Genomic DNA, 115,343 nt, shown 5'->3' with positions numbered 1-115,343 from the left:
GTTTGATTTAGCACACGATGTGCTTTGATTCCGTTTTCCTCCGGCGATCAATGAACCGTCCCACAACGGACCGCATCGGCTGTTTTCGAGTCCCTTTGCTGCGACTCGACCTGATCAAAGACCCGCTCCCAATGGACCCACCGTGCAAGCTCCTCAAGAAGGCCCAGGGCTTCTGCCGTCATCCGGCACTGGTAGCCCTGGCCCTCGACATAAACGGGCTTAAAAAGGGCTTTGGTGGCTTCAAAGGGTACTTCCACGATCATGCCCAGGCGCCGACCGTTGATATCGGCCTGGACATAGGTTTGCTGTCCGCAGCCTTCCAAAATGGCTTCATAGCTGAACGGTTTCTTTGCGCTCTTCAAATCGGTGACTTGCTCGTCCGAATTTGCTTTTGCGATCTCCTCGAAAAAACCCGCCACTTCCCGGAACGCTTCTTCTTCATCCACGATCTCCTCCGTTCCGTTGTCCCTGATCTCCTCATGGGCTCCATCTGACGGGCAGGGATAGAAGACCATTCGCCGTATTCGCCGTTTCAGGTTCTTCTTCATGTCCTCGGGAAGCTCCGTCTGATATTTCTTCCCCTTCTCGAAGTACCCCTTTTCGGCAAAGTAGCCGGCAATGCTGTTCCAGTGCTTTTGATCCCTGAAATACGTTTCCTTCACAATCCCGTGCGGCCAGGCCCAATGAAGCCGCTTTCCTCCGATCATCCCTTCCCGGCCTTCGTTCTCGACCTCGATCAACAGGTGCCAATGGGGATAACCATCCCGGTAGAATTCCAGCACGGACATGACTTTCGTGACCTTCACCGGTTCGTGCTCATAGTCCCATCTTCCGCCCAGCTTGACCTTGCGCCCCTCCCTCAGTTTGCGCACGAATGCCGACACGCTCTTTTTGTCCCGGATTGTTTCCAGGGCATCAAGGCCGCTGCTGAATTTCTCGCGATCAACGGTGAGGATTACGTGGCGGGTTCTTCCGTGATCGAACGTGCGGATTTGCTGCTTATACCGGGGAACATAGAAGAGCTTGTGACAACTGGGACACCATACGGACCTGCACCGGCAATTTCCGACCTTGACCGGTAACCGGGGTTCCGTCGATCCGGTGACGTCCTCGATTAAGGAATCAAGGACCTCTTTTTCATCTCTCTGCCCGCAGTCTCTGTTTAAAGCAAGAATAGGGGGCCGGAACGGGGCGGTCTTTGCCCATTCCGGATCCTGCGGGCGGCTCTCCTTTTGAACCAGTTTCGCAACCGGCTTGCCGCCCTTGTTTTCAATGACCTCGACAAGGTTTTCGTTGGTGTTGCTCCCGAGAACAGATATACCCTCAATGTCATCGGGGATCACCCATCTGCTCTTGCGCGCGCCCGCCCGCGGCCGCTCCACCGCAGCCGCCGCGGCCGCGATTCCTTCCAAACGATCTCTTACAGACATAAAAAACCTCTCCTGGTTGTTCCAGAAGAGGTTCATTGACAGACGCTGTTCTGTGCGGTACTTGATGAACAGATCCGTTCCGGTGTGTCTTCCCTGCCACGGGTTTTGACTCTTCTGGAATGTGATTCAGAAAGTCCGGCATGCGCCAACATGACCGGGCTTTCGTTTTTCTATTTGTTGACCTTCCAATCCCCCTTCTTGTTTAGCGTCAGCCTGCCGCCCACGATATCCGTAAGGAACTTTTCACGGACATATCTTTCGATCTTCGCTACTTTCATGAGAGGCGTTTTGTTGAGGATCTCCGCATCCTCAAGACCAATCATGATCAGGTTGCGCATGAGCTGGCTTCGGCTCAAGTCCATTTCCGCCGCCAGGCGGTCAATCCTTTCGATCACATCGTCTTCGATTTGGACGGTGTATTGCTTGCGTGGCCTTTCCATTTCGTCCTCCTTCGTATCCTGTGTTGTGGAGGTATATACTTTCATTGAATCCATTGTCAAGTATTTTTTCCTTCCCCCCCGCCTTGCGCCGCCCTGTAGCAAGAGCGCCCCGCACGTCAAGGCTACCCCTTCGGGCTCGCTGTGCTCGGCCTTGACTTGCGGGTCTTGCTCTTGCTGTTTGGAAATCAGCGACGGCGGGGAGGGTGCGACAAGAACGCTCAGACAAAGAGGGTTTTCCTCTCTTCTCCGTATCATAAATATCAGCCCGAGTTGAAACTCTCGTTTGTGATCAAGGTATATATTAAATATGATATCTGTTTACACTTGACATTTTTAATATAAGGGGCACAATCGGAACGTAATTCTTTGGTTTCCAAAAGATTCATGATTACGTATAAATGTATATGAAAGGTGGCCATCCTATGAATAGTCGTCCTCAAAAACTGATGTGGATAATCATTACTATCATGAGTATATTATTAATTGCATATCTTGATTGGCTGACAGGACTTGAACTGAATCTCTACGTGTTTTATTTCATGCCTGTAGCCGTCGGTGCATGGTTTATTGGGCTATGGTTCACAATAGTATTGGCTGTTTTTAGCGCATTGTTGTGGTTCAGAACAGAATTTCTTTTAGGACATTTTTATTCCTCTGCTTTTTATGCAGTTTGGGACACTACAATCCATCTGATATCTTTTCTCGCAATAGGATTGTCCGTCTCAAGAATGCGGTTTTTGTATAATGTTGAGCAAAAAAGGGCGGTGGAATTGAATAGAGCGCTTTCTGAGGTCAAGGTTCTTGAGGCATTTCTGCCCATTTGTGCTGAATGCAAGAAGATTCGGGATCAACAGGGGGGATGGCAACAGCTTGAAGCCTACATCGTACAGCAGACAGGATCTCAATTCTCACATACATACTGTCCTGAGTGCGCGAAGAAAGCGCTTGCCGATGCTGGCCTTATTGGCAAAAAGAAATCATGATGTTCACATATTCATTCTTTTGACTATAATTCATCCGCATACCACAAAGGCTTCGACTTCCGCACCCATTTTACCATTCCGCTACCAGAACCTTGGCTGATGCTGAATTGACGGGGCTTATTGAAGGTTCAAATCCTGCCACCATCCAAAGAAGTGTTTGGGTGATATATACTAAAACTACCGCTGCTCACGTATAGCTCGACCCCGGCTTTGGAATGCGAACGTTTCATGTAATCCAAGATTAATCATGATTGACTCTATTAAGGGTTCACAAACTGGTGTATCTGAAACCCATTCAACGAGAAAATTCGCCCCAGTTCCGCTCTGGTCACTTTGGGGTATATAAAAGTTCGTAGCTCCCAGCGGCTCCAAAGCCAGACCCTGCGGAGTAAAATCCTTCACGAGTTTCCCGTCATTATTGAAATACAGAACCTTTGTGATCCGAATCTTATGAGACAAGTCCGTGTTGTGGATGGTGACAAAACCGCTGATATCGAATTTCTTACCCCTCTCTCGCGGCAGGTTCGAGTAGATCGGAGCATAAACGACCTGTCCTTTTATTTTCCTTGCATCTGTCTCCTTCACCGTCAGTATGCTTGCATCAAAACTGCTTTCCGATGCGACAGGCTGTACGGCATTCCTTTCATTGCTTCTGCAAGCAGCGACACAGGATAGGATCAAAATACATACCAATACGGAGATAAAGCGTTTCATTGAGATGCCTCCTCTGTGAATATTAGGGCCCGGATTGAATGACCCACAATCTTTGTATCACATATGAAAATAGAATTCTTCCCTTGAGATTTTGTTTCTCTCTGCGATTGCCTTGGTGTCATAGCTTTTAATGCATTCTGCACTTGTGGGAATCAGCAACAGCAGGGATCATACTATGAGATAGTTCAGACAAAGAGACTGCCACATCAGTCGTCTTGGACAATTCAACATCTCCTTAGGAATAATCTTGAAGATCGTCCCTCAGTCATAAATGCATGGGGTCGCTTTTCCTTGACACGCAAAACTGTCCATTCTATCTTGCACAATAAGATCAAGAGATTCAGCAGTTTTAGGTACTGGTGACAGGCGTGCTGATTCAGGATCGTTACAACATGATTGCAGAGAGAAAGGGCAGGACGGTCCTAATCTAAAAAACCGGAAAGAGGGATTTTCAGTTGCCGATGATTGATCCATGATGATTCGCTGTTCGTATTAAGAGATACGCCGCTCATGGAAGGTGGAAACGATGAATGAATTGAACATACTTATTACATTCGCCGGCGGCCTTGCCGCGGCCCTGGTATTTGGCTATATTGCTCACCGCCTGAAAATTTCCCCCATCGTTGGTTACCTTCTGGCAGGTATTCTCGTAGGTCCCCATACCCCGGGCTTCGTTGCTAACCGCGAGGTGGCAGAGCAGTTCGCAGAAATTGGCGTCATTCTGTTGCTCTTTGGAATCGGCCTGCGTTTTCACTTGCGTGAGTTGTATGCTGTCTGGCGCGTGGCCGTGCCTGGAGCATTGATCCAGAGCACGATGTCCACGGTCGTGTTGATGCTGCTGCTTTACCTAATGGGCTGGAACTGGATCTCCGGACTGATTCTGGGAATGGCGATCTCGGTTGCCAGCACAGTCGTCATGGCAAGGGTCTTGGCCGAGTGGCATGATCTCCATGCCCAGATCGGTCATATTGCAGTCGGCTGGACAGTTGTCGAAGACATCCTCACCGTGCTAATGCTCTTACTGTTGCCCATCATCTTTGCCTCGGGCGGCGCAACGAGTCACAGCATCGGGTATGTTCTTGGGGTTGCAGCCCTGAAGGTCACCGGTTTGGTAGCTGTCGTTGTCGTTCTGGGATTGTGGGTCATTCCCTGGGCACTGGAGCGTATCGAAAAGACCCATTCCCGCGAACTCTTCACCCTGGCAGTGCTTGTCCTGGCCGTAGGGATCGCCGTCAGTTCCGCAAAGTTCTTTGGTGTGTCGATGGCTCTCGGGGCTTTCCTTGCTGGGCTTGCTGTTGGTCGCTCAGAATTTGCCGCTCGGGCGGCCGGTGATGCTGTACCGATGCGTGATGCCTTCGCTGTTCTTTTCTTCGTATCGGTCGGCATGCTCTTCGACCCCCGGAGTCTCCTCCAATCACCACTGGCTGTTATCATTGTGCTGGCTGTGGTGATCATCATCAAGCCGTTGGCTGCCACTTTGACCGTTCGCCTTCTTGGCAAACCCATCATGATAGCCGTTCCGGTCGGGGCAGCATTTTCACAGGTGGGTGAATTCAGCTTTATCCTGGGCGTGGTCGCTCTCCAATTGGGACTGATCAATGATATCGGATGGAACGCCCTAGTGACTGCTTCAATCATCTCGATAGCCCTGAATCCATTTATCTATCGCTGGGCTCGCCGCAGGTCTACTAGGGTGGCAAAGATCCCGATTACCCAAAAGGCACGACCCAGCGTCGAACCAAACAACTGCATTCTGGTCGGCTACGGACCGGTGGGAAAAATCGTGTATAAAATTCTTTCCGAACGCGGCGCCGACGTCACAGTGATCGATCTCAATCTGGACACGGTCCGCCGGCTGCGAGCCGACGGGAAAAAGGCACTGTACGGCGATGTTCTACGGCCGGACACCTTGGATGAAGCCGGTATCGCGTCGGCAGGTCGTTTTATTCTCAGTGCAGATGTAGAGAATGCAGCGGAAATCATCAGGCAAGTGCGTCTCCTGAACCCGGACCTGAAGGTTCTTGCACGTTGTGCCCATCTACGTGATGCAGCCTCACTGAGGCGTGCTGGTGCCGAGATCGTTGCTGCGGGTGAAGCCGAAGTGGGGGTCGCTCTGGCTGAAGCGCTGGCGGATGAGGACGAGATGACTTGCGGTGTTACCACTGCTAATAGAGAAGCCATTCGAAATGCCCTGTATGATTTACCAGGGTGAGATAAGATGAAAAGAGAGGGGAGTAATGAAGAACAGATTTATCGTATTGATTGATTTCTCAGCTTATTCAAAACACCTCATTCAATTTGCCTATGACTGGAGTCAAAGAGCGAATGCTGAAATACTTCTGGTTCACCACGTCGTTGCATTATATCCAGTCATGACACCTTATGAAGTCAAGATTAAACTTACAGGTGATGCCACCAGAAAAGCTCGGGAAAGACTAAAAAAGTTGATTAAAGTCGTTCTTCCAGGAGGAACAGCAGTCAGATCAATTGTTTCTGACAGCAATCTAATCGTGATTATAAAGCAGTTGCTTGGAGAACCATACAACAATTTATTGCTTCTTGGTATCAAGGGAACCGGTTTGTTGAAGAAGATATTCATTGGGAGTCAGGCCGTAGAAATAATAAACCATATTAATAACTTGATCGTGGCCATACCTGAAAATGCCGCCTGTTGTGCTCCAGATGTTATCCATGTCGCAGTTCAAAGAGATTATCCGCTGCACATTTATGAATTCAATAAATTCTTGGGCTTTCATGCAGAAAAATCAAGCAGGCTTGTCTTCTTCTCTGTTATGATGCCCGGAGATGACCAATACTCAATTGAACAATATTTGAAAGAGTTGACGGAACTATACATGGATAAATTCAATGTATCTCATGAGCTGTACTTAGGAAAAAAAGCATTGAAATCTCTCAGAGAAGTGATTCTAAAAAAGCAGAATGAATTCATTGTAGTTCAAAGAGGATCGAGGATGTTGTTGACGGATGTCTTTAGAAAATTTCTGATCAATGAACTTGTTTATGAAGGGAATACGCCATTAGTTATCGTGCCGTGAAGAAAGAAACCATCACGATGGACGGATCATCGCCGGCAAATGAATTCAATACCGTTTTCCTAGTTTAGAGCTCCTTGTCATGGGATTGGTAAAGTGTTCTAATTCTTCTGTTGAATAGCGACTCCTGCTTTTGTCAGTTCTTTGCCATTGTCAAAAATATAGATGTATAATAAAGATGTTATGCTGTCGTGTGCGGGTTCGACTCCCGCACCCATTTACCATTTCATTACCAGAACCTCAGCTGATGCAGAATTGACGGGGCTTATTAAGGGTTCAAATCCTGTCGCCCCGACCATGAGCAAAGAGGCTGCAAGGCGACTTGCAGCCTCTTTGCTCATATGGACGATCCATCCCGCCGGGTTTGCAATCATTATTGATTTGACGTACCCGTCTCTTCCGTTTAAAAATCAACACAGACGACTGTTATAACCGGAGGTGATAACGCTCATTGTCGCCTGGACCTCTGCAGGGAAGACCTCGAAACAGGCAGAGCCGTCAAATGGAGGAAGTTAAAGCAAACGGGTTCGAATGCCGATATATTCACAATGGTCTGTTGAAAGAACGATTCATTGAGAAAATGAGGATAGAACCCCCATGACGGACACCTCCCCCTTTCTCGGTCTTGTCCATAATGTGGCACTGCTTCTGACGATCGCATACCTCTTCGACGTCAGCGCGGCCCACTGGAAGACCGACCACACATCGATCCGGAAGGCATTCTTCGGCATTGTCATCGGAGCAGTCGGCATCATCGTCATGATGACGTCCTGGACGCTCATGACGGGACTCATATTCGACACGCGTTCCGTCCTGTTGTGCATATCCGGTCTCTTTTTCGGTTTCATCCCCACGGTCATCGCAATGGTGATGACCGTCCTGTTCCGCGTTTACCAGGGAGGTACCGGCGCCGTCATGGGCGTCAGCGTCATCATCGCCACGGGCACGATCGGCATCCTGTGGCGCAGGATACACCGTTATTCCCTGGCCTCGATGTCATGGCGCGAGCTATATCTGTTCGGCATTGCCGCCCACCTGGTCATGCTGGGCCTGACGTTCACGTTGCCGCTGGAAATGGCCCTGCGGACACTTTCAAGGATCACCCTGCCTGTCCTGTTGATCTATCCGGCGGGAACCGCCCTCTTGGGTATGCTCATGGTCAACCGGCTCAAGCGTCAGCGGGCAGTCGAGGATCTGCAGGAAAGCGAAGAGAGATATCGCTCCCTGTTCGATTATTCAAGGGATGCCATTCTTTTGACCAGTCCCGATGGATCCATCCTTGACGCCAACCCGGCTGCCTGCAGGATGTTGAACCGGTCGCTGGAAGACATCCGGAGCCTCGGGCGGGAAGGGCTGGTGGACACCTCCGACCCCCGTCTGCAGGAAGCCCTGCAGAAACGGAAGTCCGAAGGCGGAGGCATCGCCGAGATCACGATGCTTCGTGCAGGAGGGGACCCGTTTCCCGCGGAGATAACGTCGTCGATGTTCACCGACGCCGGCGGTCAGCAGAGAACCAGCATGATCATCCGGGATATCACCGAGCGCAGGCAGGCGGAAGAATCACTCCGCCAATCCGAGGATAAGTTCACGAAGATATTTATGATATTACCAAACGGCGTCTCCATCGCCCGCCTGAGAGACGGTCAAATCCTCGAAACCAATGACAGCTTTAAAGAGATCACAGGCTGGGATCGGGACGAAGTCCTTGGACGATCCTCCCTGGAGATCAATTTCTGGAACGATCCGGCGGATCGATTGCTCCTTGTGGAAGAATTGAAGGCCGGCCGAGACGTGCTGCAGCGCGAGTTCCTGTTCCGACGCAAAGACGGGACGGTGCGAATCGGCACTTTTTCCGCACGCTTCATCCGGATCACGGGCGAGGAATGCATCGTATTCGTCATACAGGACATCACCGAGCGCAAGGAGACGGAAAAGGCTCTCCAGGAGAGCGAGGAGAAGTTTGCCCGTGTCTTTCGGATGAGTCCCGACATCATGACCATCACCCGGCTCAGTGACAGCGTCTATGTCGATGTGAACGACGAGTTCACCAGGGAGACCGGTTACGCCAGGGTAGAAGCCATCGGCAGGACCCCCTTTGACCTCGCCGTATGGATCGACCCGTCGGACCGTGAGCGCATACTGGAGAGCCTTTGCTCCGATGAGGAGCTGCAGGCGCAGGAATACCGCTTTCGCAGAAAGAACGGGACCATTTTCACGTGCGAGATGACCGGCCGCATTGTCACGATCGGCGGTGAGCGGTGCCTTCTCGGCATGTACCGGAACGTCACGGAAAAGATCGAGGCAGAGAGAGCCCAGAGGGAAAGCGAGGAAAAGTTCCGGTCCGTGGTCGAGAATTCCCTGGTGGGCATCGCCATCATCGACGACGCCTTTCGCTATGTATACGTGAACGAGGAGTTCTGCCGCGTCGCCGGCTATTCCGAACAGGAACTGATCGGGGATGTTTTTACCCTTCCACTCACGGAGGGAAGCATCCACATTGTCGCCGAGCGTTACCAGCGCCGTCAGCGTGGCGAGGAGGTCCCATCGCATTACGAATTTTCCTTCCGGCAGAAAAACGGCTCGGAACGGGTCGGCGAGGTGCGGAGCTCCGTGTATCTCGATTCGACGGGAAGTGCGAGAACCATCATCCAGGTCATTGACATCACGGATCGCAAGAAAACGGAGGAGTCCCTTCTCCTGATGCAGTTCGCAATGGACAACGCTCCCGACAGCGCCCTCCTGGTGGGGAACGACGGCGGCATCGAATACGCGAACGAGGCCGCCTGCATGTCCATGGGCTACACCCGGGAAGAGCTACTGGGGATGAAGGTGTTCGACATCGACCCGGATTTTCCCGTTGAGGGGTGGGAGCAGCACAAGATAGACGTCAGGCGCCTGGGCAGAATGACGTTCAACGGGCGCCACCGCACGAAGGACGGAAGGCTGTTTCCCGTCGAAGTGACCACGAATTTTTTTGATTACAAGGACCATTTTCTTACCATCGCCTTTGACCGGGACATCACGGAACGCCTGCGGGTGGAGGAGGAGAAGCATCTGCTGGAGGAGCGGCTGAACCGCGCCGAGAAGATGGAGGCCCTGGGGAAGCTCGCGGGCGGTGTCGCCCACGACCTGAACAACACCCTGGGGGTCGTTATCGGGTACACGGAACTGCTCCTCAACAGCATCGAGGCCGGCAGCCCGGTCCGATCCCGCCTCACGAACATCATGCAGGCCGGCGGCCGGGCCGCGGCGATCGTCCAGGATCTCCTGACCCTGGCGAGGAGAGGTGTGGCCGCGAAGGCGATCCTGAATCTGAACCGGATCGTGATGGATTTTCAGAATTCCCCGGAGTTCGAAAAACTGGCCACCTATCACCCCGACGTTCGTTTCCGCATCGACCTCGAACCGGATCTGCCGAACCTCTCCGGGTCGTCGGTACACCTTGCCAAGACGCTGTTCAACCTCGTCTCGAATGCCGTCGAGGCCATGCCGGGAGGCGGTCCGCTGACGGTCGGGACGGCCAGTCATTACCTGGACGGGCCGCTTCACGGATACGAGGAGGTCCGGGAAGGGGATTACGTGGTGCTGACCGTCTCCGATGCCGGGGAGGGTATCTCCGCCGCCGACCTGCCGCACATCTTCGAGCCGTTCTATACCAAGAAGGTCATGGGGAGAAGCGGAACAGGCCTGGGACTGTCGGTGGTCTGGGGCACGGTGAAGGACCACGAAGGCTACATCAACGTCCTGAGCGAGGAGGGGAAAGGCAGCACCTTCACGCTCTACTTCCCGGTAACAAGAGAGGACATTCCGGCCGCGGCGGTGTCCACGCCCGTTTCCGAATACATGGGCCGGGAGGAGTCGATCCTGGTCGTGGACGATGTCCGGGAGCAGCGGGAGCTGGCGGCGGAGCTGCTCCGGGGCCTCCGTTACCGGGTGGAGATCGTCTCCAGCGGGGAGGAAGCGGTGGACTACCTGCGGGAACACAAGACGGACCTGGTGCTCCTGGACATGATCATGGACCCGGGGATGGACGGGCTGGACACCTACCGCCACATCCTGGAGATCCACCCGAAGCAGAAGGCGATCATTGTGAGCGGCTATTCGGAGACGGATCGCGTGAACAAAGCCCGGGCCCTCGGCGCAGGCGAATATGTACGCAAGCCCTATGTCGTCGAGAAGCTCGGCCTGGCGGTCAGGAGAGAGTTGGACCGGACCGCGTGACGCCGGGGTGCACTTCCAGCCGGGCGGTACAGGGCATATCGCCTCTCAGGCCGGTACAGCGCCCCCGGATCAGAGCGTAATCAGCAGGAACATGACGGTGTAGTAAAGAATCTTCATGGCGCTTAGAAAGGCAGTCCCCTCATCGATCCCGGTTTCGGCCCGTTGTGATGCATCTCCACGAGCCTGCGGATCCAGCCGTTGGTTTTCCTGATATTCTGAAGAAGAGCCCATCTGAGGAGGTCGGGCTCAGCCTCGTGCTCGCGGACCGGAATCCCGTTCCCGTGCATGTCCCGATACAGGATCCCCGCCCGGATGCCGTCACCCTTGCAGGCTCTGTCCCTGATCCGGGCCATGCTGTTTTTCCAGATGGACGCCCCGCTGGTTGCCGGTTTCTCCGCCATTCCCGTTTCCCCTTGCCCGCTTCATCGTCGGGACTCACGGCGCTCGCTGTTTCCCTTCGCCGGTCTTTCCCGGCGAAGATCGTGTCATGGTCCCGCTACCCTTTTCGGCTCGGAGGCCCGATAACTTTAACGGAGAACCCGCGGTAATCCGGTTTTTCCGCGTAGAGGAACGAATGCCTCATCCCGGACGGCTTAAAGGATCATCCGGACCCGCCGCGCCGCACAAATCCCGAGAAGACTCCCTCCAGAGCGAAACAATCGGAAATCATTGGAGATCATTTTATGCCGTGAAAAACCTCTTGACCGGCAACGGATCTTTCTGTAGTTGGCAGTTGGTAATACCAGATGGCTGGCTGCACTAACGGCCAGGATGAAAAAAAACATCCTGCCGGGCCGTCATGGGGGCTCCGGTCCGGCCCTCTCCGGGCTGCAGAACCGGTTCAAGGAACTGAAAGCGCAACAGGAGGCAATCATATGGCGGATTACGATGTCATCGTCATCGGCGCCGGGTGCGGCGGCCTGAGTGCGGGGGCGCTCCTTGCCAAGCAGGGCCGCAGGGTGCTCGTGGTCGAACAGAGCGGCATGATCGGGGGCTGCTGTTCGACCTTTGAAAAGGACGGCTTCCGGTTCGATCTGGGGGCATCCCTGATCGAAGACGCCGAGGTGATCAACTGGTGCTTCGAGCGCCTCGGCACGTCCCTGCCGAAGGAAGTGGACCTGGTGTCCTGCGATCCCGTTTACGACGTGATCCTCAAGGACGGCACCCGTCTCAAATACCCCATCTCCAGCGAGGAATCGGCGAAGAACATCGGCGCCGTCGCGCCCGGCGCCGTCAAGGGCTGGCATTCCTACGCCGAATACATGCAGGGATTCCTCGACGCCGCCCTGAAGGGATTCTTCCTGGCGCCGGCGAACACCAATGCCGACCTGGTCCGGCTGTTCCGAAAGACCCCGCAGCTCCTGCGCTACGGCCCCATGTTTGCGAGCAGCTACCAGGGGGTGATCGAGAAGTACTTCAAGGACCCGCGCATCCGGGAGTCCATCGCGTTCCAGAGCTTCTACGGCGGCCTGCCGCCCAACACCTGTCCGGGCTATATCGCCATGGTCCCATGGTCGGAGCATGCGGGGATCTACTACAGCAAAGGGGGGATGATCGGTATCCCCCGCGCCCTCGAGCGCTGCGGCGGGAAATACGGCATGACCGTCCGCCTGAAGACACGCGTGAACAGCGTGATCGTCCGGAACCGGCGCGCCCTGGGCGTGGTCCTGGCCGACGGCACCGAGATCACCTCCGACCTGGTGGTCTCGGACATCAACGCCAAGCTGCTCTACCTGGAGATGATCGGGGAGGAGCAACTGCCCTGGCTGGCACGCGTGGGGATCAAGAGTTACGAGTACTCCATGGCCACGCCCATGCTGTATCTCGGCGTGAATTACACCCCGCCGCTGGAAGGGCATCACACCCTGATCACCCGGCCGATGGAGGAGCTGAACGACTACTGGTGGAACGTCTACAAGAAGGGCCGCTTCGGAAACGAGCATTTCGGCATCGTCAGCTGGACCTCGCATTCCGATCCGGGACTGGCCCCGGAGGGCCACCACGTTCTCGTCCTGACCCTCCAGCCCGGTCCCTACCGGCTCCGGGGAACCGGCTGGGACGACTGCAAGTCCGCCCTGACCGAGGAGATCATCCGGTACATGTCGGACCGCTACATCCCCGGCCTGGCCGACCACATCAAGGTGGCCGAGCTTTCCACCCCCCTCGACTTCGAGCGGCGGCTGCTGTCTCCCGAGGGGGCCATCTACGCCCTGCGGCAGGATCTCACCAGCGGTGTCGCCTTCCGGCCCGCGGCGAAATCCAAGAGCATCAAGGGCCTGTACCTGGTCGGCGCCTCCACGCACCCCGGAGGCGGCGTACCGACGACCATCGCCTCGGGGATGATCGCGGCCGATCTGATCCAACAATACGAATAGGAGGACGGCAATGAAGAAAAAGCTCCTGATCGCCGGTGTGGCCCTGGCCGTGATCATCTACCTGAAGCAGCCGGAGCGAAAAAAGCGCTTCCTCAAGGAGATCCTGCGGCAGGTTCCATTTCTCATCCCTCGCTACTACGCATGAAACGCGGTCTCCTTCGTCCCGGCGGGATTCCCTGTGCCGCGCATGGCGCGGCCGCCGGATGAGGCATGTCACGGCAGGCGGGACCGAAGGACCGTGCAAGACCTTATTGGAAAGGAGTTGCAGACATTATGGCAGATTATGACGCAATTGTAATCGGTGCCGGACTGGGGGGCCTCTCCTCGGGGGCGCTCCTGGCGCATCACGGATTGAAGGTTCTGGTCCTCGAACAGAGCGACCGCATCGGCGGATGCTGCTCCACCTTTGAGCGGAACGGCTACCGTCACGACGTCGGGGCCTCCATCGTGGAGATCACGCAGCCCATCGAGACGGTTTTCCGGAAGCTGGGAACCCGCTTCGACCAGGAAGTGGAGCTGGTCCCCTGTGATCCCATGTTCTCGGTCATGTACCGCAACGGCGAGCGCATCACCATCGAGAAATCCATCGAGGCCACGGGGAGGGTGATCGCCTCCATTTCGCCGGAGGACGGGCGGCGCTGGTATGACTTCTGCGATTACTGCAGCGACATGATGGACGTCCTCCTGGACACCATTCTCTGCAGCCCCGCCGACACGATGGGCGACATGGCCCGCATGATCCGGAAAAACCCGGCGCTGCTTCGCTACCTGCCCACCTTCATGACGACCTACCAGGACCTCATCCAGAAGTATTTCAAGGACGAGCGGGTCCTCCGGACCATGGCCTACCAGTCGCTCTACATGGGCATGCCCCCGGCCCTCTGCCCGGGGGCCTTCGGCATGATTCCTTACAGCGAGCACCGGGGCATCTGGTATCCCCGGGGCGGCATGATCCGCATCCCCGAGGCGCTGCTCCGGTGCGGCCAAAAGGACGGCCTCGAGATCCGCATGAACAGCAGCGTGACGAGCGTGATCGTCCGCAACGGCCGCGCCCAGGGCGTCGTCCTCGCCGACGGCGGGGAAATCAGCTCCCGGATGGTCGTCTCCAACATCAACCCCAAGATGCTCTACCTCGACCTGATCGGGGAGGAGAACCTGCCCTGGCTCACCCGCTCCGGGGTGAAGAGCCTCCGGTACGGCAAGGGGCTCTGCATGATCTACGTGGGCGTGGACTGCAAGCCGCCGCTGGACGCGCACCACAGCTTCACCGCCGTATCCATGCAGGAGGTCAACGATTTCTGGACCAACCACGTCGAAACGGGCGTGATGCTGCCGGCGAGCACGAACTACGGCCTCGTCTGCTGGCCTTCGCATTCCGACGACAGCCTGGCCCCGGAGGGGCACCACGTCATCAACGTGATCCCGGAATCCTTCTATCACCTGAAGGGAGCGGACTGGGACACCTTCAAGGACCAGTTCGTCGAAGAGTATCTCGACTATATCTCCGAGAAGCTGGTGCCCGGGCTCAAGGGGCACATTGTTCATGCGATCGCCGCCTCGCCGAAGGACTACGAGCGGAGCCTGAACCTGCCCGAGGGGTCGATCTACTGCTTCCACCAGGATGCCACGCACCAGGCGGTCTTCCGCCCCTCCTCCAAGTCCAAGTGCATTGACGGGCTGTACCTGGCGGGATCGGGGACCCATCCAGGCGGTGGCGTTCCCACAACGGTGGCCTCCGGCTACATCGCCTTCAACCAGATCGTGAAACACGAGAGATTATAAGACGCTGAAAGGAGCATTCCGATGACCAAGAAAAAGAAGTTCGGCCTGATCATGACGGCGATTGTGGTGCTGGGAATCGTCTTCTATTTCTTGCTGCCTCCCCACAAGAAGCAGCAGCTCCGATACCTGCTCAAGCAGGCGCACACGCTGCCGGGGCGCTACATGGTGTAGGGGGACGGGGATCGCAACGGAAGCGGGCGCCGCACCGGTTTCTCCGGAGTGCGGCGACCCTTCCTTTTTTCAAGAAAGGTGGAACGGATGGCGGAGCAGATATTGCCGTTTTTCTGGATGGGTGTCGCCGTGATGCTGATAGTCGCACTGGCGGTTCTCACCATGACGCTGTGGGAGGTCCGCAAGACGGTCAAGTCCCTGTCGATCATCAGCGACCGGGTTGCTTACCTGACGGACGTCAAGGCCTGGATCGGTCTCCTGACAAGCTGGAGAAAAAAGAAGAACCCGCAGGGCTGAGAGGCTGGAACCGTTTTTCCCCGGGAAATCGGGACGTTTTTTTGATAAAGACCAGCCATGCGCACTATATGCGGATATCCGCGACCGACTCGTTTCCGGTCGCCGGGTCCCAGGCGGATCCGGCGGCCCGGTTTCCTGCGAGCCGGACGATCAAACGCTCCGGCACGCCGTTTTTCGGGTGAATCGTCTTGTCCATGAAGAAACTGCTGGCGCCCATCCGAGCCAAGAGCCTGAAAGAGGTGTTCATCGAGCACTTCGAGTCGCTGATCCTCTCCGGCAAGCTCGAGGCGGGGCAGAAGCTGCTGTCCGAGCGCGAACTGGCGGAGGCTCTCGGCGTCAGCCGCCCCGTCGTCCACGAGGGCCTGCTGGAGCTGGAGGCGCGGGGACTGGTCACAATGAAGCCCCGGGCGGGAACGGTGGTCAACGATTACCGCACCAACGGCTCCCTGGCGATACTCGACACGCTGATCAATTACTACTCGGGAACCCTCGAGACGAAGCTCCTGGACAGCATGGTGGAGATGCGCATCCTGTTCGAGTCCGAGACGGTCCGTCTCGCGGCGCTGAACCGGACGGAGGAGCAGCTTCAGACTTTTTATCAACTCCTGGAGGAATGGGACGCCATCGATATGAACGACGTCGCCGCCACCACGGGCCTGTATTTCCGCTTCCACCACCATGCGGCGATGGCCTCGGGCAATCTCTTCTACCCGCTGCTGTTGAACTCCTTCAAGCACGTCTACGTCAACATATCGCGCCAGTCCTTCATCGACGCCCCGTTCATGAAGCAGGTCGCCGCCCTGCATCGCAGGATCGTCGAGGCCATCGCCGCCCAGGACCCGCCGGCCGCGGTCGAGGCGGTGAGAGAGCTGATCGCATACGGCGTCGGGCACCTGAAATCCATGCTGAACATGACGGATCGGGAAGCCGGGCAGTAGCGGCCGCTTCCCGGCTGTATCGGACGTTTTTCCGCGGCGGCCGGGAAATCTTCCTATGCCCGCCCGCACCCGATTCCTATTGACTGTCCGGTTCATTGTCCCTATACTCCCAATCCGACAACCGTTCCTTCAAGAGTTATCCCGTTGCCTTCGGAAGCCTCACGTTTCATTCACGTTTAATCGGACGTACCCCCGCTTTCGCGAACATGAATCCACCAAGTGGCCGAAGCTCACACTCCCGTTGTGTCTTCATCCACTTGAATAAATAATTGGAAGAGGGAAGGCCAGAACCATGGAAGAACTGAACCGAAAAAAGTACCAGGAAAAGCTGAGAACCGCCGCCGAGGTGGCGGCCATGATCCATTCCGGAGATGAAATCTTCTTCGCGGAATTCACCCTTCGGCCGGAATCGCTCGATGAAGCCCTCGCCGCGCGCGCGGAAGAGTTGACGGACGTGCGGATCAATGGCGTCTGCATCACCAAGGTCCCCAAGTTTATCGAGGCGGACCCGCATCGAAAACATTTCATCTACGACGACTGGCATATGTCCGGAGTCGGCCGGAGACTGCATCAGCAGGGGCTCTGCAGCTATATTCCCGTGACCTACCATCAGGGACCCAGAATCGTCAGGAAGTACCGTGATTATGATTACGTCTTTGTCAACGCCAGGCCGATGGATGCGCAAGGGTATTTCAACTTCGGCATGTGCAATTCCATCACCTCGGCGGCCATCACGAAGGCGAAGAAGGTGGTCGTGGAAGTCAACGAGAACATCCCACTCTGTCTGGGCGGCAACCAGGAGTCGGTCCACGTGTCGCGGGTCGATTACGTCGTGGAGGGGAAAAATCCACCCATTATGGAAGTTCCGCCCGCCCCCCCCACGGAAACGGACATCCGGATCGCCCGTCACATCATGGAGGAAATCGAGGACGGCGCCTGCCTGCAGCTCGGCATCGGCGGGCTGCCCAACGTCATCGGTGCCATGATCGCCGAGAGCAGCCTCACGGACCTCGGCATTCACACGGAGATGCTCGTGGATTCCATGGTGGACCTCTACAATACCGGGAAGATCACCGGCAACCGGAAGACGACGGACCGCTTCAAGATGGTCTACACCTTCGCCATGGGAACGAAGAAGCTTTACAACTTTCTCCACAACAATCCCGCCTGTGCCTCCTATCCCGTGAACTACACGAACGATCCGCGGGTAATCCAGGTCAACGACAAGGTCGTCGCCATCAACAACGCCATCGAGGTCGACCTGTTCAGCCAGGTCTGTTCCGAGTCGGCGGGTACCGTCCATATCTCCGGTACGGGCGGCCAATTCGATTTCATTTTCGGGGCCTTCAATTCCCGGGGCGGGAAGGGGATCATCGCCTTGAGCTCTACCTTCACAGACAAGAAGGGCAACATCCATTCCCGCATCGTCCCGACGCTCAAACTCGGATCCATTGTCACCGTTCCCCGCTCCTGCGTGCAGTACGTCGCCACGGAGTATGGCATCGTGCAGCTCAAGGGGAAATCGACCTGGCAGCGGGCGGAGGCCCTGATCGGCATCGCCCACCCCTCGTTCCGGGACGAGCTGACCCGGCAGGCCAGGGAGATGAAGATCTGGCTCGACCGCGATTGAACGGGCGTAAAAATGGCGGCCGGGATGGACGATGCGCCGTCCCGGCCGGGAATGAATACGGAGCGGGGCGGGCATGAGGTGTCCGTCCCGTTTTTTTTGGGCAATATGTAAAATCTGCCCCTCGACCCGGTTGCATGGATCCGTGGTTTCCGGGTAAGGTGCAAATCACCGGTCGTCGATGCGCAGGAGGGAATGGATGGGACTGAGCATGAAAGGAATCCTCGATGTCCTCTTCGTCAGGGGCAGGCATGTCTGTCCGTGGTGGCTCTGCAGGAGCTTCGACAACCCGCTCCGCCGCCTTTTCCAGGACCCGGAGAAAATCCTGGAGCCGCATGCAAAGCCCGGCTTCACCGTGATCGACGTCGGGCCCGGGATGGGCTACTTCACGATCCCGCTCTTGCGCCTCGTCGGCAGCGGGGGAAAGGTCGTCGCCCTCGACATCCAGAAGCGGATGCTGGATGCCCTCCGGCAGAGGGCGGAACGGGCGGGCCTTGGCGGGAATCTCATAACCCATCTTGGAAAACCCGGCGATCCGGCCATGCCCAACGATGCCGATTTCATCCTGATCTTCTGGATGATTCACGAAGTGCCGGACCAGCAGGCCTTCCTATCTGACCTCAAGGACTGTCTCCGGCCCGGCGGCCGCATGCTGATCGTCGAACCCCGACTTCATGTCCGTGCTGAAAAATTCGAGTCCACCCTGGATGCGGCAGAGCGGGTCGGCCTGACGCTCGTCGACCGTCCCGGGATTTCCCTGAGCCGGTCCGCACTCTTCACCAAGGACTGATTCCTCAGTCCCGGGAACCCATTCATTACCGCAACGGTCCATTCCACAAATAAGTAATTGACAAGGTCAATGACTTATGCAATCAACAAAGCCATGGAAAACAGGAAAGAAAAATGAAAGAAGAATTCCTTGGGCACAAGGGGGACGAGCTTCATCTCTTGAGGGATCTCTATCGCACGCAGCAGGCGATGCTGAATCTCATCCCGCGGATCATCGGCATATCGACCTCCAGGCTTGCTTTGTTAAGACTCCTGGCAATCGAACTGCCCAAAGAGGCCGGCGTCATGGAGATCGCCCGCCGGCTCGGCATCAACGCCGCCGCCGTGACCCGCCTTGTCCGGGAGATGGAGGAGCAGGGCTGGGTCAAAAGGCGATCCGATTCCCGGGACGGGCGTCGAAACTACGTGAGTCTGACACCCAAAGGGCGTCAGGCGTTCCGGAAAATCCACGAGCGCATGCATACCTTCGAGCGCATGATGGGTGAAACACTCGATGCGAAGGACGTGCAGGCGACGGTCCGCGTCCTCGCAGCGCTCCGCGATGCGCTGGAGAGGCACCGATAAGGGAGGATGGACGAATGCAATCGAACAAGGGGAAGTTTCTCAACACAAGGGCCTTCACCGCTCTGGGGGCCGCCATTTCCGGTCTCGGTCTTCCGCTCACCGGGTACGCCAATCACCTCTACCAGTTTTCCGCCATGACGACCCCGCGCCACGCCTGGATGGCGGCTCACAATATCCTGGCCGTGCTCTTTCTTGCCTTCGCCGCCTGGCATGTCATCCTGAACAGGAAGGCCCTGCTCCGTCATGTGAAGGGGATCGTTCGAAACATCCCATTCCCGAGCAGGGAGGCTGTCCTGGCGGGCCTCGTTGTCGCCTCGGTCGTGTTTCTGTTCGTGGGGCACGCTTTTGTGGCGGGAGGATAAGGGGATCGTGCCGTGCAGGTGAATAACGAAATCTACAGCCGGCGCGGACACGCCTGGTGGGATGAAGACGAAGGCGAATTCGCCACCATCCGGTACTTCGTCAATCCGGTGCGGTTCGGCTATTTCCGGCGGATCCTGGAGGGGGAGCATGGCGGGGGGCCACGGTTCCGGACCGTGCTCGACGTGGGGTGCGGCGGAGGGCTCCTGGCGGAGGAGTTTGCCCGGGCCGGCTTCGAGGTGACCGGCGTGGATTCGTCGGAACCGTCCATCCTGACAGCACGGCGGCATGCGATGGAAGGCGGACTGCGGATCGAGTACGGGACGGCTGCGGGCGAGCAGCTTCCGTTTAGCAGCGGGCGTTTCGACGTCGTCCTCTGCTGCGACGTCCTGGAGCATGTCGGGGACGTCGGGCGGGTGATCTCGGAGATATCGAGGGTTCTCCGGACCGGTGGGATCTTCTGCTACGACACGATCAACCGGACCTTCCGGAGCTGGATCGCCGTCATCAAGGTCATGCAGGACTGGCCGTCCACGGCCTTCGCGGAGCCGAACTCCCACGTCTGGAAGAAGTTCATCCGTCCGGCCGAGTTGTCCGGCCTGCTTGCCCAGCATGGACTTGTCCAGCGGGACATCCGGGGGATCGCCCCGCGCAGCAATCCGGTCGGCATATTGCTGAATTTCAACCGGCGCGTCAGGGGCCGGATTTCCTACCGGGAGCTGGGGCGCCGCCTGGACATGCGCGAAAGCAGCGATATGAGCGCTTCTTACATGGGCTATGCCGTCAAGGGAATCCAGGGAGGAAGGAAACAGGCGGTATCCTGACATGTTGAGCGGCCGGCGGAAGAGGGACTCCCACCCTCCGCCGCCGGTGCATTCGAGTCATTCCGAGATCAATTCAGATACTTGGAAGTGTCCACCTCGTCGATCTGCTCCGGCTTCAGGAAGCGTCTGGCGTACCGCAGGTAGACACCCGAGCGGAGGAAGAGATCGAACAGGTCCGGATCGATGTGCCGGTCTTTCTTGAAGAAGGACAGGATCTTCACCGATTCGGACAGGGTCTTGGCCTTTTTGTAGGGGCGGTCGGAGGCGGTCAGGGCCTCGAAGATGTCGGCGATGGCCATGATGCGGGCCGGAACGGACAGATCGTCCTTCGTCAACCGGCGGGGGTAGCCCGAGCCCGTCAGCGTTTCGTGGTGGGAGCCCGCATACTCCGGGACCCGCCGCAGCTCCCTCGGGAAGGGCAGGGCGTCCAGCATGGCGACCGTCTGGATGATGTGCTCGTTGATCTTGAAGCGCTCCTCCGCGGTGAGCGTTCCCCGCTCCACGCACAGGTTGAGGATCTCTCCGAAGTTGTAGAGGTCTTCGGGAACATCCACCTTGAATCCGTACCGGGGATCGAGGGCCCTTTTGTCGAGCCGGGGAATGACGTGCCAGGGCTTGTCGGAGAGGAGCGTTTCGACTGCCGGCAATTCGGGGGCCGGTATGCCTTCATAGCGCCTCATCTCTTCGTGGGACAGGCCGAGGCGGTCGTCGAGATGGCGCAGCCAGGTCCGGCCGGCGATCCGCTTGAGCCGCACGATCCGCTCCGGATCCATGGACTCGCCGCCGATGTTGCACTCCGCCACGAAGGCGAAATCATCAATCAATTGGACCCGCTTCTCGCGGTAGTCCCGCAGGGCGGCTTCCGGAGCGACGCCGCCCTGGATGGCCTTGAGGCACTCGATCTCGGCGTCCCGGAGCAGCACTTCGAAGCGCGTGCGCACCTCGTGGATCCGGTTGTAGATCGTTTCCAGTTTGGTCGCCTTGTCGACCACGTACTCCGGGGTCGTGACCTTGCCGCAGTCGTGGAGCCATGCGCCGATCCGGAATTCCCGCCACTCCTCCTCCGTTTTGAAGTTGAAATCCGCAAACGGCCCCTCCTGTACCCGGGAGGCCTCTTCCGCCAGCATGATCGCCAGCTCCGGCACCCGCTCGCAGTGGCCGCCGGTATAGGGACTCTTGGCGTCGATGGCGCCCGCCACGAGCCGGATCAGGGCATCCATCAGGGTCCGCTGCGCCTGGAGCAGGTTGTGGTTTTCCAGCGCCACCGCCGACTGCGAGGCCAGCGCCTCGACGAATCCCACCAGTTCGCGGGGGAACGGGATGACCTCTTCCGTATCAGGGTCCAGGGCGTTCATGAACTGCAGGACCCCGATCACCTCGCCCTCCCGGGGCGACATGGGGACCGTCAGCATTGAGACGGTCCGGTATCCCGTTTCCTCGTCGAAGCGATGGGAGCCGCTCAAGTCGAACCGTGTTTCGGAATAGACGTCGTCGATGATGACCGATTCGTTGTGCACCGCCGTGTAGATCGAGACGTACTGCTCGTTCAGGGCTCCCGTGGCCGGATCCCGGAGCGGAATCTCGATGGAGGGCAGAACGTCGTCCTTGGTCCGGAGCGCAAACATCAGCGTCTCCCGGTCGGTCTTGAGGTACATCGTGCCGGCGTCGCAATTGCAAAGCTTCTTTCCGCCGAAGAGGATGTGACGGAGAAGGGCCTGCCGGTTCTGCTCCCGGGACAGCATGATCCCGTTCTCCACCAGGCTGGCGAGCTTCTCCTCCGCCACCGTCAGGGCTCGCGTACGCTCGCTGAGCGTGCTCTTCATAACCTTGTGGGCCTCGCCGAGGGTGACGACTTCGTAGAGGATGGTGGGCAGCTGACCGACCTCGCCGGAAAAATCGAGATGCGTGATGCGCTCGGCGTCCGTGGTGAGAATCGAGAGAGAGCGCCCGACCCGGCGAGCGCCGATGACGGCGAGGGGGATGATGAACAGCAGGAAAACGGCCGTCACCAGGATGACCTGGTTCCGTGCCTCGACGATCGGGCCGGAGAAGTCACTCATCGGTGCAAAAGCGGCAATCCGCAATTCCATTCCCGGTGCGGCCGCATAGGTGTGGTTAGCGAACACGAACGCATCCCCCCCGACATCGACAATCCGTGTCTCTGTCCCGCCGTCCCCGCCTTTCCAGTTTTCCAGGACGGCCAGAAGGGGACTGCCGGTTGTGGAGACCGGCATCAGCACGGCCGTATCCTTCAGCCTGCAGGTCGGCGATGTGCTGTGATGAGCCAGGATCCGGTTTTTGCGATCCAGCACCACAATGGCACCGTTGGGCGTCAGGGGAATTTTTGACAGAAAGTCCCGGAGCGATCCCAGGCTCAGGTCGGCTCCGAGCACTCCTATCCCTCCCGGGAGGGGACTGGAGATCGTGATTCCCGGCTCCCGCGAAGAGGCAAAGACATACGGATCCGTGATCGCAACGGGTTTTGCCAGCTTTACCCCCCAGTACCAGGGCCGCACCGTCGGGAAATAGTCGGACGGTCGCTTCTTTGTGCCGATCGGTTGCATGTCGGACGACCAGTATCGCCAGGATTCCTCGCGCCCGCCCCCGCTTGTCCGGATGATCGTCCGCTGGGCAAACCACGTATTCCGGGGCGCGGCAATATGTGCATTCCAGCCCGGGTTGCCCCGGGTGTGCACAACCTGGTAGAAGTCGTCGTTTTCGAGACCGAAATAGACGGAATAGAGGTTATCCTCCGTCTTCAACTGCGACATGAAGGTCAGCCACATGTCGCGATCGTTCAGCCGCCCGTCCCGCCGGAATCGCTCCTGCTTGACATCGGCGTACACTTCCACGTGGCGTCCCGTCCCCCCGATGAGGGCCTTGAGCCGCTCGACGCCGGTCTGGGTGATCAGCAGGAAGCGCTTCCTGGCATTGTCCTCCGCCATGGCGTTGAACTTGGTGATGACGACCGCCATGACCGAGGCGGTGAGAACGAAGACGAAACACAGGAGGGCGATCACGGCCCAATTGTGGAAACGCAGCTTCAGGTTTGGGAAGAGAGTCATGGCATTTCCTTTCCGCGGCATGTGTGTGTCAAGCGGGCCGGCCCGCCTCCGGGTTGTGCACCAACGGGAACGGGAGGTGACGTGGTCAGCGAACGGTGACCTCCACCCGGCGGTTTCTCGGTTCGGGTGTGTTGTCCGGTGTGGAGACGAGGAGATTTCGCTCACCATGGGAGGCGATCGTCAGGTCTTGGACCTGCAGGCCCGCCTTCCGGATAATCTCCGCCACCGATTGTGCCCGTTGCAACGCGAGCTTCTCATTGGCCTCGCTGTTCCCCACGGTATCCGTATGGCCGATCACCGACACATCGGGCGCCGGCCGGGTCCGGGTCGCCTCCAGGATCGCCGGGATCAGGGCCTGGGACTCTCCCGTCAGCACCGTCCCCCCCGCCCGGTAGTAGAGCATGAAGCTGACCGGCAGCGGCGGTCGGGCGGCAAGGGCCTCGCCGAAGTCCCTCCGGATCCGGTCTTCGCCGACCGCGTACGGGGTTCCTGTCGATCCATCCAGGTCGGTGCCGGTGCGCGGCTTGTCCAGCAGCACCTCGCCCTTTGCCCCGCTGACGGCGATCTGCCCTGTGGTCCCGTCCGGATTTTCCATCAGGACGGCGTATGATTTCGGTGCCGGCGCCGTCGCGCAGCCCACTGTGAAGAGAAGGGCCAGCACGGCCAGTCCCGTTTTCATCAGGGTTCGCGTCATGGCTTTTCCCCTCCTTCCTGCGGTTCTACCTTGAGCAGGTAGTGGGTGCCGCGGATCCCGATCGTTCCCGTCGGCGTCTTCATGCGGACGGAGTTCGGCTTGAGCCGTGCGATCACGCCCGATACGACTTCGAGGCTTCCTTTCGATGCGGTGGTTCCGAATTTGAGGTTGTCTTTCCCCGGGGCGTAGAGATACTCGTCCACCGTCAATACGGTGTCCGGCCCGAAGGACATCACGGTGTTGTCCTTGAACGTGACCCCCATGCTGCCGCCGGGGCCGGTCTTGAGCGTGTTCCCCATCTTGATCGGTGTGCCCGGTGCGGCCCTGACCGACTTCCCGCCGTCGAGCACAAAGGCACTGCCCTTGACCGTCTTGACATACCCGATCGCATCCTGGTCCCCCGCCCAGACACAGGCCGGGAACAGCAGGAGGATCGCCATGATGAATCTGAACATGGTTCCACCCTCCATGATTCGTAGTCCGTTTGTTTGCCGGGTCTCGATCTCCCATCGAACCGGCACGAAGGGACGCTGCCCGATGGCCGGGTTTGTATCGTCTCTGCCTGTCCGACGACCGCCGCCACGGCGGAAAGAACGCTATTTTTCCGCCAGGACGATGGTGTCTCCTGTTTCGCCCGCCCGCAGGCGTCCGAGGTGAAGATGAACGAGCGGATCGTGCGGACGCTCGTCCGCCAGGCGCTCGAAGGCCTTATCGGCATCGGGACTGCGGCTCTGAAGCAGTCCGAACGCCGCCTCGTATACGGGGTCGCGCGATCCCGTCCCGACGGTTTCCCTTTCCGCTGCAATCGGCTCGTAGACTATCAGGGGCTCGGTCTTTCCCTTCAGGATCAGGGATCCCACGGGCCGCACTGCCGCGTCCGGGCAGCCGGCGCGGGTCGCCTCGGAGACGCAGATCCTCGTTCCCAGGTGCTTGTTCGCGCCCTCGAGACGGGAAGCCGTGTTGACGGCGTCGCCCAGGGCGCGGTAATCGAACATGGTCGTTCCGCCGAAGTTTCCCACGATGACCTCGCCGGTGTGGACGCCAATGCGGGTCTGCCCGAAGGCGATGCCCTTCGCGTTGAGATCGTCCGCATACCGCTCCGCGAAGGCATGCATCTCCAGGGCGCAATTCAGGGCCCGCTCCTGGTGGTCCGGCTGCACGACCGGAGCCGAGAACATGATCGCCACGGCGTCGCCGACGATCCGGTCCAGGGTCCCGCCGTGCCGGAAGGCGATGGTGACCATCTCGTCCAGGTAGGCGTTGAGGATCGAGACGGCGTCGCCGGGGTCCATCGATTCCATGAGGCTGGTAAAACCGGCAAGATCCGTGAAGATGAAGCTGCATACCCGGCGCTGTCCCCCCAGTTCGAGCTGGTCGGGATGCTCGACGAGGTAATCGACGCGGTTGGGCGACACGTATCGTGAGAAGGCCTCCCGGACCCACCGCTGGCGCTGCTCGCTGGTCCGGTGGCGGACGACGCTCCCGGCGACGAAGGTGATCGCGATCGCCAGTCCGGGCGTAACCGGGTCCAGAAGCAGGCCGTAGCGGCTGAAGGCGATCCACGCGCCTCCTCCGGCGGCCAGGAGAACGGCGGCGGTCACCCCGGCCGAGACCATGGCCTGCGTGGAAAGGGCGATGATCGCGACGAGCAGGCCGCCGATGACGATCACCAGCGCCTCGATGGCCTCCGCCTGGGACGGACGGGTCAGGTAGGCCTTCGTGAAAATCTGCTCCAGCGCCTGGGCGTGGGCCTCGACGCCGGGAATGATGGTCCCCGCCGGACTGAAGCGCAGATCCATGAGACCCTGGGCGGAGGTGCCGAGCAGTACGATATGCCCGTCGATCCGGTCCCGGGGGGCCTCTCCCGCCAGCACTTTCCAGGCCGGAATGTAGCGGTCCGGAACGGGCCGTGTGTAATGCACCCAGATCTCCCCCCGGGGGGTCGTCGGTACGGTGAATGCGCCGATCCGGATTTCCTCCATGCCGACTCCCTTCCCGGCGCTTGTCTTCACGATGTAGTTCGCCTGGTCCTGGGCCACCCTCAGCGCCTCGGCGGCGAGGGAAGGCATCGCCTGGTCCCGCAGACTCACGACCAGAGGGACCCGGCGGACGACTCCGTCCGAGTCGGGGATGAACGAAAGGACGCCGTTGCCCGCCGCCGCGTTTTCCAGGAGCGGAATTGCCGTCACCGAGCTTTCAAACGGATGAAGAAAAGGGAGGGGAGAGGGGCCGGAAAAGATGAATCGAAAGGGACGCGCGGGCAGGAGCCTCTCCGGACCGTCCCGTTCGGCTGCGAATCCGAGGACGACACGGCCGTGGCGGATCGTCCGGGCCAGGACCTCGTCATGGTCGGTCAAACCGGCCAGGCGCCGGCGGAGGTCCTCCGGAAGGCTCCAGGCGGCGGCCATGGACTTCGGCGACGTCCGGTCCGGCTCCGCGAAGACGATGTCCATGCCGACGGCGGCCGCTCCGGCCTGCTCAAGTATGTCGACCAGCTCGGCAACCCGCGTACGGGGCCAGGGCCACTGTCCGACCTTCTTCAGGCTTTCTTCGTCGATGTCGATGATGCGAACGGGAGCCGATTCGTATGGCCGCGGTTGCCAGCGCTGGTATTGGTCAAAGGCGGCGTTTCGAAGCACCTGGAGGGGAAGGGGGTCGAAGAGAAAAAGGACGACACCGAGAAAAACGGCGAGAAACGGTGCCGTCATGGCGGGGGTGAGCTTCTGGAAGAACTTCATGATCCAACCGGCTTTCCGGAAGTGGGGAAAAGAAGAACCCGGGTTCTTCGACACCTCGCAGGCCGGGATGATACGGGAGATTGATCAACGTGTCAATCTTGGCTTCGTACTCGTTGCTTTGTGCCTGGAAGATAAAAAAAGGCCGCCCCGCCAGTTACGACGGGACGGCCGGGGGGTAAGGAGAGAGCAAGAAGATTGGGTTTATGCGGCTTTTTTCAGCGTGCTGATTGCGGGAAGCACGTCATCGTCGGACCAGACCCGCTCGAAAGCGACGTCGAGCGTGGCGGCTTTCCGAGGGGCACTGCCCGGATGTTCTGCGTCGTCGGGGATCGATCCGTATCCGCCCTGGGACAGCATGTCCTGATCGGACCAGGCCCGCTCCGCTCCCGCCTCGACGGTCATCGTCTCCATGGTGTGTCCACCCTTGTACAGCATGTCCCGATCGGACCAGGCATGCTCCATTCCCCATTCCAGCGTCATGGTTTCCATTTCAAAGTTCCTCTCTTGTTCTTTATTACCATGGTCAGTTGATGACCATGGTTAGTTTTCGATAAAAAAATTATTTGCTTTTCAACCCTTTCAGGATCAGGTCCACCGCGGCGTCGATCGTCGGCCTTCGATAATCTGTCCTCTCCGAATCCATCCTGTTTTCCTGGAATTGGATGACACCCATAAAGCAGTTCCACAGGATGATGGAGACCAGTTTTGCGTCGGCATCATGAAAAACGCCCTGGTCGATTCCCTTCTGCACGGCCTGTTCCATCTGGTGGAAATTGGAGCGCATCAGGCTCTTCAGGTTGTCCAGGCGGTTCTTCGGCAGGAGCCGCTTGAACTCCGCTGCATTGTACCGGGAGACCAGGTGATACGAGCCGGGATCGTTGAAGAAGACGTCCCGGGTGGCGTCGATGATCTTCCTGACGGTGATTTCTGCCGGCTCTTCGCTGTTTTCTGCGATGCTCACCAGGCGTCGGCTCAATTCCGCGAGGGCCGGCTCGACGATCTGGTAGTAAAGGTCGTCCTTGCTCTTGAAATACAGGTAGATCGTGGCCTTGGAAATCTCGGCCCGGCGCGCGATCTCGTCCAGGGAGGTCTCCGCGTATCCTTTTTTGTAAAAGAGCTCCGCCGCGATCTCCTGAATCTGCCTCGATCGCGACTCCTTCTCTCTCTGTTTCCGTTCTGCGATGCCCATTCAGATCGTGCCCCTGCCTCGAGGATGACCGCTTTTGAATGACCATGGTTAGTTTGTAACCACGGTTATTTAGAGCTTATCATAATGATTTGTCAAGCAGTATTTTCAGGAGTGTTTTCAGTAGGATTGTTCGCTTCGTTTCCCGGGGCGGGGGGAAGGGCGGAGCGGTGTCGCTGACGTCCGTTCGCGAACACCCGGTTCCGCCCTTCGGATTTTGCCCGGCAGGGAAGTTCGTCCGCTCCGTCGATGAAGGATTCCGCCGTATCGGACAGACAAATGCATTCCGTCCGCGATCAAGGCCGGCCGGTATCGAAGGCGTCCACCACCCGGCTGTACGTTTCGTGGATCATCTTCCGGTCGAACTCGTAGAACTCGTCCAGCATGGCCTTCTGCTCCGCATCGCTGAAGTAGGCGAGGATCGGGTAGAAGAAGCCCTTGTCCTCCTTGGTGATGTGCTTCGGGTAAAAGTCCGTCAGCCAGCGGAGACATTCAACTACCGTGGCGACAGCCGCGGCGTCCCCCTTCAGGTACTGCTCCTTGGCCGCCACGAGGCGGGCCACGGTCTTGCGTCCCTCCCGGTGTTCCTCGATCAGTTCGTCCATGATCCGGGCGTGTTCCGGGGTCAGCTTTTTCTTCTTCATCTCCCGGAACAGGATGTCTTCCTCCTTGCCGTGGTGGGTCCGGTCGGCATAGGTCCGGATGAAGTCCACGGCGACGTCCACCGCGACGGGGTTGACCGTGTTCTCCCGGGCGATTCGCTCGATCTCGACCTTGACCGCCCGGATCATCCGCTCGATGAGCCGGTGTTCCCACATCAGGGGTCCAATAGGCTTCATGGGGTCTCCTCCTTTCCTGTTTCAGGTTTCAGGCGAGTTTGCTTCCTTCCGTGGCGATGGCCTCGATACCTTCCCTTTCGAGGATCGTGATCCGGGAGCCCTGGGTGCGAATGAGGCCCCGCCGTCCCATGCGCGTCAGAATCCTGGAGAGGGTTTCGGGGATGGTCCCCAGGAGAGCCGCCAACTGGGCCTTGGAAAGGTCCAGTTCGACGACGCTCTTTTTTTCATCGCCGCTCCGGTAGAGCAGGTAGGCCGCCAGTCTTCCCGGGACTTCCTTCAGGGACAGGTCCTCCACCATGCGGGTGAACCGCCGGAGCCGCACGGACAGAACCGCCAGCATGCCCAGCGCCAGGGAGGCATCCCGGTGGATCAACTCCACGAAGGCCTCCCGCGGGAAGAACAGCAGGGAACTGGATCGCTCCGCCGAAGCGTGGGCCGGGAAGCCCCGGCCGGTAAACACGGCCACCTCCCCGAAAATCTCGCCGGGACCGAAGAGGTGGAGGATCTGCTCCTTTCCCTCCGGGGAGAGCTTGAAGATCTTGACGCGGCCGGAGAGAACCGCGTAGAAGCCCCGGCCTTCCTCTCCCTCGGAAAAGATTCTGCACCCCGCCGGGAACGATTTCGTCACCGTGATGCCCGCCAGGGCCTCCAGGTGGGGTCGGGGCAGGCCCGCGAAAAGGGGAATCAGGGAGAGTCTCCCGACCGGATCAATGGCTGGCTTATCCATGCCGGAAAAAATACCACCGGTCCTTGACTTAAGTCAAAGACGTTCTGAAAAGAGGTGTTTATGATAGAGGCAAAAGAAAGAAGGAGGAAACGACCGATATGAACGCCACCCGGAAAATCATCCGCATCGATGAGGAAAAATGTGACGGCTGCGGCCTCTGCGTCACCGCCTGTGCCGAGGGGGCGATCCGGATCATCGACGGCAAGGCGCGGCTGGTCTCGGACCGCTACTGCGACGGCCTGGGGGCCTGCTTAGGCGATTGCCCCCGGGATGCCCTGCAGATCGTCGAGCGGGAGGCGGATGCTTTCGACGAGCAGGCCGTCATCGAACACCTGAAAAGGGAAAAGGCGGTGGCGCCGGAGCCCCTGGCATGCGGCTGTCCCGGGACCCACCTCCAGACCTTTCTCCGGACGGTTTCCTGCGAGGAGGCCGACCGGCCGGCAGTCGGCATCGGCGCGTCCTCTGCCCTGGCACACTGGCCCGTCCAGATCCGCCTGGTCCCGCCGACGGCGCCGTTCCTCCGGGGAGCGAGCCTCCTGGTGGCGGCGGACTGCGTTCCCGTGGCATATCCGACGTTCCACCGGGATTTTATCGATGGGCGCGTGGTCCTGATCGGCTGCCCCAAGTTCGACGATCCCGGACCCTGCGTGGAGAAATTTGCCCGGATCTTTGCCGCCAACGAGATCCGCGACGTGACCGTGGCCGTCATGGAGGTTCCATGCTGCCAGGGGCTGCCCATGATGGTCCGGAAGGGCATGGAGATGGCGGGGAAGGACGTGCCGCTGAAGAAAGTCGTGATCGGGACGGACGGATCCATCCGGGGCGAGGCATCAAAGCCGACGCCGCCTACGCTCCCTGTCATCGAGGCGGTGAAGGCCTGAATCCAGGGCCGCGCGGACGGCGGCGGCGTATTCCTGTGCGGTGATGCGGCGATTGATCAGGGGATCCGCCGCCCCCCGCCCGCAGGGGTGGTACTGGTCCATCACGTTCACATAGGTGTAAGGGGAGAGCCCGGCCAGGAAGGCCATGACGTCCGGCGTGCCGGCGGCCCCCCCGGGCATCACCAGGTGGCGCACCAGGAGGCCCCGGACGGCCACGCCTTCGTCGTCCAGAGAAAGATCCCCCACCTGCCGGTGCATCTCCCGGATTGCCTCGCAGGCCCGCTCCCGATAGTCCCGGACCCCGCAGAACCGCTCCCCCCATTCATTGTCCCAGAACTTGAAATCGGGCATGTAGATGTCCACGATGCCGTCCAGGAGGCGGAGGGTGTCCATGGCGTCGTAACCGCCGGTGTTGTAGACGAGGGGTACACGGAGGCCGTTGTCCGCGGCGATCAGGAGACCCTCCAGGATCTGGGGAACCACGTGGGAGGGGGTCACGAAGTTGATGTTGGGACAGCCCCGTTCCTGGAGGCTCAGCATCATCGCCGCCAGGTGGACCGGCTCCACGTCGTCTCCCTCCCGGCCGTGACTGATGTCGTCGTTCTGGCAGAACGTGCACAGGAGATTGCAGGAGCTGATGAAGATCGTCCCGGACCCCCCGGTTCCCACCAGCGGCGACTCCTCCCCGAAGTGAGCATGGAAGCTGGCGACCCGGGCCTTCCGGCCGGTCCGGCACCAGCCCCGCTCGTCGGCCAGCCGGTTCCTGCCGCAGGACCGCGGGCACAGGCGGCATTCCGTGAGCGCCAGGACGGCCCTCTCCATGCGCCGCTTCAATTCGCCCCGCCGGTGAAGATCCAGCCAGGACGCTTCCATGTTGCCCTCCCGGTTCGGATGAGGCTTCAGTCGGCCGGCGGCAGGCGCTTCTTCAACTCCTCGACCTCTTTCCGTAGTGTGCGAAGTTCTTCCCGGATCTGCCGCAGGGTCTCGGCCCCGAGATCGATTGCCGGTCCCGGCCGGCTGCAGGATTGGGTGATGAAGCGACGGAGGATGAAGAACAGGATGACCAGGATGACAATCCAGAAAAGCGGCATGATCCACCAGCCTCCGTACATCGGTCCGTATCCTCCCCCTCCCATGGCGCCCTCCCGGTTTCGTTTCGGGAACATTACCACAGCCGGAAGCATGCTTGCCATGGGAAGGTGGTGGGGAGAACAGGCCGAATCGGGATGATCCGCCTGGATGGAAGAACGTCTGCCTTGCCTGTCGCAGGACGGAAGCGGTTCGACCCGCAGTCGCCCCCGCACGCCGCGGAGTCAGCGGCCTGCCGCCCTGTTCTTGAGTTGAACCTCCCGTCGCTTTTCAGGAGACAGGAGGCAACCTTCCAGGCAGTGGTCGATGCAGTTCCCCTCGCAGGGCTCCACGTGGATCGTGACGCTTGTATCGGGGTACTGCCTTTCGATGAGGCCGGACAGCTCTTCCGTAATGTTGTGGGAGTTCAACACGGACATCTGAGGGTCCACCTGGAGGTGAAACTCGACAAAGCGGAAGTGTCCGGACTTGCGGGTCCGGAGCCGGTGAAAGCCGTGGATGAGGGGCTTCCGCTCCAGGATCCGGCCACGGATCCATTCCATTTCGTCCTTGGGCAGGTTGACGTCCAGGAGGTCCCGCGCCGACTGGATGGTCAGGTCGTAGGCGGCCTTGATGATCAGGAGGGCCACGCCGATGGCCGCCGCCGGGTCCAGCCAGTGCAGGTCCAGACCGGGGAAAACGCGGGAGCCGACCCAGATCAGGGCCAGGCTGGACATGACCCCCGCCGAGGTGTAGACATCCGTCCGGAGGTGCCAGGCATCGGCCTGGAGCGCCACGGAATCGGTCTTCCGTCCCACCTTGAACAGCCTTTCCGAGACGACGAGGTTGGCCGCGGCGGACACGAACATGACGCCCACACCCCAGCCGATGGCCTCGATGGGCTCCGGGTTCAGGATCTTCTTGACCGCCTCGAAGATGATCCAGCCGGCGGCGACAAAGATCAGAAGCGCCTCGATGGTGCCCGAGATGTTTTCGATCTTGCCGTGGCCGAAGGGATGCCTTGCATCCGCCGGCAGGCTGGAGGTCTTCACGGAGAACAGGGCGATCACGGCAGCCAGCCAGTCCACGCCCGAGTGGATCGCCTCGGAAATGATCGACACGGAGCCGATCATGAGGCCGATGACGAGCTTCATGACCACCAGGATGGAATTGGACGTGACGGACAGGAGCGCCACGCGCTCCTTCTGCCTCTGAGGATTCACAACGGGGCCTCCGGGTTGTCGGGTCCGCGATTATAGACACATCGGGAGTTTTTTCCACAAAATTGTGGGATCGGGATCGCACTTCCCGAGGCCAGGGGGGACTTTACAAAAACGAAAAAACGTGCAAAAAACTCGCCCGTCGGAAGCCGGTCCGGCGTCATTGCCTCAGATGGACAATCTTCACAAACGAGGGAACGAAATGCCCACGGAAAATGCCTCCGTGAAGCCTCGCGAGAACCCGATCTGGCGGAGCCTCCTGACGGGTCTCCTGGCCGCGGCAGGCATCGCAGTCATGGTTTACTACAATCTCTGCGAGACCGACTGCAGCTATCTCCAGGGCGATCTTTTCGGCATCGACCTCAAACACGTGGGAATCGGATTCATGGCGGCCCTGATCGTCCTGGTCCTGGCGCGGCAGCCCTGGCTGATCCGGATCCTGCTGGCCGGCGCCCTGGGCGGGGAGGTGCACCTGCTCGCCTTCCAGGTCCGGGAAGACGTCTTTTGTCCGTTCTGCCTGACATTTGCGGGGATTCTGCTGGCGGCATACGTCGTCAACTACGAGTTCAGGGGAAAGGGAGATAAAGGTATGCTGCGAAGCCTTCTGTACCTGCCCGGAGAGGCCGTCATTCCGTTTCTGAAGAACCTGCGCCTGCCGCTGATCGGTGTGGCGCTGGCGGGGTATCTGGTCATGATAGCCGCGTTTTCCGGCTCGATAACACCCGCCTACGGGGCGGATGAATCCCCCGTACCCTCGTTCGGGAAGGGGAAGATCGCCGTCACCATCTTCACGGACTATTTCTGTCAACCCTGCCAATCCGTGGAAAAGGACCTGGAACCGGTCCTGGAAGCGGTCCTGAAGAACGAGCAGGCGACGGTGATGTTTGTGGACATGCCCATTCACAGGCAGACCGTGCTTTATGCAAAGTATTTTCTCTATGCCGTCCGGGCCGCGAACGACTATCGGGACGTCCTGCAGGCGCGCCGCCAGCTGTTTGACCTGGCGAAAGGGAGCGCCCCGGGATCGGACGCCGACCTTACGGGGGCGCTCCAGGCACGCCACGTCCGGCTGTCTCCCCATGACGTGAAACCGGCTTTCAAAGCCCTGGATGAGATCATCCAGCGGCATAAGATCAGTTCCACACCGACCATGATGGTGCAGTACTCCCCTTCGGATGTTCGCACCTACCGGGGAACGACGGAGATCCGGCAGGGACTGGAATCCCTGAAGAAGGCCCTGGCGCCGGAAAAGGCGCCGAAGAGGAAGTCAAGAAGGGGAAAGGCCTGAGGGTCTGCCCCCGCGATCACGGACTGGAACGAACCCACCGGCTGCGGCAAAGGAAAGGGGAACGGATTTGAAATCCGCTCCCCTTTCCTTATTTCTTCTTTTTTATAGAGAATCAGACGCGAATGGGGGCTGGTATATGGGAGCAGGGCTTCCCTCGCGCTCAGAAGCGTTTTTTCGACCCTGCAACGTCTCGCTCCGCTGCAAAGTCATAACTCGCGCCCAGGGGCGCTCAGACAGATGACTTTGCGGGCGCTGCGCTGCGACGGCAGGGTGCCCCGAAAAAGCCGCTATTCGCGCTCCGGGAAGCCCCCCTCCCCGACCGACGTTCGCGGGGGCGCGACCGGGGGTTCCCAGAGGAGCAATTGGGACATTTTTCCCATCCCTCCAGCCTTCCTGATCGTCGACGACGGATAGCGGGAAAAATGGCCGCGACGGCGGGAGCCCCCGTGGCAGCCCCCGTGCCATGATACGACGTCAAAGAAAAGAGGAGAGCGGCTTTCAAATCCGTCCCCATTATCTTTGGAGGCTCACGGCAGCTTCAGGAGCCGGGACTGGCGGTAGCCGATGTAGGTCAGGAGGCCGAGGGCGACGAGGATCAGGATCATGCCCGCCCCCTCCCAGGGAGAGGGGCGCTCGCCCAGCTGGATAAAGGAGGCCGTCATGCCGATAACCGGCGTCGCCAGGGTCCCCATGCTGGCCGCCCCGGCGGACAGCTTTTCGAGGATGTAGAACCACAGGAGGACCGACACGGCGTTGCTGAAGACACCGCTGTAGACAAGGGCCGCGATGAAGGACGGCGTCCAGCGGACCGGCTCTTCGGGAACAATGAGGGCGATCACGACCAGCGGGATCGTGCCGAAGAGCATCTGCCAGGTCGTCAGGGAGACGAGGTCGAATTCCGTTTTCCCGCGCATGATCTTCGTGACAACGGCGCCCAGGCCCCAGCCGACGCCCGACACGACAGCCAGGATTTTCGCCAGGGCCGATCCGTGCATGTGTCCGGGATCGAGGATGATCAGGAGGCCCGCAAAGGCCAATACCGTCGGAATCCACTGGTTCCCCCGGATCCGCTCCCCCAGGATGGGCCAGGCCAGGAGCAGCACCCAGAAGGGCATCGTGTAGACCAGGATGGCCGTGCGCCCGACCGAGCCGAGGGCCAGGGCCCAGGTGACGGCACCGATGGTGACGGTTGTGCCCACAAAGCCCAGGACGAACGTCTGGAGAGGCCGTTTCGGGCGGATCGATTTGCGGCGCCAGAGGAGCAGGCCGAAGAGGCAGACCACGCCGACGACCATACGGAGGGCTGCAAAATCGAAGGGACCGGAATACTTCAGGGCCTCCTTCATGACCACCCAGTTGTAGCCCCACAGGCACGAGAGGGCGATCAGGGCCGTCACGGCGGGATCCAGGGAGATCCTTTTCCTCAAAGGGATCGTTTCCACTGTTCCAGCGCCTCCAGGGCGCGGCGGGCATAGGCCTCCCCGCGAAACCGGCGGCGGAGCTTCAGCCCCAGGGGGGTGAACAGGCCGAAATTGACGTTCATCGGCTGGAAATCCTTTCGGCCCGACTCCGTGATGTGGTGAAGCAGGGCGCCGATCGCCGTTTCCTTCCCCGGCGGGGGGAGAGCGTTTCCCTCCAGGCGGAAGGCGACGTTCAGCCCCGCCAGCAGGCCCATGGCCGCCGATTCGATGTATCCCTCCACGCCGGTGATCTGGCCGGCGAAGAAGATTCCCTCCCGGCCCCGGAGTTGAAGGGAGGAATCCAGAAGGGTAGGGGAGTCGATGAACGTGTTCCGGTGGATGCTCCCGTACCGGGCGAACCCGGCGTTCTCCAGCCCCGGGATCATCCGGAAGATCCGCGCCTGCTCCGGCCGGGTGAGCTTCGTCTGGAATCCGACGAGATTGTAGAGCGTTCCTTCCAGGTTTTCCCGCCGGAGCTGGACGACGGCGAACGGAGGACGCCCGGTGCGGGGATCCGTAAGCCCGACGGGCTTCATGGGGCCGTACGCCAGGGCGAGGGCTCCCCGTTTCGCCAGGACCTCCACGGGCAGGCAGCCCTCGAAGAACCGGGCCTCCTCGAAGTCGTGCAGGGGCACTTCCTCCCCCGTCGTCAGGGCGGTGTGAAACCGCTCGTACTCCTCCCGGCCCAGCGGGCAGTTCAGGTAGTCCCCCTCGCCGGCGTCGTACCGGGAGGCGGAAAAGACGCGGGTGCGGTCGATGGTCTCGGCCTCCACGATGGGGGAGATGGCGTCGTAGAAGTGGAGATAGCCGCGTCCGGTGAGGCGGGCGATGGATTCGGCGAGGGAGTCAGAGGTCAGGGGGCCCGAGGCGAGAATGACCGTCCGGTCCTCGGGGATCTCCGTCACTTCTTCATGCACGAGCCGGAAACGGTCCTGTTTCACCAGGGCTTCCTCAATCCGGTGCGAAAACAGGGTCCGGTCCACCGCCAGGGCCCGGCCGGCGGGAACGGCCGTGGCGTCGGCCGCGTCCATCAGGAGGGAGTCCAGCCGCCGCATCTCCTCCTTCAGGAGGCCCGGGGCGTCCTCGACGCGGCCGGAACGGAGGGAGTTACTGCAAACCAGCTCTGCCAGCAAGGGCGAGCGGTGGGCCGGCGAATACCGGGAGGGCTTCATCTCCCGCATCTCCACCGGATGGCCCCGGCGCAGAAGCTGCCAGGCGGCTTCGCAGCCGGCGAGGCCTCCGCCTACGATGATCGTGGGCTGGCGCGTCGTCATGAAGGTTTCCGCTTATCCCGCGGAGGGGACCCGGTCATGATTGCGGGGGAAGCTTCTGGATGTTCTTGCATGCCGGATAACCGGTGCAGCCCAGGAAGCGTCCGAATCGTCCCCGGCGGATCGCCATGGGCTTCCCGCACTTCTCGCAGGCGATGTCGGTGATTTCGGGCGGCGGCGCCTGCGCAACGGGGGCGCCCGACCGGGTCTGCCGGACGATGTTTTTGCATTCGGGATAGCCGGAACAGCCCAGGAACGGGCCGAAGCGGCCCCGGCGAGTGACCATGGGCTTTCCGCACTTCTCGCAGACCGGTGCCGGGGCGGATTCCGCACCCTCTTCCGGCGGAGCCTCATCCCGGGGATTCACGGTGTTCTTGCACTCGGGGTAGCCGGAGCAGGCGAGGAAAGGACCGAATCGCCCCTGTTTGAGGATCATGGGCTTGCCGCACTTGTCGCAGGTCTTCCCGGTTTCGGCCGCCGTTGCCTCAGCAGGGACGATCTGGCCGTCATCGCTCCGGGAGAAGTTCGTCGTGTTCCGGCAGGCGGGATAGTTCGAGCAGGCCAGGAATTCGCCGTTCTTTCCCCATTTGATGACCATGGGGCTCTGGCACTTGTCGCAGACGATGTCCGTCGGGATCTCCTGACCCTTGACGCGACGCATCTGGGCGCCTGCCTGCTTCAGCTCCGCTTCGAAGGGGGAATAGAAGTTCTGCAGGATGTCGAGACGGTTGCTCTTGCCCTCCTCGATCCCGTCCAGCTCGTTCTCCATGGAGGCCGTGAAGGCCACGTCGAGGATCCGGGGGAAATTCTTCACCAGGAGGTCCGTCACCAGCATGCCCAGCTCTGTCGGGGAAAACCGTCCCTTTTCGAGGCGGACATAATCCCGCTCCTGGATCGTGCTCAGGATCGTCGCATAGGTGCTGGGGCGGCCGATCCCTTTCTCCTCCAGCTCCTTCACCAGGGACGCCTCTGAGAAGCGGGGCGGCGGCTGGGTGAACTTTTGCTCCTTCTTGACCGGTGGAACCAGGTTGAGGGTCTCCCCCTGCGCGACATCCGGCAGGAGGCGCCCGTCTTCCGAATCATCCTCGCCGTTGCCGTTGCCGTTCCCGTTTTCCTTGCCCTCCGTGTAGACGGTGGTGAAGCCGGGGAACTTCATGACCAGCCCCTGGGCGCGGAGCTGGCAACGGCCGGCATCCACGTCGATGATCGTCTGGTCAAAGACGGCGGGGTTCATCTGGCTGGCCACGAAGCGGTTCCAGATCAGGCTGTACAGCTTGAACTGCTCGTCCGTGAGATGCCCGCGGATGTCCTGGGGCCGGTAGGCCATGGAGGCGGGCCGGATGGCCTCGTGAGCGTCCTGGGCCGAGCCGGACACCTTGTAGGCCCTCGCTTTGGACGGAAGATAGGCGGGATCGTAGTTCTCCGCGATGTAGGCCCGGACTTCCTTCAGGGCTTCGTCGGCCACGCGGACTGAGTCCGTTCGCATGTAGGTAATGAGGCCGACGGAGCCTTCCTTGCCCAGTTCCACCCCTTCGTAGAGACGCTGCGCTACGGACATCGTCTTCTTGGCGGGGAAGCGGTGCCAGCGGGAGGCCTCCTGCTGTAGCTTGCTCGTCGTGAACGGCGCCGGCGGGTTCCGCTTCACTTCCTTGCGCTCAACCCGGGCGACGACGGGATCGTGCGCCTCGATCTCGGCGACGGCCTTCTCCGCTTCCTCCGCGCTCGTTACCCGGGCCTTCTTCCCGTCGATGCGGAAGAGGCGGGCCTCGAAAGAGGCCGCCTGTCCGTTGGCCAATGTCGGCGCCTGCTTCCGGAGGAGCGCGGTGATGTTCCAGTATTCGTCCGGCACGAAGGCCAGGATCTCCCGCTCCCGGTCGCAGATCAGGCGGACCGCGACGGACTGGACGCGGCCGGCGCTGAGCCCGCGTTTCACCTTGTCCCAGAGGAGCGGGCTGATCTTGTAGCCCACCAGCCGGTCGAGGATCCGCCGGGTCTGCTGGGCCTCGAACTTGTTCATGTCCAGCGACAGGGGATTTTTCAGGGCTTCCAGGACGGTGTTCTTTGTCAGGTCGTTGAATAGCACGCGGTAGACCGTCTTGTCCCGGCCTCCGATTTCCTGGGCGATGTGCCAGGCGATGGCCTCGCCCTCCCGGTCGGGGTCCGGTGCCAGGTAGATATTCTCGGCCTTTTTGGCGGCCTTCTTCAGGTCGGCGATGACCTTCTTCTTGGTGTCGATGACCTGGTAGGTCGGCTCGAACCCCTTTTTCACGTCGATTCCCAGGACGTTTTTCGGCAGGTCCTTGACATGACCCACGGAGGCCGCCACTTCGAAGTCATCGGGAAGATACTTCCGGATGGTCTTGATCTTGGCGGGTGACTCCACAATGATCAGGGAACGGGACATCCGTCACTCCTTGCGTATGAATTTTTTCCCCGGCAGCTGCCGGATCGCCCCCTTCAGCTCGAGCCCCATGAGTATCCCCAGGGCTTCGTTTGCCTTCATGCCGGAGGCGCGTATGATCTCGTCCGCCGTGGCCGGAACGTCCGACAGCAGGCCGAGAATAGCACGCTCCCGGCCGCCGGGGTCTTCCGGCCCACCTTCCGGGGGCGGTGTGTTGCATCTTCCTTCCGGGAGGGGCGCGGAAGTGCTCTGGAGCACAATTGTCTCGCCGGCCGGTCCCGGTCCCGGTTTCATCGCGGCGGGGGCAGCCCCCGAGCCGGTTTCAACCGGTTCCCTCCATCCCAACTGGGGAAGGATCTCTTCCAGGATATCGTCGACGGACGAGACGAGTTTTGCGCCCTCCCGGATCAGGCGGTTGGTTCCCCGGGAACCGGCGGAGTCGATGCTTCCGGGGACGGCGAAAACGTCTCGCCCCTGTTCCAGGGCCAGCCGGGCCGTGATCAGAGATCCGCTTTTTTCCGTGGCCTCCACGACCGTCACGCCCAGCGACAGGCCGCTGATGATCCGGTTGCGGGCCGGGAAGTGGGACGCGCTGGGCGGCGTGCCGAAGGGATATTCGGTGATGGCCGCTCCCCTTCGGGCGATTCCCTCCAGCAGTTCGCCGTTTTCCCGCGGGTACATCACGTCCAGACCACAGCCCAGGACGGCGATCGTCCGTCCTTTCCCGGCCAGGGCCCCTTGATGGGCCGCTGTATCGATTCCGCGGGCCAGCCCGCTGACAACGGTGACGCCGCGCATGGCCAACTCCCGGGAAAGCCTTCCGGCGGTATACCGGCCATAGGTGCTGGCGGCCCTGGATCCCACCACCGCCACACAGGCTTCGTCCGCCCTCAACTGGCCCCGGACGTACAGCAGGGGCGGAAAATCGTAGATCTCAAGCAGTCTCGCCGGGTAGGACGGATCCGTGAACGGCAGGATGGCAACCCCCAGGGAACGGGCCTTCTCAAGGTCCGCTTCCACCTGGTCCCATTCCCGGAAGTCCTTGATCCGCGCGGCGGTTTTGGCTCCGACAAAAGGAAATGCCTCCAGACTTCCCGGCGGAGCGGAAAAAACCCGCTCCGGGGAACCGAAGGATTCCAGAAGCCGGAGGAAGCCGACAATGCCGATCGATTCCACCCGGTGCAGAGCAAGCCAGTATTTCAACATGGCGGGTTGATTCATGTGTGCGAGGTGGACCCGGCTTGTCGGCACCCGGAAGGCGCGTTACGTATACAGAATGATTTTCCAGTGTCAAGTTTTTTAAAAAAGGGAAAAAGCATTGCGAAATATGCATGTTTCAGATACACAGGATCAATTTTCGCGGGGATTCTGTCATGGCGTCCTGTCGCTTTTTCTCAAAAATCGTCCTTTTGCTTCTTCTGATCGGTTTGTTCCCGGTCCATCTCACCCCCTGTCTCCGGGAGGCGTCGGCTGCATCCGCGAAACCGGCGGCTCCGGCGGGGAAGCGAACCCTGGCCCAGCAGGGACCTGTCGTCGTATCACCCCTTCTCACGGTTGCCCCGCGGGAGATCGATTTCGGACCCATCGGCACCGGCAGCCCGGAAACGGCGGCATGCGTGCTGAAAAACCTGGGCGGAGGATCGCTCCAGTGGACACTGGCCCCCCCGGAGGGTTGGTCATGCTCCCCCGGAGAGGGATTGAGCGGCCATCTGGATGTCCGGGCACTGGAGATCCCGGTCCGGCTCAAATACATCCGGGACACCTCTGGAATTAATGGAGATGCCGGCAAAGAGGGGGCAATGCCCCTGGTCCTGACGCTGGTCGCCGGGGAGCGGTCCATGACCTGCAGACGGGACGCTGTGCCGGGTGTTCACCGTGAGATCATCCGGATCAACTCCACGGGAGGAGCCCGAAGTCTTTTCTTCCGCTACCACGTGATCCGTCCGGAAATGCAGCCCCTCATTCATCTGAACCCGCTCCGCCTCGATCTCGGGACGGTTGGTGTCGGGGAGCGGGTCGCCGGAAGGGTCGAACTGACGAACCGCGGAAAAGACATCCTCAAATGGTCCGTCGATCTCAAAGGGGAACATGGCCAGGAAAAGAGTTTCTGGCCGCCGCCGGGACGCTACATCTCCTTTTTCAGCGAAGCGGTGAAGGGCAAAGGATCCTACGCGCCTCCGGCGACCCTGAAATCGTCGCTCGACTTGTCCGGGGCGGTCTGGCTGGAGGAAGAGGGATACCCCGTGGGGACCGGCCGTTCGAACAGCTTGAAACTGAAATTTTCCGGGACGGGGATTACCCTGTATTACTGGAAGGATCCGGACGGGGGCGACCTGAATGTCTATCTGGGCGACCGGTTCCTGCAGACCGTCCACTGCCGGGCCGAAGAGAGGGAATCGGCGGAGACACTCCTGGCGAAGGACTTGGGCGACGGACCTCATGCACTGACGTTTGTGAGTACGGCGGGTCGGGCTGTCCTCCAGGGGGTCCGGGTCGAGGGGAAGCAGGTCCAGAAAGGGCCCGCCGGATGGATCAATGTCTATCCGAAATCCGGGAGAACGTTACGGGAAACGGACTATGTCAACGTCGTCGTGAACACGCAGCATCTGACTCCCGGATGGTATGCCGACCAGATCCTCTTCACCTCGAACGGGGGGGACCGGCTCATGGAGATCTCCCTCGAGGTGACGACGGAGAGCGCGACCCGGCTGCTGAATGTCTTTCGCTATGCCCGGGGCACGGACTATTTCCTCACGACGAACCCCCAGGCCGAGCAGGCGCATCTGCAGGCGGGGGGATATGTGAGGGAAGGAATCGCCTTCCGGCTTTTCAGTCCGGGAGCACCGGGGACGACCAGTTTCTACCGATGGTACAACCCGAGAAAGGGAGACCGCTTCTACGGTTATGACCTGCAGGGCGGCGGCAAGAACCTGCAGGGATACGTCCTGGAAGGAGCCATCGGGAACATTGCCACGTTCCGCCTGGCCCAGTCACGCGAGCTGTATCGGTGGTATCACCCCTCCCGGGGCGTCCATTTCTTCACGACGGACCCGAACGGCGAAGGCATGCAGAAGAAGGGGTACCAGTTCGACGGCATCGCCGGATACGTGCGATAACGGCCGGGTTTCGCCTTGACAAAGAACGGCAAAGGGGGTAATGAGCATCCTCCTTTCAGAAGACCTGGAGGATGCTGCCGGATGCGCCTGTAGCTCAGCTGGATAGAGCAACGGACTTCTAATCCGTAGGTCGCGGGTTCGAATCCCTCCAGGCGTACCAGATATTCGTGGTGGGTGTAGCTCAATTGGTTAGAGTGCCGGGTTGTGGCCCCGGAGGTTGAGGGTTCAAGTCCCTTCACTCACCCCATCCTTTCCTTTCCCGATGCGCCCGTAGCTCAGCTGGATAGAGTCGCAGGCTTCGAACCTGTTGGTCGCACGTTCGAATCGTGCCGGGCGCGCCAAAAAAGCCAGGGAACTGCCGGTTGACGGTTCCCTGGCTTTTTTCGTTGGATCGTCTTCGGAATCAGGAATGGAAATGCCCGCGATAAGATGCCAGGTGCCCCGGCAGCCGGTTCATGTCTTTTTGCGATGATCGTCGGAAAGGTCGATGCGGAGGAGATTGGTTCCCAGGCAGTGGGTGTAGCGAACCTGGCAGTTCGAGTGTGGGCACAGGTCGAGGACGATGTTCAGTCCGTTGTTCGTTCCATTTGCGTCGGCGCGGACGCAGCGGAGAAACCGTCCGCCCGCGTGAATGCTCTTCTGGACACCGGGATCCAGTTTTGCACCCTTGAGGGTCACGCTTACTCTCGGCTCGTCCCCCTCCAATACGCTCAGGAAAACGGGTTTCTGGTAGCGGTCCAGTTCAATATGAACCCTTTCCATCCCGCCATGATCAAGTTTCAGGCGGATACTTTTTACGAGGACAGGCGTGTCTTGTCTGTACCCCTTCAGCAGGGTTTCGCGTTGAAGCCGTCCCTGTTCGCGACTCGACGCGGCGGCTGCTGTATCCGGACGATTTGAAACACCGGGATGAACGGGATTGGTTGCTGGAAGGCGGGAAATCCTTTTTTCAGCCTGCGTCATGTTCTACCCTCTCTGAAACATGATTGTTCTGAACCCGGAAACCTCCGAAATGCGGCCATTAAGGCCGGTCTTCTCGGCAGGTGATCCGTTCCGGGAACATCCGAGGATCTCCCAAAACCGGTCTGGAAAAGGGGAATCAGGACGAATATGGCCGTTGGATCGCGTTCAAAAATACTGAAATTCAGCACGGGAGCAACGCGGATTGATACAGGGGATAATGTGTATATTCAATACATGTTTTCTTGCAGGCGAATGAAGTCGGCGCGGCTTCGCTTTTTCCTGATAGAGAAAGGGTTCTTCGCGCCCGGCGGAAGCAGAGGATCATCTGCTACAGCCCAAGCGGCAATGAATGTATGATAGCCTGGTGCCATTCGATCATCCCTGTCCATTCCCCTCCCTTCCTTGACAGGAGACGCTGCATCCGATAATCAAAAAGTCGTCCGGTGCGGCGGGTCTTGACGGACCCGTCCCGACGATTCGAAGAAAGAATCTCTGTTTCCCGGCGGGACCGCCCTATCCAGGAATCCGGACGTTTCCCGCGCGTTCACCGGCAGCGTGCAGTCTGTTTCCGTTTGTCATTTTTTTTTCGACCGTTCCTGATTTTCATGCCGTCCTGTATGTGAAACCGGATGCAGGAGGCTTTCTTCTCGACGAGGACCGGGGATCAGGACAGGCTTCAGCAGGAGGATGCAATGACGACACCGGTGCAGCAGAAGATCAGGGACAAGAAAAGGACACCGGAGCAGATCGCCGATATGGTGAAATCGGGTGACTGGATCAACCACGGCAGCGTCGGGGGCGATTCCACGGTCTGTACCGAGGCGGTGGCGAAACGACTCGGTGGAGGACTCGGCCAGTTGAAGAACATCGAGTTCTGGATGTACGCGATGTTCTATCCCCATCTTGAATTGCAGCAGATCGATCCGAGGCAGGAGTATCACACCGTCCATGAATTCTTCTTTTTCCCCTGGAACCGCAGGGCTCGCGATACCTACAATGTCTCCGACTGGGCCCAGTGGGGCTGGGCTTATGGAATGTGGGCCCACCACTACCGGTTCGCCGGCGTCGTTCGCGAGAAGCGGGGGATGGACTGGTGGTTCAATGCCGCCACGGTCCCGGACGAGCACGGCTATTTCAACATGTCCTACGGGACGAACAACTGCAACATCTTCCGTCAGACCGCGAAGAAGATCGTCTTCGAGGTGCGCTCCGACTATCCCTGGGCGGAAGGCGGACGCTTCAACACGATCCACATCGATGAGATCGACTACTGGGTCGAGGTGGACTGCGAGAAATACCGATGGCCGCAGATCAACGAGCGGGTCATCCGGGCGAAACCCGAGGAAGAGGCCGTTGCCAAAAACGTCATGACGATCATGCGGGACCGGGACGTGATCCAGCTCGGAATCGGCTCGCTGCCCTCGGCCTGCGTCGCCGCCATGGCGGATGCCGGATTCAAGGATCTCGGGATCCACACCGAGATGATGAACGTGGGGCTCATCAAGCTCATGGAGTCGGGGCAAGTGACGAACGCCTACAAGAGCATAGACCGGGGAAGGAGCGTCTGGTCCTTTGCTTTTCCCGTGGATGTGAAGTGGTATTACGACACGATTCACCGGAACCAGTCCATGGCCGTCTACGACATCGACTACACGAATAACCTGAACGTCCTGACCCGGATCGACAACATGATCGCCATCGACAACTGTGTGGCCGTCGATCTCCTGGGACAGCAGTGCTCCGGCTTTTATGAGAAGCGGCCGATCTCCTCCACGGGCGGCTATTTCCAGTTCGTGACGTTCTGTGCCCAGTCCCGGGGCGGACGCGGCGTGGCGTCCATGACCTCCCGGAGCAAGCACGGCACCTCCCGGATCGTGCCGTTCCTCCCGGAAGGCTCGACAGTAGACGTGCCGGCCCAGTTCGCCAACTACGTCTGCACGGAATACGGAATCGTGAATCTTCGCGGCCTGAGCGGCTACGAACGAGCGGCGGCGCTGATCTCCATCGCACACCCGGACGACCGGGAATGGCTGGAGAGGGAGGCCCGGGAAAACGGCCTCCTGCCGCCGAAGTTTCCCGTCTCCATGCTGCCGGAAGAGGGTGGAAGCGGAGGACGCCGCTACCCCTCTTACGACGAGCGTCGAAAGTACAAGATCCCCATGGGAAGCGCCATCTGGGGATATGACTGGGACGAGGGATTCCAGTCAGGGAAATGAAATGAGAGTCCCGGAGGCGGCCCGACGGGCAAGGGGGGAGTGTTACACCCCGTGCATACGGTCAACAGGCGGAATCTGAAAAAGCGGGCATCGATGCCGGAGGTGCGATCGCGTTTATGATCGGAGGGCAGGCAGCCGAAATCGGGGATGAAAAAATCCGATCCGCTCATTCCCCGGGGGACGGGTCAAGAAAATGCTTGCAATGCCCCGGGGATTACGCTAAAGGGCTCCTCCGTTCTGCAAAAACACACACGGGCCCTTAGCTCAGCTGGTAGAGCAGGTGACTCTTAATCACAAGGTCGTCGGTTCGATCCCGTCAGGGCCCACCATATTAACGAGGGGTTGCGAAAGCGACCCCTTTCGTTTTTTGACGTGTTGACGTGAATCATGACCCAAGTCACCTGACATATTGATATGATAGGCTTTGACTTCGTGTCAAAAAACGTGTGTGTAACCTTTCGGAAATCCTGACTTTATTGATGGTGCAGCGAAATCTTAATCAAAAGGTCAGCGGTTCGGTCTCGCCAGGGCCCACCAGAAAAATGAACGGGGTTGGCGAGATTCGCCAACCCTTTTCTGCTTTCCGGCTTCGATCTTCAACAGGACCGTTCCTTCGTCCTGGGATAAGAAATTGAATTTATATGAAAACGGACAAGATGAAATTCCTTGTTGCAACAGGACTCTCATTTATCTTTTCAATTATTTATAATGGACTTGTTCATCTCGTCATCCTTAGTGCAGCCAACAAGCAAGCTGAATTTTTGAGGCGAGCGGATTTCTCATCGAAAGCATGGATATCGATCCTGGCAACACTCGCAACATCATTCCTTTTTACAGCAATCTATTCGTTTTTCGTTTCAGAGAAAAGTCCTAAAACAGGATTATCATTCGGTTTCTGCTTTGGGCTATTGATTGCGATCATCGTTGATATCAATCAATATGTTCTCTATCCACTGCCATTCTCGCTCGTTGCCAGTTGGGCATTTTTTGGAACGATCGAGTTTTGCATGATTGGCATGATCGTGGGTGCTGTTGTTAAAGATTAGACATATCAATGACATCCATTGAATGGCTGCCAGCCGTCAGTGATGCCCATGCTGCGAGATGGCGGAAATCGCCGACCGCAGTATCAAACCGGCCCCAGGTGGAAACCCGGGGCCGGTTTGTGCATTTGCTTGACAAATACAGGCAAGGCCTGCTCTCTAAAAAACAAGCCATGATTACCGGCTGTCCATGGCGAATCCTCACCGCGGGTACCGGAAAGGACATCCCAAAACTGGAGGAGAAATCATGCAACTCGAAGCATACTTTGAAGAAACCAGAGGATTCGGTGTCCTTTCCACCTCCGGTCCGGGAGGAAAGGTCAATGCGGCCGTTTACGGACGTCCCCATTTCATTGATGAAGAAACGGTGGCGTTCATCGCGGCCGACCGTCTGACCCATGCAAATTTGCAGTCCAATTCTTCCGCCGTTTATCTTTTCAAGGAAGAGGGCTCCTATCGGGGCAAACGGCTTTATCTCACGAAAATCGGGGAAGAAAAAGACTCGCCGAGGATCGAGGCAATGCGGCGGAGGAAACATCGGGATGGGGAAGGCGGAGACAAAACAGAATCCAAATTTCTCATCTATTTCAAAGTGGAGCAGGTTCTGCCGCTGATCGGTGAGGGTCCGTGATGCGTGCCGGGCATGATGAAAAAGATCGCATCGTTTAAAAAAAACGCTGAAGATCGATGATCCGCATGACCCGATCATCCGGAGACGGTCGTGCCGGTATGGAAATGGAATGCGGCGGACGGGAGCGGAGATGAGGCATCGAGGGACAAGGCATAAAACGGGATCTTCCGCACTCATTACTCTTTTCGTCCTTCTGCCGTGCTTCGCGCTCGTCCTGCCCGCCTCCACGGTTCTGAGTGCCGCTCCACAGGTGGACATTGGGAGTGTTGACGGCGTTCTCGACCTGACATCCCACGATTTTCAGTCCGACGGAACGGTAAAACTCGACTGCAAATGGGAATTCTTCTGGAACAGGCTCCTCGAACCGGGATCGAAGGAGTGGAGCGGGATTTCACCGGACCATGCCTACTATCCCGTCCCGCTCTTCTGGACCGCATACCCGGGCCGCAATTATCCGTCCACCGGTTATGGAACATACAGGCTCATCATCAGGACCTCGGGGAAAGACGGAAACCTCGCGCTGAAAACCCCGGAAATCTTCACCGAGTACAGGTTGTGGATCAACGGCGAGCTCGTGGACCAGCACGGGACAATCGCGGGGAAAGAGATCCGGTTCCTCAAGCCCGCCGTCTATCCGATTCACACGGATTCAAAGGATGTTGAAATCGTTCTTCAGGTCGGGAACCGCTCGCATGGAAACGCCGGGATCGGCCAGAGCTTCACGTTCGGCACGGAATCCCTGGTGTACCGGGAACAGATATTCAGCATCTCCCTGGAGATGATCCTGATCGCCGTCTGCCTGTTCGCCGGCCTCTATCATACGGTCATTTACATCTTCCGGAGAGAGGAGAAGGAGCTCCTCTACTTCGGGCTTTTCTGCATGATCGTCGCCGTCAGAACCCTGTACACGGGCAACACGCTGATCTCCCATCTTTTCCCGGGACTGCCGTTCGGGAGCGGATCCAGGATCGCCACGGCCGTCATCCCTCTTGCCGTATTGACGTTTCAGGCATTTGTCTTCCATTTTTTGAAAAACCTCGTGCCGATGATCCCCTTCATCGTTCTCACGGCCGTTCACGCGATCTATCTTTTCCTGGTGTTTACGACGACGACCCTGTTTTATTCCACGCTCTTCACCTATTATCTGTTCGCCATTGTGGCGAGCCTTGTTTTCGTCGTCGGGATCAATCTTTATGCAATGGCGAAGAGGGCTCCCTACTCCAGGCTCTTTTTCGCCGGCTTTTTCTTTGTCATTGCAGGCACGGCAAACGACATCCTTCACTACCTGCAGGTCATCAACACCGGCTATTACCTTGCCCTTTTCTTCTCCGCCTTCATCGTAGCGGAGTCCATCATGCTTGCCGTAAAGTTCTCCCGGGAACACCGGATGATTGCCGAGCTCTCCGAAAAACTGAAGGCCCTCGACAGACTGAAGGATGAATTCCTGGCCAACACCTCCCACGAGCTCCGTACGCCCCTGAACGGCATCATCGGGATCGCCGAATCCCTCATGGACGGCGCGACCGGGACCCTGCCCGAGAAAACCCGCCGGAACCTCGGGCTCATCGTTTCCAGCGGGAAGCGGCTCTACAGCCTGATCAACGACATCCTCGATTTCTCCAAGCTGAGGCACAACGACATCGAACTGCGGAAAACGCCGGTTGACATGCGGCAGCTGGTTTCCATCGTCATCACGGTCATGAAGACATCGATGACCCGTAGAGACCTCGACCTGCGGAATGAAATACCCGAGGACGCACCGCTGGTGGAAGGCGACGAGAACAGGCTGCTGCAGATCCTGTACAACCTCATCGGCAATGCCGTTAAGTTTACAGACAGCGGCTATGTGAAGATTTCTTCGGCGGTGCACGGGAACAGCATAGAGATATCCGTGGAAGACACCGGGATCGGCATTGAAAGCGGCAGGCTGGAGGCCATCTTCACGTCGTTTGAACAGGCGGACGGTTCCATATCGAGGGAATACGGTGGCACCGGCCTGGGGCTTCCCATTACCAGGAATCTCGTCGAGCTTCACGGCGGAACGATCCGGGTCGAATCGGAGCCGGGGAAGGGATCGCGTTTCACCTTCACGCTGCCCGGGGTCGTGGACCGGGACGCCGCGGAGACGGTTTCCATATCGCCGCTCGTGATGAAGGATTCAGGTCCCGCGGAAGAAAACGGTCACGATCTCATTCGGGGCAGCGATCACGAAGGACACCACGAAAAGATCCTGGTTGTGGACGACGAGGCGGTGAATATCCAGGTGCTCCTGAACCATCTGGCCGTCAGGAAGTACAGGACCGACTACGCCTCCAGCGGGATGGAGGCCGTCGAAAAGATTGAAAACGGAAACTACGACCTGGTTCTCCTGGACATCATGATGCCCAGGATGTCCGGGTATGAGGTGTGCGAGAAGGTCCGCGAGACATACACGGCTTACGAACTGCCGATTATCGTCCTGACGGCCAAGAACCGGATGGCCGACATCGTGGCGGCCTTCGATGCGGGAGCCAACGACTATCTGATCAAGCCGCTGGACAGGGTTGAGCTCTTTGCCCGGATGGAGACGCAGCTCTCGCTCAAGTATGCGGTAAGAGACGCCCTCGAAAATGCCAGGCTGGCCAATACGGACCATCTCACCGGCATCTACAACCGCAGGTTCTTCCTGAATTCCGGGAACCGGGAATTCGGCAGGACGCGGATCCGGGGGGGGGACATGTCCGTGATCATGCTCGATATCGACGATTTCAAGTCCATCAACGACCGTTTCGGCCATGACGCCGGCGACAGGGCAATTCGGGAGTTGGCGTCACTGATCGCTACGAACCTGAGAAGCAACGATATTCCCGCAAGATACGGCGGGGATGAGTTCGTGATCCTCCTCCCCGGCACGGGGCCGGACGAGGCGTCTACGGTGGCCGAGAAGATCCGCGGGATCGTCGCCGCATGCGGCATCGACGTCTGCGGGGCCGCGAATCTGACCTTTACGACCAGCGTGGGTGTTTCATCGTACCGGCCCGACTCTGCATCATTCGATGAAATCCTGAAGGAAGCCGATGCGATGCTCTATGTCTCCAAGACGGAGGGCAGAAACAGGGTCACCGTCCACAGGGCCGCGACGGAAGGACACTGACGCAGCGGGCGGGATTCTTTTCAGGGAATCTTCTGCGAGCCGTTCCTTCTTTCCGTTGCCGGAACCGTCGTGCAAGATTTTGCAATCGCCGGTGCCGAATCTTACATAAACCACTTCCTCGATTTTCCTGAACATTTTTCTTTCTCTCCTTTCAGGGCCTGCAAGGCCTTGTGCAACATCCTGCAAATTCCTGCCCCTGATATTCTCTTATCCAAGTAAATTCAGCATGATGGACATGAATCGGATCTGGCACACAAGATGCTCCTGCCGTGCCTGAGCGGCTTTGTGAACGAGCCCAATCTTGAACGGCAATGCTGAAGGAGGAGTACGATGGATCTGAATCTGAGTCAGGAACAGAAACTGCTGCACGACACCATTTACAAGTTTGCGAAAGAAGAATGGGAGCCGCGGACCGTCGAGATCGACGACTCGAACCGCTTTCCCATGTGGCTCTGGGATCGCTTCCGCAAAGAGGGCTGGTGCGGGATGATGATCCCGAAGGAATACGGCGGCGCCGGGCTTACCCTGCTGGACACGTGCATCGCCCTGGAAGCGGCGACGCACGCGGGCGGCGATATCGGCTCGACGCTGGCCTGGGCGACCCACCTCTCCATCGGCAGCGTCCCGCTTCTGATCTGTGGAAATGACGAGCAGAAGAAAGCATACCTGCCCAAGATGGCCCTGGGCGAATGGATGAGCTGCTTCATGCTGACGGAGCCGAACGTCGGGTCCGACGCCGCGGGCGTCGAGACCACCGCCGTCCGCGACGGCGATTTCTACGTTCTCAATGGAACCAAGACATTCATCACCAACGCCTATCGCGCGGATGTCGGCATGATCATGGCGACCACGGACAAGAGCAAGGGTGCCAAGGGCATCACCGCCTTCATTGTCGACATGCACGCCCCCGGAATCAGCGTCAGCGAGCCCTTCGAGAAAATCGGACCGCGCGGCAGCGAGCAGAGCGAGGTTCATTTCGACAACGTGAAGATTCCGGTGAAGAACCGCCTGCTGGAGGAAGGGGACGGGTTCATCAAGGTCGGCGTACAGAATCTCGAATTCGAGAGGACCTGCCTGACGTCCATTTGGACGGGGAACCTGGGATACAACCTCGATCTGGCCATTGCCTACGCCAAGCAGAGGGTGCAGTTCGGCCACCCGATCGTTCAATATGCCCAGATCCGGGAAAAAATCGCCCATCTGAAAATGGATTACGACATCTGCAAGCTGATGATGTACGCCGCCGCATCCAGAAAGTCCGCTGGAAAGCCGGCGCCCCTGGAGGCCACGGAGTTCAAGGTGTTTGCGGGACAGAGCAGCTGCCGCAGCGCGCTGGAGGCGATGCAGATCTTCGGCGGCATGGGCCTGATGAAAGAGATGAAGATCGAACGGTCCCTGCGGGACGCCAAACTGGCACAGATCGGTGCGGGCTCCGAACAGATGCTCCTGGAACTGATCGCGAGGCTCGTGACGGGCACCCGTTCGTTGACGATTTGACGGATCACCGCTGAGAAGGAGTGTGACAAATGAATCGATGGCAGGATCTGTACAAGGAAAAGCTGAAGACCATCCCGGAGGTCATGGCGACCATCCCCAATGGCGCAAAGATCATGTCGGGCATCGGAAACGGCCAGCCGCAGGGACTTCTGAGCGGGCTGGCCCAGTTGGTCAAGCAGGGGAACCACAAGGACCTTTGTTATTTCAACACGCTGGCGGTCATGGGCAATCTCATGGCCGATCCGGCCGTGTCGGGCCTGTGCCACTATCGTGACGCTTATGCCACGATCAACGTCCGCAAGCTGATCCCGACGGGGCTTGTCGAGTACATGCCGACCATGCTGTCGGACGGCCCCGTTGTGCTTGCGGATGAGTATGACACGGTTTTTCAGACGGTCTCGCCGATGGACGAATTCGGCTTCTTCAGCCTGGGGATCGAGCCGGACTATACGTTTCCGGTTATCAAGAGCAGCAGGCCGCACCGCGTGATCTTCGAGGTGAACCGGCACTTTCCCCCCACCTTCGGGCACAACCGGGTGCACATCACGGAAGTGGATGCCATCGTGGAGCACGACTGGCAGATCATTGCCGTTCCCCCCGCCCCGCCCAGCGAGTCGGACATGAAAATCGCCGAAAACATTGTGACGATGATCCCCGACGGGGCCTGCCTGCAGCTCGGGATCGGCGGAACGCCGAACGCCATCGGTACACTCCTGGAGGGCAAGAAGGACCTGGGCATCCACTCGGAGATGATCTGCGACGCCTTCCTCCATTTGTACAAGGTCGGGGCGCTGAACAACAGCAGGAAGAACTTCATGCCCCACCGGGGCGTCGGCACCTTCGTGTTCGGAAGCAAGGAGCTTTATGACTGGGTGACGATGAATCCCGGGATCGAGATGTGGGGGGCGGATTTTGTCAATGACCCGCGCACAGCCTGCAAGAACGACAACCTGATCGCCATCAACGGGATCGTGGAGGCCGATCTGACCGGCCAGTGCGTCTCGGAGGAGATGAACGGCAGGACCTATTCCGGCCTGGGCGGCCAGCAGGATTTCACCCTGGCCGCGTACTGGTCAAACGGCGGGAAGGCGTTCCTGACCCTGGCCGCCTCGCGCATCGACAAGGAAGGGAAGAAGCATTCCAACATCCTGCCCAAGGTGACGGGGACGGTCGGCATGAGCCGATGGAACACCCAGTACGTCGTAACGGAATACGGAGTCGCCAACATGAAAGGGAAAACCGTTCCGGAGCGGGTCGAGGCCATGATCCGGATCGCCGATCCCGATTTTCGGGACGAACTGCGATCCGAAGCGAAGAAAAACAGCTGGATTCGCTGAAGGATCGGGTCCGCGCAAACGTCACCCAACGAGAGAAGGAGTCAAAGGACAATGGATTTCAGTTTCAGTAAGGAAGAGCAACTCATCCGGAAAGCGGCCAGAGAATTCGCGGACAAGAAAATCCTGCCGGTCGCCCAGGACATCCAGCGAAACAACGCGATGCCCGAAGAGATCCTCTCGGGCCTGGCCGAACTGGGCATGTTCGGCATTCCCTTGCCGGAAAAATACGGCGGCGGAGAGGCCGGTTACCTGAGCTATATCCTCGCCCTGGAGCAGCTTTCCAGGGCATCGGCCGGCGTGGGGATGATCATCTCGGTCAATACGGTGGGACAGGCCGTGATCAATGTGTTCGGCACGGAGGAACAAAAGCAGGCCTGTCTTCCCCTGAGTGTGGCCGGCAAGAAGATCATGTCGTTCGCCTTCACGGAACCCGGCACGGGCTCCGATCCCAAGCAGCTCACGACCACCGTGACGAGGGACGGAGACGATTACATCTTGAACGGCACGAAGCGGTTCATCAGCAACGCGGGCTATGAGGGGCCCATGGTCGTCGTCGCCAAAGAGAGCGAGACGGGCAAGGCGACGGCGTTCCTGATCGAGAAGTTCTGCGACGGGTATTCGCTTTCCAAGCCCTGGGAAAAGATCGGCGCCCATGGCGGCGGCCTGTACGACGTCTATTTCAAGGACGTCAGGGTCTCTCCGCAGAACGTGGTGGGGCGAAACGGCGACGGCCTCATGACGCTCAAGACGGCCATGGTTTATGGAAAGATCGGCCTGGCCGGCCTCTTCCTGGGGCGGGCGCTGGCTGCGCTGGAGGACGGCATCCGCTACGCCTCGGAGAAGATGCACCGCGGAGAGCCCATCGGGCGGAAATTCGAGCATATCAAGATCTCGGTGTCCGACATGACGATGAAATACGACGCTGCCAAATGGCACGCCTATCACCTCGGGTGGGCGGCGGATCATTACCGGGATCCGATGCAGCTCGTGAAGGAGGCGGCCCTGTCGAAGGTGTTCGTTGCCGAGACGGCCATCGACATCGCCCGGATCTCCATGGGCATCCACGGCTCCTATGGCCTGATGGCCGATTACCCGATTTCCCACACCTGGGGAGACGTGATCATCGGTCCGCAGGTCGAGGGAACGGCACCACTCCTGAAAGTGCTGGGTGCCGGGGTGATCCTGAACAGTTAACCTTGTCCCCTGCCATCGGAATCATGCGGTCGATCCCTTGAGCGGGGGGATGAATGGGCCAAGCCGGCGGAACCTCTTCCGCCGGCACTTTTTACATGGGAACGAAGGTCCATGGAGCAGCAAGACAATATCCGGTTTGACGCCATCGTCGTCGGGGCGGGGCTGGCGGGGCTTTCCGCCGCCTGGACCCTCGCGACGGAAGGCCTGGAAGTACTGGTGCTCGAGCGGGGCGATTACCCGGGAGCCAAGAACGTCACGGGAGGCCGCCTGTACGTAAGCCCCATCCGGGACCTGTTTCCGGACCTGTGGAGCAAGGCCCCCCTCGAGCGCTTCATTGCCCACGAGGAGATCTGCCTGATGGGCCCCGACCGCTCCCTGACCGTCCGGTACGACGGGCAGGAGCTGTCGCAGGAGCCCCGCCGTAGTTACAGCGTCCTGCGCGGCCGGTTCGACAAGTGGTTTGCCAGGCAGGCCGAGCGCAAGGGCGCCACGATCATCTGCAAGGCCCGCGTGGACGATGTCATCCGCGAGAACGGTCGGGTTGTCGGTGTCGTGGCGGCGGGGGACCGGCTCCTGGCCGACGTCGTGATCGCCTGTGACGGTGTCCTCTCCTTCACCGCCGGAAAGGCCGGGCTGAACAAAACGCCCGAGGCCGGCCACTTCGGCGTCGGAGTGAAGGAAGTGATCGAGATGGACCCCGCCGTGATCGGGGAGCGCTTCAACCTGACCGGGGATGAAGGCGCCGCCCGCCTGTTTCTCGGCGACGTCACGGCGGGAACATTCGGGGGCGGATTCCTCTATACGAACAGGAGCAGCATCAGCCTGGGCGTTGTCCTGGGAATCGGGGCGCTCTCGAGGGACGGGGCGGAGGTTTCTGTGCCCGGGCTCCTGGAGGGCTTCCGGCAGCGGCCCGAGGTCTCCCGGCTGATCCAGGGGGGAGAGACCGTCGAGTACTCCGCACACATGATCCCGGAAGGGGGTCTGAAGGCCATGGGCCGGCTCTTTGGGGACGGCATTCTCGTTGCGGGGGACGCCGCGGGCTTTGCCGTCAATATCGGGATCACCGTCCGGGGGATGGAATACGCCATGGCATCGGGATATTACGCCGCCCGGGCCGTGATCGAGGCCCGAAAAAAGAATGACTTCGCCGCCTCAACCCTGTCGGTCTATGAGAAGATGCTGAACGACAGTTTTGTCCTGAAAGATTTCAAGAGCTTCCGGGATTCCCTCAACGTTCTCGAATACCCGCCGCTGTACGGTCGGTATCCCGGCCGGATTCTCGGGCTCGTGAAGGACCTTTATGAAATACCGGCGGGGCCGAAAGCCCGCATATTCGCCACTGTCAGGAATCATTTCGGGGTGCACGAATTGTGGGAGGCGGCCTCCCTGTGCCGGAGGATGATGAAGCTATGAGCGACCTGAAGGCCAAGCTGGCATTGGATGTTTTCAAGGAAGACAAAGAGTTCCCCATTGCCATTCGGAAGGGAAAGGAGCGGGACCCCCGCCTGAGGAAAATGGTCCGGATCTGCCCCGCCGGCCTGTACCGCGAGGATGCCTCGGGGGCGGTCACCATGAGCGAGGATGGTTGCCTGGAGTGCGGGACGTGCCTGAGGGTGTGCGGCGGGGATGTGCTGGACTGGCGGTATCCGAACGGCGGTGCGGGCGTTCAGTTCCGGTTCGGCTGAAAGCCAGGTTCGACGCGTCGGCGCGTTCGCAGGAAAAGCACCGGGCGGGGCGGAGAGCCAATTTCCTGCGTCCGGTCGTGATCCATAAGAGGAGGTTTGATCGTGAAGATTGTTGTTGCCATGAAGCAGATTCCCGACCTGCAGCAGATCCGGATCCGGAATCGCCGGCCGGTAATGGAGGATGTTCCCATGACGCTCGGGAAAATCGACCGGAACGCCCTCGAAGAGGGACTGAGGATCCGGGAAGCCCTGGGGAATGACAGCCGCGTCATCGTCGTGTCGGCGGGGACCCCGGATGCCGGGGAAACCGTCAAGGAAGCGCTGGCCGCCGGGGCCGACGAGGCCTTCATCATTGTGGACGATGGTGCCGGTGCATGGGAAAGCTCCGTCAGCGCCGCCCTCCTGGCCGAAGCGGTCAGGAGAATCGGTGCAGTGGACATGCTCCTCTTCGGCGAAGGCAGCGGCGACAACTATTCGGGACAGACAGGGCCGAGGGTGGCCGAGATCCTCGATCTGCCACAGGTCGGCTATGCGGGCCGTGTGGAGACGGACGGCCGGACGGCGCGGGTCAACCGGGTGCTGGAGGACTGCGAGGAGACCGTCGAAGCGGCACTGCCCGTCGTCATCGGCATCATGGGGGACATCAATGAGCCGCGGATCCCGTCCGTCACCCAGATCCTGAAGGCCGGGAGAAAGCCCGTGAAAGTCTTGGAAGCGTCCGATCTGGCCGTGGATACGGGCAGGCAGCGGATCGAAACGGTGAGCAACCTGGCACCGGAGACCTCTCGCAGGCACGAACCGGTGAAGACCTGCGCGGACCTGCGCGCCGTACTCGAAAAGGAAGGATTTCTGGGGAGGTAGAACATGGCGGGAATCATCGTATACAGCGATCGGGACCGGCTTGCGTTTGAGCTTCTGTCGGCGGCCCGATCCATCGCAGAGCATACTGGGGCCGCCGTGAAGGCGGTCAGCATCAACAATCCGAATCAGGCGGAGGCCCTGGCCGGCAGGGGAGCCGAGGTCTGCCGGATCGATGGCGGAGACATCCGGCTCGAAGACCCGGCATCCGTGGCCCGGGCCCTGCGCAGGGCCGTCGAGGCCCTTAATGCGGATGTCGTCCTCCTCTCCTCGAACCGGCGGGGAAAGGAACTGGCGGGGCGTCTGGCCCAGATGCTCGACGCAGGATGCCTGACCGACGTCAGCGCCCTGGAGGTCCGGTCTGGCAGGATCGAGTGCACGCGGAATGCCCTGGGAGGGGCCACTGTCGCCGTCCAGGCTGTGACAACCCCGAAGAAGGTGATTGCCCTGGCGGCCAAGGCGTTTGTGGCCGCCCCGGAAGGCGCCGGCCGGGTTGTCGACCTGTCCGTGGACGTCAAAGGCTCCGGCATCCGGCTTCAGGAATCCCGCCCGAGGGCCGGGGATGCAGTCCAGATCGAGACGGCCCCCGTTCTTGTGGCGGTGGGGTGCGGAATGGAGAACCGGGACGATCTGGCGACCGTGGACAGGATCGCCGCCGCCCTGAAAGGCGAGGTCGCCTGTTCAAAACCCGTGGCCACGGACCGGAAGTGGCTTTCGGAAGACCGGGTCATCGGGCTTTCCGGGAAAATCTGCAAGCCGGAGCTGGCGCTCCTGCTGGGCATCTCCGGCCAGGTTCAGTTCATGGTCGGGATCCGCGATGCCGGAACGATCGTCGCAGTCAACCGTGACGAGAACGCCAATGCCATGCAATCGGCGGACTATGTGATGACCGCGGACCTGAAGGATATTCTTCGGGAACTTGCCGAGACGCTGGAGGGAGGGGCGCATTGATCCAACCGCCCGGCCGGGTATGGGACAGAACGGGAAACTTCATATTGGGGTCCATCCGCAGATATGCTATGACGGGTTCCAACGATCGAACGGGAAGCGAACCGTGGATATCCAGAAGATAGAACTGCCCAGGCCGAAGAATTTTCAGGAAAGCATCCTTGAAAGCATCGGCATCGGCATCATCCTGACCGATCTGAACGGGAATGTCCTGGCCTTCAACAAAACCGCCGAAGAGATGTGGGAAGTCCGGAAAGCGGAGTTGATGGGCAAATCATTTCTGCTTTGCCTCGCGGAACACGAACGGGCCAGGATGAACCGGACCTTCGAATATGCCATCCGGACGGAGCAGGGCATCAAGGCCACGAGGGTCGTGTTCCAGAACCATGCGGGAACGATACTCGACATCAACTGCTTTGCCACCCTGTGCCGGGACGCCGCGGGCGGGAAGCTCGGCGTGATCATGTGGACGCAGGACATCAGCGAGGAGAAGAAGCTGGAGGCCGAGGTCCAGAGGGCGGACCGGCTGGCCGCCCTCGGGCAGCTGTCCCTCGGCATCTCCCACGAGATCCGGACGCCTCTGGGGACGATCAAGGCGCTGGCCACGCTGGTGAAGGAGAGGATCAAAGGGGACGAGAAGAGCGAGACCTACCTGAACATGATCGTAAGCCAGGTGGACCGGCTGGACAAGCTCAGCCGCGAGCTTCTGGCCTATGCGGGCAAATCGAACCTCGGCGTCTCCTCTCTGAACGTCGCGGAGCTTCTCAAAAAAGTCATTTATCTCGGGAAATTGAACAACCCGCTCAGGAAAACCCGGATGGAGGAGGACCTCGCCCCGGATCTGCCGGCCATTCACGGGGACCAGGAAATGCTCATGCAGGCATTCCTCAACCTGATGATCAATGCGATGGAGGCCACCGGGGACGACGACCGGATCCAGGTCAAGGCGTTCTCCGAGGATGACTGGATCGTGGTTCAGATCACGGATTCAGGGAAGGGGATCCCCGCCGACTGCCTGGACCGGATCTTCGATCCTTTCTATACGACCAAGGACAGTGGAACGGGCCTCGGCCTCTCCATCGCGCATACGACCGTCAGCAAGCACGGCGGGCACATCGAGGTTGCCTCCGACCGGAACAGCGGAACGGTGTTTACGGTCAGGCTGCCCGTGAAAAAAGGGTACTGAGGAAGAATGGACGCATCTCCCATTCTGGTCGTGGAAGACGACGTCAGCATGCTGTTCGTCCTCGACGAATGCCTCAAGGGGAGGAACTACGCAACGCTCCTGGCCCGTGACGGGCAGGAGGCCCTCGATCTCTTTGCCGCCCATTCCCCCAGCATCGTTCTTTTGGATTTGAAGATCCCCAAGATCGCCGGCTTGGACGTCCTGCAGAAAATAAAGGAAAAAAGTCCGGAGACGATCGTCATCATCCTGACAGGAAACGCCACCATCAACATCGCCGTCGAGGCAATGAAGAAAGGCGCCTACGACTTCATCACGAAACCGTTCGAAGTGGACAATCTCCTGTCCGTCATCGAGAAGGCCGCCCGGAAGTGGAAGGTCGCCTATGAAAACCTGCTGGCCCAGAGCGACGACCGCCTGATTTCTCCCGGCATCTATTTTTCGGACATTTCCTGCGGGGCGAAAAAGCTCGATTCGTTCATCGATCAGATCGCCCTGTCCGATTCCCCGATCCTGATCGAAGGGGAAAGCGGAACGGGGAAAAGCCTGATTGCGAGAGAGATTCACGACCGGAGTCTCCGCCGGGGCGGTCCCTTCGTCCGGGTGGACTGCGCCACGCTGCCGAGCAGTCTCGTGGAGAGCGAGCTGTTCGGGTACGAGAAGGGGGCGTTTACCGGGGCCTCCAGCCAGAAGCAGGGAAAAATCGAACGGGCCGACGGGGGTACGCTTTTCCTGGACGAGATCAGCCTTCTGGATTTCAGCGCCCAGGCTGCGCTCCTCAGCCTGATCCAGAACCTGGAGTTCGAGCGGGTGGGAGGCAACCGTCTTCACAAGGTGGATATGCGGATCATCGCCGCCAGCAACCAGAACCTCCAGGAAATGCTGAAGCAGAAAACCTTCCGCCAGGACCTGTACTACCGCCTGAACGTGTTCACCCTGGTCATGCCGAGGCTCAAGGATCGCGCCGGGGACATCATCCCCCTGGCCTATTTCTTCATCAACAAATACGGTTCGCGAAAAGGCGTCTCCCTCTCCACGGAAGCCGCGATGAAGCTCACTTCCTACGAGTGGCCGGGCAACATCCGGGAACTGGAGAACGTCATCAAGAGGGCGCTCATCCTGATGGGGCAGGATCCGGTGATCGAGATCAGCCACCTCCCGCTGGAGTTGAACCAGGGATACTGGGCCTTCCGGGAATTGAACCTGGGATTGAACGAGATTCTCGAGACGACGGAAAAACATGCCATCGAGCAGGCGCTGGTCGAGAACAACCTGAACATCGAGAAGTGTGCCCAGGCCTTGAAGATGCCCAAGAGGACCCTGTATTACCGAATCAAGAAGCTGAACATCGATCTCGGTGCCATGTCCCCGCTCAAGGGACCGTAGGACAGCGGACCGCGGCCCCGGCGAAGGCGGCCGGGAACAACCGGGGACCGGGCTTGACACCTGGTCCCTGTCATTGATTGGAGGCGCTTGAACGAAATGAACCGCGGGGCGGGTGGCGCGAATAACGGCAGCCGCGAAGACCAATCGACAGCCCGGGGGAAGCAGGACTGGCTCGGGCGCATCGACTTCCGGCAGATGGTGGAAGATCTCCAGGTGATCGTATGCGCCTACGACATCGACGGCTTCATCTACCTGAACCCGGTCGGCGAAAAGATGACGGGCTATTCGCTGGAGGAGGTCCGGGGAAAGCGATTCTGGGAGGTGACGCACCCCGATGACGCCGCCTGGATCAAGCCGCGCGGGCTGGCCAGGCTTCACGGCGAGGCGGTTCCTCCGACGCGTGAATTCAGGCTCATCAAGAAAAACGGCGAGGTGATGTGGGTCAATGTGTTCTGGCTGATCACCCCGTGGCGCGGGAAGAACACCATCGTGATGGCCTGTGTGGACGTCACGGAGAACAAGCGCCTGACCGGGGAACTGCAGGCGTCGCAAAGCGAGCTGGAACGGCGCGTGAAGGAGAGGACGGAGGAGCTGAACCGGAAGAACAAGGAGCTGATGCTCCTCAACCAGAATCTCGGCAACATCCTCCGAAACATCTCCGACGGCGTGGCCACCGTGAACCAGGACGGCGACGTTCTCCTGCTGAACGCATTCCTCGACCGTGCATCGGGTCCTGCCGCCGAAGAGATCAAGCGGCGGCTTTCGCACATGATCCTGAAGGAAAGCGACAGCATCCTGAACGGGATGCTCCGGGAAAAGAAGTCTTTCAGCGACGAGGAAATCCTCTTCCCGACGTCGGAAGGCTCCCTGAACCTGCTGGTTTCGGGGACCCCGATCCTGGACGAGGACGGGACGGTCCAGAGCGGCGTCATCGTTCTCAGGCCGATGAAGGACGTGCACCGGCTGGTCCAGCGATTCAGCGGCTACCGGGCGACGTTCTGTTTCAAAGACATCATCACCCGGGACCCGATCATGCTGGCCCTGATCGAGAATGCAAAGAACACCGCCCTGGGCGACAGCAGCGTCGTGATCGAGGGCGCGAGCGGCACGGGAAAGGAGCTCTTCGCGCAGGCCATCCACAACTACGGGCCCAGGAGCCGGGGGCCCTTCATCGCCGTGAACTGCGGCGCCATCCCGAGGGAGCTGATCGCCAGCGAGCTGTTCGGATACGCCGAGGGCGCCTTCACCGGGGCCAAGAAAAGCGGCAATCCCGGCAAGTTCGAGCTGGCCTCGGGAGGAACCCTGTTTCTGGATGAAATCGGCGACATGTCCCTCGATCAGCAGGTCGCTCTGCTCCGGGTCATCCAGGAGAAGAAACTGACCCGCATCGGCGGGCACGACGCCATTCCCGTCGACGTCCGCATCATCTGCGCGACCAACAGGGACCTCTACAGCGAGATGAGGGCCGGAAGCTTCCGGAGCGACCTGTATTACCGTCTGAACGTCATCAACATCAAGATCCCGCCGCTGAAGGAGCGGCGCGGGGACATCATGCTTCTCTTCCACCACTTCATGAAAACGGCGGAAAAGAAGGCGAACCGGAAGAGCAGCAGGATCAACTCCGACGTCGAGAAGCATCTGGTCCGTTACGGATGGCCCGGAAACGTCCGGGAACTGCAGAACGTGGTCGAGCGCATGGTGAACGGAACGGCGGGCAGCTCCCTGGAGATGGAGCATCTGCCGCAGGATATCCGGATGGCCGACCCGTCCTCCGCTTCACCCCCCGGAGCGGCACTGGATGCGGCCGGTCCGGCGGACCCCATCGACGTCGAGGCGGCCCGCATGCGATTCCGGCAGAAGTCGGGTGAGATCGAGAAGAGGCAGATCATGGGGCTCCTGGAGATCCATCACGGCAATATCAGCCGGGCCGCCCGAGAGATCGGGCTATCCCGCACCACCCTGTACAAGAAGATCAGGCGCTACAACGCGGACAAGGCGTGAGAACGTCCGGCCGCCGAAGAGTGTTCATTTAGTGTCAATGGGCTGTTCACATATGGACGCTGTATTTACGGAACGGCCACACTCCGTTTTGTCTCCACTTTCATAGATCCCTTCGAATACAACCGGATGCGCAATTGAATCGGCTTCGGAGACGATGGCACATCCCTTGCCATTGGGTGTGCAGTCGATCGATTGCAGCCTTTCCCGGGCAGGGCATCGTGTAACGGTGCCCCCGAATGCAATGAATCTGCGAGGCCGCAGGCAGGATGGGAATAGTGTGCATGTGAATGTTTCCAGATCGTAAGAGAACCAGCGCCGCATGCGTTGCGGAAAGGAGATCCGGATGGAAAAATACATGGATGCGGATAAGCGAATGACCGCGCCCGAGGCCGTCGGGAGGTTTGTCAACAACGGAGAATCCTTCGTCTTTGCCAACTGTCTCTATTCCATGCCGCTGGCGCTGACCCACGAGCTGATCCGGCAGCGGAAGAAGAACCTGATGGCATTTCAGCAGGGCGGCATCGAGGAAATCGACCAGCTCATCCTGAGCAGTGTGATCGATCGCGTCGTCATGGCCTACAATTTCAGGGCCGGAGGTCCCAGGATCGTCACCCCGCTCGATCGAGCCATCAAGGAGGGGCAGGTCGTCGTTGAGGAGATGACGAATCACACCCTGCTGTCCATGATGAAGGCCGGGGCCATGGGGTATCCTTTCCTGCCCGTCCTGCCGGGCATCAAGGTCACCGATGTGGTGCAACAAAAAGGATTTCTGGGCGACCAGCGTTTTGCCGGGATCAAGGACCCGTTCACCGGCCGGGACATGCTGGTCGTCAAGGGGTACAATCCCGATTTTGCCCTGATGCATGTGCAGCGGGCCGACAAGGCGGGAAACGGGCAGCTCTGGGGGGCCATGATCAACAGCAAGTGGGCGGCCCTGGCGGCAAAAAAGGTGATCCTTTCATGTGAGGAGATCGTCGACAGGGACGTGATCATGTCTTCCCCCCACCTGACCATCGTCCCTTCGCACAAGGTCTGCGCCGTCGTACACTGTCCCTGGGGAGCGCATCCTTCCGAGGTGCTGGGGCATTACGACTATGATTTCCCCTTTCGGGCTCTCTTCTTCGGGTCCTGCGCAAACCCGGATGCGGCAACGATGTGGTTCGACGAATGGGTTCACAGCGTGGCGGACCGGCAGGAATACATCGAGAAGTATGTCCGAAAGTTCGGCAGGGACACCCTCGATGCCTTCCGGGCCAGGCCGTTCAAGAGCGTTCCCGCCGATTACGGATCAACGTTTTCCCTCGACTGGGACGATCAGGGATACTCGAAGAGCATGGGCATGACCATGCAGGAATTCGTCGCCATGCTGGACGGGAAAGGAGCTTTGATCGATGGCAACTAAATATACGATTCAGGAGCTGATTGTTTCCAGGGCTGCCAAGGAGCTGAAGGACAGGGAGTTTGTCGTCATCGGCCAGGGAATCGCCATGGCCGCGGGCGTCCTGGCGCGGAAGACCCACGCCCCCAACGCGGTGATCCTCACCGAGGCGGGACTCCTGGGGATCGACCCGTTCAAGGTCCCGCTGCACATTGCCGATCCCACCTGCACCCGCGGATTCACGTATTCCTGCGACATGATCGACATCTTCACCACAATTCTGAACCAGGGCTACGTAGATGTGACGTTTCTCGGGGTCGGCCAGATCGACCGGTACGGCAACATGAACAGCAGCTACCTGGGTGAGCCCGGCAACTACGCCACCCGCATGACCGGTGCCGGGGGGGCCCCGGAGTTCATCGGCTACGCCGGCCGGGCCATCCTCACCATGAGCGGCGGCACCTTCGTGGAAAAGCTGGACTACTTCACGTCTCCCGGGTATCTGGATGGCGGCGAATCTCGCTACGCGGCGGGGATGCCCGCGGGATCCGGGCCGAGTGTGCTCATCACGACCCGGGGTGTCTTCAAGTTCGACAAGGTCACGAAGGAAATGTACCTGGCGGGGCTCCACCCCGGGGCGGCCTTGGATGAAATCCGGGCGGAAGTGCCCTGGGACCTGAAGATTGCTGATCATCTGGAAACGACACCGGCGCCCACGGAAGAGGAGATCGCCATCCTCCGCAATTTCGCACCGGATGTCACCATGGGACGGAAGCTGCAGCTCGAAGTCGTGATGAAGCAGGTTTTCAATCTCCTTTCAAAAGGAGCCTGATCCCGGAATGGAGGAGAATCATAAGATGAGCCAACCGTATAAAATCATCGATGCCCTTTGTTATGTGCCCACGGAAGAGGTCGTCGTGGACCTTCCCGTCTCCCTGCCGCCCCAGATGGCCCCCTACCTCAAGAACGTTTTCGGGCCGCGGGTCGCCCCGCTGATGGGTATCACCGCGGAAGAGTTCTACCGGATGAAGATCACGATGAGCCAGGAGGAACTGCGGAAGGTCCTGGGGCCGAAGATGAAGTTCATGGCCATGAAGCTGGAGGACTTCATAAAGCAGCTCGATGAGATGGAGGTGGAGAAAGCCGTCATCTTCAACCTGGATGAAGAGACTCCCAGCAGGCTCAAGGGGTTGCCCAACGACTACTATGCCGATATCGTCAGGCAGTACCCGGACAAGTTCATCGGCATGGCGGGAATCGATCCCCTGAAGGGCATGGCGGCCGTGCGGGAGATCAGGCGCTGCTACGACCTGGGCCTGCGGGGGATCGGGGTGCGGCCGTTCATGTTCGGCATTCCGCCCCACCACGCAAAGATGTATCCCCTGTACTCCACCTGTGTCGAGCTCGACATCCCCGTCTGGTTCCATACGGGGATCAACTACTCCACCAACAACATGGAGGTGGAGAGGCCGGTTTACTTCGACATCGTGGCACAGGATTTCCCCGAGCTCAAGATCATCGCCGGCCACGGCGGCTGGCCCTGGGTTCCGGAGATGATGGCCGTGGTCCGGCGCAACGAAAACGTGTATATCGACATCTCGTCCATCGATCCCAAATACCTCGGGATGCCGGGCTCGGGCTGGGAGACGCTGATGCAGCTCGGCAACTCCGTCCTGCAGGACAAGATCCTGTTCGGCTCGACCTGGCTGTTCATGGGACGAACGATCAGGCAACTGGCCGACGGCATCATGGAACTGCCGCTGAAGGAGACGGTCAAGCACAAGTGGCTGTACGGCAATGCGGCCCGCCTGTTCGGATTGTCTTCCTGACCCGGCGCTTCCCGGAGCGGGAAGCGCCGGCGGACACCCGAGCGGGAGGGGAGGACCGGCTTCTGTTTGCATAAATCCTGACAGAAAAAGGAACGAAATGATGAGAGACAAACTGATGACCGCGGCCGAAGCGGCCCGGATGGTGGAAGACGGGATGCACCTCGGCGTCGGTGCCGGGATGGCGATGAATCCCATGCCGGTGATCCGGGAGATCGTCCGGAACGGCATCCGCGGGCTCACCCTGACGCCTGTTTTGACTGGGGGATACGTGACAGATCTCCTGATCGGCGCCGGGGCCGTGGAGACGATCCAGTTCCCCCAGATCGTCCTCGACGAGTTCGGGCTGGCCCCCCATTTCCGAAAATGGGCGGAAGCCGGACGGCTCAAGCTCCTGGAGACCATGTGACCGGCCCTGCTCCTGGGGCTCCAGGCTGGAGCCCATCAGTTGCCGTTCATCCCGGTCATCGGTTTCCTGGGGACGGACTACATGAAAATCCGGGACGATTTCAAGATCGTCAAAGATCCCTATTCGGGTGAGGACTATGTCGTGGTTCCGCCCATCATCCCGGATGTGGCGGTCATCCACGGCCTCAAGGGAGACCGGTTTGGCGGCATCACCGTCCTGGGCGCCCGGAACGATCGGCTGCTGGCCACGGCGGCGCGGAAGACCATCGCCGTCGTCGAGGAGCTCGTCGAGCCGGACGAGGTCCTGCCAGGGCTGCAGGAGGTCTACGTGGCGCCCGTGCACATCGATGCGGTTGTGGTGGCGCCGGGGGCGGCTCATCCGACGGAATGCCCGGGCCGCTACGGAATCGACGCCGGCCATATCATGACCTACCTCGCCGCCGCGAAGGATGAGGCCTCTTTTCTGAATTACCTGGAGACGTATATCACGGGTCCGGCCGATCATGAGGCTTACCTGGAAAAGGTCGGCTTCAGGCCGCCGGAACGGGCGTAGAACCGGTCGTTCCGTTCGACAAAAGAAACCGTGCAGAGAGGATGAATCATGGGAAACAGCCAGACGGAATCCTTCGAAAAGATGATCGGTGCCATCTCCCGGCTCCTGAAAAACGGCGAGATGGTTGTTACGGGCACACTGTCCCCCCTTCCGGCGGCGGGGTGCCTCCTTGCCAAGCATACCCACGCCCCGGATCTGGAGCCCATGCTCTATGGCGATCCGGAAAACCGGCTCTCCGAGGGACTCCACGAGTTTTTCGGGGTTGCCCAGAAGGGGAAGGTGGACGTGTTCTTCCTCTCGGGTCTTCAGATCGACCGACAGGGGAGCATCAACCTGTCGGTCATCGGGGATTACGACCGGCCCAAACTGCGGCTGCCGGGAGGGGCCGGGTCGGCCATGCTCTATTCCATGAGCCGGCGAACCATTCTCTTCACCATGACGCACACGAAAAAGCTCTTTGTGCCGAAGGTGGACTTCGTCAATGCCACGGCCTTCGACGGCGAGGTGAAGACCCCGTGGCGGCGCGGCGGCCTGTCGCATATCGTCACGCCCCTGTGCATCATGAAATTTGACGACGAGAAGAAGCGGGTCGTGCTGGACAGGCTCCTTCCCGGCGTGACGCTCGAAGAGGTCGTGGAAAACACGGGATTCGACCTGGAGGCGGCGGGAAGGGACATTCCGGTCATGGAGCCGCTGACGGAGGAGGAGCGGATCGCCCTGCACGGGCCGGTCCTGGAAAAGATGAGGACGATCTATCCCCTGGTGTGCCGGATGATCTGGGGCTGAAGGGGCCGCATCCGAACCGGGAGGGGCGGAGAGAGCGGCGGCAATGGAGCCGGGTCGATGGACTGGAGGCGGGAAAGGACTTTACAGCGGATGCTGTTCATAATAGAAAGCCCCGTCGCGTGGAAATCGACATCGGAGGACAACAGGAACAAGCAGACCTGAGGAAAGAGCCGAAGGAGGGCTGACATGGCGACAACGCGTGACTGGGGAAAAACCATACGCCGGATGGAACAGCTGCTGCGACTGAAGACGTTCCCCGTGGCGTTCAAGCTCCTGGAAAACCGGGAAGACCTGGCGGCGATTCCATTCATGCGGCGCCTGGGCCACAAATCGACCCTCTGCCAGCTCATCAACCTGGTGCGCAGCTTCGACTGGACCGTCGGGGCCGACGACACGGACATGGTGGGCCCGATGTGCACGTCCATCGTCGGCCTGACCGGCATGCCGGAATTCCTCCGGGATGGGACGTTCCGGAGCATTATCTGGACAAAAACAAGGCGCGACGGGGAAACGTACGAAAACGCCGTTCCCCGGATTCCGCCCGGGAAGTACCAGGCCGTTGCCATGGCGCCCCTGGCCTACAACCCTTTCGATCCGGACATGATCCTCATCTATGCCAATCCGGCCCAGATGATCCTCCTGATCAACGCCCTTCAGTTCGAAGACTACCGGGTGATGGAGTTCTTCTGCGTGGGCGAGTCTTCCTGCTCCGACGCCATCGCCCGCTGCCATCTCACCGGCAGGCCTTCCCTCACCATTCCCTGCTTCGGGGAGCGCCGCTACGGCCACGCCCAGGACGACGAACTGGTCATGGCTCTGCCGCCGGGGATGCTGGACAAGGCGGTCTCCGGACTGGAGACCCTCTACAAGCGAGGCATCCGCTATCCCATCAGCATGTCCGGCGCGGAGCTGGATCTGGCGCAGGCGCTCCCCGGCGCGTACGCGACCGGGCCGGCCATGATCGAGGGGATCCGGAGCAGCACGGCCCTCATGCTGGGCGTCACGGGAAGCATCGCCACGGGCAAGTCGACGGTGTCCCGCATGCTGGAAGAGATGGGGTCGCCCCTGATCGATTTCGACGTCCTGGCCCGGATCGTGGTCGAGCCGGGCCAGCCCGCCCTGAAGGACATCGCCGCCTATTTCGGCAGCCAGGTCCTCCAGGACGATGGCTCCCTGGACCGCAAGAAACTGTCCGAGATCATCTTCACCGACATGGAGAAGCGAAAAAAGCTCGAGAGCTTCATTCACCCGCGGATCGGCGAGGCCTTCCTGAAACAGGTTACGGAGCATACACGGAAGAATCCCGAGGCGATCATCCAGGTGGCGGTGCCCCTTCTCATCGAGACCAACATGAATTTCATGTTCGACAAGCTCCTTCTCGTCTACACGCCCCCGGAGGAGCAGGCGAGACGGCTGATGGAGCGTGACGGCGTCAACCGGGAGATGGCCGCGGCCATGGTGGGCTCCCAGATGTCCGTCGAGGAAAAGAAGGGCTATGTGGATTTTGTAATCGACAACTCCGGCACACCGGAAGAGACGAGGAAGCAGGTGGAGACCCTCTGGACGACCCTGCAGGGGCTCCAGCGGGAAAAGGCACAGCGGATCAAAGAAAGAAAGGATCCCTCATGACCGTAGCATTCATGCGCAACAAGATTGTGGAGGTGGAGCCTCTGCCGACGGGAAACCTGGCCGTCCATTGGCGGCTCTCGGATGACCTGGTCGACGTGGACATGACCCTCACGTTTCAGCTGCCGGACCTCGAGATCGTCGATGCCAAGGCGAACATCCGCCGCTCGCCCCACCGGGAAGGGGTCCGGGCGGAGGAGGTCGTCCGCAAAATGGTCGGGGTGCGGGTAGGGGGAGGCCTGCGCAAGATCGTCAGGGGACTGATGGGCGGGGACACCGGCAACATCGACCTCACCGAAGGGGTCCTCGAATGCTGCAACGCCGTCATCCTCAACTTCACCCTGCCGGGCATCCAGGAGTTTGAAACATACACGTACACCACCGAGGAGGAGCGCCTCGCCCCCGTCCGCGCCATGCTGCAGGCCAATCCCCGCTTGTACCGGAGCTGCGTGGCCTTTGCCGAGGACAGCCCGCTCGTCCGTGGGCTCGACCTGAAAGGAGGCGTCTCATGATCACCTTCAGCCGGAGCCAGCTCATCGGAATGGAGTTCCTGGACGAGGAAACCGTCCGTGTTCACGGCACCCAGGAGGATCACATCTACGCCATGGAGATCGAGATGGACGTCCGCATTGCCGACGGCGTGATCCTGGCCGTCAAGGGCTGGATGAAGCGCTACACGACGCCCGTCTGCCCTCAGGCCGTGGACCGGCTTCAGTCCGCCGTGGGGATGTCGCTGCGCGCCGAGGGGTGGATGCAGGCCGTCATGCGGGACATCGGGCGCAATGGCTGCGAGCACTTCGCGGAGATCATCACGGAGTGCGGGCGATGCCTCGATCCGGCGCGCTTGGCGAGATCCCTGGCGGCGGGACTGAAGAGCGATCCCGGGGCCGACCTTGGGGCCCTGGCGGCTGCGTGGCTGGCCGACCATCCGGAGGCGCCGGGGACTCCGCTGGTCATGTGAGATCCCGGGGGGACGGATGGGTCCATTCGTCCTCCCTGTCCCTCGACCATGATGAAACGATCCGGGCGGCATAACGCCGTCCCTGTAGAAAGCGATATTCCATGATCATCGATCTGCATGTCCATACAAAACCACTGTCCCCCTGCAGCCATATCGATCCTCTGGAAATGGTTGCCGAGGCGAAGCGCCGGGGCCTCGACGGCGTCTGCCTGACGGAGCACCATGCCCTCTGGGGACGCGGCGAACTGGACGAGCTGGCACGGCAATCGGGGATCGCGATCTTCTCGGGAAACGAAATCACCACCGACCAGGGAGACATCCTGGTCTTCCAGTACTCCGTCCCTGTCCCCGACATCGTTCCCATTGCGGACCTGCGGCGTGAGGTCCTGGCGGCGGGCGGCTTCATGATTGCCGCCCACCCGTTCCGGGGCTTCAAGGTGTTCGGCTTCGGCCAGCTCCGGATGACGCCGGATCAGGCCGCGAAGCGGCGGCTGTTTCAGCTTGTGGATGCGATCGAGGTCTGCAACGGAAAGCTCACCGAGGAAGAAAACTCGATGGCCCTGGATGTTTCGAAGATCCTGGGGATGGCCGGCACCGGGGGCAGCGACGCCCACCGGGTCGACGAGATCGGGAAACGGGCGACCGTTTTTGAGCGGGAGATCCGCAACGAACGGGAACTGGTGGAAGAGATCCGGGCCGGTCGTTACACCGTCGGCACGGCGCCGGCGATCTCCTGAGGACGGTTCCCGGCTTGCCGGACGGGAACCTGTTGAATATGGTCGGGGGAATGGCCTGCGGAACGGGCTGCCGGTGATTTGCCCGGCACGGATGGATCCGATGCCGGCTTCTCCTTTCTGTCATACTCGCCGAAGACTCGGGAAGCCAGGCTGATTGCCCGGCCTCTTTGTGTGCATGGCGCTTACCGAAAATAAAATAAGGCAGGGTGCGGACACCCTGCCCTATTTCTATTCCTCTCTCTCCTTGTACAATCAGTCGCTGAGCTTTGCAATCTCCCTCGGCTTGACTTCCAGATCCATGTATCCGTACTTGTGGTCCTTCAACTCCTCGGGCGACGGGAACCGCCGGTCGGGAGCATTCTTGAACATCCAGTGGTTCAGCTTGATGCCGAGTTTCTCCACGGCTGCCTTCTCCAGTTCCGCACGGTCTTCCGGGTGGGCGATGGAGATGATCTTCCTCGCCTTTTCAGCGTCGGTGCAGCCCATGATGTTGACGATGCCGTACTCCGTGCAGATCCAGGTGACGAGCTGGTCGGGAACGGTCACGGCGCTCCCCGAATCCAGTGCGGAGACAAAGCGGGAGCGGCCCTTGGCGTCGCGGGCCGTCGCCGCCAGGATGGCCCGGCCGCCCTTGGCCATCATCGCGCCAAGGGTGAACTGCAACTGGCCACCCGTGGAGGAGATGGGACGGCCGCCGACGTTGCCTGCTGCGTTCACTCCTCTGAGGTCCATCTGGGCGAAGTTGTTGACGGTCACCATGTTGTCGAGCTGGGAGAGCGTCACGATGTTGTTCGTGTAGCCGATGTCGTACCCGGCGAACTGCGGGTTGCGGTGCACCCACTCGTAGTAACGGGGCGTGTCGACGGGCATGATGTAGGCCCAGCCGCATTTCCCCTTGTCGATGTTCTTCCGGGAATTGTCCACGGAGCCCGCCTCGAGGAGTGTGAAGGCGTACTCGCCGATCATCTCGCTGTGGACACCGAGGTGCTTCAGTCCGTGGTCACGCATGCCGATGACGACAGCCGTGGGGAGAGCGCCGATGCCCACCTGGATGCAGTCGCCGTCGCGCATGATGGAGACGCAATTCGCCGCGATGGCCCTTTGGATATCATCCGGTGAGATATTCTTTTCCGCGATATAGGGCCACTGGTACTTCGCGTCGTCCACGTCCACCTCGACGAAGTAGTCGACGTCATCGATGGGCAGCACCATGCCTCTCGATCCCTCGCACCAGGCGTAGTCGGAGCGGATCTCACAGACGAATTTTTTGCAGGACTTGGCGGTGATCATCCAGTTGTTGACGCCGTAGCTGGCGTTCACGTATCCGCCCTGGGGCACCGCGCAGGCCTGGACGCCCCAATCCATGGCGCGCTTCTCTCTGTCCTTCCGGTAGAAGCGGGCGTATTCGGCGTCCATGCCGAGGGCCCAGCCCCAGTGCTTCCAGTCGACGGCCTTGTAACCCTTGGTCATGAGACCGCGGACGGTGGGAAGAATGAAGGCCTCGTGAAGGATGTGGTGCTTCCCCTCCATGTCGGCGGCAGCGCAGAAGCCGTTGCCGCACATGATGGCCTGGTTCCAGATCTCGATGTTGTTCACCTGCCCGGGGCCGTCACCGAGACGCTCCGCCAGGGCCTCCATCGTCACGAACGTATCTGACCCGGGGCCACCGCGGTTGATCCAGTCGCCGGATTTGACCATGTCGGCCCACTGTTTTGCGGTGATGGTTTTGTTTCTCAGTTTCTGCTGTACCGGGGTTGGCATCCATACTTTCTCTTTGTTCTCGATCTTCTGCTGGGCCATGTTTTAATACTCCTCCTTTTTCAGTGTAGATCTACTCGAACCCCCCGATCTACGTTGTTTAATAGAATTGAAAATGGCCACGCCTGTCTGTGAACAAATGACAGCACTTCGTTCCCGGCGATCGGATCCCCCCTTTCGTCGTTGAATTTCTTTGATTTGTATGGAGTTAGAAACTTTTTTTGAATCAGGAAAGAGACGACTATCCCATAACTTTGTGGCCTATGGATGTCAAGGGAAAAAGTGGAAGAGATCCTAATGAATGCCGATTCCATGACAGGCATCGGCCGGAAGAAGATGCAACCTGGCCGGCCTGCGAATCGACGGAAGGACTTCTCCGCGCATCCGGCATGAAGCCGCCTCCGCCATGACGAACGGAAAAGACGGGCGGTATGGCACGGTGCAATGGCGGTGCAATGACGGCGAAAAGGCGGGAAAAGACGGGAAAAGACGGGAAAAGACGGGATAGGACAGGATAGGACAGGCAGCCGGAACCCTGGAGAGCGGCATGATCGTTTCGAATCGGCTTCAAGTCTGAAAAAAAAACTGCATGCTGGAAAAAAATCTCTTGACAGGCCATAAATTGAACGGTATTCAAAATTCGAACAGTGCATAGAGTAAGGCTTACCTCAAACCATGGAGGTTCATCATGTATACGGATTTAAAAGAGAAAACAGCAATCGTGACCGGTTCGGGGAAAAAGACGGGCATCGGGTATGCCATTGCCGCGAAGCTCGCAGCGTGCGGCGCGAATATCATCATCGCCGATCTCGGGAAGGCCGTTCACCCGGATGAGCCTCTGAAGACGGCTACCAGCGACGAGATGGAGGCCATCGCCGCGGAATTGGCCGACAGGCACGGCGTGAAAACACTGGCCGTCGCCGTGGATGTCATGAACAGCGAGTCCGTCGCCGCCTTTGCCGGGAAAGTGGGCGCGAACTTCGAGCACATCGACATCCTCTGCAACAACGCCGGAGCCTCCTTCGGGGTTCCAAACACCGTCCTCAGCTATGAGGAAGAAGCCTGGATCCGGACGGTGGACGTCAACCTCTTCTCCGTGTTCCGCGTGTCCAGGGCCGTCATTCCCATGATGACCGGCAAACCGGGCTCCATCATCAACACGGCGTCCCGGGCGGGCAAGGTTCCCCCCCTCTTCAACAGCGCCTACGCCGTGGCCAAGGCCGGCGTCATCATGCTGACCAAGACCATGGCCAAGGAACTGGGCGGCCTCGGGATCCGGGTCAACGCCATCTGTCCGGGACAGATCGCCACGGACCTTGAGAAATGGCGCTTCGGCCTGGAGGCGAAGTTCTTCAACACGACGATCGAGGAGCGGGAGAAGGAGATGTGCAAGACGATTCCTCTCGGCTTCATCGGGCTGCCGGGCGACGCCGGAGACCTCGTGGCCTACCTGGCCTCGGACGCCTCGCGGTACATTACCGGGCAGGCCATCAACCTCGATGGCGGCCAGTGCATGGAATTGTGAAAGAAGACATAGGGTTGAAATGAAACAGCCGGGCGTTCCGGATGGCCGCTCCCTTCCCGGGGGAGGCCGGATCCCGGGGCTGCCCGTTCAATACATCCACGGAGGAAACACCATGAGCAAGATCATCGGCGGCCAACTGGCGGCGGAGGCGTTGATCGACAGAGACGTAGAATACATCTTTTCCCTCAGCGGCGGACACATCACTCCCATCTATCAGTACCTGGAAAACTCGAGAATCACGATTTTCGACACACGGCACGAGCAGGCGGCGGTCTTCATGGCCGAGGCGTGGGCGCGCATGACGAGAAAGCCCGCGGTGGCCATGGTCACGGCCGGCCCGGGATTCACGAACGCCCTGTCGGGTATTGCCAGCGCCAGGCTTTCCAATGCCCCGGTCATCCTGATATCCGGGTGCGTCGGCATGGAGAGCGTCGAGAAACTGGACCTGCAGGACATGAGCCAGCTTCCCGTGATCGCGCCGATGGTGAAAAAGGCGCTCGTCTGCCAGGTGCCCGAACGGATTCCTGAATTCATCGACATGGCGTTCCGGGCGGCCATGAGTGGGCGGCCCGGCCCCGTTTACCTCGAGCTTCCCTGCGACATTCTGAACGCCGAGGTGAACATGACAAAGGTCAAGAAGGTCAAGACCTCCCTGTCCTCCGCCCCCGTCGACCGGGAAAGCACGGCGAAGGCGGTCGATCTCCTTCAGGCTGCCAAGAGCCCCGTCATCATCGCCGGAAGCGGCGTCTGGTATGCCGATGCCGGGAAGGAGCTGACCGAATTTGTCGAGAAGACGGGCATTCCGGTCTTCACGCTGGGAGCCGGTCGTGGCGTCGTCCCCGACACCCATCCGCTGTGCTTCGAATCCTCCCTGGCCATCCGCCCGGGGGCGGCGATGCTGTCCCTGATGAGCGCCGACTGCGTGCTCTTCCTCGGCGGCCGGCTGAGCCTGTTCTACATCTTCGGGGAGATCTTCCAGCCTTCGGCCAAGTTCATCCAGGTGGACATCCTGCCGGACGAGATTGGCCGCAACCGGTCCGTCGATCTCGGCATTGTGAGCGACCTCAAGGCCTTCCTGGCGGAGCTGAATTCCGTCGTCGACGGCCGGGGGATCGGAGCGGCGCTGCGCGATCAGAACGCGGGCTGGGTGGAGACGGTCCGCAAGGCCGACGCGGACGGAAAGGCCCAGGCCCGGTCCATGTGGGACGCGGACACGCTGCCCATCCACCCCATGCGCCTGGCCCGGGAGGTCAACGACTTCATGAACCGGGAGGACGACATCGTCGTCGCCGACGGCGGCGACACGTCCACCTGGATGGGCATGACCCGGACCGTCCGCAGGGGCGGGACCTACCTCGACTACGGCCTCTACGGCTGCCTCGCCGTGGGCATTCCTTTCGGCAACGCGGCCAAGCTGAAAAATCCGGACAAGCGTGTCCTGGTTATCATGGGCGACGGCTCCGCCGGGTTCAACTTCATGGAGTTCCACACGGCCATCCGTAAGAAGCTGCCCATCGTCGTCGTCATCGGCAACGATCAGTCCTGGGGCATGATCATGCACAGCCAGCAGCTCCGCATGGGCCACCATATTCCTAACGGCACGGAGCTCGGCTGGGTGGACTACCACAAGATGGTCGAGAATCTGGGCGGCTTCGGGATCTGCGTCGAGCGGCCGGAGGACATCCGTCCGGCCCTGGAGGCGGCCTTCGCCTCCGGAAAGACGGCCTGCGTGAACGTCAAGGTTGATCCCTCGGTGATCAGCCCCGGGAGCGTGGCCCTGGCCAACCTCGGCGGATACAAAACCAGTTAACGTAACAGAAACGGAAGAGCGGAGCGGGAGATGATTCCGGGCTTCCCGGAAAGAACTGGAGGAAAGCTGCCATGGCGGACATGACGGGACCAAAGGGATACAGGCTGTCCAAGGGCTACTCGTATTACCTGTTCACCCTGCTGTTTCTGCTTTACCTGTTCAACTATGTCGACCGGGTCATCGTGACGTCGCTGTTCCCCTTCATCCAGAAGGACTGGGGCCTGACGGACACGGAGTGCGGAATGCTCGTCTCCATCGTCTTTGGGGCGATCGTCACGCTGACCATTCCCGCCTCCATCCTGGTGGACCGCTGGAGCCGCAAGAAGACCATCGGCATCATGGCTCTCCTCTGGAGCTTCGCCACGGCGGCCTGCGCCTTCACGAAGAGCTTCCCGCAGCTCCTGATCGCCAGGACGGGAATCGGCATCGGCGAGGCCGGTTTCGCCCCCGGCGGCACGGCGATGCTCTCGGGGCTCTTCCCGGCGGAGAAGCGCTCCCGGATGATGGGGCTGTGGAACGCCTCCATCCCTCTCGGCAGTGCCATCGGCATCGGCCTGGGCGGCATCATCGCCGAGACCTGGGGCTGGCGCCACGCCTTCGGCATCGTGGCGATTCCCGGTGCCATCGTCGCCATCCTCTTCTTCTTCATCAAGGACTACAAAACGGTGGAACTGGTGAGAACGGTCAAGGAGGGAGGCGCCGCAACCGTCAAGGTGGCCATGAGCAAGATGGACATCTTCCGGGAGTTTATCCGCACGCCCTCCCTGATGCTGACCAACATCGGGTTCGCCGGCGTCATCTTCACGACGACCTCCATCCTCACCTGGCTGCCCACGTATTTCCACCGGATCGACGGCATTCCCATGAGCCAGGCCGGGATGAAGACGGGCCTGATCATGATGCTGGCCATCATCGGCGGACCCGTCGGCGGCTGGATCGCCGATGTCTGGTTCAAGAAAAAGGCCAGCGCCCGGCTGCTCTTCCCGGCCATCTCGACGATTCTCACGGCGGTGGTCCTCTTCACAGCCTTCACGCTTCTGGACGGCAAGGCACAGTACGCCGCCCTGCTGGTGATGGGGGTCCTCATCGTGGCCTTTGCCCCGGCGGCGATCACGGTGACCCAGGACGTCATCCATCCGGGTCTCCGGGCCATTTCCTACGCCGTGTGCGTCATCTTCCAGAACGCCCTCGGGGCCTTCACGGCGCCCATGGTGCTGGGGGCACTCTCCGATTCGTACGGGATCAAGACGGCCATCTCCGTATTGCCGATATTCCTCGTCATTTCCGCCGTCCTCTTTTTCCTGGGGTCCTTTTTCTATGAGAAGGATCTCGCAAAGGTCGAAAAGGTCGATCTGGAGATGGAGGGCTGAGCGGCGGGGCGTGAGCCGCATTCTGCAGCGCAGGAACAGGAGCACATGATGAAAGCGGTCGTATTTCACCCCGGGAGGGGACTGGTATTCGAGGAAGTGCCGGACTACCGGGTCGGCGACGACGAGGTCCTGGTCCGGGTGGCCAACACGGGCTTCTGCGGGTCCGATCACTCCCTGGTGGCCGGGGGACTCCTCCCGGACGGGTACATCCTGGGTCACGAGATCAGCGGTGTCGTCGTGGAGAAGGGCGCTGCAGCGGAGGGGTTGCCCCTCGGCACGCGGGTGTGCATCCGTCCGACCTACTGCGGCACCTGCGCCAACTGTCGAAGGGGGAAAGAGCAGCTCTGCCGGGTCCACCGCCGGACCACGGGGATCGGCGATCTCCCGGGCGGCTTTGCAGAATACGTCAAGGTCTACCCCCAGATGCTGATCCCCGTTCCCGACGGCGTCGATTCCCACAACGCCGCCCTGGCGGAGGCGTTTGCCGCGGCCCTGCACGGCATCCGCTGCACGTCGGAAGAAACGGGGTCCGCCCTGGTGACGGGGGGAGGACCCATCGGCCTGTGTGCGGTCCGGCTCCTCAAGATTCTCGGATACGGACCGATCGTTCTCTTCGAGCCCATCGAGGAGAAAAGGAAGATCGCCCTGGCCTGGGGTGCCGATCATGCCTTCGATCCCGCGGAAAAGGACCTGGACTGGAACGTCATGGGCCTGGTTTCCGGCGGTTTCCGAAACGTGTTCGAGTGCTCGGGGGTCCCGTCCAATGTCAGCCGCGCCATCGACCTGGCGGCCGACTGCGGCGAGATCTGCATCGTGAGCATGATGTTCCGGCCCGCGGAGATTCCCGGCCCCTACAAGATCAACCTGAGGGAGATCCGCCTGACGGCGTCGATTTCCAACACCCACGAGGAGAACAGGCAGTGCCTGGCGTGGATGGCGAAGGGGCTCCTGGATGCGCGGCCTCTGATCTCCGATTATGTGCCCCTCGATCGCCTGCCGGAGATCTATCGGGACCGGATCGACACCGGGCTTGCCCGCAAGGTGCTGCTTGCGATCGGGGAGGAATTCTGACGGGCTGTGGAGGATGAATGACCGGGGGACCGATTCGAAGTTCATCCCCCGATGGCACGGCGTGCAGGGTCATTCGGAATGAGCGAGATAGGAAAACCAGGGTTTCTGGCGCTTGAACGGACAGTGTGCCGCCAGGCAGGAGCGGACCGGGTCGCCGGGCGGAATTTTCAGGGCGGGTGCCGCCCCGGACTCATGCCGCCGTACCCAGGCCTCGGCCTCCTCGACCGTATCGACGGAACCGGCGCTGTATGTTGTGCGGCCGCGGCAGTGGATGTATCCGTAAAGAAGCTTAAATGGCATGGGCGTGACGAAAAGGTGAACCGGCCTCCCGAAGATTTCTGTATGCCCGCCGCGATTATCACGGGAAGGCCGGACGCGCAAGCCACATCATGACAGGGCGGGGGGAGTGACAACGGGATGGGAGCAAGGGAACGAAGGGAGAGGGAGCGGGAGCAGCGGAAGAACGACATCCTGGATACGGCCAGGGCGCTGCTCTTCGAGAAGGGCCTCCATGCAACGACGATCAACCAGATCGCCAAGCGGGCGGAGCTGAGCGTAGGCACCATCTATTTCTATTACGACAGCAAGGAAGACCTCTATGCGGCGCTTCAGCTCGAGGGACTGGAAATCCTGGGCGGCATGATCCGGGAGGCCGGCCTTGCCTCATCCTCCCCGGAGGAAAAGATCAGGGCCATTGCCCGCGTCTATCTCCGGTTCAGCCTGGAGCACAACAACTATTTCGAGATCATCGACTACTTCCTGTCCTCACCGGAGACGATCTTTTCCCAGGATCTGAAAACCAGGATCGACGGCCAGGGGAACCGGAGCGTTGCCGTTCTGGCGGAGGCCGTCGCAGAAGGCATCGGGACGGGGCTTTTCCGGGAGGTGGATCCGAGGACGCAGGCGATCATCCTGTGGGGCACCCTTCACGGGATGCTCCACTTCCGGAAACTGCAGAGAACGATCCTGGCCGACGTGGATCACGAAACCGTTTACATGGAGGCGGTGGAGCATTTCATCAACGGGCTGCGACAGCCGCAGTGCCCGGCCGATGAAATGAGCGCCCCCCTATCTTTGAACACAGGGAGAAAGCACAATGCCAAACACTGAAACACCTCTTCTGGATGAACTGGAGAAGGGAAAGTGGCCCAGCTTCGTCAGGGAGATCAAGAAGGCGGCTGAAAAGAGCCCCATGGCGAAGGATCTCCTGAACCAGCTGGAACTTTCCTACAAGGACCGGATCGGTCACTGGAAACACGGGGGTATCGTCGGCGTCAAGGGCTACGGCTCCGGCGTCATCGGTCGGTACTCGGACCGCCCCGACCTGTTTCCCAACGTTCAGGCCTTTCACACCATCCGGGTGAACCACCCGTCCGGCTGGTTCTACAAGACCGACACGCTGCGCCGCCTCTGCGACATCTGGGACGGCCACGGCAGCGGTCTCACGAACATGCACGGCTCCACCGGGGACGCCATCCTTCTGGGGACAACGACGGAGCATCTGCAGGGCTGCTTCGACGACCTGTCGGAGGCCGGGTTCGACCTGGGCGGCTCCGGGTCCGCGCTCCGGACACCGAGCTGCTGTGTCGGGCCGGGGCGCTGCGAATGGGCCTGCGTCGACAGTCTGGATCTCTGCCACCACCTGACGATGAACTTCCAGGACGAGATTCACCGGCCCATGTTCCCCTACAAGTTCAAGATCAAGATCTCCGCCTGCCCGAACGACTGCGTAGCGTCCATCGCCCGGGCCGATTTTTCCATTATCGGGACCTGGAAGGGCGACATCCGGATCGATCCGGCCGAGGTGGAGGCCTATGCAGAGGCGGGTCTCAACATCCAGCGGGAGGTGTGCGACCTTTGCCCCACGCGGTGCATGGAGTGGGGCGGCCGGAAGCTCCTGATTCACGACGAGGACTGCACGCGGTGCATGCACTGCATCAACCTGATGCCCAGGGCCCTGCGCCCCGGGGAAGAGCAGGGCGCCACCATCCTCGTCGGCGGCAAGGCCCCCATCGTCGAAGGGGCGCTCCTCTCCTGGGTCCTCGTTCCGTTCATCAAGCTGGAGCCGCCTTATGAAGAGTTGAAGGACCTGATCCTCCGCATCCAGGACTGGTGGTGCGACAACGGCCGCTCCCGCGAGCGCCTGGGCGAGCTGATCAAGAGGCTCGGCATGCGGACGTTCCTCCGGGCGATCGACATCCCCGCGGCGCCGCAGATGGTCAAGGCCCCGAGAACGAATCCCTACGTCTTCTTCTGGCCCGAAGACATTCAGCAGGAGGTGAAGTGAGATGGCTGCCACCGATATCGGCCCCCCCGACTACAAAACCATGCTTCCCCCCGTCGTTCAGAGGAACTACGGGAAGTGGCTGTACCATGAAATCCTGAAGCCCGGCGTCCTCGTGCACGTCGGGGAATCGGGAGAGACGCTCCACACGGTCCGCGCCGGCTCGCCGCGCCTCCTTTCGACGGACACGATCCGGGAGATCTGCGGCATCGCTGAGACCTATTGCGACGGCTACCTGCGCTTCACGAGCCGCCACAACATCGAGTTTCTGGTCTCCGACCCGTCGAAGGTGGAGCCGCTCCTGGAGGAGCTCGCCCGGCGGAACTATCCCGTCGGCGGAACGGGCCACTCCGTGTCGAACATCGTCCACACCCAGGGGTGGGTCCACTGCCACACGCCGGCCACGGACGCCTCGGGACCCGTCAAGGCGCTGATGGACGAGATCCACGACTACTTCGTGACCATGACGCTGCCGGCCCACGTCCGGATCGCCCTGGCCTGCTGCCTCAACATGTGCGGAGCCGTCCACTGCTCCGACATCGCCATCCTCGGCATCCACCGGACGGTTCCCAGGCCCGACAATTCGAGGGTCCCCAACGTCTGCGAGATCCCGACGACGGTCGCCTCCTGCCCCACCGGCGCCATCCGCGGGGACATGAAGAACAAGACCGTCACGATCAACGAAGAAAAATGCATGTACTGCGGAAACTGCTACACCGTCTGTCCGGCCATGCCGATCGCCGACGCGGACAACGACGGCATCTCCATCTGGGTGGGCGGGAAAGTCTCCAACGCCCGCAGCGCCCCGATGTTTTCCAAGCTGGCAATCCCCTTCCTTCCGAACAATCCACCGCGCTGGCCGGAGGTGGTCGACGCGGTGAAGAACATCATCGAGGTGTACGCGGCGGGCGCCCGCAAGCACGAGCGGGTCGGCGAGTGGATCGAGCGCATCGGCTGGGAGCGGTTTTTCAGCCTGACGGGCATTCCCTTCACAGACAAGCACATCGACGATTTCGACCTGGCCACGGAGACGTTCCGGTCGTCGATGCAGTTCAAATGGAGGTAACCATGGCGGAAGATCTGAAAGAGCGGGTTGCACAGGCATTCCGGGACAAGTCGAAGGCGGACAAGAAGATGTTCTATATCCGGGATGTCACGAAATGGTTTCCCGGCGAGGACCGGCACGCCGTCCAGAACGCCGTGAAGGCCCTGATCGATGAGGACGTCCTGAAGTACTGGTCGAGCGGATCGACGACCTACATCGTCCTGGCGGAATTCTATACGGAAGGGTGAGTGCAGGATCATGAAAGCATCGGTTCCGCGGCTGGTGATCGCCGCCCTACGGGGAGGCGCCGGAAAGACGACCCTCTCCGTGGGCGTCATGGCCGCCCTCTCAAAGCGGGGGATCCGGTCCGTTCCCTTCAAGAAGGGACCCGACTACATCGACGCGGCATGGCTGTCCATGGCCGCCGGCCGGCCCTGCCGCAACCTGGATTCCTTTCTCATGGACGGGGAGACGATCCGGCGGTCCTTTTTCGGCCATGCCGGGGCAGGGGACCTGGCCTTCGTGGAAGGGAACCGGGGCCTCTACGACGGCATGGACGTCCGGGGAAGCCACAGCACGGCGGAGCTGGCCAAGCTCCTGGAAGCGCCCGTCGTCATGATCATGGACTGCAACAAGGTGACCCGCACGGCGGCGGCAATGATCCTGGGCTGCACCGTCCTCGATCCGGGTGTGGACATCCGGGGCGTCATCCTGAACCGGGTGTCCGGGAGCCGCCATGAAGACATCCTCCGGCGGACCATTGAGGAAACCTGCCGGCTGCCCGTCCTGGGGGCCGTGCCCCGGATGAAGGACTTCCCTTTCCCCGAGAGGCACCTGGGCCTGACGCCGCCCCAGGAGCACGAGCGCATCGTGCACGCCCTGGACAGGGCGGCGGAGGTGGCGGCGCGCCATATCGACCTGGACGGCCTGCTGGCCGTGGCTGAGCAGGCGCCTGCAGCGTCCGCGGTGGCGGCCTTCCGCATGCCGCGGCGGAAGAAGACTGCATCCGGCCTGACCGTCGGCGTCTTCCGGGATTCGGCCTTCCAGTTCTATTACCCCGAGAACTTGGCGGCCCTGGCGGAGCAGGGCGCGAAGATCGTCGAGATCAGCCCGCTCCGGGACGACACCCTGCCGGACGTGGACCTGCTCTACATCGGCGGAGGATTTCCCGAGACGCACGCGGAGGCCCTGGCGGATAACAGCGGCTTCCGGACGTCCCTGCACGAGGCGGCCGAGGCGGGCCTCCCCGTTTACGCGGAGTGCGGCGGACTGATGTACCTGGGGGAGAGCCTGGCGATCGGCGGCCGGACCTATCCCATGGCGGGGGCGCTCCCGGTGACGTTCGCCATGACCGGAAAGCCCCAGGGGCACGGATACACGGTCCTCCAGGTTGCGGAAGAGAATCCCTTCTTTCCGGTGGGAAGCACCCTGAAAGGGCACGAATTCCACCACTCCCGGATCCTGTCGCTCGACGAGACCCGGATCCGCTTCGCGTACCACATGAAGCGCGGAACCGGCGTCGACGGCCTGCACGACGGCCTGTGCCGGAAGAACATCCTGGCGGGCTACACCCACCTGCATGCCCTGGGGACGAAGGAATGGGCGGACGCCCTGCTCGATCGGGCGCATGCGTTCCGGAGCGCCTGGAACGGGGCGGACAGATACGTGAAACCATTTGAAAACGTTCAGGAGATGCATCTCATCCCTGCACAGGAATCATAAAAAATAATTGGAGGTGACGGACCATGCCGACCATCGAACTGGCGGGCAAAACGTATGAAGTGGACGAGGACGGGTTCCTTCAGGAACTGGACAAGTGGAGCGAGGAATTCGCCCAGGCTTACGCGAGTACGGAGGACATCCAGGGAACGCTGACAGACGAGCACTGGAAGCTCATCCATTACCTCAGGAACTATTTCCAGCAGTTCGGCATCGCCCCCATGGTCCGCAAGGTGTGCAAGGACAACGGGATCGACATGAAGAAGCTCTACGAGCTGTTCCCCACGGGACCGGCGAAGGGGGCGTGTAAGTTGGCCGGGCTCTCCAAGCCTACCGGCTGCGTGTAGCAGGCCCAGGCCGTTGAAAAGGGGCTGCCTGCTGCGTTGCCCTCATCCTGCGCCGCTCGACGTACGAAAAAGTACGCCTCGCGTCCCAGCATTTCGGGCGCCTTGCATTCAACCCCTTTTGAACGGCCTTTGAGGGGCTCTCCAGATCGATCGGTGTATGAAGGGCGTGATGCGGCGTTGCGCGGCGCCCCTCGTCGCTGCGGCGTACGGACAAAGTACGCCTCGCTCCTCGGGGCTTGCGCGCCTTGCCTGCGGGCTTTTTGCGAGGTCTCGGGCCTGAGACGGCAATTTGGTCAAAAAAGGCGGATTCTGAATGGCGACGCCTCGCGACTCCGGATTTCGGGCGCCTTGCATTCAACCCCTTTTGAGCGGCCTTTGATAGGGGCCTCCCTGCAAAGGGACAGATTAAGAATCGATCCCCTTTGCAGTAAAACAGGAAGAAGAGGGACAGGTCATTGTCTGTCCCTGAAAAAAGAGGAATCGGCATGACGGGAATGGAATTCATCGCCCGGGTCTTTCCCTACCTGGCCCTGGGACTGTTCGTCCTGGGAACGGCCGTGCGGTTCATCCGCTGGCGGTCCCTGCCGGCCCATGTCAAGTGGACGCTGTATCCCTTCCCGAAGGATGCGGCCGGCCAGTTGAAGTACATGGCCGGGGAGATCTTCACGTTCGGCACCCTATACCATTTCAACCGCCGGCTCTGGATCGGTGCTTATGCCCTCCACATGGCCATGGGCGGTTTCGTGCTTCTTTTCATCCTGTATCTGGCGGGATGGGTGCCCGGGACAGCCGTCCGGCTGATGCTCGTGATTCTCCTGGCGGCACTGGTCTACCTGGCGGCTCTGCGCTCGATGGATCGATACCTGAGGGCCGTGACCACCCCGGAGGAGTTCTTCAACCTGCTTTTCCTGGCGTCGTTTGCGGTGGCCGCGCTGGCCGCTTCCGCCGTCGCCGCCTCACCGAGGGCCTATTTCCTCAGCCTGGCGCTCCTGAGGCCCGATGCGGCCCTGCTGCCGCAGGAATTCGCACCGGTGATCGTCCTGGGGGGGCTGTTTCTGGTTTACCTGCCCTGGAGCCGGATGATCCATTATGTCTCCAAGTACTTTGCCTATCATGCCATCAAGTGGCAGAAGAGCTGAACCGAATCGCCATGCCTGAGTCCACGATCAAACAACCGTCCGCAGACCCGACATACCCCTTCCGCAGCGAATCCCCCGTTGCCCGCGAGGAGAGGAAAGCGCGCTTTCTCGGCGCCCTGAAGGACATCCTGGAGCTGGACATCTATGATCGCCCGCTCAGGATGTATCTCGACACCTGCGCCCGGTGCAACAACTGCGCCGAGCAGTGTCCCGTTTTCAAGGCCACGGGCGATGTCCGCGATCTGCCGGCCTGGCGGTCCGACCTCCTGCGGCGGGTCTATCGCCGCTATTTCACGCCTTCGGGGCGCATCCTCGGGCGTCTGGTCGGGGCGAAAAGACTGACCGCCGGCGATATCGACGCCATGGTGGAGGCCTTCTACCGCTGCACCATGTGCCGCCGCTGCGGGGTTCACTGCCCCCTGGCCGTCGACAATGCCCTCATCACAAGGATCGGACGGGTTCTCCTCGCCGAGATCGGTTTCGTTCCGAAGAACATCACCGTGAGTGTCGCGGCCCAGCTCGGCTCCGGGGGGAACACCTCCTCGATCCCGAAGGCGGCCTTCCTCGATACCCTGGATTTCCTGGAAGAGGAACTGGCGGACGAAACGGGCATCCAGATCCCGATTCCCAGGGATGTCGAGGGGGCGGAATACCTCTTTGCCGCGCCGGTGAGCGACTACATCATGGAAGCGGACACCCTGCTGGGGATAGCCCGGGTCTTCCACGCCGCCGGGGCGTCCTGGACGGTCGGCACGGAGGATTTCGACGCCATCAACTACGGGCTCTTCTACAGCGACGAAAAACTGGAGGAGATTCTCAACCGGCTCCTGGCGGAGGTGAAGCGCCTGAAATGCAGGACTCTCGTGATCGGGGAGTGCGGGCATGCCACGAAGGCGGCCCTGCTGTTCCACAGGGTCCTCGGGAAACCGGAGTACCGGGACATCCGGATCGAGAGCATTCTCCAGGTGACGCGCCGCTTCCTCGCGGAAGGCCGGATTGCCTTCACCGCCACGGAAGACCGGGGCCCCGTCACGTACCACGACCCCTGCAACCTCGGCCGCGGCCTTGGGATCTATGAAGAGCCCCGGGAGCTTCTCCGAGCCGCCGGGATCGGGATCGTTGAAATGGAGTCGAATCGCGGGATGAGCCTTTGCTGCGGAGGAGGCGGGGGGCTCGTGGTCGCTCCCGATCTCGAGCCGTGGCGCATGTCCGTCGGGGGCCTCAAGAAGGCGGAGCAGCTTCGGGCGACGGGAGCCCGGGTTGTCGTCGCGCCCTGCGCCAACTGCAAAAAGCAGCTGCGCGAACTGGTCAAGCATCACAAAATCGAAATGGAAGTCGCCGGACTCCACGACCTGGTGGGCCGGGCGCTCAAGAGGGAAGAGAAGGCCTGACATGCCGATCTTCGCGTCCATTGTCTTCACCGCCATCATTCTCCTTTTTCCCGTTCTGTCAGTAAGCGCGGGATGGCAGGGACTCCTGGGAATCGCCGTCCCCTATGCGGCATGGGCCGTTTTCATCCTCGGTTTCGTCTGGCGCGTCCTTCTGTGGGCAAGGTCGCCCGTCCCGTTCCGCATCACCGTGACCTCGGGCCAGCAGAAGTCCCTCCCCTGGATCAAGGCCGACCCGGCGGAGAATCCCGCCGGCGGGCCGGGCGTGGTCCTGCGGATGTTCCTGGAGACCGCGCTGTTCCGCTCCCTTTTCCGGAACACCCGGACGGAGCTGTACGGCGGACGCCCCGTCTACGGACGAACGAAGGCGCTCTGGATCTTCGCTTGGATCTTCCATGCGTCCCTCCTGGTCATCCTGATCCGGCACCTGCGCTTCTTCTCGGAGCCCGTCACATCACTGGTGAACGCCATGACCGCCCTGGACGGCATGTTCGAGATCGGCGTCCCGACCCTGTACCTGTCGGACCTCGGTCTTCTCGCGGCCGCGGCGTATCTTTTCCTGCGCCGCATCGCCGTTCCCAGGGTCCGCTACATCTCCCTGGCCCAGGACTACATCCCGCTCCTTTTGGTCTTCTGCATCGCCGGGTCGGGCATGCTGATGCGCCATTTCGACAAGATCGACCTGGTTGCGGTCAAGGAGCTGGCCGCGGGGTGGATCGGTTTTGTTCCAACGCTTCCGGAGGGGCTGACGGCGGTGTTTTTCGTTCACCTCTTTTGTGTCTCTGCGCTTCTGGTCTGGTTCCCCCTGGGGAAGCTGATGCACATGGGCGGCGTATTCCTGAGCCCGACCCGGAATCTGTCCGGCGACAGCCGGAAGAACCGCCACGTCAACCCCTGGAACGGGCCCGTGAAGGTCCATTCCTACGAGGAATATGAAGAGGAGTTCCGAGGCCAGATGAAGGCCGTGGGACTGCCCGTGGAGAAGGAGTAGCCGTGTCGATCGCCAAGCTGCCGAAATCCGCGGACCTGACCCGCATCGATTATGGACCGCCCCAGACGGCCTGGATGGACACGCCCGTCGATTTCCGGCCGGGGACGTGGAGCTATGCCGGCGCGGCGAAGAACCTGGCGGCCCTGGACCTGCCGAACCCGAGGGCCTGGCAGCCCGCCGACGCCGACTGGAAGCTGCCGGAGAACTGGCAGGCCGTCATCCTGGAAGGCATGAAAGAGCGCCTGGAGAAGTACCGCTCCTTCCGTCTTTTTATGGACATCTGCGTCCGCTGCGGCGCCTGCGCCGACAAATGCCATTTCTACATCGGCACGGGAGACCCGAAGAACATGCCGGTCCTCCGGGCGGAGCTGATCCGCTCCGTGTACCGCCGCTACTTCACCGCCGCGGGCCGGGTCTTCGGACGGCTGGCGGGAGCGCGGGACCTGACCGTCGACGTCCTCAAGGAGTGGTTCTACTACTTCTACCAGTGCACGGAGTGCCGCCGCTGCGCCGTCTTCTGCCCCTACGGCATCGACCAGGCGGAGATCACCATGATCGGGCGGGAGCTCCTGAACCTGGTGGGATGCAACATCAACTGGGTCGTCGAGCCGGCGGCCAACTGCTTCCGGACGGGGAACCACCTGGGCATCCAGCCCGGCGGCATCAAGGACATGATGGAGTTCCTGGCGGACGACATCGAGGACCGGACGGGTGTCCGCGTGGAGGTCCCGCTGAACCGGAAGGGGGCGGAGATCCTCTTCGTCACGCCTTCGGCGGACTACTTCGCCGACCCCGGCACGTACACCTTCATGGGCTACCTGATGCTCTTCCACGAGCTCGGCCTCGACTACACCATGAGCACCTACGCCTCCGAGGGTGGCAACTTCGGCCTCTTCACGTCCCACGAGATGATCAAGCGCCTCAACGCGAAGATCTACGCCGAGGCCCGGCGGCTCGGGGTCAAGTGGATCATCGGGGGCGAGTGCGGCCACATGTGGCGTGTCATCCACCAGTACATGGACACCATGAACGGCCCGGCCGATTTCCTGGAGATGCCCGTGTCGCCGGTCACCGGCACGCGCTTTGAAAACGCCCGGTCCACGAAGATGGTCCACATCGTGGAGTTCACGGCGGACCTGATCCGGAATGGCAAACTGACGCTGGACGCCTCCCGGAACGACCACCTGCGGGTGACGTTCCACGATTCCTGCAACCCCGCCCGGGCCATGGGGTTCTTCGAGGAGCCGCGATACGTCATCAACAGCGCCTGCCGGCATTTCCACGAGATGCGCGAGGACACGATCCGGGAGAAGACCTTCTGCTGCGGGGCCGGCGCCGGCCTGGGCAACGACGAGAACATCGAGATCAGGATGCGGGGCGGCATGCCGCGGGCCATGGCCGTCAAAGAGGTGAGGGAAAAACACGACGTGAACCGCCTGGCCTGCATCTGTGCCATCGACCGGGCGACCCTCACAACCCTCATGGAATACTGGGTTCCCGACGTCTCGGTCATGGGTGTCCACGAACTGGTGGGCAACGCCCTGGTGATGACGGGAGAGAACGAGCGGCTGACGGACCTCAGGGGAACACCCATCCGGGAGAACGGAGAATCATGAAGGGACGCCGGGGAGGTCTCATCGCGATCGGCATCGGCCTGGCCGTGTTCCTGGCCCTGGCTTCGTATCCCTTCTGGCAGGCCGCCGGAAAGGCGATGCCCGGCCCGGATCTCGATCTCGAAACACCGGCGATCCGGGCGCTGCCTGCAAGGGAGTGCATCGCGCCGACTGACGAGATGAAGACGCGGCACATGCAGATCCTGGACGAGTGGCGAACGGAGGTGGTCCGCAACGGCCGGCGCACCTTCGAAACCCCCGACGGACGCCGGTTCGAGATGAGCCTGACGGGGACGTGCATGAAGTGCCACTCCAACAAGGAGCGGTTCTGCGACCGCTGCCACGACTATGCGGCCGTCAAGCCGAAGTGCTGGGACTGCCACAACGTGCCGGAAGCGGCGGGCGAGACGGCGGCCGCTCCCGTGACGGGGAAGGGGACGGGGAAATGATCGACAGGGAACGCCGACGGCTCCTGAAAATCGCAGGGACCCTCGTCCTGGGATCCATGCTCCCGGTCCTCCCGTGCTCCGCCTCGTCCGGAAAGGGGATCGTTCCCGCAGCCGGAGCCGGTCGCCTGGCGATGGTCGTCGACCCCGGGAAGTGCCCGCCGGGATGCCGGGACTGCATCGACGCCTGCCACACGATTCACAATGTTCCGGACATCGCCGGATCCGGGAAGCAGATCCGCTGGATCCGCCAGGTGCCGTTCCGGAACGCCTTCCCGGAGCAGGGGCATCCCTACCTGGATGACGGCCGGCGGGACGTCCCCGTCCTTGCCCTCTGCAACCACTGCGAGAATCCACCCTGCGTCCGGGTCTGCCCGACGAAGGCCACGTTCCGGCGGAGCGACGGGATCGTCGCGATGGACTATCACCGCTGCATCGGCTGCCGGTTCTGTATCGCAGCGTGCCCCTACGGATCGCGGAGCATGAACTTCCGGGATCCCCGGCCGTTTCTCCGGTCCGTGAATCCCGATTATCCCACCCGGACCCGGGGCGTCGTGGAGAAGTGCAACTTCTGCGAGGAGCGACTCGCGAAGGGCATGCCGCCGGCCTGCGTCGAGGCCTGTGGGAAGCGGGGCGGACTGCTGTTCGGGGACATCGCGGATCCCTCCTCGGAGGTCCGCCGGCTCGTGAGAGACCGCCGGACGGTCCGCCGCCGGCCCGAACTGGGGACGGAACCGCATGTCTTCTACATCGTGTCGTGACAGGAGCGGAAAGATGATGGACAGGATGGCGGCAGGCAGGCGCATTGGATGGCTCTGGACGGGCATCCTCGTAATCATCTTCGCGGCCGGAGGATTCGCCTACCTGCGCCAGCTCCAGGAAGGCCTGGGCATCACGGGAATGAACCAGGACATCAGCTGGGGCCTGTACATCGCCCAGTTCACGTTCCTGGTCGGCATCGCCGCCTCGGCCGTCATGCTCATCCTCCCGTACTATCTTCACGACTACAAGCTGTTCGGCAGGATCACCCTCCTGGGCGAATTCCTGGCCGTGGCCGCCGTCCTGATGTCGGTTACCTTCATCATCGTGGACCTGGGCCGGCCGGACCGCGCCTTCAACGTCATCCTGCACGCGTCGCCCACGTCGATCCTCTTCTGGGACATGGTCGTCCTGACGGGATACCTGCTGCTCAACCTCGTCATCGGCTGGTCGGTACTGGAGAGCGAGCGGAAGGGCGTGCCGCCCCCCGGTTGGGTCAAGCCGCTGATTTACCTGTCCATTCCATGGGCCGTCAGCATTCACACCGTCACGGCCTTCATCTACGCCGGCCTGCCGGGGAGGGGCTTCTGGCTGACGGCGATCATGGCTCCGCGCTTCCTCGCCTCCGCCTTTGCCTCCGGGCCGGCGCTGCTGGTTCTCGTCTGCCTCGTTCTGCGGCGGTATACGGCCTTTGATGCAGGCCGGGAGCCCCTGCAGACCCTGGGCAAGATCATCGCCTACGCCCTGGCGGCAAGCATTTTCTTTGTCCTGATGGAGGTGTTCACGGCCTTCTACAGCGGCATCCCGTCGCTGGCGGATCACTTCGAGTACATGTTCCACGGCCTGGAGGGACACGGCCCCCTGGTGCCGTGGATGTGGACCTCCGCCGTCCTGGCCGTGGCCGCCCTGGCCGTCCTTCTGGTCCCCTCCCTGCGGCGGAACGAGGCATGGCTGGCCGCGGCCTGCGCGGCGGTGTTCGTCTCCCTGTGGATCGAGAAGGGGCTGGGCCTGATCGTCACGGGGTTTGTTCCGTCCCCCACCGGGGAGATCGGCACCTATGTCCCCACGGTCCCGGAGATCGCCATCACCCTGGGCGTCTGGGCCGGCGGGCTTCTCGTTCTGACCCTGCTGTACAGGCTGTTCACGGCGGTCAAGGCGCAGATGGAGCCGCGGGCCCTGCGGGCCGCCGCGAAAGGGGCGGGTGAGCCATGAACGTCCTGACCCTCAACTGCGGCAGCTCCTCCATCAAGTACAAGCTTTTCGACATGCCCGGGGAGCGGGTCCTCGCCCGCGGCCAGGCCGAGCGCCTGGGACGGGCCGATTCGGTCGTCCGCCACGAGGTCGCGGGAAGGGATCCCTTCGCGAGGAAAAAGAGCCTGTCGGGTCACCGCGAAGCGGTCGACGTGCTGCTGAAGCACCTGGTCGGACCGGAAGGCGGCGTTCTGGCGGGCATTCGCGACATCGCCGCCGTGGGGCACCGCTTCGTTCACGGGGGGGAATATTTCCGCTCCTCCGTGGCAATCGATCCCGCGGTCCGGGAGACCCTGGAGACCTGCCGGAACCTGGCTCCCCTCCACAACCCCCACAACCTGACGGGCATCGACGTCTGCGCGGAGCTGATTCCGCATGCCCCGCAGGCAGCCGTCTTCGACACGGCCTTTCACCAGACCATGCCGGAGCACGCCTTCACCTGCGCCCTTCCATACCGGTTCTACGAGGAAAACCGCATCCGGAAGTACGGGTTCCATGGAACGTCCCACCGGTACGTCTCCTCCCGGGCATCGGAGCTCCTCGGGAAGAGAGGGGAAGGGCTCCGGATCGTCACCTGCCATCTTGGGAACGGATCCAGCCTCTGCGCCGTCCGCGACGGGAAATCCATGGATACGACCATGGGGTTCACGCCCCTGTCGGGCGTCGTCATGGGCACACGGTGCGGTGACATCGACCCGGCGCTCCCGGCCCACCTGGTCGAGACCCTGAACATCCCCCTGGCGGAGGTGATGTCGATCCTGAACCACGAAAGCGGCGTCCTGGGCATCTCCGGCCTCTCGCCGGATTTCCGGGACCTGGAGTCGGCCGCCGGCGGGGGGCACGCCCGGGCCCGGCTGGCCCTCGATGTCTACGCCTACAGCGTCGCCCGCGGGGTCGCCTCCCTGGTCCCGGCCATGGGCGGCCTCGACGCCCTTGTCTTTACGGCGGGCATCGGGGAGAATTCCCCGAAGATGCGCGCGCGGATCGGTTCGTTTCTCCCGTGGCTGGGGGTTGAACTGGATGCGGAAAAGAACGAGTGGGGCGTGCCGGAGTCCGACGTGTCCCGGTCCGGTTCCCCGGTCCGGGTTCTTGTCATCCCCACGGACGAGGAACGGCTGATCGCCCGGGACACCCTGTCGGTCCTCGGACTCGACGGGAAAACGGCAACAGGCAAACGGCAGCGGCAGTTCGCAGGCGCCGCTGAAAGATAGAAACAAAACAACGCGAAACGGAGGTTTGGCGATGAAAAAGGTAAAAATGACGCCCAGCGAAGCGATCGTCGAGACGCTGCTGGCGGAAGGGGTCGATCACGTCTGCGGGATCGTGGGATCGGCCTTCATGGACATGCTGGATCTTTTCCCGTCGGCGGGGATCCGGTTCATCCCCGTCCGGCACGAGCAGAGCGCGGGCCACATGGAAGACGCCTACGCGCGCATCACCGGCCGGGCCGGGGTCATCACCGGGCAGAACGGGCCCGGCATCACGAACATGGTGACGTCCGTAGCCGCGGCCAACATGGGCCACACGCCCCTGATCGTCATCTCCCCCTCGGCGGGGACACCGACGATCGGCTGGGACGGCTTCCAGGAGTGCGACCAGGTGTCGGTCTTCAAGGCCATCACCAAGGCGACGGTCCGGGTGCCCCATCCGAAGCGGGCGGCGGACTGCCTGCGCACGGCCTTCCGGATCGCCTATGCCGAGCGTGGGGCCGTCCTGTACGACATTCCCCGGGACTACTTCTACGGCGAGATCGAAGAGACCATCCTCAAGCCCTCCCAGTACCGCGTGGACGCCCGGGGCTGCGGCTCCATGGCGAGCCTCGACAGGGCGGCGGCGCTGCTGGCAAAAGCCAAGAATCCCGTCATCGTCTCCGGCCGGGGGGTCGTCGACGCCGACGCCCTGGACGTCATCAAGGACATCGCCGAGCACCTGACGGCGCCCGTGGCGGTCACCTACCTCCACAACGACGCCTTCTACGGCAATCACCCGCTCTCCGTCGGCCCCATCGGCTACATGGGATCGAAGGCGGCCATGAAGATCCTCTCGAAGGCGGACGTGGTCCTCGCGGTGGGGACCCGGCTCTCCGTGTTCGGCACGCTGCCCCAGTACGACATCAACTACTTCCCCGACAAGGCGAAGATCATCCAGATCGACATCAACCCCAAGCACATCGCCCGCACCCATCCCATCGAGGTGGGCATCATCGGAGACGCCCGGGAGGCAACCGTCGAGATCCTGAAGCGCCTCAAGGGCACGGACAAAAACCGCAAGCCGGACCCGCGCCGCCTCGCCGCCGTGAAGAAGGAGAGGGACGCATGGGAGAAGGAGATCGTCAAGGCCGCCATGGTCAAGGGGAATCCAGTCAACCCGCGGCGCGTCCTCCTGGAGATCTCCCGGGCCCTGCCGGACGACGCCATCGTCGCGACGGACATCGGGAACGTCTCCTCCACGGCCAACAGCTACCTGAAATTCAACGGCGGCCGCCGGCACATCGCGGCCCTCACTTTCGGGAACACGGGATTCGCCTATCCCGCCGCCCTGGGTGCGCAGCTGGCCCGTCCGAAATCGCCGGTCATCGCCATCATCGGCGACGGCGCCTGGGGGATGAGCCTCCACGAAGTCAGCACGGCCGTCGAGCACAACCTCCCCGTCGTGGCCTGCGTGTTCCGGAACATGTGGTGGGGCGCCGAGGCGAAGAACCAGATCGACTTCTACAACAACCGCTTCTGCGGCGTGGACATCCCCAACCCGGAGAGCTTCGTCCCGGTGGCGAAGGCCATGGGAGCCGAGGGCGTCCGCGTGGACCGGGTGGAGGACATCCGGGACGCCTTCGAGACGTGCATCAAGAGCCGGAAGCCCACCGTCCTGGAGTTCGTCGTGGACGGGACGCAGCTGGCGCCGCCGTTCCGGAAGGACGCCCTGGCCCTGCCGACGCGATTCCTCAAGAAGTACGATCACCTGGATTACCGGAACTGGGATTGATGTTCCGCTCCGGCCCGCTATCGAACAGGGAAGCCTCGCGCCCCGACGGCGCGGGGCTTCCCGCACGGGATCCCGGCACCGGCATCGGAAAGGGTTTGATCCATGGAAGAACAGCAGAGTAACGACGTGAAGGCGACCCTGGAGGGATACAAGAATTTTGTCCCGCCGCCCGTAAAAACGTCCCTGGTCTGGGAGCGGGACCTCCGGTTCACCGGCTCGACGCCCCAGGGATACGACATCGATTTCGACTCCGACGGCCAGTGGGGCTGCAAGCCGACGGAGGCGCTGCTCCTGAGCCTGGCCGGGTGCATGGCCATCGACGTCGTCATGATCCTGAAGAAGATGCGGGTGCGCCTCGCGGGGTTCCGGATGGAGCTGACGGCGGAGAGGAACTCAAGCCCGCCGCAGTATTTCCGGTCCGTGGAGATGGTGCTCCATATCGCCGGCCGGGACGTCGATCCCCGCAAGGTCGACCGGGCCGTCGCCTTGTCTCACTCCACCTACTGCTCCGTGTACAACACCCTCCGGAAGGACATGGCCGTCACGGTCCGGACCGTCATCGAGGACCGGGACCCCGACGTCGATCCGGCCTGAGGCGCGGGACGGAACCCGCCTCCCCGAAATCGACCCGCTCCCGGACCCGGCCCCGCAGCTCCTCGACGGCATCCTCGATACTTTCCAGCGTCATCGTAATGGCGTCACCGGGACAGACCGTCTCACACCTGCCGCACCCCTTGCACCGTCCTTCATCCCGTACGACCGCATCCTCCTCCAGGCGGAGCGCCTTCATGAAGCAGGCCTCGACGCACCGGCCGCACCGGGTGCAGAGGTCATGATCCACGTGCAGGGAAAGCCCCTTGAGCCGGACGATGGAGTCCGCCGCCGCCTGCGGGAAAAAGCGGGCCGAGTTGAGCACCGTGCAGCAGCAGGTGCAGCAGAAGCAGACCGTGAGCAGTCTCCCGGTGTTCGGGGAGCCGTAGAAATAGTGGTCCACGCGCACCCGGCCCAGCATGGGGATGAGTCCCCGCGCCAGTTGCCGGTCCACCAGGGCGATGGCCTCTTCCACCGTCAGGTGATCGGCGATGCGGGGGTCCAGGTGCCGCGTGTCCTCGCCCATCTGCAGGCAGGCCTCCGTGAAGGGGAAGTGACGGCATTGCTTCGATTCCCGGCAGGTGCAGCGCCTGATCATGACCCGGTGGGGGGTGCGCCGGATGAACTCCTCGATAACCAGCCGCGGGATCACGACGCTTTCAGCCCCCTGGATTCCCTCGTTCACCGGGAGATAGCTGATGTTGAAGTTCCGGCCGGAGAACATGGGGACAAACAACAGGGCGAAGAATTTCCCCACGAGCGGCAGGCGGGTCACCCTGGGGGACAGGTAGGTCAGCGGCCAGAGATGCTTCAGAAGCGTCAGTGTCCATTCGGGCCTTCGGGACATCGGTTCGTACCTTTCTTTCCGCAGACGGTGGAGGAGGAATATGGATAATCGATTTACTCCGCCGATGCAATGACCGGGGAAAATGACCTCTCCCGTCAACGGATTGACGAGATTGCAGAGGAATTCGGACGGTTGATGGATTCCTGACGGCCGGGCAAACCCGGAGCACCATGCGCTCGAAATCCGAAAACTCCTTTAAATTGAATTCCATACACTCTATGAGGCCTTGCGGGAATGCGTCGTGGATCCGGTCCTTCAGAAGGCACAATCCTTGCTTTTCCATTCTCTGCCCGACTCTTTTTTTCAAGGTGGTGTGACAGCGCTTGTGACGGGTCGATCCGGGTTTCCTGTTCCCGGGGATACGTTGCTCAAACAAGAGGGATATAAGGATGATCCTGAACCGCTCCAAGCTGGATGTTCTGGAGGAGATCGCTGATGCGACGGAGGCCTTTGTCCTGATGTTTGACCATTCCCGGGAGGTTGTCTGGATGAATGCCGCCTTCGAGCGATGCGTCGGATACCGCCTTGAGGATCTTAAGCAGCGGAATCGCCTTCCTTTTCTGTCATTCGACGGGGAAGAGACGTTCCTGTTTGCCGTTCAGCAGGCCCTGGAAGGGGACCGGTCAGAGGTCTTCGAACTGCACGTCGTCTCTTCGCATGGCATTCAGAGGAACATCCATTGGAGCGTCCTGCCATGTCCGGCGGCGGCCGGCTCGGAAGGGAGAGCCGCCGTGGCCGTCGGGACCGGACACGGCGGTCCCGAACAGGTGAAATCGGACCTGGAAGCGGCGGCGGAACGATACCGGATTCTCTTCGAGAACACGGGCATCGCCATGATGTTCATCAGCGAGGACACGACCATCTCCCTGGTCAACAAGGAGTTCGAAAATCTGACAGGCTACCCGAAGGCCCGGGTGGAAGGGACAATGAGCTGGACGGAGCTGATCGCCGACGCGGCGGACCTGGAACGCATGAGGATGTTCCACCGCCTGCGCCGCATCGATCCGGACCTGGCGCCGGGAGTCTACGATACGAAGATCCGGAAGCGGGAGGGGGAACTCCGGGATGTCATGCTCCGCGTGACCATGATACCCGGGACGACCAACAGCCTGGCCTCCATCCTGGACATGACCGAGAGGAAGCGGGCGGAGAGGGCTGTCCGCGAGAGTGAAGAGAAATTCCGGACCCTCGTGGAAAACATGCAGGACACGCTCTATCGCTCCGATCTGGATGGAAACCTCGTGTATGTGAGCCCTTCGGGAGCGCGTCTCTTGGGATACGATACCATCGAGGAACTGCTCGGGAAGAACATTGCGGAAGACTTCTACTATGACGGCGATGAGCGGGCAAAGCTGATCCAGGAGCTGCAGGCGAAAGGACGGGTCTCGAATTACGAGGTCACCCTGAAGAAACAGGACGGAAGCCCGGTGCCCGTGTCCACCAACACCCATTTCTACCGCGACGGGAATGGGACCCCACTGGGTGTGGAAGGCATCTTCAGCGACATCACACGGCAAAAGCGGGCGGAAAAGGCGCTCCTGGAAAATGAGAAACACCTGCGCAGCATCACCATGAACATGCCGGGGGTCGTTTTCCAGTTCTATGCCCAGGACGATGGAGAGTGGGGAATCAGCTATGCCGGCGAACGCCTGGCGGAGCTCTTCAACCTGCCGGCGGACGCGGAGAATTTCTTCCCCGTCTTCCTGTCCCATATCCACGAGGAGGACCGGGAACGGTTCCTGGATTCTGTCCGGAACGCCGTGGCCACCGTCAGCTCCTGGAGTTTTGAAGGCCGGTTCTTTTCAACATCGCCGCATGAGATCACCTGGTTCCAGGGTCTGGCCACCCCAACGCGCCACGAGGGCTGCTACGTGTTCGACGGGCTCCTGCTGAACATCTCGGAGCGAAAGCATGCGGAGGAAATGTCCCGCCAGTCCGAAGAGAAATTCTCGACCGTCTTCATGACGGCCCCGGACTGCATCGCCATCACCCGGGTGGAGAACGGGCGGATCGTTGAGGCCAACCTGGGGTTTGAAGAGATCACCGGATGGAAGCGCCTGGAGGCGGTCGGCAGAACCTCCACGGAGATCCATTTCTGGGTCGATCCGGCGGATCGGGATTTCATGGTGGAGGAATTGAAGGCAGGTCGCGACGTCCTTCACCGGGAATTCACGTTCCGGTGCAAGGACGGATCCGAACGGAACGGCATTTATTCTGCAAGGCCCATCCGGCTCGCGGGGGAACCCTGCCTGATCTTCGTACTGCAGGATATCACCGACTGGAAAGCCCTGGAGGAGGACCGCCGGAAGCTGGAGCGGCAGTTGTTCCAGTCGCAGAAGATGGACGCCATCGGCCAGCTGGCGGGCGGGGTGGCGCACGACTTCAACAACATCCTCATGGGGATCCAGGGGAACGTGTCGCTGCTGCAGATGGAGCACGATCCGTCCCATCCGCACGCGAAGCGCCTGGGCCGGATCGAGGAGCACGTGAAGCGGGGGGCGAACCTGACGAGGCAGCTTCTTGGGTTTGCCCGGGAGGGAAAGTACGAGGTCCGGACGCTGGCGGTCAACGACCTGGTCCGGAAGAGCGTTCAGTTCTTCATCGAGACCCGGAAGGAGATCGAGGCGGACCTGGAACTGGAGGCGGACGTGCACCCGGTGGAGGCGGACCCTGGGCAGCTGGAGCAGGTTCTTCTCAACCTGTACATCAACGCGGGCCACGCCATGCCCCGGGGCGGGAACCTGCACATCCGGACGAGCAACGTGGTCCTGCGGGAAGAGGATGCCCGGGCCTTCGAGACGAAGGCGGGGAGCTACGTCCGGATCTCGGTTTCGGACACCGGCGTCGGGATGGACCGGGAGACGCTGAAGCGGATCTTCGAGCCGTTCTTTACGACGCGGTCGCAGGAAGGGGGAACGGGCCTGGGCCTGGCCTCGGCCTACGGGATCATCCGGAACCATGGCGGCCTGATCAAGGCATACAGCGAGCCGGGTCGGGGCTCGACGTTCAACGTGTACCTTCCCTCTTCCGAGGAGAGGGTGCCGGCGGAGGATCAGGGGCCGTCGGAGGATCTTCTGACCGGGAGCGGGGGGATCCTGCTGGTGGACGACGAGCCGATGATCCTGGAGTCGGCGTCCCGGATGCTGGGTGCGCTCGGCTATACGGTGTACCCGGCGGCGAGCGGTCAGGATGCCGTGTCGATGTACATGGAGAAGCGGGACCGGATCGACCTGGTGATCCTGGACATGATCCTTCCGGGGATAAGCGGCGCCCAGGTGCTCCGGATGCTCCGGGAGATCGATCCGGGGGTCCGGGTGGTCCTGTCGAGCGGCTACGGCCTCCAGGGGGAGGTGCAGAAGGTCATGGAGTCGGGCTGCCGGGGATTCATCCAGAAACCCTACAGCATGAAAGAGTTGTCCCTGAGCGTTCAGCGCGCTCTTTCTCCGCCCGGCGGGCGGCAGGAACGGCAGGAGGGGAGGCAGCAGTCCCCGCCATGAACGATGCAGTCCAATACCGGGAGCCTTTCCGCCCGGCAGCGGGTATATCGAACATGCCCTTTCCGGTAGGGAGTGGAGGTGGAGGGTGAAAACGGATATGCAAAAAGAAAAGGGCAAATACCTCCTGCTGAAGCCCCTTCTTGCCATCGCCCTCCTCGCAGGCCTCTCCATCGGCGCCTTTTTCATCGTGTACCAGCACTGGATGAACTCCCTGTTCGACCTCGTGGAAGTCCAGCACCGCCAGAATCTCATCCAGATCGTCTCCATCGCCCGGAACGCCGTGGAGCCGGTGCTGTCCCAGGTCCGCGCCGGGACGATGCAGCCCGCCGAGGCCCTGAAGCGGATCCGGACACTGGTCCGCACCATGACCTATGAGGACCAGTACGGGAACAACTACGTGTTCATGAGCTCCTATGACGGCATCATGCTGGTCCAGCCGTTCGAACCGGCCAAGGAGCTGACGAATCAGTGGGACCTTCGGGACGTCCGGGGCCTCTACATCATCCGGGAGCTCGTCGGCGCGGCAATGGCCAGGCCCTCCGGATCCTTTGTGAAATACTACTATCACCTGCCGGGCGTCCACGAAGAGCAGGAGAAACTGGCCTATGTGGTGGGGGTCCCGGAGCTTCAATGCTACATCGGCACCGGCATGTACATGCAGCGGGCCATCCGGGAGCAGCAGGAGAACCTGCAAAACGTCCAGTACGGATCCATCCTCCTGTTCATCGCCATTCTGATTCCCATCTCCGCCTCGATGATTGCCGTTCTCAACCGGAACCGGCTGCTCAGCGAGGAAATCGCAAACCGCATGCAGATCGAGAACGAACTGAAGGAGAGCGAGGAGAAATACCGATCCATCTTCGAGAATGCCGTGGAGGGAATATTTCAGATCACGGCCGACGGCCGTTTCATCAGCGTGAATCCCGCGTTTGCGCGCATTGCCGGATACGGATCGCCCGGGGAGATGGTCGACGGCATTTCCAGCATCAACAATAATCTTCTGGCGAATCCCGGGGATGGCGAGAGGTATCGCGAGATTCTCGACGACAAAGGATTCGTCGAGGATTTCGAGATCGCGATGAAACGGAACGACGGAAGCATCGTCTGGGTCTCGATCAACTCGCGGGTGGTGAAGGACGAAAAGGGCCGTCTCCTTTACTATGAAGGGACAATCGAGGACATCAGCGAGCGGAAGCGGGCGGAGGAGGACCGCCGGAAGCTGGAGCGGCAGCTGTTCCAGTCGCAGAAGATGGATGCCATCGGCCAGTTGGCAGGCGGGGTGGCGCACGACTTCAACAACATCCTCATGGGGATCCAGGGGAACGTGTCGCTGCTGCAGATGGAGCACGATCCGTCCCATCCGCACGCGAAGCGCCTGGGCCGGATCGAGGAGCACGTGAAGCGGGGGGCGAACCTGACGAGGCAGCTTCTTGGGTTTGCCCGGGAGGGAAAGTACGAGGTCCGGACGCTGGCGGTCAACGACCTGGTCCGGAAGAGCGTTCAGTTCTTCATCGAGACCCGGAAGGAGATCGAGGCGGACCTGGAACTGGAGGCGGACGTGCACCCGGTGGAGGCGGACCCTGGGCAGCTGGAGCAGGTTCTTCTCAACCTGTACATCAACGCGGGCCACGCCATGCCCCGGGGCGGGAACCTGCACATCCGGACGAGCAACGTGGTCCTGCGGGAAGAGGATGCCCGGGCCTTCGAGACGAAGGCGGGGAGCTACGTCCGGATCTCGGTTTCGGACACCGGCGTCGGGATGGACCGGGAGACGCTGAAGCGGATCTTCGAGCCGTTCTTTACGACGCGGTCGCAGGAAGGGGGAACGGGCCTGGGCCTGGCCTCGGCCTACGGGATCATCCGGAACCATGGCGGCCTGATCAAGGCATACAGCGAGCCGGGTCGGGGCTCGACGTTCAACGTGTACCTTCCCTCTTCCGAGGAGAGGGTGCCGGCGGAGGATCAGGGGCCGTCGGAGGATCTTCTGACCGGGAGCGGGGGGATCCTGCTGGTGGACGACGAGCCGATGATCCTGGAGTCGGCGTCCCGGATGCTGGGTGCGCTCGGCTATACGGTGTACCCGGCGGCGAGCGGTCAGGATGCCGTGTCGATGTACATGGAGAAGCGGGACCGGATCGACCTGGTGATCCTGGACATGATCCTTCCGGGGATAAGCGGCGCCCAGGTGCTCCGGATGCTCCGGGAGATCGATCCGGGGGTCCGGGTGGTCCTGTCGAGCGGCTACGGCCTCCAGGGGGAGGTGCAGAAGGTCATGGAATCGGGCTGCCGGGGATTCATCCAGAAACCCTACAGCATGAAAGAGTTGTCCGGCTTCCTGCACCGGGTGCTGTCATCCCCATCCGAGGGAGGGGAGTGCTGAGAAAGCGGCACGGCCGGGATGCGTCCCGGACCGGCGCGTCAGGCACGGGCGGCCTCGTCCAGGACGGTCCGCTGCCGCGCCACCTTGATTCCCAGTTTTTTCATGCGGTACATGAGGGTCGTCCGGTTCAGGCCGAGGCGCTCCGCCGCGCCGTCGGCCCCCCCGATTTTGCCCCCGGTTGATTCCAGCGCCTCCAGGATGTGCGCCTTTTCCATGTCCTTCAGCTTCATCTCCTCGTTTCCCGCCGAGGGCTTTCCCCTTCTGGCGGCTTCCAGCTCGGGGAAGCGGATGGTTTCCCCTCCTAAGATCACGGCGCGCTCGATCATGTTGGACAGCTCCCGGATGTTGCCGGGCCAGGAATAGGACTGCAGCTTCTGCATCTCCGATTCCGCGATCCCCGGGTACTGCCGGTTGGACTGGGAGCCGTACAGATTGAGAAAGTGAATGGCCAGGTGGGGGATGTCTTCCGTTCTCTCCCGGAGCGGCGGAACGACGATCGGGAAGACGTTCAGGCGGAAGAAGAGGTCCGCCCGGAACCTCTCCTCGGCGACCTCCCGGGCCAGGTCCTTGTTGGTGGCCGTGATGAGCCGGAAATCGGATTGCAGCGTTTTCGTCCCCCCGACGCGCTGGAACTCCTTTTCCTGGAGGATCCGGAGAAGCCTGCTCTGCGTCGCGAGGGGAAGCTCGGAGACCTCGTCGAGAAAGATCGTTCCCTGGTTCGCCAGCTCGAACCGCCCTTCCTTCATCTTCATCGCCCCGGTGAAGGCGCCCTTCTCATAGCCGAACAGCTCGCTGTCAATCAGGGTCTCCGGCAGGGCGGCGCAGTTCACGCGGATGAACGGCCCGTCTTTCCGGGTGCTTTCCCGGTGGATCGCCCGGGCGACGAGCTCCTTGCCGACGCCCGTCTCTCCGTGGATCAGCACGGCGGACGGGGTGGGGGCGACCTTCCGGATTAGGTTCTGCACCTCCCGTATGGCGCCGCTGACGCCGATGATCTCGCCGAAGGGGCGGATCTCCTTGATCTCCTCGATGTAGTACAGGTTCTCCTGGATCAGCTTCCGGTTCAGCTGCGCAATCTCGTCGTAGGCCTGAGCCCGGTCGATGGATACGGCGATCTGCGAGGCAAACGCGGACAGGAGCTTGATGCTGTTGGAGCCGACCTCAAAGAAGAAGAACCGGCTGTCCTGGTACAGAACACCGATCGTCTGCTTTTCCAGCCGGAGCGGGGCGATGATGACGCGGCGGTAATCGGAGAGCCCGCTGCCGCTGATCTCGTGCTGCACGATTTTCCCGTCCCCGCTGTCGAATACGGCCTGGATGGTCGAGAGCATCTCCTGAAACGATTCCTCCCGGGTTTCCTCCGGAAGCAGGTTTCGGGAGGCGGCCAGCCGAAGCTCGGACGAGCTTCGGTCACGGATGAACAGGGCGGCCCGCTCCGATCCCATCAGGCGCGAGATGGACGTGATGATGTTGGTGAGCAGCCGCTCGATGTTGTCCTGTTTGGTCAGGGCTTCGCCCATCTCGACGATCAGGTTGAACAGGCGAAGGTCCTTCTCATTCTTTTCCTTCGGGACCCACTGCTTCACGTCGGGGGGGAAGGAGTCGGGGGCGATGGGCCGGTAAAAATCCCAGGCCATCCTGGCGTACCGCTCCGCCTTCCTGGAATTCCGGGTCTGATCGTAGAGGCGGGCCAGCTCGATCCGCATTTTCGCCAGCTCAAAGGTGGGGCCCAGTTTCCGGAGGGTGGCCTCCATTTCGAGAAGCGCCGCGATCTTTTCCGCGGGAGCCATCCGGTTCTCCGGCAGGCCGAGCCGCAGGCGCCCGATAATGCCGTACATCAGCGGGTTCAGGTCGGCCCGGTTGATCTGCTTCAGAAAATCGAAGAACGGCCTCAGTTCGATGGGGGAAACCCCCTTCCGGTGGAGGATGAACGGGGTCTCGAAGATGGGGAAGAAGTTCAGGATGTGATACCAGCTCGATTTCTTGATTTTCCAGATCAGGCTGAAATATTCGCCGGCCAGCTGGAAGTTGCCGTTCTGGCACTCCACGTCGGAGAGGCTGATTCCCGCGATGACCTCGACCATGGGGACCTTCTCCTTTTCCGCGAGCTCGAGCGCGCGTGCCAGGAAAGCCCGGCTCTTGTCCCGCTGCCCGATTTCCAGGAGAATCATGCCCGCCGTTACGAGGGTGAACGACAGGAGCGGAAGGTTGCCCGTCTTCTGGCAGTGATTCTGGATGGCTTCCGTGATGCCGAGGGCCCTCTGCGGCATGCCGACCTCGGAATAGCAGAGGGACAGGTTCAGGGCAGCCAGGAGGAAGAAATCATTGTTATCGGCCGATTCCAGCTCGCCCAGCGACTCTTCGTACACCTCGATGGCCTTGCAGAATTGGCCCTTTATGGCGTAGGTTAATCCGCGAACCTTGAGTCCCCTCTTGTACAGCGACTCGTCTTCCAGCTGCTGAATGATCTCCCACCCCTGATTGAAGTGCACAACGGCCTGGTCGTGCTGGAAATTCATCCAGTGGTTCTGGCCGATCAGGAGTTCCAGGGACGCCTGCGATTTCAGGTCTCCGAGGCGCTGGGCGGTTTCGAGGGCGGCCAGGAGCAGGCGGTTGATCGTCTTCAGGCTGGGATGGAAGAGCGACAGGGAGGCGCGGCGCTCGACGGCCCGGATGAACGTCAGCCAGTTGCCGTCGGACAGTTCCTGGTCTTCCTTGCCGATGAACCGCTCCATGAAGACCAGGATGGAATCGTAGAGCTGAATCGCCGACGACACCTTGTGTTTTTTCTCTTCGATCACCGCCGCCTTGAAGATGAAATCGATATCCTCCTCCTGGACGCCCGCCAGGAGGCATTGGCGGGCGATGGTCGGGATCGACCGGTCATCCAGCGGAGCGTTGTTCTGCAGAATGGAGACGGCGTTGCGGCAGCACTTGGACAGGTCGTCGGGGTCCAGGAAATCCGTGATGATCTGCCGCGGAAAATCCGCGGACCAGACAAAGAACCCCGGCTCCCCCGGCCTTGCCCGGATCCAGCCTTCCTTTTCCAGCGCCAGGACCACCGACATCAGCCTCGACGGGGGCCAGGAAGAGAACCAGTCCACGGAGAAGAAGTCCGGGAATGCTATGAAATAACACAAGACTTTTCTTTCCTCTTCAGAGAGGCCCGCCAGAAAGGTTTTCATGGAGAGCAAGGTCCTTTCCCGATCCGGATTGCGATGGGGACGTCCTTTCACACCCTGATCGTAGTGTCAACACAAGATTAATATTTGACCACTGACAAAATGTTAATGTTTGACATTTTGCCGTCACTTCTCAGTAACATCACGATAATACTCTTGTATTATGTGTCATAGTATGTGGCATGGATATTGTTATCGATATTTGTTTGATGATTCAGAAATCACAACAATCATACATTGAGGTGACTTGATGAAGAACGAAAACGACGTTGTCATTGTCAGCGCGGTTCGGACGCCCTTCGGGCGGTTCGACGGCGTTCTGCGCTCTATTTTGAGCATCGACCTGGGGGTCAAGGTGCTCCAGGAAGTCGTCCGCCGGATCGGCCTCGACCCGGCGAAGGTGGACGAGGTGTATTACGGAACCTGCATTCCCGCGGAATACGCCATTTACACGAACGTACCGGCCCGGCAGATCACGCTCCTGGCCGGGTTTCCGGAGAGCAACATCTCCCTGACCATCGACCGGGCCTGCTGCTCCTCCATGACGGGGATGCGCCTGGGCTACCGGGCCATCAAGTCGGGGGACGCGGAGGTGGTGATCGCCTCGGGGGCGGAGAACATGGGGAACGTTCCCCTGATCGCCAGTGCGGCCAAGGCGCGCTGGGGGAGCCGCCTGGGGCACATCGAGCTGGAAGACGTCCTGTTCGAGCTGGGTTACGGCCGGAAGGGGTTCGCCCCGGTGGCCACCGACGCGGGGCATGTCTCCCTGGAGTACGGGGTGACCCGGGAGATGCAGGACGAGTGGGCGGTGGCCAGCCACCGGAAGTATTTCCAGGCTTATGCGTCCGGGAAGTACAAGGTCGGGGAGGAGCTGATGCCCCTGGAGATTCCCCAGAAGGGCAAGGCGCCGCTGGTGATGGACCGGGACGAATCGCCCCGGGAGAACCTGAACATCGAGAAGATGTCGTCCCTGAAGACGGTTTACGGCAGTCCCACGGTCACGGCGGGGAACGCCCCGGGGCTCAACTCCGGTGCCTCGGCGATCGTGCTGATGTCGCGCCGGAAGGCCGATTCCCTGGGGCTGGAGGTCCTGGGGGAGGTGGTGGCATGCGAGGCCGCGGCGGGGACGCCGAAGTACATGGCCAACGTGCCGGCCCAGGCGATCGAAAAGATGTTCGCCCGGACGGGGAACCGGATCGACGACGTGGACGTGATCGAGATCAACGAGGCCTTCGCCGCGGTCACGCTGGTGTCGCTGCGTCTCCTGGCCGGGAAGGACCCGGAGAAGGAGAAGGCCCTGCAGGCGAAGGCGAACGTCAACGGCGGGGCCATCGCCATCGGGCACCCCGTCGGCGCCAGCGGCGCCCGGATCGCCATGACGATGATGTACGAACTGCGGCGTCGCGGCGGCGGCCTCGGCGTGGCGGCCATCTGCGGCGGCCTGTCCCAGGGAGAGGCGCTCTTGCTCAAGGTGTAACAGAAGGAATCCATGAGGGAGGAAAACCATGTCTGAATGGTTGAAGGAAGTGGAGCCCCTGACCCTGAAGGGTCAGATTTCGGTCCCGTACACGTGGTGGGCCGGGGAGACGGCGGGGCGGTTTCTCAAGACGCTCCGGGACGAGCGGAAGATCCTGGGAACGCGGTGCGGGTCCTGCGGCAGGGTGTACGTTCCGGCGCGGAAGAGCTGCAGCCGCTGCTTTGTGGACATGGACGAGTGGGTTGAGCTTGGCAATGAGGGTGTGATCGAGGCCTTCACGGTCGTCCGGTACGGCCACCCGGTGCAGCCGGTGGAGGCACCGTTCGCCTATGCCCTGATCAAGCTGGACGGATCGGACGTGGGATTTCTGCACCTGGTCAAGAAGGACCTGGATAAGATCGGAGTCGGCAAAAGGGTGAAGGCGGTGTTTAAAGAGGATCGGACCGCTCACATCCTGGACATCGATTCCTTTGAATTGACGTAAGAGGCCGCTCAAAAATGCCCGGCTGCAAGGCCCCCGCGGCCCGAGGCGCGAGGCGTACTCCCGAGCGTACGCCGCAGCAACGAGGGTCGAGGGAAACGCAGCAGAGGGGCGTTTTTCAGCGGCATCGCAACTACCCAGGCGGAGAAGACAGAGCGAGGGACGAACATGCAGAAAACGGCAATCGTCGGCATGGCGCAGACGAGATACGAGCGGAGGAAGAAGGACCGGATCTTCGCGGACATGGTGTTTGACGTGACGCGGGGAGCGCTGGAGGATGCGGGTCTGACGATCGACGACATCGACAGCGTGGTGACGGTCTCGAACGATTTTTACGACGGCCGGACGATCTCGGGGATGGCCGTCGGGGATGCCTCGGGCGGCCAGGACAAGAACATCTCGACGGTGTCGGGGGACGGGACGTTCGGGGCGTTTTACGGATTGATGCGGGTGTTGTCGGGGTACCAGGCGACGATTGTGGTGGCGCACTACAAGGGGAGCGAGGGGAGCGTTCCGGTCACGACGAACGGGATGTTCGACCCGATCTTCCAGCGCCACCTGGGGATCGACGCGATCTCATCGTCGGCGCTGCAGGCGAGCGCGTACATGAGCCGGTACGGGATCACGGAGGAGGAGATTGCCGCGGTGTCGGTGAAGAACCACGGGAACGCGCGGAACAATCCGTATGCGCAGCTGCCTTTGTCGATCACGGTGGAGGACGTGCTGCGGTCACGGAAGATCGCGGATCCGCTGAAGCTTCTGGACTGCTGCCCGGTGAGCGACGGGGCGGCGGCGATCATCATCGCGAACGAGTCGGTGGCGGCGAAGGCGAAGGCGAAACCGGTGTGGATCAAGGGGGTTGCGCACTGCTGCGAGGACTACCTTCTGGGGGACAGGGACCTGGCGGACCCGGTGGCGCTGAAGGAGGCGGCGAAGCGGGCGTACGCCATGGCGGGGATCGCGAATCCGCTGGAGGAGATCGACGTGGCGGAGGTCCTGGAGCCGTTCGGCTACATGGAGCCCTTGTGGCTGGAGGGTCTCGGGATTTGCGGGGCCGGGGCCGGCGCGAAGCTGGCGGTCCGGGGCGTGACGGCGATGGGCGGGAAGCTGCCGGTGAATCCGTCGGGCGGCGCGCTGTCGGCGAACCCGATCCTGGTGGCGGGCCTGGCCCGCCTGATCGAGGCGTCGCTGCAGGTTCGGGGCGAGGCGGGAGCGCGGCAGGTACCGGGCGCGGAGACGGCGCTGGCGCAGGGGTATCACGGACCCTGCGGGCAGAGCCAGTGCGTGTGGATCGTCAGCGGGAAGCAGTGAGGTGAGCCATGGGAAGAAGAGTAGCGATCGTAGGAACGGGACAGACCTATCACAAGAGCCACCGTCCGGACGTGACGTCGAAGGAGATGATCAAGGAGGCGGTGGACGCGGCGCTTCTGGATGCGGGGATCACGATCCGGGAGATTGACGCCATCGTGATCGGGAACATGGATCACTTCGAGTCGATCAACGCGGTGGACACATACAGCGTGGAGGGCTCCGGGGCGTATATGAAACCGGTCATGAAGGTTTCGACGGGCGGGACGACGGGCGCGACGGTGGCGATTGCGGCGTATTACCACGTGGCGTCGGGACTGTTCGACCGGGTGCTGGCGATCGGATTCGAGAAGAACTCGGAGAGCGACACGACGGGTGCGATCATCACGTGTTCGGACGCGATCTGGGACCGGTTTTCGTATTCCGGGGCGATCCCGAGCCTGGCGACGGAGGCGACGGCGTACATGGAGCAGTACGGGGCGCGGCAGGAGGACGCGGCCCTGGTTGGGGAGCGGGACCGGAACCACGCGATGAACAATCCGTACGCGCACCTGCGTCGGCCGCTGACGGTGTCGGACATCATGGCGTCGCCGATGCTGGCGTACCCGATCAAGCTGGGGGACATCTGCCCGCGGAGCGACGGGGCGTGCGCCTGCGTGCTGGCGGTGGACGGGACGGCCCAGAAGATGACGAAGACGCCGGCGTGGTTCAAGGCGGCGGCGGTTCGGCACACGTACACGTGGTTCGGGGACTCGACGGACTACACGAAGGGGCTGGTGTCGATGCAGCGGGCGGCTCAGGACGCGTATTCCCAGGCGGGGATCACCAATCCCGTGGAGGAGATCGACGTGGCGGAGTTGTACCTTCCCTACACGTGGGCGGGGCTGAAGTGGATCGAGGACATCGGGTTCTGCGGCCGCGGGGAGGCCCCGAAGTTTGTGGGGGAGGGGAACACGCACATGGGCGGGAAGCTGCCGGTCAACCCCTCGGGGGGCGTGATCTCGACGAACTGCATTGGTGCGACGGCGCTGCTCCGGGTGGCCGAGGCGGCGATTCAGGTGATGGGCAAGGGCGGCCAGCGTCAGGTTCCGGACGTCCGGAACGCGCTGGCGACGGGCTTCGGAGGCTGCTTCTGGTCGGACGTGGTCATCCTGAGCTCGGAGAAGCCGTAAGGATAGAGGAGGAGCCATGTCAACGGAAAACAAAGCGAGCGAGCCGCTCCAGGTGATGTTTACCCATGCGATGCCGTACGAGTGGTCGATCGGGCTGTACGGGAGCGTATTTTTCCAGGAGATCAGGAAGAACCGGCGGTTCACGGGGATCAGGTGCCCCGGCTGCGGGCTGGTGTACGTGCCTCCGCGGCGGGTGTGCGGACCGTGCTTCCGGGAGCTGACGGAGCTGGTTCCGCTGTCGGACACGGGGGTGATCACGGCCTTTTCGGTGGTGAACTACCCGTTCATCGACCCGAACACGGGGAAGCAGCGTCCGATCCCGTACACCTACGGGTACATCCAGCTGGACGGGGCGGACAACATTTTTTCGCACCTGATCAACGAGACGGACCTGGAGAAGATCAAGGTGGGCATGAAGGTCCGGGCGGTCTTCAAGGACCCCGCGGAGATGCAGGGAAACACCCAGGACGTCAAGTACTTCGAGATCATCAGGTGAAATCAGACAAGGGGAGGTCGTTCAATGTACCAGGAGTATTTCAGCGAGGATCACAGGATTTTCAGGGACAGCGTCCGCAAGTTCGTGGAGAAGGAGATCAAGCCCCATGTAGAGGAGTGGGAGGAAAAGGAAGAGTTTCCCCTGGAACTGTACAAGAAAACCGCAGATGCGGGCTTCCTGGGACTCGAGTACCCGGAGGAGTACGGCGGTGTACCCTGTGACAAGTTCATGGTGGTCGCCTTCATCGAGGAGTTCATCCGCCACAGCGGGGCCTCCGGGTTATATTGCGGCCTCTACAGCCATACCATCGCCATGCCGCCGGTCCGGAACCTGGGCACGGAGGAGATGAGGCAGCAGGTTCTGGCTCCTGTTCTGAGGGGTGAAAAAGTGGCTTCCCTGGGGATCACCGAGCCGAACGCCGGGTCGGACGTGGCGAGTCTCCGGACCCGGGCCGTCCTGGACGGGGATTCCTACATTGTCAACGGGGCGAAGACCTTCATCACCAGCGGCTGCCGGGCGAATTTCGTCACCACGGCGGTGCGGACGGGCGGACCCGGGCCGAAGGGCGTGAGCCTTCTCCTGATCGACACCTCCACGCCGGGTTTCAGCGTTTCCAAGAAGATTCACAAGATGGGCTGGCACAGCTCCGACACGGGCGAGCTGAGCTTCGTGGACTGCCGGGTTCCGGCGAAGAACATCATCGGAAAGGAAGGCGAGGGATTCAAGGGGATCATGATCAACTTCCAGAACGAGCGCCTCTCCCTGTCCGTTCAGGCCCATGCCACGGCCCAGCTGGCCCTGGAAGAATCCATCAAGTACGCCAAGGCCCGGGAGGCCTTCGGGACGACCCTGACGGGCTTCCAGGTCATCCGCCACAAGCTGGTGGACATGGCGACCAAGGTGGAGATCGCCAAGGAGTACAACTACCGCGTGGCCGCCCGGATGGAGGCGGGTATGGACGTCATGCGGGAGGTCTCCATGGGCAAGAACTTCTCCTGCGAGGTCTGCGACAAGGTGGTCTTCGATGCCGTTCAGATCCACGGCGGCTACGGATACGCACGGGAATACGTCGTCGAGCGGCTGTACCGCGATTCGCGGATCCTCAGCATCGGAGGCGGGACAACGGAAATCATGAAGGAGATCATCAGCCGGACCATCTGAGTGTCTCAAGAAGCAAGAAGGTTTTTCCAGATAACCGACCGGGCCCCCGATCCGGGGGCCCGAATACCCCAAAAGGAGGGAGCATGATGGCCGATTATCCGAAGAAGCCGAAGAATGTCAGTGAGTTCGGGAAGTTTCTGTACCGGTCCCGGAACGAGTTCCGGGTCGTGGACCTGCGGCCGCCGGTGGCGTAAATCCGAAACAACGATTTCCCGCGCCGTCCGTACCGGAGACGGACGGCGGCGGGACGATATCAACAGAAAGGAAGAGGAGATGGCGAATTCTTACGATGTGATCGTGGTAGGCGCCGGTATCGCCGGCCTGGGCGTCGGGGCGATCCTGGCGAAGGAGGGAAAGCAGAAGGTTCTGCTCCTGGACCGTTTCCCCAAGTTCGGCGGACGGATGATGAGTTACGACGGCTACCCAGGAAAGGGGTGGCGGGTGGAGATCGGCCTCCACATGGTGGAGCTGGGTGAAAAGTCCAGCTGCAACGCCCTGAACAACCGGGTCGGAAAGACCGTGCAGTGGGCGCCGTTCAGCGACACCGTGGACATCTGGAACGGCGAGAAGTTCGTCAGCGTGGCGGAGCTGGTTCCCATGTCGAAGGAGGACAAGATCGCCTTCCGGGACCTGATGCAGAAGATTGCCACCCTGAAGGACACCGAGATCGAGGCCTGGGACAACCGCTCCCTGGAGGAGTGGCTCATGGAGAACGTGCCGCAGGCGCCGGTGCGCGAGCTGTTCACCGACCTGGGCATGATCATGACCACGATCCCCCACGCCATCGACATGGCCGCCGGAGAGGTGCTTTACATCGCCCGGGACAACCTGCTGAAGACCCGCCAGGCCCTGCAGGCCAGCTATCCCATCGAGGGCATGGAAGGAATCACCCGCGGGCTCGCGGAGGTCATCCGGGAAAACGGCGGGGAGATCAAGCTGAACTGCGACGTCCAGGAAGTGGTCATCGAGAACAAGCGGGCCGTGGGCGTCCGGATCCCGGCGAAGCGCCACATCTACGAAGAGGAGTACCGGATCTTCGAGACCGAGACGATCCGGGCCGACCGGGTGGTCTGCGCCCTGCCCATCTACAAGCTGTCGAATATCCTCGATTTCAACCCGGCAAGCTCGCCGCTGCCCCGCTGGTGGGTGAAGCGGATCACCGACATCCAGCACGAAGTGACGGGGCTGATCGGCTTCATGCTGGGGCTTTCGGAGCCCATCGTGGACCCGAAGCGGAAATGCTTCATGTCGGCCCTCAAGACGAAGCATGCGGGCTTCCCCTTCCAGGGCTTCCCGGCCTCCAACTTCTCCCCCGACGTCGCCCCCCCGGGGAAGCAGGTCGTCCACACGGACATGGTGGTGGAGCATGCCGAGGCCTCGGACAAGTTCCTGCGGGAGCGGCTCCTGGCGGCCCACTGGGAGGACCTGAAGGACATGTTCCCCGGCATCGAGAACAAGGTGGAGTGGAAGTTCCCCTACTATGTCGACGGATGCGACGGCCTGGCCCGCCAGCCCGGCCTCGTGGGCAATTACAAGCCGGGCCTCGTGGCCCCGGGGATCCCGAACCTCTACTTTGCCGGCGACACCTATCAGGGACGCGGCCTGGCCATCAACAGCGCGGCCCTGAGCGGCATGAAGTGTGCGGACCTGATCCTGAAGGAACTGAAGTAGTAAGCACGGGCGGACCTCGTGCCGTTCCGCTGTACCCGAACGGCGAAAGGAGGTGAAACGTCTGAACGGCAGATACAGACGGAGTCCCCGGTCGGTATCGGTCCGGGGCCTCCGCGGCGGTCATTGCGGAAACGAAAAAACCGTTTTCTGATGCAGAGATGGTTGCGCAACCAGATCAATAAGAGGGAGATCAATAAATGTATAAAACGGAATGGCTTTACCAGTACAATAAAAAGCTCACCACGGCGGAAGCGGCCGCCCGCGCGGTCTGTGACGACGATTTCATCATGACCCCCCTGTGCCTCGGCCAGCCGAGCACCCTGATCCCGGACGCCATCGCCGACCGGAAGGACGAGCTCCAGAACATCGAATGGCGGTGGAACCTGGCGACCCGGCCCTACAAGATGTTCCAGCCGGAATACCGCCAGACCTTCAAAATCACCTCCGGCTTCACGGGAACGCCCTTCATCCTGTCGCAGTTCCAGGGGCTGGGTTACGGCCCGTACGCCCCGGTCACCGTTTTCAGCTCGCTGAAGCAGTGGACCTATTACCGCAAACCCGACGTCATCGTCGCCATGGTGACGCCTCCGGACAAGGACGGCTTCGTCAATATCGGCCCCGACTGCATGTTTTCCCGGGCGCTCCTCGAGGGACAGGCCACCTCGAAAGGATTTGTCGGCGGTCCCCGGGTCCTCATCGGCGAAGTCAACGACCAGTACATCCCGGCCTGCGGGGACACCAAGCTGCACATCTCCAAGTTCACCCACTTCGTGGAGAATTCATCGGCGCTTCCCGCTTTTCCGGCGGCGGCCCCGAAAGACATACACCACAAGATGGCCGCGTCCGTGGTCAGCCTCCTGAGGGACCGCGACTCCATCCAGATCGGGATCGGCGCGGTTCCCATGCTGATCTCCGACCTCATTGCCCACTCGGACCTGAAGGACCTGGGGCTGTTCACGGAGATGCTCCCGACGGGCGCGCCGCTGTGGCAGGAGAAGGGAATCCTGACCGGGAAATACAAGACCTTCCGGCCGGGCGAGATGTCCGCCAGCTTCATCGGCCCGGTGAAGGACCTCTTCGATTTCGTGAAGAACAATGAAGACGTGAAGTTCTTCCCCGGCGACGTGATGAACAACCCGGCGGTCATCGGCCAGGAGGAGCAGATGGTCGGGATCAACGGGGCCCTGGAGGTCGACATGGCCGGCCAGGTGGCGTCGCTGACCCTCGGCAACAAGATGGTCTCCGGGTACGGCGGCCAGTCCGACTTTGCCATGGGATGCAGGCTCTCACGCTTCGGCCGCATGATCATCGTCATGGCTTCCTACACAAAGGACAAGGACGGCAAGCTGATCAGCCGGATCGTTCCGAACCTCTCGCCGGGCGCCCTGGTCGGGACCCTGGCGTGCCACGTGGACTACGTCGTCACGGAGAACGGCATCGCCGGTCCCCTGGATGGCCTGTCCATCGACGAGCGGGCGGAGGCCCTGATCAAGGTCGCCCATCCGGACCTGCAGGAGGACCTGGTCAAGGCCGCCAGGGAAAAAGGGCTGTTCAAATAGTCCGGTTCCCGGCTCCCGAATGACGCTGAATCGGGAGAGACCGGAATGGCATGAATACAGCCTCGCAATGCCGGTGCGGGACCCCGATGGACCGCACCGGCGGCGGGAGGAGCAAAAATATAGAAAAAAGCAATGACTGGATGACGGGAATGCCGGGGATCATGGGGTCCCCGGCAGATCCGTTTTATCGAAAACAATGGCAACGGGCACACGGGGCGCAGGGAACGCCCGCGAACGAGGGTCCGGCGGCCGATCGAGGAGCAGAGGAAAATGAACGGCAAGGAAGTAGTACTCTATGAAAAGCAGGAAGCTATCGCGTTTCTGACCTTCAACCGTCCGGAGGCGATGAACGCCCTCAACACGGAGGTGAACCTCAAGCTGATCGAGCTTCTCGGGAAGGCCGAGGACGACCCGGAGGTTCGGGTTGTCCTCCTGAAAGGGGCGGGCGACAAGGCCTTCGTCGCCGGGGGCGACATCAAGGAGATGATCGACAAGGACTCCATGGGAGCCCGCGACTATGCCCTGGCGGCCAAGAGGGTCATCGACCGGATCTGGAACCTGAAGAAGCCGGTGATTGCGGCGATCCAGGGATTCTGCCTGGGCGGCGGCCTGGAGTATGCCCTGGCCTGCGACCTCCGGACAGCCTCGGAGAAAGCCCGCTTCGCCGTCCCGGAGATCAACATCGGAATCATGCCCGGCAGCGCCGGCACGCAGCGGCTGGCCCGGATGATCGGCATCACCAAGGCCAAGCAGATGTGCTTCACGGGCGACATGATCGGAGCCAAAGAAGCGCTGGACCTGGGGATCCTCAACGAGGTGTACCCGCCGGACGAGCTCCTGCCGAAGACCATCGAGCTGGCGAAGAAGATCGCCTCCAAGAGCGCTCCGGCGATAACCCTCATCAAATCGGCCATCAACAAGGGGACCCAGATGGACCTCGAATCGGCGTCGATGTTCGAGATCGACTGCTTCGGCCTGTGCTTCTCGACGCAGGAGCAGAAGGCGGGGATGCAGGCCTTCGTCGGCAAAAAGAAATGACGGCACGGGAAAGGACATGCGAACCATGATCAGGAAGCTTTGTGTGATCGGCGCGGGGACCATGGGGGCGGGGATCGCCCAGGTGGCCGTCGAGAAGGGCGTCGAGGTGACGA

The 115,343-nt window shown here is 61.1% G+C and carries 94 protein-coding genes, 4 tRNA genes and 1 pseudogene; 76 read left to right on the top strand and 23 right to left on the bottom strand.

What is annotated here, in order from left to right:
• Nucleotides 1–47: 47 nt before the first annotated feature.
• Complete coding sequence (locus tag PLO63_16605; protein ID HOI75764.1) at nt 48–1,430, bottom strand: hypothetical protein; 1,383 nt, start codon at nt 1,428–1,430, stop codon at nt 48–50.
• 170 nt (nt 1,431–1,600) lie between these two features.
• Complete coding sequence (locus PLO63_16600; GenBank protein ID HOI75763.1) at nt 1,601–2,125, bottom strand: ribbon-helix-helix protein, CopG family; 525 nt, start codon at nt 2,123–2,125, stop codon at nt 1,601–1,603.
• A gap of 167 nt (nt 2,126–2,292) precedes the next feature.
• Between PLO63_16600 and PLO63_16595 the strand changes: the two genes are divergently transcribed.
• Nucleotides 2,293–2,853 (top strand): hypothetical protein, encoded by a 561-nt coding sequence (locus PLO63_16595; protein HOI75762.1) that lies wholly within the window; start codon nt 2,293–2,295, stop codon nt 2,851–2,853.
• A gap of 177 nt (nt 2,854–3,030) precedes the next feature.
• Here the strand turns inward: PLO63_16595 and PLO63_16590 are convergent, their stop codons facing one another.
• Nucleotides 3,031–3,567, bottom strand: a complete 537-nt coding sequence (locus tag PLO63_16590; protein ID HOI75761.1) for a DUF3124 domain-containing protein — start codon at nt 3,565–3,567, stop codon at nt 3,031–3,033.
• A gap of 526 nt (nt 3,568–4,093) precedes the next feature.
• On the opposite strand from PLO63_16590, the gene PLO63_16585 reads away from it, so the two are divergent.
• The 3 genes from PLO63_16585 to PLO63_16575 all read left to right on the top strand — a co-directional run bounded on the left by PLO63_16585 (nt 4,094) and on the right by PLO63_16575 (nt 10,841).
• Entirely contained in the window at nt 4,094–5,779 is a 1,686-nt protein-coding gene (locus tag PLO63_16585; protein ID HOI75760.1) for a cation:proton antiporter, read from the top strand.
• A gap of 25 nt (nt 5,780–5,804) precedes the next feature.
• Nucleotides 5,805–6,623 (top strand): universal stress protein, encoded by an 819-nt coding sequence (locus tag PLO63_16580; protein ID HOI75759.1) that lies wholly within the window; start codon nt 5,805–5,807, stop codon nt 6,621–6,623.
• Nucleotides 6,624–7,217: 594 nt separating this feature from the next.
• Nucleotides 7,218–10,841, top strand: coding sequence for a PAS domain S-box protein (locus PLO63_16575; GenBank protein ID HOI75758.1), 3,624 nt, complete (start codon nt 7,218–7,220; stop codon nt 10,839–10,841).
• Nucleotides 10,842–10,963: 122 nt separating this feature from the next.
• On the opposite strand, the gene PLO63_16570 is transcribed toward PLO63_16575, so the two are convergent.
• Nucleotides 10,964–11,242 carry a hypothetical protein gene (locus PLO63_16570; GenBank protein HOI75757.1) on the bottom strand — a complete coding sequence of 93 codons (279 nt, stop codon included), beginning with the start codon at nt 11,240–11,242 and terminating at the stop codon, nt 10,964–10,966.
• A 474-nt stretch (nt 11,243–11,716) separates the two neighbouring features.
• Between PLO63_16570 and PLO63_16565 the strand changes: the two genes are divergently transcribed.
• From PLO63_16565 to ubiG, 11 genes are all read left to right on the top strand, one after another.
• Nucleotides 11,717–13,216, top strand: coding sequence for an NAD(P)/FAD-dependent oxidoreductase (locus tag PLO63_16565; protein ID HOI75756.1), 1,500 nt, complete (start codon nt 11,717–11,719; stop codon nt 13,214–13,216).
• Between the two features lie 10 nt (nt 13,217–13,226).
• Complete coding sequence (locus PLO63_16560) at nt 13,227–13,361, top strand: hypothetical protein (protein ID HOI75755.1); 135 nt, start codon at nt 13,227–13,229, stop codon at nt 13,359–13,361.
• A 128-nt stretch (nt 13,362–13,489) separates the two neighbouring features.
• Nucleotides 13,490–14,998, top strand: a complete 1,509-nt coding sequence (locus tag PLO63_16555) for an NAD(P)/FAD-dependent oxidoreductase (GenBank protein HOI75754.1) — start codon at nt 13,490–13,492, stop codon at nt 14,996–14,998.
• 21 nt (nt 14,999–15,019) lie between these two features.
• The gene (locus tag PLO63_16550; protein ID HOI75753.1) at nt 15,020–15,169 is read left to right on the top strand and encodes a hypothetical protein; all 150 of its coding nucleotides are present in this window, start codon (nt 15,020–15,022) and stop codon (nt 15,167–15,169) included.
• 87 nt (nt 15,170–15,256) lie between these two features.
• Entirely contained in the window at nt 15,257–15,466 is a 210-nt protein-coding gene (locus PLO63_16545; GenBank protein HOI75752.1) for a hypothetical protein, read from the top strand.
• 194 nt (nt 15,467–15,660) lie between these two features.
• A complete protein-coding gene (locus tag PLO63_16540) occupies nt 15,661–16,404 on the top strand; it encodes a FadR/GntR family transcriptional regulator (protein ID HOI75751.1) in 744 nt (247 codons plus the stop codon).
• A 292-nt stretch (nt 16,405–16,696) separates the two neighbouring features.
• Complete coding sequence (locus PLO63_16535; GenBank protein HOI75750.1) at nt 16,697–18,034, top strand: acetyl-CoA hydrolase/transferase C-terminal domain-containing protein; 1,338 nt, start codon at nt 16,697–16,699, stop codon at nt 18,032–18,034.
• A gap of 196 nt (nt 18,035–18,230) precedes the next feature.
• Nucleotides 18,231–18,821, top strand: a complete 591-nt coding sequence (locus PLO63_16530; GenBank protein ID HOI75749.1) for a class I SAM-dependent methyltransferase — start codon at nt 18,231–18,233, stop codon at nt 18,819–18,821.
• A 113-nt stretch (nt 18,822–18,934) separates the two neighbouring features.
• Nucleotides 18,935–19,384, top strand: a complete 450-nt coding sequence (locus tag PLO63_16525; protein ID HOI75748.1) for a MarR family transcriptional regulator — start codon at nt 18,935–18,937, stop codon at nt 19,382–19,384.
• Between the two features lie 14 nt (nt 19,385–19,398).
• Complete coding sequence (locus tag PLO63_16520; GenBank protein HOI75747.1) at nt 19,399–19,746, top strand: DUF4405 domain-containing protein; 348 nt, start codon at nt 19,399–19,401, stop codon at nt 19,744–19,746.
• A 12-nt stretch (nt 19,747–19,758) separates the two neighbouring features.
• Nucleotides 19,759–20,568, top strand: a complete 810-nt coding sequence (gene ubiG / locus PLO63_16515; protein ID HOI75746.1) for a bifunctional 2-polyprenyl-6-hydroxyphenol methylase/3-demethylubiquinol 3-O-methyltransferase UbiG — start codon at nt 19,759–19,761, stop codon at nt 20,566–20,568.
• 68 nt (nt 20,569–20,636) lie between these two features.
• On the opposite strand, the gene PLO63_16510 is transcribed toward ubiG, so the two are convergent.
• From PLO63_16510 to PLO63_16475, 8 genes are all read right to left on the bottom strand, one after another.
• Nucleotides 20,637–23,633 (bottom strand): HD domain-containing phosphohydrolase, encoded by a 2,997-nt coding sequence (locus PLO63_16510; GenBank protein ID HOI75745.1) that lies wholly within the window; start codon nt 23,631–23,633, stop codon nt 20,637–20,639.
• Nucleotides 23,634–23,718: 85 nt separating this feature from the next.
• Nucleotides 23,719–24,327, bottom strand: a complete 609-nt coding sequence (locus PLO63_16505; protein ID HOI75744.1) for an OmpA family protein — start codon at nt 24,325–24,327, stop codon at nt 23,719–23,721.
• Nucleotides 24,324–24,782 (bottom strand): FecR domain-containing protein, encoded by a 459-nt coding sequence (locus tag PLO63_16500; GenBank protein HOI75743.1) that lies wholly within the window; start codon nt 24,780–24,782, stop codon nt 24,324–24,326. The genes PLO63_16505 and PLO63_16500 overlap by 4 nt, the downstream gene beginning before the upstream one ends.
• Nucleotides 24,783–24,923: 141 nt before the next feature.
• Nucleotides 24,924–27,065: an adenylate/guanylate cyclase domain-containing protein gene (locus PLO63_16495; protein ID HOI75742.1), complete on the bottom strand. Its 2,142-nt coding sequence runs from the start codon at nt 27,063–27,065 to the stop codon at nt 24,924–24,926.
• A gap of 201 nt (nt 27,066–27,266) precedes the next feature.
• Nucleotides 27,267–27,554 (bottom strand): hypothetical protein, encoded by a 288-nt coding sequence (locus PLO63_16490; GenBank protein HOI75741.1) that lies wholly within the window; start codon nt 27,552–27,554, stop codon nt 27,267–27,269.
• Between the two features lie 70 nt (nt 27,555–27,624).
• The gene (locus PLO63_16485) at nt 27,625–28,254 is read right to left on the bottom strand and encodes a TetR/AcrR family transcriptional regulator (protein ID HOI75740.1); all 630 of its coding nucleotides are present in this window, start codon (nt 28,252–28,254) and stop codon (nt 27,625–27,627) included.
• A 293-nt stretch (nt 28,255–28,547) separates the two neighbouring features.
• The gene (locus tag PLO63_16480) at nt 28,548–29,090 is read right to left on the bottom strand and encodes a hemerythrin domain-containing protein (GenBank protein ID HOI75739.1); all 543 of its coding nucleotides are present in this window, start codon (nt 29,088–29,090) and stop codon (nt 28,548–28,550) included.
• A 28-nt stretch (nt 29,091–29,118) separates the two neighbouring features.
• Complete coding sequence (locus tag PLO63_16475; protein HOI75738.1) at nt 29,119–29,817, bottom strand: Crp/Fnr family transcriptional regulator; 699 nt, start codon at nt 29,815–29,817, stop codon at nt 29,119–29,121.
• A 98-nt stretch (nt 29,818–29,915) separates the two neighbouring features.
• Between PLO63_16475 and PLO63_16470 the strand changes: the two genes are divergently transcribed.
• The gene (locus tag PLO63_16470) at nt 29,916–30,698 is read left to right on the top strand and encodes a 4Fe-4S binding protein (protein ID HOI75737.1); all 783 of its coding nucleotides are present in this window, start codon (nt 29,916–29,918) and stop codon (nt 30,696–30,698) included.
• On the opposite strand, the gene PLO63_16465 is transcribed toward PLO63_16470, so the two are convergent.
• The 3 genes from PLO63_16465 to PLO63_16455 form a co-directional block, all read right to left on the bottom strand.
• Nucleotides 30,648–31,571, bottom strand: a complete 924-nt coding sequence (locus tag PLO63_16465) for a hypothetical protein (protein ID HOI75736.1) — start codon at nt 31,569–31,571, stop codon at nt 30,648–30,650. The two genes, PLO63_16470 and PLO63_16465, sit on opposite strands and share 51 nt — an antisense overlap.
• Before the next feature lie 26 nt (nt 31,572–31,597).
• Nucleotides 31,598–31,834, bottom strand: coding sequence for a hypothetical protein (locus PLO63_16460; protein ID HOI75735.1), 237 nt, complete (start codon nt 31,832–31,834; stop codon nt 31,598–31,600).
• A 177-nt stretch (nt 31,835–32,011) separates the two neighbouring features.
• The gene (locus tag PLO63_16455; GenBank protein HOI75734.1) at nt 32,012–32,989 is read right to left on the bottom strand and encodes a cation diffusion facilitator family transporter; all 978 of its coding nucleotides are present in this window, start codon (nt 32,987–32,989) and stop codon (nt 32,012–32,014) included.
• Nucleotides 32,990–33,188: 199 nt separating this feature from the next.
• On the opposite strand from PLO63_16455, the gene PLO63_16450 reads away from it, so the two are divergent.
• The gene (locus tag PLO63_16450) at nt 33,189–34,274 is read left to right on the top strand and encodes a thioredoxin domain-containing protein (GenBank protein HOI75733.1); all 1,086 of its coding nucleotides are present in this window, start codon (nt 33,189–33,191) and stop codon (nt 34,272–34,274) included.
• 527 nt (nt 34,275–34,801) lie between these two features.
• On the opposite strand, the gene PLO63_16445 is transcribed toward PLO63_16450, so the two are convergent.
• The 4 genes from PLO63_16445 to dprA are packed head-to-tail and all read right to left on the bottom strand — an operon-like array spanning nt 34,802 to nt 40,612.
• Entirely contained in the window at nt 34,802–35,716 is a 915-nt protein-coding gene (locus tag PLO63_16445) for an EamA family transporter (protein ID HOI75732.1), read from the bottom strand.
• Nucleotides 35,698–37,008: a methylenetetrahydrofolate--tRNA-(uracil(54)-C(5))-methyltransferase (FADH(2)-oxidizing) TrmFO gene (gene trmFO / locus PLO63_16440; protein HOI75731.1), complete on the bottom strand. Its 1,311-nt coding sequence runs from the start codon at nt 37,006–37,008 to the stop codon at nt 35,698–35,700. The genes PLO63_16445 and trmFO overlap by 19 nt, the downstream gene beginning before the upstream one ends.
• 34 nt (nt 37,009–37,042) lie before the next feature.
• Entirely contained in the window at nt 37,043–39,409 is a 2,367-nt protein-coding gene (topA, locus tag PLO63_16435) for a type I DNA topoisomerase (GenBank protein ID HOI75730.1), read from the bottom strand.
• A 3-nt stretch (nt 39,410–39,412) separates the two neighbouring features.
• Entirely contained in the window at nt 39,413–40,612 is a 1,200-nt protein-coding gene (dprA, locus tag PLO63_16430; GenBank protein HOI75729.1) for a DNA-processing protein DprA, read from the bottom strand.
• 167 nt (nt 40,613–40,779) lie between these two features.
• On the opposite strand from dprA, the gene PLO63_16425 reads away from it, so the two are divergent.
• The 4 genes from PLO63_16425 (at nt 40,780) to PLO63_16410 (ending at nt 42,863) form a co-directional block, all read left to right on the top strand.
• Nucleotides 40,780–42,522 (top strand): hypothetical protein, encoded by a 1,743-nt coding sequence (locus tag PLO63_16425; protein HOI75728.1) that lies wholly within the window; start codon nt 40,780–40,782, stop codon nt 42,520–42,522.
• Between the two features lie 83 nt (nt 42,523–42,605).
• Nucleotides 42,606–42,682 (top strand) — tRNA-Arg (locus PLO63_16420).
• 10 nt (nt 42,683–42,692) lie between these two features.
• Nucleotides 42,693–42,769 (top strand) — tRNA-His (locus tag PLO63_16415).
• Nucleotides 42,770–42,786: 17 nt separating this feature from the next.
• Nucleotides 42,787–42,863 (top strand) — tRNA-Arg (locus PLO63_16410).
• Between the two features lie 112 nt (nt 42,864–42,975).
• Here the strand turns inward: PLO63_16410 and PLO63_16405 are convergent.
• Nucleotides 42,976–43,284 (bottom strand): hypothetical protein, encoded by a 309-nt coding sequence (locus tag PLO63_16405; GenBank protein HOI75727.1) that lies wholly within the window; start codon nt 43,282–43,284, stop codon nt 42,976–42,978.
• 893 nt (nt 43,285–44,177) lie between these two features.
• On the opposite strand from PLO63_16405, the gene PLO63_16400 reads away from it, so the two are divergent.
• The 24 genes and pseudogenes from PLO63_16400 to PLO63_16285 all read left to right on the top strand — a co-directional run bounded on the left by PLO63_16400 (nt 44,178) and on the right by PLO63_16285 (nt 70,872).
• Nucleotides 44,178–45,701 (top strand): acetyl-CoA hydrolase/transferase C-terminal domain-containing protein, encoded by a 1,524-nt coding sequence (locus PLO63_16400; GenBank protein HOI75726.1) that lies wholly within the window; start codon nt 44,178–44,180, stop codon nt 45,699–45,701.
• A gap of 253 nt (nt 45,702–45,954) precedes the next feature.
• A tRNA-Lys gene (locus PLO63_16395) sits at nt 45,955–46,030 on the top strand.
• Nucleotides 46,031–46,342: 312 nt separating this feature from the next.
• Nucleotides 46,343–46,747 carry a hypothetical protein gene (locus PLO63_16390; protein ID HOI75725.1) on the top strand — a complete coding sequence of 135 codons (405 nt, stop codon included), beginning with the start codon at nt 46,343–46,345 and terminating at the stop codon, nt 46,745–46,747.
• A gap of 244 nt (nt 46,748–46,991) precedes the next feature.
• Entirely contained in the window at nt 46,992–47,375 is a 384-nt protein-coding gene (locus tag PLO63_16385) for a pyridoxamine 5'-phosphate oxidase family protein (protein ID HOI75724.1), read from the top strand.
• 250 nt (nt 47,376–47,625) lie between these two features.
• The gene (locus PLO63_16380; GenBank protein ID HOI75723.1) at nt 47,626–50,508 is read left to right on the top strand and encodes a diguanylate cyclase; all 2,883 of its coding nucleotides are present in this window, start codon (nt 47,626–47,628) and stop codon (nt 50,506–50,508) included.
• 330 nt (nt 50,509–50,838) lie between these two features.
• A complete protein-coding gene (locus PLO63_16375; protein HOI75722.1) occupies nt 50,839–52,005 on the top strand; it encodes an acyl-CoA dehydrogenase family protein in 1,167 nt (388 codons plus the stop codon).
• A 29-nt stretch (nt 52,006–52,034) separates the two neighbouring features.
• On the top strand, nt 52,035–53,342 hold the full coding sequence (locus tag PLO63_16370) for an acetyl-CoA hydrolase/transferase C-terminal domain-containing protein (protein HOI75721.1): 1,308 nt from the start codon (nt 52,035–52,037) through the stop codon (nt 53,340–53,342).
• Between the two features lie 51 nt (nt 53,343–53,393).
• Nucleotides 53,394–54,536 (top strand): acyl-CoA dehydrogenase family protein, encoded by a 1,143-nt coding sequence (locus PLO63_16365; protein HOI75720.1) that lies wholly within the window; start codon nt 53,394–53,396, stop codon nt 54,534–54,536.
• A gap of 111 nt (nt 54,537–54,647) precedes the next feature.
• A complete protein-coding gene (locus PLO63_16360) occupies nt 54,648–55,949 on the top strand; it encodes an FAD-dependent oxidoreductase (GenBank protein ID HOI75719.1) in 1,302 nt (433 codons plus the stop codon).
• Nucleotides 55,946–56,221, top strand: coding sequence for a 4Fe-4S dicluster domain-containing protein (locus tag PLO63_16355; protein ID HOI75718.1), 276 nt, complete (start codon nt 55,946–55,948; stop codon nt 56,219–56,221). The genes PLO63_16360 and PLO63_16355 overlap by 4 nt, the downstream gene beginning before the upstream one ends.
• A 102-nt stretch (nt 56,222–56,323) precedes the next feature.
• A complete protein-coding gene (locus tag PLO63_16350) occupies nt 56,324–57,082 on the top strand; it encodes an electron transfer flavoprotein subunit beta/FixA family protein (GenBank protein HOI75717.1) in 759 nt (252 codons plus the stop codon).
• Between the two features lie 3 nt (nt 57,083–57,085).
• A complete protein-coding gene (locus PLO63_16345; protein ID HOI75716.1) occupies nt 57,086–58,030 on the top strand; it encodes an electron transfer flavoprotein subunit alpha/FixB family protein in 945 nt (314 codons plus the stop codon).
• Nucleotides 58,031–58,133: 103 nt separating this feature from the next.
• A complete protein-coding gene (locus PLO63_16340) occupies nt 58,134–59,213 on the top strand; it encodes an ATP-binding protein (protein HOI75715.1) in 1,080 nt (359 codons plus the stop codon).
• A gap of 6 nt (nt 59,214–59,219) precedes the next feature.
• Nucleotides 59,220–60,596, top strand: coding sequence for a sigma-54 dependent transcriptional regulator (locus PLO63_16335; GenBank protein HOI75714.1), 1,377 nt, complete (start codon nt 59,220–59,222; stop codon nt 60,594–60,596).
• Nucleotides 60,597–60,692: 96 nt separating this feature from the next.
• A complete protein-coding gene (locus tag PLO63_16330; protein HOI75713.1) occupies nt 60,693–62,597 on the top strand; it encodes a sigma 54-interacting transcriptional regulator in 1,905 nt (634 codons plus the stop codon).
• 343 nt (nt 62,598–62,940) lie between these two features.
• Nucleotides 62,941–63,999: a CoA-transferase gene (locus PLO63_16325; protein HOI75712.1), complete on the top strand. Its 1,059-nt coding sequence runs from the start codon at nt 62,941–62,943 to the stop codon at nt 63,997–63,999.
• A complete protein-coding gene (locus tag PLO63_16320; GenBank protein ID HOI75711.1) occupies nt 63,989–64,807 on the top strand; it encodes a CoA-transferase in 819 nt (272 codons plus the stop codon). Before PLO63_16325 ends, PLO63_16320 begins: the two co-directional genes overlap by 11 nt.
• Nucleotides 64,808–64,832: 25 nt before the next feature.
• On the top strand, nt 64,833–65,804 hold the full coding sequence (locus tag PLO63_16315; GenBank protein ID HOI75710.1) for an amidohydrolase family protein: 972 nt from the start codon (nt 64,833–64,835) through the stop codon (nt 65,802–65,804).
• 115 nt (nt 65,805–65,919) lie between these two features.
• Nucleotides 65,920–66,762: pseudogene (locus PLO63_16310) on the top strand (CoA-transferase).
• A gap of 48 nt (nt 66,763–66,810) precedes the next feature.
• Entirely contained in the window at nt 66,811–67,548 is a 738-nt protein-coding gene (locus tag PLO63_16305; protein HOI75709.1) for a CoA-transferase, read from the top strand.
• A gap of 186 nt (nt 67,549–67,734) precedes the next feature.
• Nucleotides 67,735–69,177, top strand: coding sequence for a dephospho-CoA kinase (gene coaE, locus PLO63_16300; GenBank protein HOI75708.1), 1,443 nt, complete (start codon nt 67,735–67,737; stop codon nt 69,175–69,177).
• Nucleotides 69,174–69,686 (top strand): DUF2889 domain-containing protein, encoded by a 513-nt coding sequence (locus PLO63_16295; protein HOI75707.1) that lies wholly within the window; start codon nt 69,174–69,176, stop codon nt 69,684–69,686. Before coaE ends, PLO63_16295 begins: the two co-directional genes overlap by 4 nt.
• Entirely contained in the window at nt 69,683–70,135 is a 453-nt protein-coding gene (locus tag PLO63_16290; GenBank protein ID HOI75706.1) for a DUF2889 domain-containing protein, read from the top strand. Before PLO63_16295 ends, PLO63_16290 begins: the two co-directional genes overlap by 4 nt.
• A gap of 101 nt (nt 70,136–70,236) precedes the next feature.
• Complete coding sequence (locus PLO63_16285; GenBank protein HOI75705.1) at nt 70,237–70,872, top strand: PHP domain-containing protein; 636 nt, start codon at nt 70,237–70,239, stop codon at nt 70,870–70,872.
• A gap of 252 nt (nt 70,873–71,124) precedes the next feature.
• Here the strand turns inward: PLO63_16285 and PLO63_16280 are convergent, their stop codons facing one another.
• Complete coding sequence (locus PLO63_16280) at nt 71,125–72,672, bottom strand: acetyl-CoA hydrolase/transferase C-terminal domain-containing protein (protein ID HOI75704.1); 1,548 nt, start codon at nt 72,670–72,672, stop codon at nt 71,125–71,127.
• Between the two features lie 646 nt (nt 72,673–73,318).
• Between PLO63_16280 and PLO63_16275 the strand changes: the two genes are divergently transcribed.
• The 20 genes from PLO63_16275 to PLO63_16180 all read left to right on the top strand — a co-directional run bounded on the left by PLO63_16275 (nt 73,319) and on the right by PLO63_16180 (nt 94,964).
• Nucleotides 73,319–74,155 (top strand): SDR family NAD(P)-dependent oxidoreductase, encoded by an 837-nt coding sequence (locus tag PLO63_16275; GenBank protein ID HOI75703.1) that lies wholly within the window; start codon nt 73,319–73,321, stop codon nt 74,153–74,155.
• Nucleotides 74,156–74,267: 112 nt separating this feature from the next.
• Nucleotides 74,268–75,965, top strand: a complete 1,698-nt coding sequence (locus PLO63_16270; GenBank protein HOI75702.1) for a thiamine pyrophosphate-binding protein — start codon at nt 74,268–74,270, stop codon at nt 75,963–75,965.
• Between the two features lie 71 nt (nt 75,966–76,036).
• Nucleotides 76,037–77,335, top strand: a complete 1,299-nt coding sequence (locus PLO63_16265; protein HOI75701.1) for an MFS transporter — start codon at nt 76,037–76,039, stop codon at nt 77,333–77,335.
• Nucleotides 77,336–77,383: 48 nt separating this feature from the next.
• Complete coding sequence (locus PLO63_16260) at nt 77,384–78,406, top strand: alcohol dehydrogenase catalytic domain-containing protein (GenBank protein ID HOI75700.1); 1,023 nt, start codon at nt 77,384–77,386, stop codon at nt 78,404–78,406.
• A 417-nt stretch (nt 78,407–78,823) separates the two neighbouring features.
• The gene (locus PLO63_16255; GenBank protein ID HOI75699.1) at nt 78,824–79,516 is read left to right on the top strand and encodes a TetR/AcrR family transcriptional regulator; all 693 of its coding nucleotides are present in this window, start codon (nt 78,824–78,826) and stop codon (nt 79,514–79,516) included.
• Nucleotides 79,503–80,693, top strand: a complete 1,191-nt coding sequence (gene dsrA / locus PLO63_16250) for a dissimilatory-type sulfite reductase subunit alpha (GenBank protein ID HOI75698.1) — start codon at nt 79,503–79,505, stop codon at nt 80,691–80,693. The genes PLO63_16255 and dsrA overlap by 14 nt, the downstream gene beginning before the upstream one ends.
• 1 nt (nt 80,694) lies before the next feature.
• Complete coding sequence (gene dsrB / locus PLO63_16245) at nt 80,695–81,756, top strand: dissimilatory-type sulfite reductase subunit beta (GenBank protein ID HOI75697.1); 1,062 nt, start codon at nt 80,695–80,697, stop codon at nt 81,754–81,756.
• Nucleotides 81,757–81,758: 2 nt separating this feature from the next.
• A complete protein-coding gene (locus tag PLO63_16240) occupies nt 81,759–81,983 on the top strand; it encodes a dissimilatory sulfite reductase D family protein (protein HOI75696.1) in 225 nt (74 codons plus the stop codon).
• Between the two features lie 10 nt (nt 81,984–81,993).
• Nucleotides 81,994–83,457 (top strand): hydrogenobyrinic acid a,c-diamide synthase (glutamine-hydrolyzing), encoded by a 1,464-nt coding sequence (cobB, locus tag PLO63_16235; protein ID HOI75695.1) that lies wholly within the window; start codon nt 81,994–81,996, stop codon nt 83,455–83,457.
• A 23-nt stretch (nt 83,458–83,480) separates the two neighbouring features.
• Entirely contained in the window at nt 83,481–83,801 is a 321-nt protein-coding gene (locus PLO63_16230; GenBank protein HOI75694.1) for a TusE/DsrC/DsvC family sulfur relay protein, read from the top strand.
• Between the two features lie 485 nt (nt 83,802–84,286).
• Nucleotides 84,287–84,940: a hypothetical protein gene (locus PLO63_16225; GenBank protein ID HOI75693.1), complete on the top strand. Its 654-nt coding sequence runs from the start codon at nt 84,287–84,289 to the stop codon at nt 84,938–84,940.
• An 11-nt stretch (nt 84,941–84,951) separates the two neighbouring features.
• A complete protein-coding gene (locus PLO63_16220) occupies nt 84,952–86,331 on the top strand; it encodes a (Fe-S)-binding protein (protein ID HOI75692.1) in 1,380 nt (459 codons plus the stop codon).
• Between the two features lies 1 nt (nt 86,332).
• Nucleotides 86,333–87,319: a sulfate reduction electron transfer complex DsrMKJOP subunit DsrM gene (gene dsrM, locus PLO63_16215; protein ID HOI75691.1), complete on the top strand. Its 987-nt coding sequence runs from the start codon at nt 86,333–86,335 to the stop codon at nt 87,317–87,319.
• A gap of 2 nt (nt 87,320–87,321) precedes the next feature.
• The gene (locus tag PLO63_16210) at nt 87,322–88,935 is read left to right on the top strand and encodes a (Fe-S)-binding protein (GenBank protein HOI75690.1); all 1,614 of its coding nucleotides are present in this window, start codon (nt 87,322–87,324) and stop codon (nt 88,933–88,935) included.
• The gene (gene dsrJ, locus PLO63_16205; protein HOI75689.1) at nt 88,932–89,381 is read left to right on the top strand and encodes a sulfate reduction electron transfer complex DsrMKJOP subunit DsrJ; all 450 of its coding nucleotides are present in this window, start codon (nt 88,932–88,934) and stop codon (nt 89,379–89,381) included. The genes PLO63_16210 and dsrJ overlap by 4 nt, the downstream gene beginning before the upstream one ends.
• Nucleotides 89,378–90,139, top strand: coding sequence for a 4Fe-4S dicluster domain-containing protein (locus tag PLO63_16200; GenBank protein ID HOI75688.1), 762 nt, complete (start codon nt 89,378–89,380; stop codon nt 90,137–90,139). Before dsrJ ends, PLO63_16200 begins: the two co-directional genes overlap by 4 nt.
• Before the next feature lie 13 nt (nt 90,140–90,152).
• The gene (nrfD, locus tag PLO63_16195) at nt 90,153–91,349 is read left to right on the top strand and encodes a polysulfide reductase NrfD (GenBank protein HOI75687.1); all 1,197 of its coding nucleotides are present in this window, start codon (nt 90,153–90,155) and stop codon (nt 91,347–91,349) included.
• Nucleotides 91,346–92,599, top strand: a complete 1,254-nt coding sequence (locus PLO63_16190) for an acetate kinase (GenBank protein ID HOI75686.1) — start codon at nt 91,346–91,348, stop codon at nt 92,597–92,599. The genes nrfD and PLO63_16190 overlap by 4 nt, the downstream gene beginning before the upstream one ends.
• A gap of 31 nt (nt 92,600–92,630) precedes the next feature.
• Complete coding sequence (gene xsc / locus PLO63_16185; protein HOI75685.1) at nt 92,631–94,370, top strand: sulfoacetaldehyde acetyltransferase; 1,740 nt, start codon at nt 92,631–92,633, stop codon at nt 94,368–94,370.
• Between the two features lie 102 nt (nt 94,371–94,472).
• Nucleotides 94,473–94,964, top strand: a complete 492-nt coding sequence (locus PLO63_16180) for an OsmC family protein (protein HOI75684.1) — start codon at nt 94,473–94,475, stop codon at nt 94,962–94,964.
• Here the strand turns inward: PLO63_16180 and PLO63_16175 are convergent.
• A complete protein-coding gene (locus PLO63_16175; protein ID HOI75683.1) occupies nt 94,927–95,808 on the bottom strand; it encodes a 4Fe-4S binding protein in 882 nt (293 codons plus the stop codon). The genes PLO63_16180 and PLO63_16175 overlap by 38 nt on opposite strands.
• A gap of 389 nt (nt 95,809–96,197) precedes the next feature.
• On the opposite strand from PLO63_16175, the gene PLO63_16170 reads away from it, so the two are divergent.
• Nucleotides 96,198–99,305, top strand: a complete 3,108-nt coding sequence (locus tag PLO63_16170; GenBank protein ID HOI75682.1) for a PAS domain S-box protein — start codon at nt 96,198–96,200, stop codon at nt 99,303–99,305.
• Between the two features lie 97 nt (nt 99,306–99,402).
• Complete coding sequence (locus tag PLO63_16165; protein ID HOI75681.1) at nt 99,403–101,685, top strand: cache domain-containing protein; 2,283 nt, start codon at nt 99,403–99,405, stop codon at nt 101,683–101,685.
• 38 nt (nt 101,686–101,723) lie between these two features.
• Here PLO63_16165 and PLO63_16160 read toward each other — a convergent pair whose 3' ends face one another.
• The gene (locus PLO63_16160; protein HOI75680.1) at nt 101,724–104,870 is read right to left on the bottom strand and encodes a sigma 54-interacting transcriptional regulator; all 3,147 of its coding nucleotides are present in this window, start codon (nt 104,868–104,870) and stop codon (nt 101,724–101,726) included.
• Nucleotides 104,871–105,117: 247 nt separating this feature from the next.
• On the opposite strand from PLO63_16160, the gene PLO63_16155 reads away from it, so the two are divergent.
• The 9 genes from PLO63_16155 (at nt 105,118) to PLO63_16115 (ending at nt 115,230) form a co-directional block, all read left to right on the top strand.
• A complete protein-coding gene (locus PLO63_16155) occupies nt 105,118–106,344 on the top strand; it encodes a thiolase family protein (protein HOI75679.1) in 1,227 nt (408 codons plus the stop codon).
• A gap of 28 nt (nt 106,345–106,372) precedes the next feature.
• A complete protein-coding gene (locus tag PLO63_16150; GenBank protein ID HOI75678.1) occupies nt 106,373–106,828 on the top strand; it encodes a Zn-ribbon domain-containing OB-fold protein in 456 nt (151 codons plus the stop codon).
• A gap of 165 nt (nt 106,829–106,993) precedes the next feature.
• Entirely contained in the window at nt 106,994–108,136 is a 1,143-nt protein-coding gene (locus tag PLO63_16145; GenBank protein ID HOI75677.1) for a thiolase family protein, read from the top strand.
• A gap of 8 nt (nt 108,137–108,144) precedes the next feature.
• Nucleotides 108,145–109,305, top strand: coding sequence for a hypothetical protein (locus PLO63_16140; GenBank protein HOI75676.1), 1,161 nt, complete (start codon nt 108,145–108,147; stop codon nt 109,303–109,305).
• A 16-nt stretch (nt 109,306–109,321) separates the two neighbouring features.
• Nucleotides 109,322–109,801, top strand: coding sequence for a Zn-ribbon domain-containing OB-fold protein (locus PLO63_16135; GenBank protein HOI75675.1), 480 nt, complete (start codon nt 109,322–109,324; stop codon nt 109,799–109,801).
• A gap of 24 nt (nt 109,802–109,825) precedes the next feature.
• The gene (locus PLO63_16130) at nt 109,826–110,962 is read left to right on the top strand and encodes an acyl-CoA dehydrogenase family protein (GenBank protein HOI75674.1); all 1,137 of its coding nucleotides are present in this window, start codon (nt 109,826–109,828) and stop codon (nt 110,960–110,962) included.
• A gap of 273 nt (nt 110,963–111,235) precedes the next feature.
• The gene (locus PLO63_16125) at nt 111,236–112,633 is read left to right on the top strand and encodes an FAD-dependent oxidoreductase (protein HOI75673.1); all 1,398 of its coding nucleotides are present in this window, start codon (nt 111,236–111,238) and stop codon (nt 112,631–112,633) included.
• 197 nt (nt 112,634–112,830) lie between these two features.
• Complete coding sequence (locus PLO63_16120) at nt 112,831–114,192, top strand: acetyl-CoA hydrolase/transferase C-terminal domain-containing protein (protein HOI75672.1); 1,362 nt, start codon at nt 112,831–112,833, stop codon at nt 114,190–114,192.
• Between the two features lie 270 nt (nt 114,193–114,462).
• Entirely contained in the window at nt 114,463–115,230 is a 768-nt protein-coding gene (locus PLO63_16115; protein ID HOI75671.1) for an enoyl-CoA hydratase-related protein, read from the top strand.
• Nucleotides 115,231–115,343 lie beyond the last annotated feature (113 nt).

The sequence above is a fragment of the Syntrophales bacterium genome, from assembly GCA_035363115.1.
Lineage (GTDB): Bacteria > Desulfobacterota > Syntrophia > Syntrophales > PHBD01 > PHBD01.
This window is presented reverse-complemented; position numbering and strand designations above follow the sequence as displayed.

Excerpts from the sequence above, each read along its gene's own strand:
- PLO63_16590 (HOI75761.1), bottom strand. The coding sequence starts at position 3,567 with ATGAAACGCTTTATCTCCGTATTGGTATGTATTTTGATCCTATCCTGT.
- PLO63_16555 (HOI75754.1), top strand. The coding sequence starts at position 13,490 with ATGGCAGATTATGACGCAATTGTAATCGGTGCCGGACTGGGGGGCCTC.
- PLO63_16570 (HOI75757.1), bottom strand. The coding sequence starts at position 11,242 with ATGGCGGAGAAACCGGCAACCAGCGGGGCGTCCATCTGGAAAAACAGC.
- PLO63_16150 (HOI75678.1), top strand. The coding sequence starts at position 106,373 with ATGTCTGAATGGTTGAAGGAAGTGGAGCCCCTGACCCTGAAGGGTCAG.
- PLO63_16525 (HOI75748.1), top strand. The coding sequence starts at position 18,935 with ATGAAAGAAGAATTCCTTGGGCACAAGGGGGACGAGCTTCATCTCTTG.
- dsrB (HOI75697.1), top strand. The coding sequence starts at position 80,695 with ATGGCTGCCACCGATATCGGCCCCCCCGACTACAAAACCATGCTTCCC.
- PLO63_16180 (HOI75684.1), top strand. The coding sequence starts at position 94,473 with ATGGAAGAACAGCAGAGTAACGACGTGAAGGCGACCCTGGAGGGATAC.
- PLO63_16165 (HOI75681.1), top strand. The coding sequence starts at position 99,403 with ATGCAAAAAGAAAAGGGCAAATACCTCCTGCTGAAGCCCCTTCTTGCC.
- PLO63_16560 (HOI75755.1), top strand. The coding sequence starts at position 13,227 with ATGAAGAAAAAGCTCCTGATCGCCGGTGTGGCCCTGGCCGTGATCATC.
- PLO63_16510 (HOI75745.1), bottom strand. The coding sequence starts at position 23,633 with ATGACTCTCTTCCCAAACCTGAAGCTGCGTTTCCACAATTGGGCCGTG.
- PLO63_16520 (HOI75747.1), top strand. The coding sequence starts at position 19,399 with ATGCAATCGAACAAGGGGAAGTTTCTCAACACAAGGGCCTTCACCGCT.
- dsrJ (HOI75689.1), top strand. The coding sequence starts at position 88,932 with ATGAAGGGACGCCGGGGAGGTCTCATCGCGATCGGCATCGGCCTGGCC.
- trmFO (HOI75731.1), bottom strand. The coding sequence starts at position 37,008 with ATGACGACGCGCCAGCCCACGATCATCGTAGGCGGAGGCCTCGCCGGC.
- PLO63_16535 (HOI75750.1), top strand. The coding sequence starts at position 16,697 with ATGGAAGAACTGAACCGAAAAAAGTACCAGGAAAAGCTGAGAACCGCC.
- PLO63_16145 (HOI75677.1), top strand. The coding sequence starts at position 106,994 with ATGCAGAAAACGGCAATCGTCGGCATGGCGCAGACGAGATACGAGCGG.
- PLO63_16505 (HOI75744.1), bottom strand. The coding sequence starts at position 24,327 with ATGACGCGAACCCTGATGAAAACGGGACTGGCCGTGCTGGCCCTTCTC.
- PLO63_16335 (HOI75714.1), top strand. The coding sequence starts at position 59,220 with ATGGACGCATCTCCCATTCTGGTCGTGGAAGACGACGTCAGCATGCTG.
- xsc (HOI75685.1), top strand. The coding sequence starts at position 92,631 with ATGAAAAAGGTAAAAATGACGCCCAGCGAAGCGATCGTCGAGACGCTG.
- PLO63_16305 (HOI75709.1), top strand. The coding sequence starts at position 66,811 with ATGGGAAACAGCCAGACGGAATCCTTCGAAAAGATGATCGGTGCCATC.
- PLO63_16400 (HOI75726.1), top strand. The coding sequence starts at position 44,178 with ATGACGACACCGGTGCAGCAGAAGATCAGGGACAAGAAAAGGACACCG.
- PLO63_16580 (HOI75759.1), top strand. The coding sequence starts at position 5,805 with ATGAAGAACAGATTTATCGTATTGATTGATTTCTCAGCTTATTCAAAA.
- topA (HOI75730.1), bottom strand. The coding sequence starts at position 39,409 with ATGTCCCGTTCCCTGATCATTGTGGAGTCACCCGCCAAGATCAAGACC.
- PLO63_16485 (HOI75740.1), bottom strand. The coding sequence starts at position 28,254 with ATGGGCATCGCAGAACGGAAACAGAGAGAGAAGGAGTCGCGATCGAGG.
- PLO63_16115 (HOI75671.1), top strand. The coding sequence starts at position 114,463 with ATGAACGGCAAGGAAGTAGTACTCTATGAAAAGCAGGAAGCTATCGCG.
- PLO63_16360 (HOI75719.1), top strand. The coding sequence starts at position 54,648 with ATGGAGCAGCAAGACAATATCCGGTTTGACGCCATCGTCGTCGGGGCG.
- PLO63_16370 (HOI75721.1), top strand. The coding sequence starts at position 52,035 with ATGAATCGATGGCAGGATCTGTACAAGGAAAAGCTGAAGACCATCCCG.
- PLO63_16155 (HOI75679.1), top strand. The coding sequence starts at position 105,118 with ATGAAGAACGAAAACGACGTTGTCATTGTCAGCGCGGTTCGGACGCCC.
- cobB (HOI75695.1), top strand. The coding sequence starts at position 81,994 with ATGAAAGCATCGGTTCCGCGGCTGGTGATCGCCGCCCTACGGGGAGGC.
- PLO63_16480 (HOI75739.1), bottom strand. The coding sequence starts at position 29,090 with ATGAAGCCTATTGGACCCCTGATGTGGGAACACCGGCTCATCGAGCGG.
- PLO63_16240 (HOI75696.1), top strand. The coding sequence starts at position 81,759 with ATGGCGGAAGATCTGAAAGAGCGGGTTGCACAGGCATTCCGGGACAAG.
- PLO63_16125 (HOI75673.1), top strand. The coding sequence starts at position 111,236 with ATGGCGAATTCTTACGATGTGATCGTGGTAGGCGCCGGTATCGCCGGC.
- nrfD (HOI75687.1), top strand. The coding sequence starts at position 90,153 with ATGATGGACAGGATGGCGGCAGGCAGGCGCATTGGATGGCTCTGGACG.
- PLO63_16325 (HOI75712.1), top strand. The coding sequence starts at position 62,941 with ATGGAAAAATACATGGATGCGGATAAGCGAATGACCGCGCCCGAGGCC.
- PLO63_16270 (HOI75702.1), top strand. The coding sequence starts at position 74,268 with ATGAGCAAGATCATCGGCGGCCAACTGGCGGCGGAGGCGTTGATCGAC.
- PLO63_16330 (HOI75713.1), top strand. The coding sequence starts at position 60,693 with ATGAACCGCGGGGCGGGTGGCGCGAATAACGGCAGCCGCGAAGACCAA.
- PLO63_16265 (HOI75701.1), top strand. The coding sequence starts at position 76,037 with ATGGCGGACATGACGGGACCAAAGGGATACAGGCTGTCCAAGGGCTAC.
- PLO63_16545 (HOI75752.1), top strand. The coding sequence starts at position 15,257 with ATGGCGGAGCAGATATTGCCGTTTTTCTGGATGGGTGTCGCCGTGATG.
- PLO63_16460 (HOI75735.1), bottom strand. The coding sequence starts at position 31,834 with ATGGGAGGGGGAGGATACGGACCGATGTACGGAGGCTGGTGGATCATG.
- PLO63_16605 (HOI75764.1), bottom strand. The coding sequence starts at position 1,430 with ATGTCTGTAAGAGATCGTTTGGAAGGAATCGCGGCCGCGGCGGCTGCG.
- PLO63_16230 (HOI75694.1), top strand. The coding sequence starts at position 83,481 with ATGCCGACCATCGAACTGGCGGGCAAAACGTATGAAGTGGACGAGGAC.
- PLO63_16465 (HOI75736.1), bottom strand. The coding sequence starts at position 31,571 with ATGGAAGCGTCCTGGCTGGATCTTCACCGGCGGGGCGAATTGAAGCGG.
- PLO63_16290 (HOI75706.1), top strand. The coding sequence starts at position 69,683 with ATGATCACCTTCAGCCGGAGCCAGCTCATCGGAATGGAGTTCCTGGAC.
- PLO63_16540 (HOI75751.1), top strand. The coding sequence starts at position 15,661 with ATGAAGAAACTGCTGGCGCCCATCCGAGCCAAGAGCCTGAAAGAGGTG.
- PLO63_16595 (HOI75762.1), top strand. The coding sequence starts at position 2,293 with ATGAATAGTCGTCCTCAAAAACTGATGTGGATAATCATTACTATCATG.
- PLO63_16500 (HOI75743.1), bottom strand. The coding sequence starts at position 24,782 with ATGTTCAGATTCATCATGGCGATCCTCCTGCTGTTCCCGGCCTGTGTC.
- PLO63_16175 (HOI75683.1), bottom strand. The coding sequence starts at position 95,808 with ATGTCCCGAAGGCCCGAATGGACACTGACGCTTCTGAAGCATCTCTGG.
- PLO63_16225 (HOI75693.1), top strand. The coding sequence starts at position 84,287 with ATGACGGGAATGGAATTCATCGCCCGGGTCTTTCCCTACCTGGCCCTG.
- PLO63_16260 (HOI75700.1), top strand. The coding sequence starts at position 77,384 with ATGAAAGCGGTCGTATTTCACCCCGGGAGGGGACTGGTATTCGAGGAA.
- PLO63_16200 (HOI75688.1), top strand. The coding sequence starts at position 89,378 with ATGATCGACAGGGAACGCCGACGGCTCCTGAAAATCGCAGGGACCCTC.
- PLO63_16220 (HOI75692.1), top strand. The coding sequence starts at position 84,952 with ATGCCTGAGTCCACGATCAAACAACCGTCCGCAGACCCGACATACCCC.
- PLO63_16405 (HOI75727.1), bottom strand. The coding sequence starts at position 43,284 with ATGGAAAGGGTTCATATTGAACTGGACCGCTACCAGAAACCCGTTTTC.
- PLO63_16280 (HOI75704.1), bottom strand. The coding sequence starts at position 72,672 with ATGGCCCAGCAGAAGATCGAGAACAAAGAGAAAGTATGGATGCCAACC.
- PLO63_16385 (HOI75724.1), top strand. The coding sequence starts at position 46,992 with ATGCAACTCGAAGCATACTTTGAAGAAACCAGAGGATTCGGTGTCCTT.
- PLO63_16255 (HOI75699.1), top strand. The coding sequence starts at position 78,824 with ATGGGAGCAAGGGAACGAAGGGAGAGGGAGCGGGAGCAGCGGAAGAAC.
- PLO63_16315 (HOI75710.1), top strand. The coding sequence starts at position 64,833 with ATGAGCCAACCGTATAAAATCATCGATGCCCTTTGTTATGTGCCCACG.
- PLO63_16425 (HOI75728.1), top strand. The coding sequence starts at position 40,780 with ATGGCGTCCTGTCGCTTTTTCTCAAAAATCGTCCTTTTGCTTCTTCTG.
- PLO63_16375 (HOI75722.1), top strand. The coding sequence starts at position 50,839 with ATGGATCTGAATCTGAGTCAGGAACAGAAACTGCTGCACGACACCATT.
- PLO63_16600 (HOI75763.1), bottom strand. The coding sequence starts at position 2,125 with ATGATACGGAGAAGAGAGGAAAACCCTCTTTGTCTGAGCGTTCTTGTC.
- PLO63_16550 (HOI75753.1), top strand. The coding sequence starts at position 15,020 with ATGACCAAGAAAAAGAAGTTCGGCCTGATCATGACGGCGATTGTGGTG.
- PLO63_16450 (HOI75733.1), top strand. The coding sequence starts at position 33,189 with ATGCCCACGGAAAATGCCTCCGTGAAGCCTCGCGAGAACCCGATCTGG.
- PLO63_16160 (HOI75680.1), bottom strand. The coding sequence starts at position 104,870 with ATGAAAACCTTTCTGGCGGGCCTCTCTGAAGAGGAAAGAAAAGTCTTG.
- PLO63_16285 (HOI75705.1), top strand. The coding sequence starts at position 70,237 with ATGATCATCGATCTGCATGTCCATACAAAACCACTGTCCCCCTGCAGC.
- PLO63_16275 (HOI75703.1), top strand. The coding sequence starts at position 73,319 with ATGTATACGGATTTAAAAGAGAAAACAGCAATCGTGACCGGTTCGGGG.
- PLO63_16530 (HOI75749.1), top strand. The coding sequence starts at position 18,231 with ATGGGACTGAGCATGAAAGGAATCCTCGATGTCCTCTTCGTCAGGGGC.
- PLO63_16295 (HOI75707.1), top strand. The coding sequence starts at position 69,174 with ATGACCGTAGCATTCATGCGCAACAAGATTGTGGAGGTGGAGCCTCTG.
- PLO63_16355 (HOI75718.1), top strand. The coding sequence starts at position 55,946 with ATGAGCGACCTGAAGGCCAAGCTGGCATTGGATGTTTTCAAGGAAGAC.
- dsrA (HOI75698.1), top strand. The coding sequence starts at position 79,503 with ATGCCAAACACTGAAACACCTCTTCTGGATGAACTGGAGAAGGGAAAG.
- dprA (HOI75729.1), bottom strand. The coding sequence starts at position 40,612 with ATGTTGAAATACTGGCTTGCTCTGCACCGGGTGGAATCGATCGGCATT.
- PLO63_16565 (HOI75756.1), top strand. The coding sequence starts at position 11,717 with ATGGCGGATTACGATGTCATCGTCATCGGCGCCGGGTGCGGCGGCCTG.
- PLO63_16470 (HOI75737.1), top strand. The coding sequence starts at position 29,916 with ATGAACGCCACCCGGAAAATCATCCGCATCGATGAGGAAAAATGTGAC.
- PLO63_16575 (HOI75758.1), top strand. The coding sequence starts at position 7,218 with ATGACGGACACCTCCCCCTTTCTCGGTCTTGTCCATAATGTGGCACTG.
- PLO63_16170 (HOI75682.1), top strand. The coding sequence starts at position 96,198 with ATGATCCTGAACCGCTCCAAGCTGGATGTTCTGGAGGAGATCGCTGAT.
- PLO63_16495 (HOI75742.1), bottom strand. The coding sequence starts at position 27,065 with ATGAAGTTCTTCCAGAAGCTCACCCCCGCCATGACGGCACCGTTTCTC.
- PLO63_16345 (HOI75716.1), top strand. The coding sequence starts at position 57,086 with ATGGCGGGAATCATCGTATACAGCGATCGGGACCGGCTTGCGTTTGAG.
- PLO63_16135 (HOI75675.1), top strand. The coding sequence starts at position 109,322 with ATGTCAACGGAAAACAAAGCGAGCGAGCCGCTCCAGGTGATGTTTACC.
- coaE (HOI75708.1), top strand. The coding sequence starts at position 67,735 with ATGGCGACAACGCGTGACTGGGGAAAAACCATACGCCGGATGGAACAG.
- PLO63_16130 (HOI75674.1), top strand. The coding sequence starts at position 109,826 with ATGTACCAGGAGTATTTCAGCGAGGATCACAGGATTTTCAGGGACAGC.
- PLO63_16190 (HOI75686.1), top strand. The coding sequence starts at position 91,346 with ATGAACGTCCTGACCCTCAACTGCGGCAGCTCCTCCATCAAGTACAAG.
- PLO63_16140 (HOI75676.1), top strand. The coding sequence starts at position 108,145 with ATGGGAAGAAGAGTAGCGATCGTAGGAACGGGACAGACCTATCACAAG.
- dsrM (HOI75691.1), top strand. The coding sequence starts at position 86,333 with ATGCCGATCTTCGCGTCCATTGTCTTCACCGCCATCATTCTCCTTTTT.
- PLO63_16390 (HOI75725.1), top strand. The coding sequence starts at position 46,343 with ATGAAAACGGACAAGATGAAATTCCTTGTTGCAACAGGACTCTCATTT.
- PLO63_16365 (HOI75720.1), top strand. The coding sequence starts at position 53,394 with ATGGATTTCAGTTTCAGTAAGGAAGAGCAACTCATCCGGAAAGCGGCC.
- PLO63_16585 (HOI75760.1), top strand. The coding sequence starts at position 4,094 with ATGAATGAATTGAACATACTTATTACATTCGCCGGCGGCCTTGCCGCG.
- PLO63_16475 (HOI75738.1), bottom strand. The coding sequence starts at position 29,817 with ATGGATAAGCCAGCCATTGATCCGGTCGGGAGACTCTCCCTGATTCCC.
- PLO63_16490 (HOI75741.1), bottom strand. The coding sequence starts at position 27,554 with ATGGAAACCATGACGCTGGAATGGGGAATGGAGCATGCCTGGTCCGAT.
- PLO63_16120 (HOI75672.1), top strand. The coding sequence starts at position 112,831 with ATGTATAAAACGGAATGGCTTTACCAGTACAATAAAAAGCTCACCACG.
- PLO63_16320 (HOI75711.1), top strand. The coding sequence starts at position 63,989 with ATGGCAACTAAATATACGATTCAGGAGCTGATTGTTTCCAGGGCTGCC.